The sequence below is a fragment of the Ruegeria sp. BC7 genome, assembly GCF_056539165.1.
Genome location: NZ_JBQFUL010000001.1, coordinates 57672 through 173014, shown reverse-complemented (window position 1 = coordinate 173014; position 115343 = coordinate 57672). Strand labels below are relative to the sequence as shown.

At 55.8% G+C, this 115343-nt stretch carries 100 protein-coding genes, 3 tRNA genes and 1 pseudogene (2 of these 104 cut by a window edge); 33 read left to right on the top strand and 71 right to left on the bottom strand.

Going from position 1 to position 115343, the window contains the following annotated elements:
• From ACR0KS_RS00710 to ACR0KS_RS00645, 14 genes are all read right to left on the bottom strand, one after another.
• Positions 1-556, bottom strand: partial view of an MbnP family protein gene (locus ACR0KS_RS00710; RefSeq protein ID WP_170567974.1) — the 5' portion only. 185 nt of this gene lie to the left of the window's left edge; 556 of the gene's 741 nt are visible here — the first part of the coding sequence; the start codon lies at positions 554-556; its stop codon lies beyond the left edge, outside the window.
• The gene (locus ACR0KS_RS00705) at positions 556-1677 is read right to left on the bottom strand and encodes a cytochrome c peroxidase (RefSeq protein ID WP_170567973.1); all 1122 of its coding nucleotides are present in this window, start codon (positions 1675-1677) and stop codon (positions 556-558) included. Before ACR0KS_RS00705 ends, ACR0KS_RS00710 begins: the two co-directional genes overlap by 1 nt.
• Positions 1678-1692: 15 nt before the next feature.
• Positions 1693-2991: a hypothetical protein gene (locus ACR0KS_RS00700; protein ID WP_170567972.1), complete on the bottom strand. Its 1299-nt coding sequence runs from the start codon at positions 2989-2991 to the stop codon at positions 1693-1695.
• Between the two features lie 288 nt (positions 2992-3279).
• Positions 3280-3840 (bottom strand): TetR/AcrR family transcriptional regulator, encoded by a 561-nt coding sequence (locus ACR0KS_RS00695; protein ID WP_170567971.1) that lies wholly within the window; start codon positions 3838-3840, stop codon positions 3280-3282.
• A 268-nt stretch (positions 3841-4108) separates the two neighbouring features.
• The gene (gene comE / locus ACR0KS_RS00690; RefSeq protein ID WP_170486299.1) at positions 4109-4663 is read right to left on the bottom strand and encodes a sulfopyruvate decarboxylase subunit beta; all 555 of its coding nucleotides are present in this window, start codon (positions 4661-4663) and stop codon (positions 4109-4111) included.
• Positions 4660-5166 carry a sulfopyruvate decarboxylase subunit alpha gene (comD, locus tag ACR0KS_RS00685; RefSeq protein WP_170385740.1) on the bottom strand — a complete coding sequence of 169 codons (507 nt, stop codon included), beginning with the start codon at positions 5164-5166 and terminating at the stop codon, positions 4660-4662. Before comD ends, comE begins: the two co-directional genes overlap by 4 nt.
• 47 nt (positions 5167-5213) lie before the next feature.
• Positions 5214-5624 (bottom strand): universal stress protein, encoded by a 411-nt coding sequence (locus ACR0KS_RS00680; protein ID WP_170486300.1) that lies wholly within the window; start codon positions 5622-5624, stop codon positions 5214-5216.
• 9 nt (positions 5625-5633) lie between these two features.
• Positions 5634-6614, bottom strand: coding sequence for an alcohol dehydrogenase catalytic domain-containing protein (locus ACR0KS_RS00675; RefSeq protein WP_170567970.1), 981 nt, complete (start codon positions 6612-6614; stop codon positions 5634-5636).
• A complete protein-coding gene (locus ACR0KS_RS00670) occupies positions 6611-7372 on the bottom strand; it encodes an SDR family oxidoreductase (protein WP_170567969.1) in 762 nt (253 codons plus the stop codon). The genes ACR0KS_RS00675 and ACR0KS_RS00670 overlap by 4 nt, the downstream gene beginning before the upstream one ends.
• On the bottom strand, positions 7365-8672 hold the full coding sequence (hisD, locus tag ACR0KS_RS00665) for a histidinol dehydrogenase (protein WP_170567968.1): 1308 nt from the start codon (positions 8670-8672) through the stop codon (positions 7365-7367). Before hisD (ACR0KS_RS00665) ends, ACR0KS_RS00670 begins: the two co-directional genes overlap by 8 nt.
• 12 nt (positions 8673-8684) lie before the next feature.
• The gene (locus tag ACR0KS_RS00660; protein ID WP_170411718.1) at positions 8685-10013 is read right to left on the bottom strand and encodes a TRAP transporter large permease; all 1329 of its coding nucleotides are present in this window, start codon (positions 10011-10013) and stop codon (positions 8685-8687) included.
• Positions 10014-10024: 11 nt separating this feature from the next.
• Entirely contained in the window at positions 10025-10537 is a 513-nt protein-coding gene (locus tag ACR0KS_RS00655; protein ID WP_170567967.1) for a TRAP transporter small permease, read from the bottom strand.
• A gap of 86 nt (positions 10538-10623) precedes the next feature.
• Complete coding sequence (locus ACR0KS_RS00650) at positions 10624-11769, bottom strand: TRAP transporter substrate-binding protein (protein ID WP_170486305.1); 1146 nt, start codon at positions 11767-11769, stop codon at positions 10624-10626.
• Positions 11770-11793: 24 nt separating this feature from the next.
• Positions 11794-11979, bottom strand: coding sequence for a hypothetical protein (locus ACR0KS_RS00645; RefSeq protein ID WP_170385718.1), 186 nt, complete (start codon positions 11977-11979; stop codon positions 11794-11796).
• Positions 11980-12117: 138 nt separating this feature from the next.
• On the opposite strand from ACR0KS_RS00645, the gene ACR0KS_RS00640 reads away from it, so the two are divergent.
• Positions 12118-13143 carry a LacI family DNA-binding transcriptional regulator gene (locus tag ACR0KS_RS00640; RefSeq protein WP_170567966.1) on the top strand — a complete coding sequence of 342 codons (1026 nt, stop codon included), beginning with the start codon at positions 12118-12120 and terminating at the stop codon, positions 13141-13143.
• Here the strand turns inward: ACR0KS_RS00640 and ACR0KS_RS00635 are convergent.
• Both ACR0KS_RS00635 and ACR0KS_RS00630 read right to left on the bottom strand, forming a co-directional pair.
• Complete coding sequence (locus ACR0KS_RS00635; RefSeq protein WP_170385711.1) at positions 13140-14111, bottom strand: LysR family transcriptional regulator; 972 nt, start codon at positions 14109-14111, stop codon at positions 13140-13142. The genes ACR0KS_RS00640 and ACR0KS_RS00635 overlap by 4 nt on opposite strands.
• Before the next feature lie 90 nt (positions 14112-14201).
• Positions 14202-16637, bottom strand: coding sequence for a GcvT family protein (locus ACR0KS_RS00630; protein WP_170567965.1), 2436 nt, complete (start codon positions 16635-16637; stop codon positions 14202-14204).
• 184 nt (positions 16638-16821) lie between these two features.
• On the opposite strand from ACR0KS_RS00630, the gene ACR0KS_RS00625 reads away from it, so the two are divergent.
• Both ACR0KS_RS00625 and ACR0KS_RS00620 read left to right on the top strand, forming a co-directional pair.
• A complete protein-coding gene (locus tag ACR0KS_RS00625) occupies positions 16822-18339 on the top strand; it encodes a trimethylamine methyltransferase family protein (protein WP_170567964.1) in 1518 nt (505 codons plus the stop codon).
• A gap of 60 nt (positions 18340-18399) precedes the next feature.
• Positions 18400-19368, top strand: a complete 969-nt coding sequence (locus ACR0KS_RS00620) for an agmatinase (RefSeq protein WP_170567963.1) — start codon at positions 18400-18402, stop codon at positions 19366-19368.
• Here ACR0KS_RS00620 and ACR0KS_RS00615 read toward each other — a convergent pair.
• The 4 genes from ACR0KS_RS00615 to ACR0KS_RS00600 form a co-directional block, all read right to left on the bottom strand.
• Positions 19365-20339 (bottom strand): arginase family protein, encoded by a 975-nt coding sequence (locus tag ACR0KS_RS00615; protein WP_170567962.1) that lies wholly within the window; start codon positions 20337-20339, stop codon positions 19365-19367. The genes ACR0KS_RS00620 and ACR0KS_RS00615 overlap by 4 nt on opposite strands.
• A 48-nt stretch (positions 20340-20387) precedes the next feature.
• On the bottom strand, positions 20388-21977 hold the full coding sequence (locus ACR0KS_RS00610) for an ABC transporter permease subunit (RefSeq protein ID WP_170567961.1): 1590 nt from the start codon (positions 21975-21977) through the stop codon (positions 20388-20390).
• Complete coding sequence (locus ACR0KS_RS00605; protein WP_170567960.1) at positions 21970-23007, bottom strand: glycine betaine/L-proline ABC transporter ATP-binding protein; 1038 nt, start codon at positions 23005-23007, stop codon at positions 21970-21972. Before ACR0KS_RS00605 ends, ACR0KS_RS00610 begins: the two co-directional genes overlap by 8 nt.
• 84 nt (positions 23008-23091) lie before the next feature.
• Entirely contained in the window at positions 23092-24042 is a 951-nt protein-coding gene (locus tag ACR0KS_RS00600) for an ABC transporter substrate-binding protein (RefSeq protein ID WP_170385689.1), read from the bottom strand.
• 441 nt (positions 24043-24483) lie between these two features.
• Between ACR0KS_RS00600 and ACR0KS_RS00595 the strand changes: the two genes are divergently transcribed.
• Positions 24484-25209, top strand: a complete 726-nt coding sequence (locus ACR0KS_RS00595; RefSeq protein WP_170567959.1) for a glutathione binding-like protein — start codon at positions 24484-24486, stop codon at positions 25207-25209.
• Here the strand turns inward: ACR0KS_RS00595 and ACR0KS_RS00590 are convergent.
• Positions 25206-26075 (bottom strand): LysR family transcriptional regulator, encoded by an 870-nt coding sequence (locus ACR0KS_RS00590; protein WP_170567958.1) that lies wholly within the window; start codon positions 26073-26075, stop codon positions 25206-25208. The genes ACR0KS_RS00595 and ACR0KS_RS00590 overlap by 4 nt on opposite strands.
• A 101-nt stretch (positions 26076-26176) precedes the next feature.
• Here ACR0KS_RS00590 and ACR0KS_RS00585 point away from each other — a divergent pair, with 101 nt between their 5' ends.
• Genes ACR0KS_RS00585 through ACR0KS_RS00565 form a run of 5 tightly spaced genes read left to right on the top strand, consistent with a single transcriptional unit; the run spans position 26177 to position 31928 of the window.
• Entirely contained in the window at positions 26177-27622 is a 1446-nt protein-coding gene (locus tag ACR0KS_RS00585; RefSeq protein WP_480693084.1) for an aldehyde dehydrogenase family protein, read from the top strand.
• Positions 27622-28599 carry a membrane dipeptidase gene (locus ACR0KS_RS00580; RefSeq protein WP_170567956.1) on the top strand — a complete coding sequence of 326 codons (978 nt, stop codon included), beginning with the start codon at positions 27622-27624 and terminating at the stop codon, positions 28597-28599. The genes ACR0KS_RS00585 and ACR0KS_RS00580 overlap by 1 nt, the downstream gene beginning before the upstream one ends.
• Entirely contained in the window at positions 28596-30281 is a 1686-nt protein-coding gene (locus tag ACR0KS_RS00575) for a hypothetical protein (protein WP_170567955.1), read from the top strand. Before ACR0KS_RS00580 ends, ACR0KS_RS00575 begins: the two co-directional genes overlap by 4 nt.
• Complete coding sequence (locus tag ACR0KS_RS00570; protein WP_170567954.1) at positions 30278-30907, top strand: DUF3726 domain-containing protein; 630 nt, start codon at positions 30278-30280, stop codon at positions 30905-30907. Before ACR0KS_RS00575 ends, ACR0KS_RS00570 begins: the two co-directional genes overlap by 4 nt.
• Before the next feature lie 10 nt (positions 30908-30917).
• Positions 30918-31928 carry an Ldh family oxidoreductase gene (locus ACR0KS_RS00565; protein ID WP_170567953.1) on the top strand — a complete coding sequence of 337 codons (1011 nt, stop codon included), beginning with the start codon at positions 30918-30920 and terminating at the stop codon, positions 31926-31928.
• A gap of 415 nt (positions 31929-32343) precedes the next feature.
• Here the strand turns inward: ACR0KS_RS00565 and ACR0KS_RS00560 are convergent, their stop codons facing one another.
• From ACR0KS_RS00560 to ACR0KS_RS00535, 6 genes are all read right to left on the bottom strand, one after another.
• On the bottom strand, positions 32344-32919 hold the full coding sequence (locus ACR0KS_RS00560; RefSeq protein ID WP_170567952.1) for a hypothetical protein: 576 nt from the start codon (positions 32917-32919) through the stop codon (positions 32344-32346).
• A gap of 284 nt (positions 32920-33203) precedes the next feature.
• The gene (locus ACR0KS_RS00555) at positions 33204-33941 is read right to left on the bottom strand and encodes an MvaI/BcnI family restriction endonuclease (RefSeq protein ID WP_170567951.1); all 738 of its coding nucleotides are present in this window, start codon (positions 33939-33941) and stop codon (positions 33204-33206) included.
• Between the two features lie 14 nt (positions 33942-33955).
• Positions 33956-35626: a DEAD/DEAH box helicase family protein gene (locus ACR0KS_RS00550; RefSeq protein WP_170567950.1), complete on the bottom strand. Its 1671-nt coding sequence runs from the start codon at positions 35624-35626 to the stop codon at positions 33956-33958.
• Position 35627: 1 nt separating this feature from the next.
• Positions 35628-37955: an ATP-binding protein gene (locus ACR0KS_RS00545; protein ID WP_170567949.1), complete on the bottom strand. Its 2328-nt coding sequence runs from the start codon at positions 37953-37955 to the stop codon at positions 35628-35630.
• 129 nt (positions 37956-38084) lie between these two features.
• Positions 38085-39539 carry a DNA cytosine methyltransferase gene (locus ACR0KS_RS00540; RefSeq protein WP_170567948.1) on the bottom strand — a complete coding sequence of 485 codons (1455 nt, stop codon included), beginning with the start codon at positions 39537-39539 and terminating at the stop codon, positions 38085-38087.
• 81 nt (positions 39540-39620) lie between these two features.
• On the bottom strand, positions 39621-40040 hold the full coding sequence (locus ACR0KS_RS00535) for a DNA mismatch endonuclease Vsr (protein WP_170567994.1): 420 nt from the start codon (positions 40038-40040) through the stop codon (positions 39621-39623).
• 227 nt (positions 40041-40267) lie between these two features.
• On the opposite strand from ACR0KS_RS00535, the gene ACR0KS_RS00530 reads away from it, so the two are divergent.
• Positions 40268-40732, top strand: coding sequence for a hypothetical protein (locus ACR0KS_RS00530; protein ID WP_170567947.1), 465 nt, complete (start codon positions 40268-40270; stop codon positions 40730-40732).
• Between the two features lie 498 nt (positions 40733-41230).
• Here the strand turns inward: ACR0KS_RS00530 and ssb are convergent, their stop codons facing one another.
• The 6 genes from ssb to ACR0KS_RS00500 form a co-directional block, all read right to left on the bottom strand.
• A complete protein-coding gene (gene ssb / locus ACR0KS_RS00525; RefSeq protein ID WP_170509589.1) occupies positions 41231-41671 on the bottom strand; it encodes a single-stranded DNA-binding protein in 441 nt (146 codons plus the stop codon).
• On the bottom strand, positions 41658-42488 hold the full coding sequence (locus tag ACR0KS_RS00520; protein WP_170509593.1) for a hypothetical protein: 831 nt from the start codon (positions 42486-42488) through the stop codon (positions 41658-41660). The genes ssb and ACR0KS_RS00520 overlap by 14 nt, the downstream gene beginning before the upstream one ends.
• 96 nt (positions 42489-42584) lie before the next feature.
• Positions 42585-42869 (bottom strand): hypothetical protein, encoded by a 285-nt coding sequence (locus ACR0KS_RS00515; protein WP_170700166.1) that lies wholly within the window; start codon positions 42867-42869, stop codon positions 42585-42587.
• 255 nt (positions 42870-43124) lie between these two features.
• Positions 43125-43517 (bottom strand): thermonuclease family protein, encoded by a 393-nt coding sequence (locus tag ACR0KS_RS00510; protein ID WP_170696568.1) that lies wholly within the window; start codon positions 43515-43517, stop codon positions 43125-43127.
• Positions 43518-43540: 23 nt separating this feature from the next.
• Complete coding sequence (locus ACR0KS_RS00505; protein WP_170568216.1) at positions 43541-43933, bottom strand: Clp protease/crotonase-like domain-containing protein; 393 nt, start codon at positions 43931-43933, stop codon at positions 43541-43543.
• Between the two features lie 386 nt (positions 43934-44319).
• Complete coding sequence (locus tag ACR0KS_RS00500) at positions 44320-45600, bottom strand: hypothetical protein (protein ID WP_170568215.1); 1281 nt, start codon at positions 45598-45600, stop codon at positions 44320-44322.
• A 404-nt stretch (positions 45601-46004) separates the two neighbouring features.
• On the opposite strand from ACR0KS_RS00500, the gene ACR0KS_RS00495 reads away from it, so the two are divergent.
• Both ACR0KS_RS00495 and ACR0KS_RS00490 read left to right on the top strand, forming a co-directional pair.
• Positions 46005-46688: a helix-turn-helix domain-containing protein gene (locus ACR0KS_RS00495; RefSeq protein WP_170700164.1), complete on the top strand. Its 684-nt coding sequence runs from the start codon at positions 46005-46007 to the stop codon at positions 46686-46688.
• On the top strand, positions 46681-48003 hold the full coding sequence (locus ACR0KS_RS00490; protein WP_170568213.1) for a VWA domain-containing protein: 1323 nt from the start codon (positions 46681-46683) through the stop codon (positions 48001-48003). The genes ACR0KS_RS00495 and ACR0KS_RS00490 overlap by 8 nt, the downstream gene beginning before the upstream one ends.
• Positions 48004-49411: 1408 nt before the next feature.
• On the opposite strand, the gene ACR0KS_RS00485 is transcribed toward ACR0KS_RS00490, so the two are convergent.
• The 6 genes from ACR0KS_RS00485 to ACR0KS_RS00460 all read right to left on the bottom strand — a co-directional run bounded on the left by ACR0KS_RS00485 (position 49412) and on the right by ACR0KS_RS00460 (position 52538).
• Positions 49412-49486, bottom strand: a tRNA-Phe gene (locus tag ACR0KS_RS00485).
• A gap of 79 nt (positions 49487-49565) precedes the next feature.
• A complete protein-coding gene (locus tag ACR0KS_RS00480; protein WP_170486320.1) occupies positions 49566-49748 on the bottom strand; it encodes a DNA gyrase inhibitor YacG in 183 nt (60 codons plus the stop codon).
• Complete coding sequence (locus ACR0KS_RS00475; protein ID WP_170567921.1) at positions 49745-50767, bottom strand: ribonuclease E/G; 1023 nt, start codon at positions 50765-50767, stop codon at positions 49745-49747. Before ACR0KS_RS00475 ends, ACR0KS_RS00480 begins: the two co-directional genes overlap by 4 nt.
• Positions 50764-51342 carry a Maf family protein gene (locus tag ACR0KS_RS00470; protein ID WP_170486322.1) on the bottom strand — a complete coding sequence of 193 codons (579 nt, stop codon included), beginning with the start codon at positions 51340-51342 and terminating at the stop codon, positions 50764-50766. The genes ACR0KS_RS00475 and ACR0KS_RS00470 overlap by 4 nt, the downstream gene beginning before the upstream one ends.
• 11 nt (positions 51343-51353) lie before the next feature.
• Positions 51354-51572, bottom strand: coding sequence for a translation initiation factor IF-1 (gene infA / locus ACR0KS_RS00465; protein ID WP_005978431.1), 219 nt, complete (start codon positions 51570-51572; stop codon positions 51354-51356).
• A gap of 90 nt (positions 51573-51662) precedes the next feature.
• Positions 51663-52538 carry a carbon-nitrogen hydrolase family protein gene (locus ACR0KS_RS00460; RefSeq protein ID WP_170567920.1) on the bottom strand — a complete coding sequence of 292 codons (876 nt, stop codon included), beginning with the start codon at positions 52536-52538 and terminating at the stop codon, positions 51663-51665.
• 212 nt (positions 52539-52750) lie between these two features.
• On the opposite strand from ACR0KS_RS00460, the gene ACR0KS_RS00455 reads away from it, so the two are divergent.
• Complete coding sequence (locus tag ACR0KS_RS00455) at positions 52751-52951, top strand: DUF1059 domain-containing protein (RefSeq protein WP_170385525.1); 201 nt, start codon at positions 52751-52753, stop codon at positions 52949-52951.
• A gap of 52 nt (positions 52952-53003) precedes the next feature.
• Here the strand turns inward: ACR0KS_RS00455 and ACR0KS_RS00450 are convergent, their stop codons facing one another.
• The 8 genes from ACR0KS_RS00450 to ACR0KS_RS00415 form a co-directional block, all read right to left on the bottom strand.
• On the bottom strand, positions 53004-53597 hold the full coding sequence (locus tag ACR0KS_RS00450; protein ID WP_170567919.1) for a GNAT family N-acetyltransferase: 594 nt from the start codon (positions 53595-53597) through the stop codon (positions 53004-53006).
• The gene (locus tag ACR0KS_RS00445; RefSeq protein WP_170567918.1) at positions 53590-53988 is read right to left on the bottom strand and encodes a ketosteroid isomerase-related protein; all 399 of its coding nucleotides are present in this window, start codon (positions 53986-53988) and stop codon (positions 53590-53592) included. Before ACR0KS_RS00445 ends, ACR0KS_RS00450 begins: the two co-directional genes overlap by 8 nt.
• A gap of 2 nt (positions 53989-53990) precedes the next feature.
• Entirely contained in the window at positions 53991-54443 is a 453-nt protein-coding gene (locus ACR0KS_RS00440; RefSeq protein WP_170567917.1) for an arsenate-mycothiol transferase ArsC, read from the bottom strand.
• Between the two features lie 3 nt (positions 54444-54446).
• Positions 54447-54926, bottom strand: coding sequence for a UPF0262 family protein (locus ACR0KS_RS00435; protein ID WP_170567916.1), 480 nt, complete (start codon positions 54924-54926; stop codon positions 54447-54449).
• Positions 54927-55511: 585 nt separating this feature from the next.
• Positions 55512-56813, bottom strand: coding sequence for a histidinol dehydrogenase (gene hisD / locus ACR0KS_RS00430; protein WP_480693083.1), 1302 nt, complete (start codon positions 56811-56813; stop codon positions 55512-55514).
• Between the two features lie 222 nt (positions 56814-57035).
• Positions 57036-57512: a DUF2948 family protein gene (locus tag ACR0KS_RS00425; protein WP_170567914.1), complete on the bottom strand. Its 477-nt coding sequence runs from the start codon at positions 57510-57512 to the stop codon at positions 57036-57038.
• Positions 57509-58777 (bottom strand): UDP-N-acetylglucosamine 1-carboxyvinyltransferase, encoded by a 1269-nt coding sequence (gene murA / locus ACR0KS_RS00420; protein WP_170567913.1) that lies wholly within the window; start codon positions 58775-58777, stop codon positions 57509-57511. The genes ACR0KS_RS00425 and murA overlap by 4 nt, the downstream gene beginning before the upstream one ends.
• 6 nt (positions 58778-58783) lie before the next feature.
• Positions 58784-58939 (bottom strand): hypothetical protein, encoded by a 156-nt coding sequence (locus tag ACR0KS_RS00415; protein ID WP_170411807.1) that lies wholly within the window; start codon positions 58937-58939, stop codon positions 58784-58786.
• 83 nt (positions 58940-59022) lie between these two features.
• On the opposite strand from ACR0KS_RS00415, the gene ACR0KS_RS00410 reads away from it, so the two are divergent.
• A tRNA-Thr gene (locus ACR0KS_RS00410) sits at positions 59023-59097 on the top strand.
• Between the two features lie 73 nt (positions 59098-59170).
• Here the strand turns inward: ACR0KS_RS00410 and ACR0KS_RS00405 are convergent.
• From ACR0KS_RS00405 to ACR0KS_RS00395, 3 genes are all read right to left on the bottom strand, one after another.
• The gene (locus ACR0KS_RS00405) at positions 59171-59758 is read right to left on the bottom strand and encodes a hypothetical protein (RefSeq protein WP_170567912.1); all 588 of its coding nucleotides are present in this window, start codon (positions 59756-59758) and stop codon (positions 59171-59173) included.
• Positions 59745-60146 (bottom strand): hypothetical protein, encoded by a 402-nt coding sequence (locus ACR0KS_RS00400; RefSeq protein ID WP_170567911.1) that lies wholly within the window; start codon positions 60144-60146, stop codon positions 59745-59747. Before ACR0KS_RS00400 ends, ACR0KS_RS00405 begins: the two co-directional genes overlap by 14 nt.
• Positions 60147-60590: 444 nt before the next feature.
• Positions 60591-61340: a hypothetical protein gene (locus ACR0KS_RS00395; RefSeq protein ID WP_480693082.1), complete on the bottom strand. Its 750-nt coding sequence runs from the start codon at positions 61338-61340 to the stop codon at positions 60591-60593.
• A gap of 360 nt (positions 61341-61700) precedes the next feature.
• Here ACR0KS_RS00395 and cls point away from each other — a divergent pair, with 360 nt between their 5' ends.
• Positions 61701-63122, top strand: coding sequence for a cardiolipin synthase (gene cls, locus ACR0KS_RS00390; protein WP_245223189.1), 1422 nt, complete (start codon positions 61701-61703; stop codon positions 63120-63122).
• Between the two features lie 602 nt (positions 63123-63724).
• Here cls and ACR0KS_RS00385 read toward each other — a convergent pair.
• The 8 genes and pseudogenes from ACR0KS_RS00385 to ACR0KS_RS00350 form a co-directional block, all read right to left on the bottom strand.
• The gene (locus ACR0KS_RS00385) at positions 63725-63961 is read right to left on the bottom strand and encodes a hypothetical protein (protein WP_170422163.1); all 237 of its coding nucleotides are present in this window, start codon (positions 63959-63961) and stop codon (positions 63725-63727) included.
• Between the two features lie 342 nt (positions 63962-64303).
• Complete coding sequence (locus ACR0KS_RS00380; protein WP_170567910.1) at positions 64304-65488, bottom strand: AI-2E family transporter; 1185 nt, start codon at positions 65486-65488, stop codon at positions 64304-64306.
• 293 nt (positions 65489-65781) lie between these two features.
• On the bottom strand, positions 65782-66915 hold the full coding sequence (locus ACR0KS_RS00375; protein WP_170567909.1) for a mechanosensitive ion channel family protein: 1134 nt from the start codon (positions 66913-66915) through the stop codon (positions 65782-65784).
• 47 nt (positions 66916-66962) lie between these two features.
• Positions 66963-67286 carry a hypothetical protein gene (locus ACR0KS_RS00370; RefSeq protein ID WP_170422171.1) on the bottom strand — a complete coding sequence of 108 codons (324 nt, stop codon included), beginning with the start codon at positions 67284-67286 and terminating at the stop codon, positions 66963-66965.
• A gap of 203 nt (positions 67287-67489) precedes the next feature.
• A complete protein-coding gene (locus ACR0KS_RS00365; protein WP_170422174.1) occupies positions 67490-67990 on the bottom strand; it encodes a DUF1269 domain-containing protein in 501 nt (166 codons plus the stop codon).
• Positions 67991-68127: 137 nt separating this feature from the next.
• Positions 68128-68361, bottom strand: coding sequence for a hypothetical protein (locus ACR0KS_RS00360; protein ID WP_170567908.1), 234 nt, complete (start codon positions 68359-68361; stop codon positions 68128-68130).
• Between the two features lie 118 nt (positions 68362-68479).
• Positions 68480-68833, bottom strand: a pseudogene (locus ACR0KS_RS00355) (integrase core domain-containing protein); the annotation flags it as partial.
• Positions 68834-69267: 434 nt separating this feature from the next.
• On the bottom strand, positions 69268-70500 hold the full coding sequence (locus ACR0KS_RS00350) for an integrase family protein (RefSeq protein WP_170567907.1): 1233 nt from the start codon (positions 70498-70500) through the stop codon (positions 69268-69270).
• Positions 70501-71039: 539 nt separating this feature from the next.
• On the opposite strand from ACR0KS_RS00350, the gene ACR0KS_RS00345 reads away from it, so the two are divergent.
• The gene (locus ACR0KS_RS00345) at positions 71040-71657 is read left to right on the top strand and encodes a hypothetical protein (RefSeq protein WP_170567906.1); all 618 of its coding nucleotides are present in this window, start codon (positions 71040-71042) and stop codon (positions 71655-71657) included.
• Between the two features lie 255 nt (positions 71658-71912).
• Entirely contained in the window at positions 71913-72443 is a 531-nt protein-coding gene (locus ACR0KS_RS00340; RefSeq protein WP_170567905.1) for a hypothetical protein, read from the top strand.
• 146 nt (positions 72444-72589) lie between these two features.
• Here the strand turns inward: ACR0KS_RS00340 and ACR0KS_RS00335 are convergent, their stop codons facing one another.
• The gene (locus ACR0KS_RS00335) at positions 72590-72832 is read right to left on the bottom strand and encodes a hypothetical protein (RefSeq protein WP_170567904.1); all 243 of its coding nucleotides are present in this window, start codon (positions 72830-72832) and stop codon (positions 72590-72592) included.
• Positions 72833-73409: 577 nt separating this feature from the next.
• Here ACR0KS_RS00335 and ACR0KS_RS00330 point away from each other — a divergent pair.
• Positions 73410-75077, top strand: a complete 1668-nt coding sequence (locus ACR0KS_RS00330) for a pentapeptide repeat-containing protein (RefSeq protein ID WP_170567903.1) — start codon at positions 73410-73412, stop codon at positions 75075-75077.
• Positions 75078-75113: 36 nt separating this feature from the next.
• On the opposite strand, the gene ACR0KS_RS00325 is transcribed toward ACR0KS_RS00330, so the two are convergent.
• Both ACR0KS_RS00325 and ACR0KS_RS00320 read right to left on the bottom strand, forming a co-directional pair.
• Complete coding sequence (locus ACR0KS_RS00325; protein WP_170567902.1) at positions 75114-77216, bottom strand: alkyl sulfatase dimerization domain-containing protein; 2103 nt, start codon at positions 77214-77216, stop codon at positions 75114-75116.
• A gap of 228 nt (positions 77217-77444) precedes the next feature.
• Complete coding sequence (locus ACR0KS_RS00320) at positions 77445-77630, bottom strand: hypothetical protein (protein ID WP_170385485.1); 186 nt, start codon at positions 77628-77630, stop codon at positions 77445-77447.
• A gap of 420 nt (positions 77631-78050) precedes the next feature.
• Here ACR0KS_RS00320 and aspT point away from each other — a divergent pair, with 420 nt between their 5' ends.
• Complete coding sequence (aspT, locus tag ACR0KS_RS00315) at positions 78051-79751, top strand: aspartate-alanine antiporter (RefSeq protein WP_170567901.1); 1701 nt, start codon at positions 78051-78053, stop codon at positions 79749-79751.
• A 1-nt stretch (position 79752) separates the two neighbouring features.
• Here the strand turns inward: aspT and ACR0KS_RS00310 are convergent, their stop codons facing one another.
• The 4 genes from ACR0KS_RS00310 to ACR0KS_RS00295 form a co-directional block, all read right to left on the bottom strand.
• Positions 79753-81426, bottom strand: a complete 1674-nt coding sequence (locus tag ACR0KS_RS00310) for an aspartate-alanine antiporter-like transporter (protein WP_170567900.1) — start codon at positions 81424-81426, stop codon at positions 79753-79755.
• 22 nt (positions 81427-81448) lie between these two features.
• Positions 81449-83080 carry a bifunctional aspartate transaminase/aspartate 4-decarboxylase gene (locus tag ACR0KS_RS00305; protein ID WP_170567899.1) on the bottom strand — a complete coding sequence of 544 codons (1632 nt, stop codon included), beginning with the start codon at positions 83078-83080 and terminating at the stop codon, positions 81449-81451.
• Positions 83081-83191: 111 nt separating this feature from the next.
• The gene (locus ACR0KS_RS00300) at positions 83192-83698 is read right to left on the bottom strand and encodes a hypothetical protein (protein WP_170485676.1); all 507 of its coding nucleotides are present in this window, start codon (positions 83696-83698) and stop codon (positions 83192-83194) included.
• A gap of 413 nt (positions 83699-84111) precedes the next feature.
• Entirely contained in the window at positions 84112-85062 is a 951-nt protein-coding gene (locus ACR0KS_RS00295; protein ID WP_170385911.1) for a GlxA family transcriptional regulator, read from the bottom strand.
• 153 nt (positions 85063-85215) lie between these two features.
• Here ACR0KS_RS00295 and ACR0KS_RS00290 point away from each other — a divergent pair, with 153 nt between their 5' ends.
• From ACR0KS_RS00290 to ACR0KS_RS00275, 4 genes are read left to right on the top strand one after another with little or no spacing between them, the layout of a single operon-like run.
• Positions 85216-85923, top strand: coding sequence for a GntR family transcriptional regulator (locus ACR0KS_RS00290; protein WP_170567898.1), 708 nt, complete (start codon positions 85216-85218; stop codon positions 85921-85923).
• A 7-nt stretch (positions 85924-85930) separates the two neighbouring features.
• Complete coding sequence (locus ACR0KS_RS00285) at positions 85931-86848, top strand: dihydrodipicolinate synthase family protein (RefSeq protein ID WP_170567897.1); 918 nt, start codon at positions 85931-85933, stop codon at positions 86846-86848.
• A gap of 4 nt (positions 86849-86852) precedes the next feature.
• Complete coding sequence (locus ACR0KS_RS00280; RefSeq protein WP_170567895.1) at positions 86853-88349, top strand: aldehyde dehydrogenase; 1497 nt, start codon at positions 86853-86855, stop codon at positions 88347-88349.
• On the top strand, positions 88346-89686 hold the full coding sequence (locus ACR0KS_RS00275) for an NAD(P)/FAD-dependent oxidoreductase (protein WP_170567893.1): 1341 nt from the start codon (positions 88346-88348) through the stop codon (positions 89684-89686). Before ACR0KS_RS00280 ends, ACR0KS_RS00275 begins: the two co-directional genes overlap by 4 nt.
• Here the strand turns inward: ACR0KS_RS00275 and ACR0KS_RS00270 are convergent, their stop codons facing one another.
• The 4 genes from ACR0KS_RS00270 to ACR0KS_RS00255 form a co-directional block, all read right to left on the bottom strand.
• Entirely contained in the window at positions 89687-90415 is a 729-nt protein-coding gene (locus tag ACR0KS_RS00270) for an SDR family oxidoreductase (RefSeq protein ID WP_170567891.1), read from the bottom strand.
• Positions 90412-91143 (bottom strand): SDR family oxidoreductase, encoded by a 732-nt coding sequence (locus ACR0KS_RS00265; RefSeq protein WP_170567889.1) that lies wholly within the window; start codon positions 91141-91143, stop codon positions 90412-90414. The genes ACR0KS_RS00270 and ACR0KS_RS00265 overlap by 4 nt, the downstream gene beginning before the upstream one ends.
• Before the next feature lie 64 nt (positions 91144-91207).
• The gene (locus ACR0KS_RS00260) at positions 91208-92755 is read right to left on the bottom strand and encodes a trimethylamine methyltransferase family protein (RefSeq protein WP_170567887.1); all 1548 of its coding nucleotides are present in this window, start codon (positions 92753-92755) and stop codon (positions 91208-91210) included.
• A gap of 156 nt (positions 92756-92911) precedes the next feature.
• Positions 92912-94735, bottom strand: a complete 1824-nt coding sequence (locus ACR0KS_RS00255; RefSeq protein ID WP_170567885.1) for a BCCT family transporter — start codon at positions 94733-94735, stop codon at positions 92912-92914.
• 559 nt (positions 94736-95294) lie between these two features.
• On the opposite strand from ACR0KS_RS00255, the gene ACR0KS_RS00250 reads away from it, so the two are divergent.
• The 7 genes from ACR0KS_RS00250 to ACR0KS_RS00220 all read left to right on the top strand — a co-directional run bounded on the left by ACR0KS_RS00250 (position 95295) and on the right by ACR0KS_RS00220 (position 102975).
• Positions 95295-96200, top strand: a complete 906-nt coding sequence (locus tag ACR0KS_RS00250) for a LysR substrate-binding domain-containing protein (protein WP_170567883.1) — start codon at positions 95295-95297, stop codon at positions 96198-96200.
• A 100-nt stretch (positions 96201-96300) separates the two neighbouring features.
• Positions 96301-97455 carry an aromatic ring-hydroxylating oxygenase subunit alpha gene (locus ACR0KS_RS00245; protein WP_170385446.1) on the top strand — a complete coding sequence of 385 codons (1155 nt, stop codon included), beginning with the start codon at positions 96301-96303 and terminating at the stop codon, positions 97453-97455.
• Between the two features lie 47 nt (positions 97456-97502).
• Positions 97503-97742, top strand: coding sequence for a hypothetical protein (locus ACR0KS_RS00240; protein ID WP_170567882.1), 240 nt, complete (start codon positions 97503-97505; stop codon positions 97740-97742).
• A gap of 112 nt (positions 97743-97854) precedes the next feature.
• Complete coding sequence (locus ACR0KS_RS00235; protein ID WP_170567880.1) at positions 97855-100275, top strand: FAD-dependent oxidoreductase; 2421 nt, start codon at positions 97855-97857, stop codon at positions 100273-100275.
• Between the two features lie 102 nt (positions 100276-100377).
• The gene (locus tag ACR0KS_RS00230) at positions 100378-101850 is read left to right on the top strand and encodes a flavin-containing monooxygenase (RefSeq protein ID WP_170567878.1); all 1473 of its coding nucleotides are present in this window, start codon (positions 100378-100380) and stop codon (positions 101848-101850) included.
• Position 101851: 1 nt separating this feature from the next.
• Positions 101852-102814, top strand: a complete 963-nt coding sequence (locus tag ACR0KS_RS00225) for an alpha/beta fold hydrolase (protein WP_170567876.1) — start codon at positions 101852-101854, stop codon at positions 102812-102814.
• Positions 102815-102898: 84 nt separating this feature from the next.
• Positions 102899-102975: transfer RNA gene (locus tag ACR0KS_RS00220), tRNA-Met, on the top strand.
• Between the two features lie 85 nt (positions 102976-103060).
• Here the strand turns inward: ACR0KS_RS00220 and ACR0KS_RS00215 are convergent.
• Positions 103061-104083, bottom strand: coding sequence for a tyrosine-type recombinase/integrase (locus ACR0KS_RS00215; protein ID WP_170756915.1), 1023 nt, complete (start codon positions 104081-104083; stop codon positions 103061-103063).
• Complete coding sequence (locus ACR0KS_RS00210; RefSeq protein WP_170756914.1) at positions 104073-104294, bottom strand: hypothetical protein; 222 nt, start codon at positions 104292-104294, stop codon at positions 104073-104075. Before ACR0KS_RS00210 ends, ACR0KS_RS00215 begins: the two co-directional genes overlap by 11 nt.
• Before the next feature lie 731 nt (positions 104295-105025).
• On the opposite strand from ACR0KS_RS00210, the gene ACR0KS_RS00205 reads away from it, so the two are divergent.
• The 3 genes in view from ACR0KS_RS00205 to ACR0KS_RS00195 are tightly spaced (at most 4 nt apart) and all read left to right on the top strand, a layout consistent with a single transcriptional unit that may run on beyond the window.
• On the top strand, positions 105026-107971 hold the full coding sequence (locus ACR0KS_RS00205) for a DEAD/DEAH box helicase (protein WP_170756913.1): 2946 nt from the start codon (positions 105026-105028) through the stop codon (positions 107969-107971).
• 4 nt (positions 107972-107975) lie between these two features.
• The gene (locus tag ACR0KS_RS00200; protein ID WP_480693081.1) at positions 107976-112778 is read left to right on the top strand and encodes an Eco57I restriction-modification methylase domain-containing protein; all 4803 of its coding nucleotides are present in this window, start codon (positions 107976-107978) and stop codon (positions 112776-112778) included.
• Between the two features lies 1 nt (position 112779).
• Positions 112780-115343: the beginning of a DEAD/DEAH box helicase gene (locus ACR0KS_RS00195; RefSeq protein ID WP_480693080.1), read on the top strand. Its footprint extends 3820 nt past the window's final position; only the first 2564 of its 6384 coding nucleotides appear in the window; the start codon lies at positions 112780-112782; its stop codon lies off the right edge, out of view.

Sequence of the window (115343 nt, the reverse complement as noted above, 5' to 3'; positions counted from 1 at the left end):
AAGCGATCGACACTTCCCGCGCATTTTCAGAAAAACCCACATGATATACCAGCGGGGACACGGCCTCTCCGACCCGGAGCGCACCCTCAAAGACAACAAACTTGTATCCCACCTCCCAGTTCCAGGCCATCTGGCTGTTCGGGTCCAGTTCTCCGCGTGCTTCGATCGAGCCATTGGCCTCGGGGTCTACGCCGATTAGAAACCGCACCTCCTCGACCGAGCGCAACGGAACCTTGGGCAACTCGATCGTATGGGTTGTTTCGGGATTATCAAATCTCAGCAGATGATAACTGTCCGGTTCCGCATAGGTTTTCTCGCCCTGAACCAATGTCAGATTGCTGGCGAAAAACCGGAAGTCACGCACTCGAAACACCCCTGATCCACCTGGGTTTTCGTAGATGAACTCGTCATACACCAACGGATCATCTCCCATTCGGGCATGGAAGGACAAAGTCACGTCTGTCTCTCGCTGAGCTTTGGAGGCCAGAACGAACCAAGCTCCGATTACCAGAACCAAAACAAAGGCAAGACCAGTCATGACGTTGGATCGTTCCATCAGGTGTCTCCTGCGAGCGGGTCGGAAAACAGCGGATTTTCCAGAAACGCAGTGTCGGTCAGTGTGTTCAGAAATGCGATGATCGCGTCTATCTCCTCGGGTGTCATGCGCAGCCCGACGGAGCCCAATGCCCTATCCGGCGCATTGTCGGCCTCAAGGATCAATGGGCTTAACGTATCGCTGACCACGATCCCGTCATTGTAATGAGCCATGACCTCCTCCAGCGTCGCAAATCGCCCGTCGTGCATGTAAGGAGCGGTCACAGCAATGTTTCGCAGCGTTGGAACCTTGAAAAACCCCTTGTGGGCAGAGTTGCCCGTGACTGCCATCAGTCCCGGCGCAAGCGCGTGATCCGGGTCCAGCCCGTTATTCGAGAACCCGTCGAACGCGTCACGAAAGCCCGAGGTCAAGAACTGGCTGTGACAATCGATACAGTTTCCACCCCGCAACGAGACCTTCGTGTCCGGGTGCGCCATGAAAAGTTTGCGCCCATGTTCCTCCTGAGCGGTCAAGCGTACCTCGCCACGCAAGTATTTGTCGTACTTGGAGTCGGACGAAATCAACATCCGCATGAAGCTCGACAAGGCCCGCGCGATATTGTCTGCGCTGACGTCCCCATATGCATCACGAAACATCCTGCGGTACTTGCCCGAGGCAGACAGCTCCTCAATCAGCTCTCTAATGTCCTGGCCCATCTCGTCGGGGTGCTGAATCGGCATCAACGCCTGTTCCTCCAGCGAGGCGGCGCGGCCGTCCCAAAAGAACCGTTCCTGCCCCCATAAAAGGTTCGCCAGACTCATTGAGCTAAAGTCCAGCTCGCCGCCGGAAAGGGCTGGTGATCTGGCGCGCCCATCCGTAAAGGCCAACGCCTGCACATGGCAGGACGCGCAGGACACCTCGTTATTGCCAGATAGCACGGGATCATAAAATAGATGCCTGCCAAGGGCGAACCCTTCTTCCGTCAGGGGGTTGTCCGGTGGAACGGCAAAACGCCCAAATACAAAAGGGGCCGCGAAATTCGCGATCGGCGTCGGGGACGGAGCGCGGACACGATCCCAGATCAACCACCCCGCCACCACCAGAACGGCGGTGATGGTCATGGCGAGAATTACCCGATGCATGGTGCCCTCAGGTTGCTAGTGATGATGTACGAAACCCGAACCGAACAACCCTTCGACGTTGTCCACACCCTTGTTGTAACGCTCTTTGAAGTTGACGGTTGCGATACGTTCGCCGGTTTCAAGGTCATGAACCGAGATGGTATGCGCGTTCAGGTCCGCTATGAAATCCACATCAGTCGGGTCGTCTTCGGCCCCGTTCCCCAGATTGAGCAGATTGTTCTGGATCGCGATCAGTTCCCGCCCCGAGGCCGAGGTAAAAAAGATCATATGATGCGCCCCCGGATCGGCGACGATATCCGGGCCGCTGGATACCAGTTCCGGCAAGGCGGCCAATTCGTAACGCTTTACGACCCCGGGCAGCGCATGAGAGATGAACAGCTCATCTTCGGTGCCGTAAAACTCCAGCGGGACTGCCGTATCATTTGCTACGCCGCTATAGATGACTTCGGGCGCGCCAAACGTTTTGGAGCCGGCGTCATAAGGCACTTTCCAAGTTTCAAACCCGAACATCGTGTTTGCAAGGATTGCTGGCTGGATTTCCGGGTGCATGCCGGGGCGCGCAAACAGAACCTCGACCGGCGAGGACGGAAAATCCAACGGCTTTTCTTTTTCGACCAGAATATTCTCAATGGGTTCAAGAGTGTTCAGGTCGATGATTGTCAGAACATTGCCAACACCGGTTGCCAGATCCGGGTGCACGGTTGAGGTTACGACCATGCGGTCCTCAAAGGCTGAAATCCCGTGCGGATACATGATATAAGGCTCACCCTCACCCACCTGGCTTTTGCGTGCTTCAATGATTTTGACGACTTCGTTTGTCTGCGGGTCGAACACGCCCACTGATCCACCGTCATCGCCACCAGTACCGCCCATGAACGTGACGAACATGTATTCCTGCCCGTTGGAGGTCGTCCACATGATGTCTTCCCCCACCATCTGTCCTTGGGTATCCAGACAGGTGAACCCAGAGATCACGGGTGCTCCGTTTGAATCACGTGACAACCCGATCTCGGCCAGACTGCAAGACGGATCCAGCCCGGTCGAATACAGCCTGCCATTGGGACTATAATACAAATGGTGCAGAGGGTGTTCGATGTCGGGCTGTTCCACTTCACTCAGGATTTCTCCGAAACGGTCAGACTCCGGGTCCAGTTCAACAATTGCCACGCTGTGTTTCGTGTCCAGTGTCGGCAATCCACGCAGCAGCACCATTCCCTGACTTTCCTCGCGGTTCTGCGCCTGTGTCGATGACATTCCGATCAATATCAGGCCAGAGCCAAGCAAGATGCCTTGCACTAAACGACTGAATCTCATGGTCTTTCCCCTTGTGATGCAGTTATGAAAATAGCAGCGCGAAATATGCTTTACCTTACGTCATATCACATGGTGGGATTTGCGCCAAACCAACCACCAGTGGACGTCAGACAAGATGTCAGCCGGCCCTTGGACGGCTGGCAGCAAAGTCAACAAATGTACGGACCTTGGCGGACTGTTCCGCATCGCACGGTCGTCAGGCTCGGATTTCCCAACTCGATGATACGAAAGCCAACAACCACGCGTTACTGATCCATGTCGCGACCAAAACGACGCAACGCCGCGCTTTTAATCCTCTGGAAACATTGCCTTGAGCAACCGACGGATATCTGCCGCAAAGTCTTCCTTTGTCTGCGCAACAACCATCGCGCCACGGGCCGCAGTAATCAGAAGGTAAGACAGGTCCTGCGCACGTTCAGGGGATGAAGCCAGGTCTTGACGCAGCAGGAACTCACCCACCTTGGCCAAATATGCCTCTGGCCAGTTTTCCGGCTGCGCGGCGGCCACGTCCAGCGCATTCTCCAGCAGTTCGGCCCCGTGGTGTGTTCTGGACAATTCCAGCGAGTCACCCACGACGTACAGCAGAACCTTTTCCAGAACCTCTAGCGGTGCTCCATCCGCCTTTTCCAAATCCGAGAAGACATCGCGGTACAAATTCTCCATGTAGGTCTTCAGCGCCCAAGTATAGCACGCCTCTTTGGACCCGAACTTCTTGTAGATAGACTGGCGCGACAACCCGACAGCCCGCGCAATTTCTTCCATAGACGTTTTACGAAAACCGTATTGAGCGACGACATTCATGATATCGCGCGGGTCAACACCCGAGATTGTAGAAGAAACTATCATCATTCAACTTTCCAAAATCCAGTCCCGCGATAAAACGGCAGCGGTTCCGGCTGTTGATTGTCCCCGCCCGCGATCGCGGTAGGGAAGCAACGATTTTCCCGCCCTGACTTTACCAATTGCACTCGGCTTACATAAGTTATCCACTTTGCCAACAGCTTAAAGGCGTGTCCCTGGCAATGCAAATTCGCCCAAGGGTTGGGTGCTCAAAAAAGCCGCCGCCTGCGCAATAACAAGGCGGCGGATTGAATATGCGCAGACTGCGACGGTCAGCTCAGGACTGAACCGCCTTCATGAACCGATCCCGGATGACGACGGGATCCATCGTAATCGGAGGCATTTTCGCGTTACCGCTTTCACACTTACTAACGATGATCGTCATTTGCTTGGCGTCCAGTGCCTCTTGCAACACGCGGCCGGTATCCTCTGCCTGACATTCAATCACCCGTTCACAGCCCGCCGCCTCAGCCATTTTAGCAAGCGAGGTTTTCTGCCCGGCATACGTCGGCTGATCACCGGTCGATCCGTATGATCCATTGTCGACAATCAGCAGGATGTAATTGTCAGCCTCGTTGTTTGCGATTGTGGGCAGCGTGCCAAGATTGGTCAAAACAGACCCATCGCCGTCGATGACGATTACCGGCTTAGGTTGCGCAAGCGCCAAGCCCAAACCGATGGATGAGGCCAGCCCCATCGTTCCCAGCATGTAGAAATTGGTCGGCTGATCGTCGATTGCGTGTAGCTCCTGACTGGGGATGCCAATATTGCAGACCACAAGCTGATCCCGCAGGATCGGAGCGATTTCTTTAAGGATTTCTGAACGTATCATTGGTCGCCGTAGCCTCCCCAAAAGTTGGCATCGGTCAGAATGGCGACCGGTTTGTTGCACATGAATGTGTATTTCAGGATTGCGTCCAGTTCCTCGACATCTGCCTGATGATGGAAGTGGTAGGTCGGGATGTTCAACTGGGCAAGCAGCGCCTTGGTGTGCACCGCCATTTCAACCTGACAGGCGATCGGTTCGCGCAGTTCCCCGCGGTACGAGATCAACATGGGCAAAGGCATCCGGTAATACTGAATCAACGTCGCAAGCGTGTTGATCGTCACGCCGATTGCCGTGTTCTGCATGATGATGGCCGGGCGCTTCCCGCCCATCCATGCACCAGCGCACAGGCCCATCCCCTCATCCTCTTTGTTGGAGGGGATGTGGTAGATGCCTTCGCGCTCATCAATCTCGGCAATGACGCCCGCAAGTTGCTTGCACGGGACGGTGGTGACGAACGAGATATCGTTGGCCATCAGATCATCCGTGATCTTTTTGTCTATGTTCATGTCCGGTCTGTCAGTCCTGATTGGGGCGCAAAGGCGCGATTGACGAATTACGGCCTGCGGTGCACATGCACGGCGCAGGCTGCGTGACGGACGACACGCGACGCGGTCGATCCTAAGAAATAGTCGCTGAGGCCGGGTTTGTGCGACCCTATGACGATGCATTCAACGTCGTTGTCATTGGCATAGTCGATAATGGTTCGCGCAGTGTGCCCCTTGACGATGTCGCACTTTATCCCGTCCACGCCCGACACCTTGTCGCGCAGCAGGTTGCGGGCCGCGCGAAACCCTTCGGCGACCACGTCCTTGTCCAGATATGCGCTGACCGACCCTTGCGGCATTTCATAGACATGCAGGGCTATGATCTCGCTGTCTTCGGCAGACAAGGCACGCGCGACCTGCAATGTGTGCGGTGACAACCCATGATCCAGCGCCATCGGCACGAGAATTTTCTTGTACATAAAAGCCTCCTATTCCCATGGCGCGAGGATGATCTTGGGCGCGGCTACCGCACCCTGCCGCAGATCCTGGAATGCGCGTGCCCCCTTAGACAACGCGCGCGCTTCGACCCAGTCAAGCGCACCCAGACGGCCATCAAATATGGCCTGTGCGGTTTCTCGGAAATCCTCAGCCGTATATGTATAGGTGCCGAAAAACGTGATTTCCTGCAAGGTCATACGACGCACATCCAGCCCGCCGCTATCCTCTCCCAAACCTGCATGGGCGATCACCCCGCCCGGCTGCGCCAAAGCGGAGGCCGTCGCGCGGGTCGCGGCAAACCCGACCGCGTCAATGATCAGCGGAAACATATCGGCGGTTTCAGCGACGACCTCGAATGGGATCGCATCTTGCAGATAGGCGCGTCGCAACGTGTTGGGCTCGACAATCCGCACCTCTTTGACCCCCATCGCGGACAGGGCCAGCGCAGCGGCAACCCCGATGGCACCCCCGCCCAAAACCAGCGCGCGACGCTCCATAGACGAATGTAATGCCTCAAGCCCCAGGCGCGCCGCATGCCACCCCACGGCCAGCGGTTCAGCCAATGCAGCCTGCGCGAGGCTGACATGCTGCGGCACCTCGACCAGATTTCTGTCTGGCATCGCGACGAACTGGGCAAAGGCCCCTTCGCGCGGCGGCATTGAGATGATCTGACGGTCCGGGCACAGATTTTCACGCCCCGTATTGCAAGCATCGCAGCGCCCACAGGCAACCAGTGGGTTTATGGTGACCCGCGCACCATCACGAGGGCCACCCGTGACAACACCCGCCGCCTCATGACCAAGGATCAACGGCGCGGGTCGGCGCGCATCATGGCCCAGATAGGCGTGCATGTCGGACCCGCAGATCCCTACCGCTTCGACCCGGATGAGGTGCTCGCCCGGATTGGGCTTGGCATCCGGGACATCCCGATAGGCCACGTGTTCGACACCTTCATAGACCAAAGCCTTCATTTTGCGGTGAACCCTCCGTCAACCATCAGCACCTGCCCGGTCACGTAATCCGACGCGCGTGAGCACAGAAACAGGATCGGGCCGTCGATGTCCGCCATTTCTCCATTGCGTCGAATACAGGTCTGGGCCGCATTGCGTTCCGCGCGCTCTGGATCGTCAAAGACAGCCCGCGTCAGTTCGGTCGGAAAAAACCCCGGACCGATGGCATTGGCCGTGATACCGAAAGGCGACCATGCCTCGGCCATTGCTCGGGTTAGCTGGCCGATCCCAGCCTTCGTCGCGCCATAAGCGACCCCACCCGGAAAGGCGCGTGTGGTCTGGAGCGAAGCGAAATTCACGATGCGGCCCCACCCCTTTTTCTTCATCTCGGGAACCATAGACTGGCTCAGGAAAAACGGCGCGCTAAGGTTCACGGCCAGCGTTTGATCCCACCCTTCGGGGGATACGTCATCGGCTGCCTCTCGGGTGTTCAGACCGGCCGCGTGGACAAGGATATCCGGCGCGCCAAACTTGGCCGAGACGTCCCGCGTCAACGCATCAACGCACGATCTGTCTGATATGTCCGCGACGACGGCATCGGAGTTTGCGCCGATCTCCTCAGTCAGCCCCGCCAACGCCTCGGGCCGGCGCGCAACACCCACAACGCGCGCACCAGCGGCCGCCAGAACCTTGGCCACCTGCCGCCCAAGGCCGGAGCTTGCCCCCGTCACACAGGCAACCCTGCCCGTCAGGTCAAATAGCGCGCGCGGGTCATCCATCTGCGGTCAGGTCAAACTGTTCGTCAGGGAAATACTTGGCCAGACGCACGTCTGCGGCACGCGCATGCCCCTCCATCCCTTCCAGCCGGGAAATGCGGGCTGTTGCGACGGCAATAGGCTTGGACCCTTCCCGCGTTGCGCGCTGCCACGTGACGATCTTCATGTATTTATGGACGCTCAAACCCCCAGTATAGCTGGCCGCGCCTGAGGTCGGCAGCACGTGGTTCGTGCCCGTTGCCTTATCGCCATAAGACACCGTGGTTTCTTCGCCCAGAAACAAAGAGCCATAGCAGGTCAGCCGGTCCAGCCACCAACCCAGGTCTTCAGCCTGAACGGTCAGATGCTCGGGCGCGTATGCGTCGGAACAGGCTGCCATTTCCTCACGATCCGAGCAGACGATTACTTCGGCATAGTCCCGCCACGCGGCAGAGGCGTTTTCGCGGTTCAATTCGGGCAGGTCTGCGATCAGGGTTGGAACCAGTTCCATCACCTTTTGCGCCAGTGTCCGATCATCCGTCACCAGCCAGACGGGTGAGTTGTACCCATGTTCGGCCTGACTGACTAAATCGGTAGCCACCACATGCGCGTCGGCGGATTTATCCGCAAGGATCAGGCTGTCGGTCGGGCCTGCGATCATGTCGATACCGACCTTGCCATAGAGAATACGCTTGGCCTCGGCCACGAACTGGTTGCCCGGACCCACAAGGATATTCGCGCGCGGCAGACCGAACAGGCCATAGGTCATCGCGGCCACGCCCTGTACGCCGCCCATGGCCAGAATGCTGTCGGCCCCGCAGATATGAGCCGCATACACGATGGCTGGGGCAACGCCTTCTCCGGGCTTTGGAGGAGAACAGGCGGTGATATGACGGCATCCGGCCACTTTTGCCGTGGTCACCGTCATGATCGCACTGGCGATGTGGCTATACCGTCCGCCAGGCACGTAGCAACCCGCCGCATCCACCGGGATTGCCTTTTGGCCGGCGACAACGCCGGGCACGATCTCGACCTCGACATCGGACACGGTCGCTTTCTGAGCTTCGGCAAAGCGACGCACGTTGTCATGGGCAAACCGGATATCGGCTTTCAGCTTTTCAGGCACGCGCGCGATGGCCGCATCAATCTCGGCCTGTGTCATCAGCACGTTGCCCTCAAACTTGTCGAACTTGGCCGCGTATTCCATTGCTTTGGCGTCGCCGCCCGTTTCGATATCGGCAAGGATTGTCTTCACCGTGTCATGCACCTCGGTTGCATGAGACTGAGGGGTTAGCGTCGCTTTTTTCAAATACTCGCGCGGCATGGTCAAAATACCCTATTGGTAGATTTCAGGAAGCAACGTGGTCGAAACCGCCGGGACATAGGCGATCAAAATAACCACAATCAGCATTGTCAAAACAAACGGAACGGCGCGGGCCGCGATCTTGAGGATCGACTCACCGGTAATCCCCGAAACCACGAATAGGTTCAGCCCCAGCGGAGGCGTAATGAACCCGACGCCCAGCGCAGTGATCATCATGATGCAGAACTGGATCTCGTTCATGCCGATATTGTCTGCCAAGGGTTTCAGGATCGGCGCAAGGATCACAATGTTGGGCGTCGTTTCCATGACGCAGCCTGCGGCGATCAGGATACCGATCATCAGCAGGATCAGCAGATATGGGTCATCGGTCAGAGAGGTCACGGCGGTCACGAACCCCTGCGGCACACCCATGATCGCCAGCGCCTCGGCCAAGGGCGCGGAAAAAGCGATGATCGGCAGGATCACCCCGTTCACCTTAGCGGAACTGACCAGCATTGACGGAAAGTCGGCCAGCGTCAGCGTGCGCAGGATGAAGCCCATGATGATGGTGACGACAACGGCGGTCGCACCGGCCTCGGTGGGGGTCAGGCGGCCCGAGAAGATGCCGTAGAAGATGATCCCCGGCACGATGAACGCATACCAACCGGACTTCAGCGCCTTGCCCAGATTGGCCAGCCACTCGCCCATGGTCATCATGCCGCCGCCCTCATAGGCGTAGATGCGGTTCATGATGATGTTGGTCACAAGGATCGAGATCAGAATGGCCAGTCCGGGGATCAACGCGGCCAGAAAAAGCGTGGACGCCGAAATACCCAGCACCAGACCAATGATGATATAGGCAATCGAAGGGGGGATCAGGATGCCGGTACACGCCCCGGCAGCCACCAGCGCACAGGCATAGGGGCGTGGATAGCCGCTTTCGACCAGACGGTTGATCGTCATGCGCCCCACGGCAGCAGCCCCGGCTGCATCGGACCCCGAGATCGCGGCGAACATGCCGCAGACCAGAACGGTGGCTGACCCGAACCCGCCCTTGGCGAAACAAGTCAGCGCCTCGGCCACGTCCAGAAACTTGCGCGACAGCCCGGTGCGGACCAGCACGTCGCCCGTCAGGATGAACAGCGGGACGGCTGTCAGGGCAAAGGCGTCAATGCCAGTGAACAGGCTTTCACCCACAAGGCTGAGCGGCAGGTCGCCCGACATGATCAGCATCACAATCGCCGCTGTGCCGATGGCCGCCCACACAGGCACGGCCAGCGCGATCAGGCCAACGAACAGGATAACCGGCAGGTAGAAATCCCAGCCCAGTTCAACGGTTTGATTGAGGGAACCCCAGAGCATCGCGTGTCCCCTCAGTCAAACAGCTTGTCGCCTTCAAAGACGGGCTTGCCGTCCCTCAGGCATTTCAGGTCGCGTATCAGCGACTGGATCAAGCGCCAGATCATCAGCGCAAAACCGGTGGGCACGGCCATCAGGAACCAAACCTTTGAGACCCGCAGCCCATCCGTCACCGAGCCAAACTTGGCCGAGACATGCACCGCCTCATACGACCAATAGAGCGCAATGATGGCCACGCCGAACATCACCAGATCGCCGAAGATATACAGCAGCGCCTTGGGACGCGGCCCGAGGTAGTGCATGATCACGTCGATGCGAATATGGGCGCGTTCCTTCACCGCCGCCGCCGCGCCGATCCACGCAAGGTAGATAAAGGAATAGCGGACGATCTCTTCACCCCAGATCGACGAGTACGCGAATATCTCGCGTCGAAGAACCTCGATGGCCATGGTGATGACCAGCATCACGTAGAACACCAGCAGCAGCCAGCGCTCGGCGTTGCGGTCTATGTTTTGAAGTAAGGTCATCGGTTCCCTCGGCGTGCAGGCAGTCAGGCGTGCGCCTTCTGGTCCGGGCGTTTACCGGCCTGACTGCTTGAAGGTGTGATGGTCGATCAGGCGTCGTGGACGAAGTACTTGCCCTGCGTCCCTGCAGCCTCGACCAGCTTTTCGAAGGCGTCCATCGACCCGGCGAGTTCCGTCTTGAACGGATCCCAATCGGCGTTCTGGTATCCGCCGACGCTTTCCCATTCTGCCAACTGGTCAGAGCTGAGCGAATGGAACTCTACGCCCGCCTTGTTCAGTTCAGCCATTGCATAGGCGCGGGCCGAGGGCACTTTGGCAAGGTTCTGATGGCTCGTCATTTCGGACGCCCACATAATACCCTCCTGCACGTCTGCCGGCATCGAGTTGAACCACTCAAGATTACAGGAATAGACCTGACTGTCCGGCACCGCCTGCGTAAAGGTCACATGGCTGAGGATGTCCTTAAAGCCAAAGACGAACAGCGCGCCCACGGATGGATCAAGCGCATCCGCGACGCCCTGCTTGATGGCCGAGGGGGTCTCACCCCAAGCGACAGGCGTCGGGTTTGCGCCGACCATGCGATAGTATTGCTGCAACATCTTGGACCCCGGCACACGGAACTTGATACCGCTCATGTCGCCCGGAGTGATAACGGCGTTCCCGCCCTGCCGCACAGCAACAACGCGCGGGTCGATCACAACGTAGAACAACGCCTTGAACCCGGCGGCCTCGACCTTGGGATGGACTTCGTTCTTCCAGGTGTCCGAATTCACAAGATTGGTGAATTTCTGGTTCGAGCCGCACAGATACGGCATGTTGATCAGATCAACGGTCGAGGCGAAGGGCGCAAAGTTCGACAACGAATGCTGTGCGGCCTGAATGGTGCCGCCCTGCACTTTCTGCACCAGCGATCCACCCGCACCCAACTGTCCGCCTGGGGCCAGTTTGACATAGACCTTGCCGTTCGTGGCGTTCTGGATGTTTTCCTTCAGGTCCAACTGCATGATCGGATAGCTGCGCGATGCGCCCAGCACATAGGCTGTGGCAACGGTCATCACATGCTCTGCCGCCTGCTCACGCTCGCGTTCTTCCTTGGCAGTCTGCGCTGCGGCCTCTGACGACCAAAGAACCCCACCTGCACCTGCAACCAAGGCCGCGGTAAACGCGCCGCTTGCGCTGAGTTTTAGGAAATTGCGACGCTCTTCCGACGCAAGCTCGTTTCTGTCGTTGTTCATCTATTGCCCTCCCAAGCAAAAAATTCAGCTGTCGCCTTCTGCGTTGCGGTCAGCCTCCTTTTTCAGAATTGCGACAACGAACAGGATCGACGCCGCGAACAGGACCAACATCTCACCCACGTCCCCAAGAAATGCGCTGTCTGCAAAGGCACCCAAAGCCACGTTCGCAAAGTAGATGACAAACACGATGATGGATGCGGTCAGAAACACTTTTCCGGACTCCCTTAGGATTCGGCCCAAAGCCATTTGTAAGCGCTTACATCAAAAATGCAAGCGCTTACATATCTGCTTTCCTTGAAGGTCGGTTGAGATTAGACTTATTGGCAAAAGTGAATTGCGGATTTGAGAATGTCGAAACTGGGGGCAGCACCAACGCTGGATGATGTGGCTAAGATGGCAGGCGTTTCGACGGCGACTGTCTCGCGCTGCCTCAACAACCCTGACCGTGTCGTCAAGGCGACGCGGGAACGTGTCCAATCGGCCGTTGATGCCTTGGGTTACACGCCGAACTTTGCTGCACGGGTAATGGCCGCCAAGCGCACCTTCACCATCGGCGCGATCATTCCGACAATGGAAAACGCGATTTTCGCGCGCGGGTTGCAAGCCTTCCAGGAAGAGCTGCACCAGCACGGATATACCCTTTTGGTGTCAAGCTCGGCCTACAAACCCGACATCGAAGAAGAACAGATCAGGACGCTGGCGGCACGGGGCGCGGATGGGCTTTTGCTGATTGGCCATGACCGCGACCCAAAGATTTATGAGTTTTTGGACCGTCGAAAAATCCCAACTTTGGCCGCGTGGTCTTTTGCGCCTGATGCGCCGGTCCCCTCGATCGGGTTTGACAACCGTGCGGCGATGAACGCGTTGGCAAGCCGTGTGATTGCTATGGGTCATACCCAAATCGGGGTGATTTCCGGCATCAGCGCAGGCAATGATCGCGCGCGCCTGCGGATCGAAGGCGTGAAGGACGCCGCACGGAAGAACGGATTGCACACTGAGCATCTGACAATCATCGAAACGCCTTACGAGATTGAGAACGGCGCCGCTGCGTTTTCCGAGTTGATGAGCCAAGCCACGCGCCCGACGGCGATCCTTTGCGGCAACGACGTTTTGGCGGTCGGCGCGCTGCGGCGGGCTCAGGACATCGGGCTACACGTTCCCAAAGATGTCTCGATCACTGGTTTTGACGACATCGAACTGGCCCGCATTGTAAGCCCCGCCCTGACAACCGTACATGTCCCGCACCGCGAGATGGGTCGCAAGGCCGCTCTGCAACTGGTAGAGATGGTCGAAAAACAAATCACAGGCCAGGGTGAACAACTGGCGACCAGTATCATCGACGGCCAGTCGCTTGGGCCGCCGGGCGGTATTTAAGCGGCCTCGGCTTCCATCGTCCTGAATTCGTTTTTCAGCCAGATGTGTTTTTTGCACATAGGCTCGGTGAAGTGTTGCCGTATCAGCTTTTCCATAACCTTTTGGATCAAAGCCGATGTCGTTTCGGGATAGACCTCGGTGGTGAATAACGATACGGTCCGCACAAAGTTCCGGCCGGGAAACGGCATTGCTTTGACGCTGTCGTGAAACCGCTGTGCACGGTGGAAACACGCTGCAGTGGTGATCGCCCATCCCGCGCCCTCGGCCACCAGTCCAATGATCGACTGGTTGCACTCCAACTCGAACCGGTTTGGCAGATTGTATTTGCTTCGGGTCAACTGAATTTCGATCTGTTTACCAATCATGTAGTCCCGCGAGTACCTCAACAGCGGAAGGCTCGCATCTGGCTCGAATAGTTCTTCGGGCTGACCTTCAAAACTGTTTGGCAGGATGACAATGAACGGGTCGCGCATCAGCGGGTATTCAATCAACCCCTCTGTGCGCTCTGACGGTCGTGTGGCGACGCCTGCGTCCAACTTATGTTCTTGAAGTTTGGCGATAATCTCGTGGCTGGGGCGGGTGTAGTGGCGAAAATTGCAGCGCGGCAGCGCTTGGGCCAGAAACCGAAACAGATCAGGCGCGATCTGGTTGTCGAAGTCGTCGATCAGGGCCAGCCTCAAATCAGTCGCGTGACGCCAGTTGCCCGTGCGGATTTCGGCCTCACCCCGTTTCAATACCGTCAGACCATCGCGGACATAGCGCGCGAAGACCTCTCCGGCCGGGGTCAGCCCCATCGGGCGGCGGCCATGATCTACCAGTTCGATGCCAAGCGCACGTTCAAGACTGCGCAGGTGGTTTGAGACCGTACTGATGGAAAGGCCGGTTTCCGACGCGACCTGTTGGATCGACCCTGACTTGGCGATCAGCTGAAACACTTCCAGCCAGCGCAGGCTTAGAGATTTCGACACAGCAACAGTCCGTTGTTTCGATTACATCGAAACAAGCCAAGCAGAGAAATGCGGGTTCGGCAATGGTGATGTTATTGAAACGGCCCCGACCTAAAGCCTAACCCGGTCAAGATTTGGATCGTAGGGCGAGGCCGGGACAACAGTGGCCACCACATGCTCGCCACAGCGGTCCAACACCATTTCGCAGCCGATTTCGGCCAGTTCCGGCTCAACAAAGGCATGCGCCAGATTAAGGCCGGTTCGATGCCCCCATTCGCCGGACGTGATCGTACCCACAACCCTATCCCCTTGCATAAGAGACGCTCCGGGATGAGCAGGGCCACGCGCCGTGTGCACCTGCAAGACAACCAGCTTTTTGCGCGGGCCTGCCGCTTTGCGCGCCTCCAACGCCTTGCGCCCGGTAAAGTCACCTTTGTCGAGCTTCACGAACCGGTCCAATCCGGTTTCAAACGGGTCAAACTCGGTAATCAAGTCGGACTTCCAATGCAGAAAGCTCTTTTCCATACGCATCGAGTCGACGGCGCGTGCGCCAAATAGCTTCATGCCCAAGGGTTCGCCGGCCTGACGTAAAGCCAAGTATGCAGCATAGAGCGACGCGTTAGGCACATGGATTTCATAGGCCAACTCGCCCGAGAAACTGACACCCATAACGGTGGCCGGTGCGATCCCCACAAAGCACTCACGAACGCTGAGCCACGGGAACGCCTCGGCCGACCAATCGCCGCGCGCACAGGCGGACAGGACATCGCGCGATTTTGGGCCTGCGAGAACCAGAATGGTCTGATCGTTGGTCAGGCTTCGCAGGTGGACGTCTTCGTCAGTCCGCAGATGGCTGATCAGCCAGTCCATGTCGTGAAACTCACTGGCCGCGGCCGAGCCGTACCAGATGCGTTCAGGGCCGCGGTCGCTGGCGGGTAGGTTGGCCACCGTCGCCTCGGCCTTGACCATACCGTGATGGTTCAACAGATAGCCCAGCCCCACACGCCCGTCGCGGCGGGTAACGGTGCCGCAGAACATCCGGTCTAGAAAGGTGTGACGGTCCGCGCCGGTGATCTCGATCCGATTGAAACCATTCACCTCGGCCAAGCCCACATTGGTCTGAACATTGGCAACCTCGGCGGCCACCAGATCGAAGGTTTCGTCAAAATCGAAACTGTGGGCGGGTGCGAAATCGGGCGACGGCTTGATGTAATCCATCCGTTCCCACCCATTCACCACGGTGAACTCGGCCCCCTCCGCCGCCAGAACCGGGGTCAGAGGCGTCGTCTTGGCCGGCCGTCCTGCGGGGCGATGTTCGTGCGGGAAGTGAAAGCGGAACTCATTCTGATAATCCTCGATGGCCTTCAGCGCTGTCAGTTCAACATTCGCGTGCCCCGTGAACCGTCGGGGATCGAGGCACCACGTGTCATAACACGCCTCGCCATGCACGATCTGTTGTGCCAGCAGCCAGCCGTGGCCACCACCCTCACCCAGACCCGCGCGCAGGCCGATGATGCAGAAAGCGTTGCGCTTACCCGGGATCGGCCCGACCAGAGGCGCGCCGTCAATCGTATATGTGATCGGGCCATTGACCACCGTATGCACCCCGGCCTCCATCAACGCGGGCATACGGGCGAAAGCGCCCTCCAACACATCGGTCACGCGGTCCAGATCATCGGGGCACAAGGCGTTGACAAAGTTCGGGTCGATCCCGTCCATACCCCAAGTCTTGCAGTCCTGTTCATAGAACCCCAGCAGCAACCCGTTCTTTTCCTGCCGGCAGTAGTAGTCACTGATTGGGCAGCGCAGCAGAGGCATCCTGTGGCCTGCATCCCGGATCGCGGGAATCTCTTCGGTCAGGAAATACTGATGCTCCATCGAGGCGACCGGGTGATGCACCCCCATCATCGCGCCCACCTCGTTCACACGATAGCCGCCCGCGTTGACGACGATATCGCAGTCGATATCGCCCTTTTCGGTCTGCACGGTCCATGTGTCATCGGCATGTTGCTTCAGCCCGATGACCGGCGTGTTGCGATACACCTCAGCCCCTGCTTTGCGCGCCCGCCGCGCCAGTGCCTGACACAACTGCGCGGGGTCGATGTCCCCATCCATCGGATCCCACAGCCCGCCGATCAGGTTCTCGGTCGAGATCAAAGGGTGGCGTCGCGCGCATTCCTCGGCATCGATCACCTCGAACTGCACGTCCATCCCGCGTGCCATGGATGCGAAATGGCGATAGCCCTGCATCTGCGCCTCGGTATTGGCCAGCCGGATGCCGCCGTCGCCGTGGTGGTAGTTGATCGGATAGTCCGGATCCTCGGCCAATTCCTTATACAGCCGGATCGAGTGCGATTTCAGCCCGACCATCGTCTGGTTCATCCCGAAATTCGTCACCTGCGCCGCCGAATGCCACGTGGTGCCCGAGGTCAGCTCATTCCGCTCGACCAGAACCACATCGCTCCACCCTTCCTGCGTCAGGTGATAGAGGGTGGAACAACCCGCAATCCCGCCTCCGATGACAACGACCTTGGTCCGAGATTTCATGGGCGCGGCTCCTGTATTTGTTCCGCCCAAGTCTTGCGGAACAATACCTGCGCACGACAAGCCACCCGGTGCTTGTATTGAAAAATCGAAACCGCGATTGCGGATTCTGCAAATTGCACTTGGCCTTTGCATGGGGCGCAAACCCTCGCTTAGGGTTCAGGGGAAGCGCCACGAAAGGAACCGGATGAGCACGGGCAGCAAACGAAGCGGCAGACGCGCCCGGCACGCGCAACGCGCAGCGGCACCCATGGTTGATCCTTGCCCTCCCGGTCAGATCGGTGGGGCCTTCAAGCCATTGACCGAGCCCGAGATCGCGCAGATTTATGACACCGCCCTGCGCCTGCTGGAAACCCTCGGGATGGGAGAGGTGCCGGACCGATTGGCCGGTGACCTGCGGACCGCTGGCGCAGAACCCGGCCCTGACGACCGATTGCTGTTCCCGCGCGCCATGGTCGAACAGGCCATTCAATCCGCCGCCAAACAGTTCACCTTTCACGGCCGCGATCCGGCGCGTTCGATCGAGGTGGGCGGAGACCGCGTGTTCTTTGGCACCGGCGGCGCGGCGGTTCAGACGTTGGATATCGACACCGGTCTTTATCGTCCCTCAACCCTGACCGACCTGCATGACTTCACCCGGTTGCAGGACACGCTGCCCAATGTCAGCTGGTTCACCCGGTGTTGTGTTGCAACAGACGTGCCGGACAATTTCGATCTGGACGTAAACACCGCCTATGCGCTGATCCGCAATACGACCAAGCCCATCGCCACATCCTTTACGCTGGCCGAACATGTCGCGCCCATCGTCGATATGCTGGATATCGTGGCCGGAGGGTCCGGCGCATTCGCCGCGCGCCCGTTTCTGAAGGCGCATATCAGCCCGGTCATCTCGCCCCTGCGCTATGGCGAGGATGCGGTGGACGTGGTCTATGAATGTATCGCCCATAACATCCCCATGTCCTGCATCACGGCAGCCCAAGCGGGCGCGACGGCCCCGGCGACTCTGGCCGGGTTTCTGGCGCAATCGCTGGCAGAGACGCTGGCCAGCCTTGTGATGGTCAACACGATCAAACCGGGCTTTCCCATGGTGTTTTCCAACTGGCCCTTCATCGTGGACCTGCGCACCGGGTCTTTTGCGGGCGGCAGTGGAGAGACTGCGATCCTGAACGCGGCCTCGGCGCAGATTTCCAATTGGTTGGGGCTGCCGTCGGGCGTGGCGGCCTCGATGACTGATGCCAAGGCGATTGACGCGCAATACGGGGCTGAAAAGGGCATCACCTCGCTGGCGGCGGCGCTGGCGGGTGGGAACCTGATCTATGAAAGCTCGGGCATGACCGCATCGCTGCTGGGGGCCAGTTTCGAGGGCTTTGTGCTGGACAACGAAATGCACGCCCACACCTACCGCGCCCTGCGCGGGATCGAAGTGACCGAGGAAAACCTCGGGTTCGATGCGATCTGCCAGTCGGTTCTGGGGGACGGTCACTTTCTGGGCAGCACCCATACCTATAACGCGATGGAGCGCGACTATTATTACCCCGAGCTCGCCGACCGATCCGCGCCGCGTACTTGGGCGGACGAAGGTGCCAGCGACGCCTGGACCACCGCCCGCGCCCGCGCGAAAGAGATTTTGGCCACGCACCACCCCCAATATCTGACCGCCGAACAGGATGCGGAAATCCGCGCCCGGTTTCGTATCCTTGATTGACCTTCCCCAACCGCCCGGGGGCGGCTAGGGTCGGCTTGATTGCACATGAATGAGGCCCAGATGACCGATCCTTTCTTTCAGCCCGTCTCGGCCATGGAACTGGCGCGGTTTGCAGGCGTACCGACCTTCATGCGTTTGCCGGGTATGACACTGGATCACGAAAGGATCGCCGAAGTTGATATCGGGCTGGTCGGCATCCCCTGGGACGGTGGCACCACGAACCGCCCCGGCGCGCGTCACGGGCCGCGCCAGTTGCGGGATTACTCGACCATGATCCGCGCGATGAACCCTGTGACCGGGGTTGCGCCCTTTGCGATGATGAACTGCGCCGATCTGGGCGACGTGGCCCCGAACCCGGTGGATATCGACGATACGCTGAACCGCGTGACGTCATTCTACAGCGACCTGACCACGCGCGGCATCACCCCTCTGACCGCCGGAGGGGATCACCTGACCACCCTGCCCGTTCTGCGCGCACTGGCCAAATCCGGCCCGCTGGGGCTGATCCAGTTCGACAGCCATACCGACCTGTTCGACAGCTATTTCGGCGGGCATAAATTCACCCACGGCACCCCGTTCCGCCGCGCGGTCGAGGAAGGTCTGGTCGATCCCAAACGCTTTGTTCAGGTGGGAATTCGGGGCACAGCCTATAACATCGAGGATATCGAGTGGGGCGAGGCGCAGGGCATCCGTATCATCCGCATCGAGGAACTGTTTGATCGCGGCATCAACGATGTCATGGCCGAGGTGCGCAGCATCGTGGGCGACGCACCGACCTATTGCACCTATGATATCGACTTCGTGGACCCCACATTTGCCCCCGGCACCGGCACGCCCGAGATCGGTGGCCCGAACAGTTTTCAGGCCCAGCAGGTAATCCGCCAGATGGCCGGAGTGAACCTTATAGGGGCCGATCTGGTCGAGGTCTCACCCCCCTTCGACGCTTCGGGCGGCACCGCTTGGCTGGGGATTTCGCTGATGTTCGAGCTGCTCTGCGTGTTGGCGCAGGCCGTGGCCGCGCGGCGTTAACTGACGTTTTCGGCGATCATCGAGATCATCTCGAACATCACCGCCGCCGCTGTCAGGGCGGTGATATTGTTGGGGCTGTCCTTGGTGGGCATCATGCAGACCACGTCTCCGCCGACGATATTCAGCCCGCGTGCGGCGCGCAAAATGCCCACAGCCTCGTCAATGTCGAACCCCTTCTCACCGGGCTCCAGATTGGACACCGCAGGCGCGACGGTTGGGTCAAGGCAATCCAGATCGAAGGTGATATAGACCGGACGATCGCCCAACACCTCGCGCGTCTGCGAAACCACGTCTGCAAGCCCACGCTGGCGGAACTCACGCATGGTGACGATGTTGTAGCCGTATTCATAGGAAGGTTGCAGCCAGTCCAGACTGCGCGGATGACCCCGCAGCCCGATCTGCATGGAGCGCGTTGGATCAACCTGCCCCTGATCGGCCAGATAAGCGCCCCAATGGGCGGCGGATTTCTTCGCGCCCAGAAAGTGGTCAACCTTGGTGAACACATCCGTATGCGCATCCAGATGCAGAAAGCTAACCGGCTCTCCGCCCGCCAGTTTACCGCGCCCCAGCGCCTGCACGATGCCGCCGGTGATCGAGTGATCTCCGCCCACCGACACGGGCCGCGCCCCTGCTGCGTCGATATCTTTGTAAAAGGCAGTTATCCGTTCGATGCAGTCTTCGTTGTCATTGGCGCGTGGAAAGGGCACGTCACCCACATCGGCGATTTTCGCGCTGTTCCACGGGTCGATCTCGAACACCGAATGCACCCTGCGTTGCACCGCCGAGACATGGCGCAACGCGCGCGGGCCGAGGTGTTGATCCCGTTCGGTTGTGCCGTTGCCGGTGGAATGCGGGACGCCGACCAAGGCGATGTCCTGCCCCTCGGGGCCGGTGTTGGGACAGCGAAACAGGGTCGGCACGCCCCACCAATACAGGTTATCCATCATCGACTGTTCATAGCGGTCGGTCATCTGCATCCCCCTTGAAAATACGCCCCCGGCTGGCGGGGGCGCATGTGATCAGATTTTCTCGTCTTCTCGCCGGAATGCCCCCTGCACGATCCGGTCGATGACCATGGCGCAAAACAGGATGGCAAAGCCGCCTAGCAGACCCGGACCCTTGGCCGCGTATTGCAGCGCCTCAAGGATTTCCTTGCCCAGACCGCCGCCGCCGATCAGCGAGATGATCACCACCATCGACAGGCACATCAGAATGGTCTGGTTCACCCCGGTCATGATCGAAGGCAGCGCCAGCGGGATCTCGACATCCTTCAACAACTGCCATTTCGAGGCACCAAAGGCGACCGCAGCCTCTTTGATGCTTTCGGGCACACCGCGCATCCCCAAGGCGGTCAGGCGGATCACGGGCGGCATTCCAAAGATGATCGTGGCCAGAATACCAGGCGGGTTGCCGGTGCCAAAGAAGGCGATGATCGGGATCAGGTAGACGAAGGCGGGCAGCGTCTGCATTAAATCCAGCACAGGTTCTGCCGCACGATAGGCGCGCTGGGACTTCCCGAACCAGATGCCCAGCGGGATACCGAAGATCACGCACAGGATCACGGCAGCACCAACCAGAGCCACCGTCTCCATCGCGACATCCCAGTACCCAAGAAGAGCGATATAGGCCAGCGACGCGGCGGTGAAGATCGCAACGCGTGGGCCCGCCGCACGCCATGCGGTGACGCAGATGACCAGCATGACAACGGGCCACGGGGACCCGATCAACGCAATCGTCAACGCATCCAGAACCGAGCGGACACCAGCCACAATCCCGTCAAAGACGTCCCCACCCGCCGCTGCAGCGGCATCAATCTTGGCTTCCATCCAACTGGCGAGGGCAGAAAACAGCGTTCCGTTGCCTTCGCCAAGAAATATCTCGGAAACCTCCTGTTCCGGGAAGGCATCCAGCAAGGGCAGCGACGCGTTGACCGTGAACTTGTACACAATCAAGGGACCGATCGCGGCGATGAGGACCGCACCCAGCACAGTGTTCCTTCTGGACTGTCCGCTTTCCGTGCTGTCCGGATCAATCCGCCATTTAGAGTATTGCTTTTCGTAGACCCGATCCGCGTAGAAACCCTGTACCAGTTTGAAAACCAGCAACATCAACAGACCCGTGATCAGAATCCCTGCCGCTTCGGATTGCGCGGCAGCGGCCCTTTCAAGGCTGGTATCCGCCGCTTTCTGGATGTTCTCGGCCAGCTTGGTAAAGCGGTCGATATCTGCCTTTTCCGTGGCATCCGCCGCACGTGCCATCAACTCGGCCGCTCGTTCCTGTTGGCGCGCGGCCCTTTCCGCGAAGTCAGCGCCGGGATTACCCCACGCGCCCCGGCCGATCTGAACCCATGCGATGATCTCAAGGATCAGGAAAGTCCAGAACATCCCCCAGATCGCGCGCGAGGCCGACCAGAACGGCCCCAGCACTGCAGCCCACAGGTTGAATGTATTCGGCACGGGGCTGGTCGCGTCATGGATCTTGTGAAACGCGTTGACGTAGTAGTCGCCGTTTGGTCCCGCGAATTCCTTGATCGAGCGGTCCAGCGCCTCGCGGTCGACTTCGATGTCAGAGGCGGCTGTAACTTTCAGCTCTGTTGTTGCGTCAGTCATTTTTGCCCCCCTGAATACCACGCAGCAGGCGCGGCTTGGTCACGATCCCCACATCATTGCCTGCGTCCGTTATGACCACCGGCATCTCGGTATTCACCGCAAGGTCGATCAACAGGTCCAGATCCGCGCCCTCATCCGCGCGCGGTGCGCCGTCGAGTGAGCCGGAATAGCTGCCCATCGGCTCCATGATCGAGTGCGCCTTGACGAGTTTAAGTTTGGAGATGCCCTGCACAAACTCGCGCACGTAGTCGTCGGCGGGGTTCATGACGATATCTTCGGGTGTGCCGATCTGAACAATCACACCGTCTTTCATGATCGCGATGCGATGTCCGATCCGGATCGCCTCGTCCAAGTCGTGCGTGATGAACAAGGTCGTCTTCTTGAGCTGCGCCACCAGCGCCTTGAACTGATCCTGCAACTGCAACCGGATCAGTGGGTCAAGCGCCGAGAATGGCTCGTCCATCAACAGGATTTCCGGGTCCGAGGCCAACGCGCGGGCGATGCCAACGCGCTGTTGCATCCCGCCGGAAAGCTCTTTGGGCAGGCGATCTTCGTAACCGGTCAGGTTCACGAGGCTGAGTGCATGGTCGGACACCGCCCATCGCTTGGATTTCGGCACTTTGCGGATTTCCAGAGGATACGCCACGTTGTCGCGCACCGAACGGTGCGGCATCAGCGCCATGTGCTGAAAAACCATCCCGATCTGCTGCGCCCGGATGCGGCGCAGTTCAGACTCGGAAATCTTTGAGACATCCCGCCCCAGAATTTCGATCTTGCCCGCGGTCGGCTCAATCAGGCGATTGATATGACGCACCAGCGTCGACTTGCCGGACCCCGACAGGCCCATGATGCAAAAAATCTCGCCGCGCGGTACTTCAAAGGTTGCGCCCTGCACGCCGACAACGCAGTTGAAACGCTCTAGAACTTCGGGTTTTCTAATGCCTTCGCTGCGCACGGCAGCCATGGCTTCTTCTGCCCGTGCGCCGAAGATTTTCCAGACATTTTCCAGTTTTACGACAGGTTCGTCCATTTGCCCCTCATGTGCAGGGCTTTGCCCCGGCATATAAGAAAAGGGCCGCCGCGAACTGTCGCGACGGCCCCCCGATATTGGATGTTAGTTGGTGAGCCAACCGATGACTGTGTCTTCGTTGTCCGCCACCCACTGCCGGGCAAAATCAGCCGCTTCGACATTGTCGACAGCCAGCGCCTTGCCCATCGCGCTCAGGTCATCGCCCTGCATCTGGTAGTTGCGAAACAGGGCGGCCACTTCTGGATAGTTTTCTTCCAGTTCCTTGGCGTAGTGCAGATGGAGCGTCGCACCATTCCATGCCGAAGACGCCTCGGACTTGGCCAGCCAATCCGGGTCATCGGTCGGCTGAACGATGGTCCACGTGGCCGGATCATGCGCGGGTTCTTCCAGAACCGTCAGATCCTGCGTCACAAAGATGTAGTGCGGGCTGTAGCAGAACCCGATCCACGGATCACCTGCCTTGGTCGCATTGGCGAGATTGGCGTAGGCAATCGTTTCTTCATACTCGGTCAGGTCGAAAACCTGGTCATAGCCGTAAGACTTGGCCCGAATTTTTTCGACCACGGTCGAGGCCCAGCCCGGCGCGCCAATCCAGACCTCAGGTGTGCCGTTTCCGTCCGTGTCAAAGATCGCTATCTTGTCGGGATCGCTCAGATCATCAATGGACTTAATATCGTGCTGTTCGGCGATATAGGTCGGAACACACATACCCTGTTCGGCCTGCACAGGGTTTTCATTCATAACAACCGTGCCGTTGTCCTTGACGTATGTGTCATGCAGGTTTTGCTGGTTCGGCATCCAAACCTCGGGATGGACATGCATCGACCCGCTGTCCATAGCCTCAAAAACAATTGGGTTGGTTCCGTTCTGCAATTCCACATCTAGGCCCAGGTTTTCCTCGATTACGACCTCAAGGATATGCGCGGTGGCATTTACAGATGCCCAGTTCGGCACACCGATCACGATATCCGCAGCAATGGCGGGACCGGCTGCGACAACTGTCGCGCTTCCCAATAGCGTGGCTAGTTTTTTCATCAGGTATCTCCATGTTGGGCGTTCACGGTGCTGTTTTCTGTCCGGCCCGGGCCGGCGTCGCACTTTGCAAACAGTATCAAAAAGCAGTGGCTTTCCGGTTTTTTGACCAGCGGCTCGCGGTGCCGGGTTGGTCAGAAAAGTCAAGCACGCCTGCGCGCCACCCATCAAGAATTACCTAAGCCAAAACCGCGTATGCGAAATTATCATAGATTAGTTTCGGTTTATTGCGATTTGAGGGGCTCAGGTTCAATGACAGTCTGCGGCAGAGCTTCGACCAAATGGCGCAGACATGTTAATACCCATGCCCTTGAACGCAAAATATCTGGAAATGGAGACTCTGCCGACATTTGCAGCTTTGGATGTTATGAAAAACCCTACGATCGAGTCCGATTTCTTATGGCTTAAAGACCATTTGGGCCGCTTATTCGCAGAGGTAGACCAATGTCGCAGCCTGATATTCATCTTTACACCGCCGGAACGATGAACGGATACAAACCCGTTATTTTTCTGGAAGAAGCAGGCGTTCCCTACGACGTGACGCATATCAACTTCTCAAAACAGGAACAAAAGACCCCCGAGTATCTGGCGCTGAATCCCAATGGAAAGATTCCCACGATCTTTGACCGGTCAGAAGGGCGCGCCATCTTTGAAAGCGGCGCGATCCTGTGGCACTTGGCCGAGAAATACGGAAAGTTCCTACCAGCCGATCCGGTCAAACGGTCCGAGGTCATGCAGTGGGTGTTCTTTCAGGTGGGCCATATTGGTCCGATGATGGGCCAAGCCATGTATTTTCAGCATATCGCGGCACCGAACGGCCACGTTGAGCCCTTTTCAATCCGCCGCTATGTCGATGAAAGCCGCCGATTGCTAGAGGTCATGAACTCTCGACTGGAAGGGCGCGACTGGGTCGCCGCGGATGAGTACACGATCGCCGATATGATGCTGTACCCGTGGGCGCGCGCCTATGTCTGGGCCCGGGTCGAGGTCGACGGCTTACCCCATCTGAATGCTTGGTTCGACCGGATCGACGCGCGCCCCGCTGTTCAAAAGGCGCTGACAATCCCCAAGGCCAACCCTCATTTCTGGGACGAGGCAGCGGATGCCTCGGCCTTTGCGCAAGAAAACGCCGCGCGCTTTGCCGGTGATGTGAAGTCAGACTCCGACTAGGTGCAGTGCGACAGAATAAACTCGGTTGTCGCACTGGCCAAATCAGGAAAGCGAGACCTTTCGCTGACATACAAATAGACCTGCCGCTGTTCCGGCAGGTCTTCGATCAGGCGAAATGCCGTTGCTTCGGGAATGAAATCGGCAACGGTTTGCGGCAGCACCGTCACCCACCCCCCTGTTCGGACCATCGTGATCAAGGAATGTGTGTTGTGAATGGTGATATCCGCCTGTCCGATCACCTCATGCAAACGCGGCGACTGGATCAAGTCACACAGCGCGTTCCGAATGAAAGGAACCGATAGGATATCGTCGATCACCAAAGGGTTTGCTCGCGTCATCAACGGGTGATCCACGGCAGAGACAAGGCCAAATCTGTCTTCAAACAGCGGCAGAGCCGTCACACCATTCAACGCATGATACCCCGAAGCGATGCCGATATCCGCTTTTCCTTCGGCCAGCGCGTCCAGCACTTGCGCGGTGTCCGTATCCCGCAGCTCGACCTTCACGCCCGGAGAGGTCCGAGTCATGTGCTGCAGCACTTTAGGGAACACGATTGCCGCCACCGATGGCACGGATACGATCCGCAACAATCCGTGTTCCGCATCCACAGCGGCTTCAATATCCAGAACCGTCTGATCGAACTGGCGCACTTGCTTCAGGCTCAATTCAAACACTTGCTTGCCCAGCGGGGACAGGCGGTTCTTACGCTCACCTTCAAAAAGCTTTTTACCAAGGTGATCTTCAAACTGTTTCAGCGTCATTGAAACAGCAGACTGGGTTCTGCCCAGCCGGTCGGCGGCTTCCATCAGGTTGCCGGTTTGCGCCACGGTGCAAAAGCACCGCAATGTCTCAATCTTGATCGCCATACTTCAATTTTTCTGAATTTTGTTCAATTTATTTGAGTTTGACTGATACCGCAACAACCCCGCACACTACGCGCGACCAAAATAGGACTCTGGGGCGCATTGTGACCAAATTGAATCTGATTGCCGGCGAATGGCTGGCAGGTGAATCCGAAATCGAGAACCGCAACCCTTCGGACCTGAGCGATCTGGTTGGCACCTTCGCGCAGGCCAGCGCAGATCAGTTAGAGGCCACGCTGGATCAGGCGCGTGCCGCTCAGGTCGAGTGGGCCGCCTACCTTCCCGAGCGCAAGCAGGCGGTTCTGAACGCCATCGGCACCGAACTCATGGCACGGGCCGAGGAACTGGGCACGCTACTGTCGCGCGAAGAGGGTAAACCCCTGGCAGAAGGCAAGGGCGAGGTCTACCGCGCCGGTCAGTTCTTTACCTACTACGCCGCCGAGTGCCTGCGTCAAATCGGCGAGAACGCGGATTCTGTCCGCCCCGGCGTTGAGATTGACGTGCGGCGCGAGGCCGTGGGCACAGTCGCCATCATCAGCCCGTGGAATTTCCCCACTGCGACCGCCTCGTGGAAGATTGCACCGGCGCTGTGCTACGGCAACGCGGTTGTGTGGAAGCCTGCAAACATCACCCCGGCCTCGGCCGCGGCGCTGACCGAGATCATCGCGCGACAGGACATCCCCAAGGGTCTGTTCAGCCTTGTAATGGGGTCCGGGCGCAGTATCGGCCAACGGCTGGTGGAAAGCCCCAAGGTGAACGCAATCTCTTTCACCGGGTCGGTGCCCGTGGGCAAGGGCATTGCTGCCGCTGCCATTCAGAACCTGACCAAAGTGCAGATGGAGATGGGGTCCAAGAACGCGCTGGCCGTCATGGACGACGCCGATCTGGATCTGGCGGTGACACTGGCGCTGGGTGGCGCGTTTGGCGGCACCGGGCAGAAATGCACAGCCTCGTCGCGTCTGGTGGTGCATGCGGGCATCCATGATGCCTTCGTCGAGAAGCTGGTCGTCGGGGCGCAGGCAATGAAAGTCGGCCACGCGCTGGAGGACGGCACCCAGATGGGGCCGGTCGTCAGTGAGCAGCAGTTGCAAGAGAACCTTGCCTATGTCGAGCTTGGCAAATCCGAAGGCGCGGAACTCGCCTGCGGCGGTGCGCGGCTGCAAATGCCTCATGACGGGTTCTACATGTCGCCCGGAGTGTTCCTGAACACCACCAACACCATGCGCATCAACCGCGAAGAAATGTTCGCCCCCCTGACCAGCATTATCAAAGTGGACAGCTATGATGAGGCGCTGAGCGTCGTCAATGGCACCAATTTCGGTCTGACCTCGGGCATCGTCACCCAAAGCCTTGCCCGCGCCGCCCATTTCCGTCGTAATGCGCGTACAGGCGTCGTCACCGTGAACCTACCCACGGCGGGCACTGATTATCATGTACCGTTCGGCGGGCGCGGAGACAGCTCTTATGGCCCGCGTGAACAGGGCAAGGCGGCGGCGGAATTCTACACCACGGTCAAAACCGCCTATATCAGCGCGGGGACGCCGGACTAATGCGTATCGACGGGCTGCAATACGCCAACTGGTCGGAAAAGATTTTCCGGCAACTGCGCGAAGGCGGCGTGGACGCAATCCACGTCACCATCGCCTATCATGAGAATTTCCGCGAAACGGTTCTGAACTTTGAAAAGTGGAACCGCTGGTTCGAGCAATTCCCGGACCTGATCATGAAGGGCCGTTGGGCCAGCGATATCGACACCGCGCGGAACACCGGGCGGACGGCGGTGTTTTTCGGCTTTCAGAACCCCTCGCCCATCGAAGATGATATAGGGCTGGTTGAAATCCTGCACGATCTGGGCGCGCGGTTCATGCAGCTCACGTATAACAACCAGTCCCTGCTGGCGACGGGATGTTACGAGGCCGAAGACACCGGCATCACCCGCATGGGCAAGCAGGTCATCAAAGAGATGAACCGCGTGGGCCTTGTTGTCGACATGAGCCATTCAGCCGATCGCTCGACCATCGAGGCCGCTGAATTGTCCGAGCGCCCAATCGCAATCACGCATGCCAACCCCTATGACTGGTCCCCCGCCCTGCGCAACAAGCGCGACGCGGTAATCCGGGCCGTAACAGAAAACGGTGGGATGCTGGGCTTTTCGGTCTACCCTCATCACCTGAAGGACAAATCCGCCTGCACAGTGGAAAGCTTTTGCGAGATGATCGCCCGTACTGCCGACAAATACGGCGTTCAGCATCTGGGGATTGGCACCGATCTGTGTCAGGACCAGCCCGACAGCGTCGTCGAATGGATGCGCGTGGGGCGTTGGACCAAAGAGATCGACTATGGCGAAGGCTCGGCCTCGGCCCCCGGTTTTCCACCGATGCCCGGCTGGTTTCAGGACAACCGCGATTTCGGAAATATCGAGGCCGGGCTGCGCGCGGTTGGTATGAACGAAGATGAGATTTCGGGTATCATGGGCGGGAATTGGTACCGCTTTTTCGACCAGAATTTCGGACCGCAGGGAAAATGAACGAAACCGGCCGCCATATCGCCCGCAGAGACCCCGCTCAGGTCATGCGCCTGTCGCGGTTGGGGTCCCTTCACCAATGCCGCCTCAGCTTTATGCGACAGTTGACGCGACGCATGGCGCGCGAGGAATGGACCTTTACCCGGCCTGTTTTTGACATCAACGCAAATGGGGTCGGCCACGCCGTCTACACCGCACAAGGCCCGGACCATGCCTATTCGCTGGTCGCGTTCGCACATGACCTGCCGCCCGAACAACGCTCTGACAGGGTGATTGCCGAAGCCTGGGATGCCACATTCACTCTGTTCGACGGAGTTCCGACCGCGCAGGATATCGAACGGCTCGCCCAGAATGTTCCCTTGCAAGAGGCTGGCCGCGTCAGTGAACACGAGCTATCACTGTCGCGCGCGAACCGCTCTGTGCGCTTGTGGGCGCATGTCGTGGACAGGCTGGCCGATGGGCAACAACCGGACCTCGATCAAATTTACGACGTCGGCTACCTGATGCGCACGACGGCCGTGTACGGGTCTGGCAAATTCGGCGCGGCGGACCGGGAAAAGACTGCTGACCGCCCGGAATTGAACGCCCCGTTCCAGACCGAAATGCTATCGGTCTACCTGACCCGCACATTTGTCCGCGATCTGGTTCAGCACATGGCCCGCGTCAAAGGTGGAGAGAAAACAGCCGATCTGGACCCTGCCATCGCCCGCTGGCTGGGCATCGGCAATTCGACGGGGCTGGGTATGGCGCCGTTTATCGTGAACCATCCGATCCTGTTCAACAACTGGATCATGGTGCGCGAAGAGGCGATCTCGCGCGTGCGGTCATTGCCCAGAGCCTCAGACGCGGAAATCGCGCAATTCCAGAGCATTTTTGACCGCAGCAAATTGTCGATGTCGTGGTGGCAATCCGAGCATCCTGTCCAAATCAGAAAGCTGGCGGCCTTGGCGTCTGACCTTCAGGCAATCTCGAACCATTTGGAAGGGAATGTCCTGACGCAGGACAACCCGTGGGACCGCCTGATCTTGTGGGCGGAGGACGCGCTGAGCGAAGAAGGCCAGGAACTTCTCGCGTCGCTGATGCTCGAGCCATATGGCAATCTGGTGGACGGGTTGGCAAGTTGCATGGCTGACAGCAACCCAAATGCGCAAGTCATCGACGGTGCGATGCCGGTGTCCGAGGTGCGCGATCTGATCCTGAACAACTTTGAATGGGCACTTGATCTGGATTGGGCGGCCGAGCCGAATTGCGCCCGCGCCTGGTATGTGTCCGAGGAAAAGCTGGAACCCAGATTGGGCGAACGGTTTGAAGAGCCTATCGCCGAATACGAACAACCCTTGGCCCCCGCGCGGGACGCTGCCACCGCGTATAAGGTGCTTACTGACTGGCGCGACGATACCCCGGTCCGCGAGTTCCTGTTGCAGCACCCGGAACATCGGCACACCATACGGCGCGCACAGATCGGACGTGTCGCCCCTTACGGAGAAATCCACGACAACACGATCAGCGCCGATGTCATGCCGATAGACATGCTGCGCGCCAAGCTCTCTTTTTTTGGCGCGACACATTTCGATCCGCGTTCCGATCGCTGGGTTCGGATCTGCATGTATGCGGGCGCGCCCTACCCCGAAGAACTGTCTGAAGACACGGCGGATACTTGGGTCTACCCGGAGCCTGCAGCATGAGCTTTTCGCTAAACGAGATCGAAGCGACCGCCAAACGTGCCGCCCGTGGCGCAGGTTATACTTGGGGTCATGCGGAGGAGGCAGGAAAGGCGACGCGCTGGCTCTGCGCGCATGGGTTGGACGGCGTAGAGGCGCTTGCATCTTTGCTGCACCGGAATCTGGCACGTGCGCCTGAAAAACACGCGCCCTGTATTTCAGGCGAAACATGGACCGGAACGGATGTGCTGTGTCCGCTTGCCACAGGCTGTACGCTTTCTGACAGCGCGGAAATATTGGGGGCGGCACCCGTCACGCTAACCAATGTGACTGCTCCCACATTGCTGCTGCCATTCGCATCCAACGTGGCACGCATTTTGAACCGAGGCGTCTCGATCACGATCGACGGCGCACAGGCGCAAACAGATGGGATTGCCCTACGACTGACCGGAGCGATACCGGATCAGGCCCAATCCATTACTGTACGGTTGGCAGAGGTTACGCCCCCGCCCCAACGGCTGCAGTCACGTGCAACCCCTGATCCTGCGGCCTGGTCCGTTCTGACCCACTTTGCCCACTTCACCTATGCCCCCGCGACCGAGGAATCCCGCCTGCGCGGTGCCGGAGCGGGCCTGTCCGACAACGATTAAAGAGATTGAAATGGTTGAAACCCGCACCCTGACCCTGACCGAAATCGAAGACCTCGCCTTTCGCGCACTTGTGGCCGCCGGTACGAGCGAGGCGAACGCGCGCCCTCTGGCCATTGCCACAGCCGCAACCGAGGCGGATGGCGTCGCCAGCCACGGCCTCGCCTACATCCCGATCTATTGCGAGCATGTTCAGTGCGGCAAGGTCGATGGAGTGGCCGAGCCGGTTCTGTCGCGTCCTCGGCCTGGCGTGGTAACGGTGGATGCCGCCACCGGTTTTGCGCATCCAGCCATCGACACCGGGTTTGACGCGCTGATCCCTGCCGCGCGCGAACAGGGTATCGCAGCGCTTGCCATCCGCAACAGCTATAACTGCGGCGTTCTCGGCTATCATACATATCGCCTTGCACAGGCCGGGCTGGTCGGTTTGGGCTTTACCAATGCACCAGCATCCATCGCGCCATCGGGTGGCTCCAAGCCCGTGGTTGGAACCAACCCGTTTTCGATCGCCGCCCCAGGCGCGGATGGCCAACCTGCACTTCTGATCGACCAGAGCGCCAGCACCATCGCCAAGAGCGAAGTCATGAAACACGCCCGTGAAGGAAAACCCATTCCGGTTGGCTGGGCTCTGGACGCTGACGGAAACCCCACGACCGACCCGAATGTCGGCCTGAAAGGATCAATGGCACCTTCAGGGGGCTACAAGGGCGTCGGCGTCGCGTTACTTACGGAAATCATGGCAGCCGCTTTGACAGGGGCGACTTTGGGCCTGAACGCGTCACCCTTTTCCGGAACCGCCGGAGGGCCGCCCAGGACCGGGCAGTTCTTTATAGCAATAGACCCTTCGACCACGTCCGAGGACGCGTTTGCCTCAGGTATCGGAGAACTTGTCACGTCGATCCGCTTGCAAAGTGGGGCACATCTGCCAGGCGACGGTCGACGCGCAAAACGGATGGCTGCAGAGGAAGACGGAGTCGCCGTAAACCTTGCCACCCTCGAAAAGATCGCGGCAATTTTGGACTAACTGTCCCATTGGCGCTGACGTCGGGCAGGCGCAGAGGTGCGTATTTGGGCGGATGGAACACACGAAGAAAAGGATATATTTTACAAATCAGCGTCATAGCTGAATTTAATGGTGCCCGGGGGCGGAAGTTCTACTCCCGTTACAGGCACCCTCGTCAGGTCTCCCGTCAGCAAAACATGGGGTATCGCGACAGCCAGGCCAACGTCAACAGGCGCGTTGTGTACTACGGTTTGTACTACGGCAGCCCGAAGACCCCGTGCCGAGCGCTATGCCAGCGCTGTTACCGTGGGCGTACTCACATTGCTTCTGCTAGAGCGGTGAACATAGTTGTTTGCGGGAGGTCTGAGTTGCATCGAGGCCATGGGGGGAAGTGCGAACGCCCCAATGTATGTTGAGGCGCTCACATTTTTCTGGCTCAAACATCCGCGATGAAGCAGGGGTCTTGCACAAGGCCGATACCTCCCCACGTCATTGCGAAAGCATTACGATATCCAGTGTTACCTATGGTGACTTCCTCAATCCCCATGTCTGCCAACCCGGCCTTGAAGGTTTCGTGGTTGCGGATGCGGCGTCGGAAGTTGGATGCGTCATAGCCAAGAACGGATCGCAGTTCGGTGAACGGTAGCCTACCCTCAGGATAGCCATCGAAGAACCTCTCGATGTAGGTCAACGCTTCTTGGACCTTGCCTTTGGGCTTGCTCTTGCCGGGCCTCCATGACCTGATCGTGCAGCCGGGGAAAACCTTGAGTAGTAGCGTACGAATGCCTGACCGCTTCGGGGCGATGATATAGGCGTTGCAGGGACCACACTCGGAGCCACTGCCCAGCCTGACTGAGGATCGACACAAAGCCTGCAGGATGTGGTGCATGTGTTCTCCTGCTGCCATCTCTTCCACGAGGGTCTTGGAGACCTCCTGATCATTCGCGATGCCGCAGTAGTATCGCGCTTTCACCTCATAGTCAGTCTCAGGGTGGTTGTTCATACCTGCCAATATGACGTTCCGGACATGGCGGTACTCGTTCGTTCCCTGATGCTTACCCCAGTTGAGGAAGCTGAAACACCCCGAAGTCTGCAACCGTGTGATCAACAAGAAAGAGGGTCAGGAAGGAGTGCCTATAGGCTCTATTAAGGCTAGGAGCTGTAGCGACGGCTACCTTGAGGCCTCGCTCACATCCCATGGCCAAATACTTTACGAAACTGCTCCAATTAGGTTGGACCACGACCAAACAGCCTATGCAAACACTCGCGCAAAATAGGCGGAACGGATCTAGTTGACTACATGGACAAAAGATCAAAGAAGCTGTTGCCCGGAAACAGCAAGGGAATGTTTCTTGGCCGGATTTTGAAGAGCGGCCCTTTTTCAGTAACCCGTCCATTCTTTTTGCTGATCAGATGATCCAAAGTGATTGTTCCTTCGCAAATTAGCTCAGGCAATAGCTCTACCCTTGCGGCAGAGGAGTAGGAGGCGTGTCGATAATGGAAGTACTCGACGCCGCCAAGCGTGCTGGAACTTGCTGAGACCCAGATTGTTTCAGGGTGACTGGCAGATAGTCTCGCCTTCAGTCTTTCCATTCTCCAGGAAGCGACATGCTCTTCTCGACCTTCGACGACTGCCCACTCTTCTAGCGAGTCCTCTACTCTATTGTGCCGAAGCACCAAGCCTTGCGGGTTTGGTTGACCCGCTCGAACTGAGCAGTAAAGCTTCTTTTCTTCACTACGTAAGTAGCCATATTTGTTTAGAATTTCTGCAGATGACTTAAGAGGGCTAATGTCCCAATCCGGTACGGCGGCGAACAGATTCACCCTGTGAGGATCAAAGGATCTTGAACCTCGTCTTGCAGAAACCACAATGCCATACTTCGTGGGTTTTCTCGTTGACTGATAGTCAATTCCCATTTCCTTCAAAAGGGTCATACCAACAGAGGTCGCTCCATGCCCAACGGCCTTTATTGGTCCCTTTAGTGAGACTTGCGCTAGCTCCTCGATTAGCTTTTTAGCCTCTACGCTCAGCATAATGATACGCGCCTCTAGAATTCCTCAGCACCAGGAAATCGGAGTCGAGCCCCGCCATCCAAGTTGTCAATGTCGGCAACATCCGCCAAGTACTCATCAAAAAATGACTCCGCAGCGAGATTGTCAAAATGAATTATTCCCTCTTTGTGGTACCGGACGATTTCAGGATGTTTGTCAGAGTTAGAACGAGCTTCTTTGTTCATACTAATTCCCGCCGCGACTCGACGAATGTCCGCGACAAAATCCATTACATGAACGCTCTTTTTGCCGGGCGAAATTCGTAAACCTCGTCCCAGCTGCTGCAAGAATATGCGTCTGCTATGGGTCACGCGCATGAATGCCACAACGTTGACATCAGGAACGTCGATCCCTTCGTTTAGCATCTCAATAGAGATTAGTAGATCAACATTGCCGGTTCTGAAATTCGCCAAGTTGGTAAAGCGTTCCGGTCGAGTTAGTCCACTGTGCAAGACCGCTGCACGGATACCTCTGCTGGCGAAGAGGGGTTGAAGCTTCTCTGCATGGTCTATTGAACGGCAAAAGGCGAGTGCCCGAGGGTTCTCGATTTCTCCCATTTTGTCGCAGATCATCTCTACCATCGCGACATCACGGTCTGGCATCATCAAGTGCCGGTTTAGGTCTTTCACCGTCAAGCCTTGTTGAGAAAGTCGGCTTATTTCCTCCCAATCAATACCATCCGTTAGCATCTGGTAGTTGACCTGCGAAAGGTAGCCTTGCTGCATACCTTCGACAATGTCCATTGAGAAACAAGGCTCGCCGAACTGTTCAGTTAGACTGCGATCATCTGATCTCCAAGGTGTCGCAGTTAAACCAACCAAGAAATTAGGTTCCAATGCGTCAATCAGTTGGGAAAACGCTGTCGATGGAGCATGATGAGCCTCATCCACAATAACTAAACCAAAACGGTGACTTAGGTCGTCGCCTCCTCGAATAGCTGCTAGTAGCGATTGCCATGTCGCAAAGACCACGCCGCCTTCATACTCAGGCTTCTCGCCATCGGTCCAAAGGTGGGTAGAACACGTCTTCTCCAGCTGCGACCAAGACGAGGTTTCTAGTTGGCGAACTAAGTCGGTCATGTGGGCCAGAACGAGGATTTCTTGTCCGGAGTTTCTGTTCTGCTCATTCGCGATCAGCGTACTCGCAACCATTGATTTACCAAGCCCAGTAGCCATCACAAGTAACGCTTGTTGCCGTCCCGCACTTCTGACTTCTTCAACCGCCTCGACCGCTTCGATTTGATAAGACCTTAGCTCACGACGGTTTTTTGAGAGCAAAGGCAGCTTGTCGTAGTAGTCTAAGAGAAAATCACTGTTCCAAAGGCGCAAAGGAATTCCATCATTTTTTGCCTGAGCGTGGTGGTCGTATGCGCCCTCATAAAAAAAGGAATTCGAAATCGCTACTGCTACATCCGCTTCGTAAGCCCCCATCGCACGAATAGCGTCTTCTCCCGCTTCACGATCCATTCCGCCGCTGTTGCGATATTTTGCCTGAAAGACCCACTTTTGCCCTTTGAATGTTGCAACGACATCGGCACCTTGGTCACCGGTTCCACCGACAATGCTAACATCCTTGAACCCTGCGTGTGACACTAGTCGTGCCACCGCTCTTTCCAGCGCAGCCCAGGGGCCGAAAGTTAGACGTTCGACGGAAATGAAGCCGGGCATTTTAGGCCTGCCAATTCTCAAGTAGCCTTAGTGATGCAACCGAACGAGCGTACCTTAATCGCCAACTTAGATCTTTGTTAATTGCCGAAACGCCGTCCTCTTTTAGCCAAAGGATATCAGCGAGTGTTTCTATGAGCTCGGACACTGCCGGAGAGGTTGCGGCACTTTCCCCTTCCTCAAAAGGTGTGACAAAGAATAGCCCGTTTGTAACTAGTTGCGGCCAACCTTTGACGAGTTCGATTACAAAGCGGTTTGAGGTGTATTGAACAAAGTCCCCTGATATTATTCTCTCCTCAACCTCACTTTTCGAGGCCGACTCAGCTTGCTGGGCCGCTCTCTGTATGTGCGCGATTTGATCAACTGGGATGTCTTCGATGGCGATGGGTGAGACCTCAGGTAGGTTGGCGGCAAAGTGCCGCTTGAGCCCCTCTACTAGAGCTGAGGCATTAGCTTCTGTTTCTACGACTGAGTTGGATAACTCGGGAAAGTATTTTTCTCGAAGTTGTCGCTCTATTGTTGAAACAGGATACTCGCGGGGACTCTGTTGGGAAACGGCAAGAAAATGATGGGCCAAATCCATTAGCAAGCAATCAACCGGCTTTTCCAAGCTTTCCTCAAAAAATGAAGACTGCGAGTTGTAGTCGAACTTTAGTGAATATGCTTCCGGGCGTACGGAGTAGGGTCTCCCAAACACATCCTCGTCATGCTCATAAGCTTCAACCGTAATCGTCGGTTTTCCCGGTAGTGCTTCAAGTTCATAAGGCCCGCTAAGCCTCGTGTCCTTCAGGAATGATGGCTGATCTGAAGCGTCGCCATGAGTTGTTTCATTCTTTGAAACTGACGATCCCTCGTCGTCAGTGTCGTCTTCTTCTGGGTCATCGTCGATTGGGAAATCACCCGACGCATCATCCGCTCCTTTTGAACTACCCCCTTTCTTAGCTTTCTCGGCTTGCAGAACCAATTCGTACCATTTGCTATCATCCTGATACGCTGTTTCTCCAGCTTGAAAACGCTGAAAAAATTCTTGAATTGGACCGGAGTTTAGCCCTCTGCCGTCTGCAGTCCCAGGTACAAGGTCTTTCAGCCCAGCGGTTCCCTTTCGATAACCAGCAAATAGACGGGCCAAAGGGCTGTCATTTTCAGGCAACATCATACGCTTAGCGATCATGGGCTGAATTGGTGAGTTTCCTCTGACAAACTCGACTACGTGTTTCCACTCTGGGTCAAGCTTGTCAAAAGAGTCTTTCTGGTGAGATACTCTAACGAAGTCTATCTCAAGCTCTCCGACTATCCTCCCCCCCCAGTGGGTGGCATCAACGGGGTATTCAAATAGTCTTTCTCCGTTCTCATCCACGAAGTAAAATAGCGATTTATCGAGTTCTTCTATGACACGCCCATTTCTAATGAGGTCTATCCCATAGTTTTCCTTGTCAAAGAACCGCTGAATACCAATCCATCCGCGTAGAGTTCTTTTTCGTTCCACGACGTTTTCGGAGTGACCGCATGCGTTACAGTTTTCTTCGATATCGGAGAGCCAAACCCAGCAGGTCGAACAAAATCTCCGGCTCGGAAGCTCTTCCTTAATGGGGATAATCGCGGGCACCTTGCCAAACTTTGCAGTCTCGACACTTCGCTTTTTGTCCCAAACACAGTGTTTTTTTGGCACGACCCTGTCGCCGTCGTACGAAAGGACAATCCCCATATTCTCCATAATGCGGCCATATACTTTTCCGAGACGCGTTATGGTTTTTCGTTTTCCAGCCCCTCTTGTCAGCGCCCGTATTCTATCCCCCTCTAAGAGGGAAACTCGAATTCTCGTACCATGATCTTCATTCGCAAGCTCTGTTTCGGACTTAGGTTGCGTCTTTATTGGAGCCTCAAAAGTAGCATTTCGTTCCAACTCATCGAAATCGATAATGATACCTGTCCAATCTCCCGAGTCTTTGGTCGATGTCCAGACCTCTGTACGTCGCCCTAGTCTGGCAGTGGAGATATTAAACCCCATTCCAAAGAGACCCATTTTCTCAACCGGATCGTTTCCCGAGTAGCCAGCGCGGACAGCATCACTCATTTGGTCAAGCGTCATGCCTGTTCCATTATCCGATATCTCAATGAACCCAGTTCCGTCCTTCAGTTGAGCTTCGGTGGGCAACGCTATAGAGATCTTTGGATTGATAGGAGGAACGCCGCTGTGAAGTTGGTCGATAAAGGCGTCAATCGAATTGTCGATGAGTTCTGCGAGACATTGCCAAGGAGCGAAGTCTATTTGACCCAACATGCGTAGGACGCGCGGGGAAGGGGTTATGTCAACATGGGGAGTGCCGGTCACTTCACTGGTCTCCTAATTTCAAAGTTGCAGAATGCTGCAAATCAACCATGAGACGATTTGATCACAGCGTAACTAGCCTTAACTCTAGGCGTTGTTACTGCACAAAAAAAAGTTCTTGTTCAAGTTAGTCTAAGCAGCATGCTCCGGACGCTCACCCTGACTCGCTCCATACTTCTTCAAAGCTTGTAAGATGGCTTCACCCACGGCCCGACCGAGCCGAGGGGGAACCGCATTCCCCACCTGTGTATATTGCGGCACCTCGAAACGGCGACGCAGGCTGCCGGTCGTCTCTTTTGAACGGAACTCAAAGTGATCGGGAAACGATTGGAAACGAGCTAATTCGCGGACTGTTAGTGTTCTTGGTTGATCAGGGTGTACATAATCATCTGGAAGACTAACAACCGTAGGACTGGGCGATGACCAAGAGAGAGGCCTCTGGCTGTGTTTGCGAGTACCCAACCCCAAAATTAGTTCAACCAACTCGTTATGGGATATTGCGAGTACAGTTCCGTCTGGCGCTTTCGCTGGAATCCTCGCTTTGGCTACGGCTTCAGAAACGAGCAACTGTAGGCCTTCACGCGGTGTTTCAGCCGTTTTTGGAATCGCCAGAACCTTCGCCGGGATGCCCTGATCCCTAAAATATTGGTAGAGGCGGAAGCGTGTTTCTATTGGGCGCGAATGCTTGCGGAGGTTGTGGTTTTTCAGTTTTTTGTTTTTTTTACCTTGTTGCGACTTGGGTATCCAAGAAGTGTCTTGGCGCATTTCCCGCGCGTATTCCGCGATTTTTCTCTTTCGGCTGTAGCCTTGGGAGTCCAGATCCGAAATAGCATCATGAACGGTGAGAATCTCGTCGCCAAAGTGGGTAGCTACCGGAGCCAAACTCGGACGTTTTTCAATCTGAAGACTCCCGATCAAATCATATTCGGACTTCCAAATCTTCTCTGAAAAAAAAAGGCCGAGTTGGGAAGAAACATCTCTGCGCAGCCCCAACAGCATGACCCGCGGCCTATGCTGTGGTACGCCATAGTGCATTGCATTTAAGAGCACCGGTTGAACATCGTACCCTTTGCCAATTCCTTGAAGCGCCAAGCGCAAGTCTGAGAAGGGAGAACGCCTCCCATGTTTCCTAAAGTCTTGTGTCATCCCCGACACGTTTTCAATAACGACAGCTTTAGGCTCTACAGCTTCGACAAACTCAAGGAACTGCCACGGTAGGCTGTTGCGGACATCCTCAGGGTTTCGCCGCCCAGCTAAGGAAAACCCCTGACAGGGAGGCCCACCTGCCACTAAATCGATTTTCTTCGAACGCAACTTGTCGAGCGTTTCAGGGCATTTCAGAACAGCGGATAGCTCCTTTACGATCAGTTTTCTTGATGCTTGTTCGCCGACGCTGGTTCTCGCTGATGCGAAATCTTCCCAAGCACTTTGGTCGGTAATAGGTTCGACGAAATTGTGAAAAAACGTCTCGGCAGCCATTTCTGACTTTTCAACCGCCAGCTCTAACTCGAAGCCCGCATACTCGAGCCCAAGCGAAAACCCTCCGCATCCAGCGAACAAGTCTACATATGTAAATTGCTGCTTCATTCACCTGCCTCTCCGATTCGAGAGGAATCATAGCGGAGAACCAGTGCAATGCCAGGCTTTTTCCCCAGGAATTTTTATCAGTCAAAGGTGTTTTTCGGAGAGTATTTCCGAAAGCCTGGAAGTCAAAACCAAAGGATTCTTTGCCTCGCACTCCCAAACGGTATGAACTGACCAACCCAAGCCTTCAAGAGCTGCTATAGTTTCCTTGTCTCGTTCAACGTTTCTAGCAAGCTTGGGCTTCCAGTAGTCTTCATTGCTTGCAGGCACCCTACCGTCTTTACAGTCTTGGTGTTGGTGCCAAAAGCATCCATGCACGAGAATAATCAGTTGGTGTTTGGGAAGTACAATGTCAGGTTTACCGGGCAGGTCTTTTCTGTGTAGTCGAAAACGGTATCCCATTGCGTGAAGTGCTTTCCGAACTGCGACTTCGGGCTTGGTATCTTTCTGTTTGACACCACGCATGATCCTGCTTCGCATTTTCGATGACACAAAATCTACCATACCAAAAATTAGCATTTCCTCAGTAGAATGGCCAAGTTGCTCTTCCAATACAGGACGCAGTACTAGTTCCCCGGTCTGCTGCGGCAGCAGCTAGTGCAGCGATGCTGGAAGTGTTTAGGGAAAAGGCGGGAGCAGAGGGTCAAGTTGAGATTTGGTGCGGGGTTGAATGACCTCCATGAGGAGTACGGCAACGTCAGCTGGTTACATTAGCTTGCCAGTTAACGTGGATGACTGACGCCACGACCACCTCGTTGCTGGAAGAACTGGCTCGACGTGGAGGGGGTCCTACGCCGCAGGATGTCGCTATCCTCGACGCCTCCGGGCGCGTCCGTGCGACCTATGCGTTGTGGGAGAAGCATCTGGGGAACCTCGTGCGGCTGCCCTCAGTAGCCAAAAGCTACGGGAACCTCACTGTCCACGTAATGGACAAGGGGTCTGGGAAGAACGCGTGGTTGAAGAACGGCGAAGCTCTGGCTCAGGAGGTTGCCCAACTGATCGACGGCAAGCCCGAGGAACCGTGGCTGGTTGTGTATCACAAGGGAGTCAAGAACGGGGCCATTCCCGATCAGATCATAGTGACGCCCCGACCAGAGGCACCTTACGGTTGCTACCTGATGTCTTCAGTCGACGCCAAGGATGCTCTTGGATTACTACGTGAGGCACTGGGTCATTCAGCTCGAAATCCTCTTTGAGCAAACCCGCAAGCGCGCCGTCGCGATTTATTTTTTTGAGCCTTAGTGACCTTGGTTCAGGCCATGCGAGCGCTGCAAGCCACAGAGTATCGACGTGTAGAATTTGGTCGAAATGATGGCTCGGCTGATTGGCCAACAGGTGCGCCAGATCAAAAGATCCAAGATTGTGGCCAACTACGAATTCCGCACCCTGAATATACTTGATTAAGCTATTGGCACCTTTGCTCGCGTCTGAGCCTCGCCAATGGAATGTCTCTTCGCTGTCTGAGCGAATAGAACCAATAGCAATTATTCTCGAGGTTTCCGGACAAACCTCGAGATCAATCGCAGCTATCTGCTGCACGCAATCAGCGTCGGCTATTGGTACGTTTCTGTCCATCTGCCTGTCATACGGTCAGTTTAATTCAATGAAGTACGCTAAGTGCCACAGAATAAAGTCAATAATTTGAATACGATCAAATCGCGTGTATCTCGCGCAACACTGGCAGCTCGACGCTTCTAAAAAGGCGGATCAGTGAGATCCCAATCATCTACGTTGGATTTTGGTGATCCAGCATTTATCGACTCTGCGGGACGCTCTTGTTTGTTGGTTTGTTCCCGTTCAAGTTTGAAGAGATTGCAAGCGAAACCATCCAGCACCACCTCGGTCCTGTAGCGTTTTTCCCCTGCTTTATCTGACCAGCTTCTTGTCTGGATCTTACCTTCAACGTAGACCTTTGCCCCTTTTTGAAGTTGTTCAGCTACCCTGACTAGGTCTTCACGATACACCGCGATAGAATGCCACAGAGTACGCGATCTCGGCTCTCCGGAAGCGCGATCCTTCCAGCGTTCGCTGGTTGCAAGACTAAGATTGCAAACCTTCTTCCCAATAGAGATTTCATTGATCTGAGGATCTCTTCCGAGATTCCCCACCAAGATAACTTTATTAATACCCGCCAAAGTGAGCACCCTCTCTTAACTTGTTATAACGCTGCCATCCCAGGTAGTTTTCCGGGCTGTTTTTGCCTTTGCTCGCGCCTTGGGAGTACTTTAAGTACCGCTCTGCATCCTCAAGACCAGAGCCGCTTCGTTCGAACAGATCCATGAATGCAGCCGCACGCTCCGTTGCCAAAATGCTTCTTTGCATATCTGTCAGGTCGTGCCGAATTCGTGTTCCAACCAAACAATCTGATGCTTCTAGAGCAGCACGCGTATCAAAAGACCAACGTCGGTAATACGCGAGATGGATCAGCAAATCGGCGGGCATGTGGTCTTCGACCTGGCTTGCCCAATTCTCGACAATGCTTCGCCCAATTTTGATCGAAGCGGGCCAATGCTCCGAAAAGTTCTCTAATTTTTTTACGGCTGAGTAGAACTTATGTCTTGTCTCGCGATCAGTCCGCGAAAACTGCGTTGTCCACGCCCATCTGACCAAGCGAAGGTCATCCAGGTTTTGAATAGAAACAACTGGGAGACCATTGCCTGTAAGTTTGTTGATGATGTCTCGACGTTCGTCGGCCGGAGTCTTCGTTGTTCGGATCAGATTGTGTAAATCATGATCCCTTGGAACAATCAAAATCCAATTCGAAAGAGCCTGTCGAAGGAGTTTCCTGACAGCTCCGTTGGCGTCAGAAACTTCGAATCCTGCGTTGTCCACGCCTCGTACAACATATTCGTCTTCGTTGTCCGGATTGTACAAAAGAATGCCATCTGCTGGACAATCATCGTTGGTTGTCCAAACATGGAAAAACTCATGTAATTCAAATTCATCGTCCATACTGAACTCCGCACGCGTATCCTAATTCTACCTTGGGATCCGGCCTGCCAATAACTTGCGAAAAGCTGCCAAAAGCTTGCTAGCAAACGCCAAAACTTATAGTTTTGCCAGTATTTTCAGCTCAGGCAGAACTTGAAGCGCGAACTTGTCGCCTTCATGCGCTCCCGACCAGTTCCCCATCTGAAGCCAGGCCAACGGTAAGGCTTCACTTAACGCAGCAAGGGTTTTGTGCGGTGTTCGCTGAATAATTCTTGCCAGAGCGTGCCGTCGAATACCGACAATTGTTTGAAATTCGGTTTCCCCTGAAACCGACCAGCTCAATCTTTGTATTGTCAGACCAACTTCACCGAACTTGTCTTTCCCAGGTGCCCATTGCCGCACTTAGTTCCTCTGCGGGAGAATGCGTGTTGAGTGTTCTTGCGTGCTCAACCTCTGTTCCAACGCCTTGCGAGACGCCTAGGCTCGGGTGCAATATCCAGACCGAAAAAGCTGCAAAACCAATAGTTCGAAGAAACGAATGAATTCTCTGACAAGCCATGGCTCTAAAGTACTATCCTGCTCTACGTTTTTATCATTCAAGCGAAGTAGCGCTTTGATCTATTGGTGCCGTTCACTTTCTGTGGCGTACTGGGCTGGTCAGCAGTAAGGAGCTCTTGCCAATCGTGACTTTGCAGCAGGTGTCTCGTATTTGCGGTAGCGGCCACCACTATATCGCGCGCAGTCCAAAGCGTAACCCGCAGCTATGACGGCCGCACCGATATCCTGTCCCTCGGCGTAGCAGACGCCCACGTAACGGTCGTATGTTCGTTCGCCGGTAAGCTTGCATTCGACCGCTTTGCCGCGAAGGTAATTGACCATCCACCTCCGCGCTTCGCGCCCTGCGGCGGCGCCCAACTCAGGAGCATCAACTCCTTGCAACCGCACAGGCGTGCCATCGACAACAATTGTGTCTGCATCACGCACTTGGAGACCACCCGCAGTGGCAGTCGTGGCGAACAGCGCCGCAGCAATGGTTAGCGTCTTTAACAAGGCAAAGTCCTCGGTGTCCGGTGTTAGTCGATTATTTGGGTTGCTATGCGGGTGTCTACGAGTTCATCCTCGACTAGCGCATAGATCTCCTCTGGAGGAGTATTCAGCGAGTATAGCATGAGCGCAGGATCTACGCCCATGTCGATGAGATGCTGCATGGTTTCTCCTTGCCCTTTTTGGATACTCTCGACGGCGAAAACGACTGGTATCAGGCGGGGCTGCTCGTAGTAGTGTTGGTGCATACCCACAAAGCCGCGCAGCGAGACAATGCGATCTTCTCCACCTGCTAGGATGTAAGGGCATGAGGACACGCACATAGCGCCAGCCAGAACGGCAGAAGCCAGCTCAGCCTCTCTAACTTTCTTACCGATGGACAATGCCTCTGAAACCAGCCCTCCTGGACTGTGAAGAGCCACTAGGTCAGGCTTCTCCTGCATGTCCGACAAGTACGAAGCGAAGCGAGACGAGTCATCCACCTCTATCTGACCGCTGAGTAGAAGTACCCTCCCTAGTCCTTCGACTTCCTGAACTGAGAAGTCCAATCGGTCAGGAAATGCTTCAGGTACGGGGACGTCTAGTGGCCCGTCTTGAGGCACAAGCGATGGATCACTGCGATCAGTGCGGTACTCGCGGCGTTGATCACCGGGGGATATAGGTCCTGTTGGGAGTTCAACACGCTCTTTGAACGGGCTGGGGATTACACCAAGAACGTCCGACGCTATTAGAACGCCCGCAATCGCTAACTGCAGAATCAGAATGTAGCGCAGCCAAGAGCGCGGATCGAGACGACGAAGCAGGCCCATCACATTTCATCTTTTTGTGAAGTGGCGCGGTTGAGGATAGCTGCGTCGGCCACGCCCATTGTCGCCTCTACGTCCTTCATAGCATTCATTGCGGCTCTAAGGTCAGAAAGCGTCAGAGTATCCTCGATGCTCATGCCGTCCTTTCCACTGCGGATTGCGGCCTGTGTGATAGCCAGCACAAACACCAAAACAGCGGGTAGCAAGTCGATGGCTATTGCTCCGGCCCAGGAAGGGACGAAGTTATGGGCGTACTTGATTACCGCATCGGCACTAGAAATCGGATTGTATGCCGTCTCAATGGGCGGCTCCATGTCTAGCACCTCGTCCGCAGCGTTCTTGAGTGTCTTGCTGCGTTGGTCCAGTGCATTCAAAACTGAGTTGATTGTGGATGATTGCGCATCTCGTACGTCGGAACTGCGCCCATCAAGTTCAGGAAGTACAACCGAGGATGGCAGGTCCTCAGCGGCGCGGGCAACAAGCGGTGCTACGCTGTACTGGTTGAGACGTGAGATGACACCAGCTAGCTTGACGCTCTCCTCAGAAAACTGAACCGAGCGGCGATCTACTGGACCGGGCGCAACAGTAAGCTCGCGCATTTTTGCAAGGATTTCGTTGCCCTTCTGGAAGGCTTCATCGATAGGTTCCTGCTGCGCTGAGATCTGCTCTTCAAGATTGCTTAACTCTTCAGCCTTTTGTGTCAGAACGCGAAATACGGCACCCCGACCGGCGGTTCCTGAGAGATCGCCGGACTGCTCAAGTTTAGCAAGTTCTTCAAAACTCTGGCGAGCGCGCTCCACTTCGCGGCCCAACGCTTGGCCACTTAGGGCTATGTCATGGGCTTGCTCAAGAGCGGCTTGGTAGTCTCGGACAGTGTTTTCCAGGTGTTGTTCGACTGCTGCGGAGCCGGCGAGAGCCGCTGCATTTAGCCAGCTGGACATAGCAATTATTGCGACAGACCCTACAATTGTGGAGATCGTTAGACCAATGAATCCACTCGCCGTTCGCATTGAAGGCAGCAACCGAAGCATGTAGCTCCAAAAAACAAAGATCCCGACAGAAACGGCGATTGAGTATGCGACGGCGGCAAAGAAAGAGACTGCACCGTTATCTTCCAAAAGAGAGGAAACACCAAGATAAGTGTAAATCCCGGAAGCTATTGCGAGAACGCCTAAAGCCGCGGGTGTAAACGTGTCCAGCCAGGCTAAATGACTTTCGAGTTCCTTGGCCGTCCGCAGACCTTTTGCTTCTTCGGCCGTCAGTCGATCCCTATTCTCCGTCATGTCTAACTCGTGCTCCGAACTCATTATCGCAATGCAACAATAAATAATCATCTATTTGCAGGATTTACATCGAAGCGCACGTAACGTCACCGGGAAGGTTTTACTTGCGTGCACCCGCCAAAAATTTTGGAAGTTACGCCAAAACTAATGTGGGGATGACAACAATTCTTTCTCAAACCTGCGGCATAACCTGCGCAGTGTGGTCGACGTACCTATCGCCCGACAAATAATCGTCATTTCTTATCATATAGTACCTAAGAAAATACTTACAGCAGCCGCCTCTTCGCATGCCATCATTTTAGCTCGCCAATCAATAAATGAGAGGCGACGTAAGTACTGAATTTACTACAAACCATGATATCGACAACTTGACATGTCGAGATGTCGACATTATTCGATTCGCTATGAACGATGGAATCACACTTGAAGAGCTGAGCGAAAGAACCGGGGTGGAACCTCGAACATTGCGCTCATGGATTAGCGAAGGACTACTTTCCCCGCCAAGCAAATCGGGGAGAGGAGCAACCTACCCTAAAACAAATGTAGGGCGGGCCAAGGCGGTTCTGACGTTAAAAAATGCATACGGCATGACGCTGGCAGACATTGGACGCCGGTTCATGACTGCAACGGAAGAACAGATAGAAGAATGGGCTGAGGAGCTACTAACCACACCCAGATCGCGAGGTTCGGGGCGAGAATATCTCAGAAACATTGACACACAAAGAGAGGTGCCGCTCGCATACAAAATGGCTCCGATGCCGCGTGCCAGATCTGAAGGCCGACACAGCGAAGAAAGGCGCGAATTGTTCGGTGACAAGAAACCGCGTTTCAGTGAAAGGCGGGAAGCAAAACGCCTTGAGAGAGAAGAGAGCCTCGCCAGTATCGAGCAACTGATCGTCAGTTTGGAAGAGCTTTTCGAGGGCCCAGCGCCTCGTCGTGCCCGAGGCATGATCTGGAACCGAATCTCCATCACTCCAGACCTGGAGCTTTCGATCAGAGGAAAGCTTGAACCAAGAGAGCGCGCATTATTCGAACAACTCGCGGACCAGCTCCGCGCAATACTAATAGGAGGCAAGAAACGTGACTGATATTAACATTGAACTGAAGTGCCAATTTGACCGTGAGCTGTTTTGGGAGCGCGGCGACTCCGTTCGCTACTTGGTGGCCAAGGTAAGAGCCTCGGATTGCAACTCGTCTTCTAGACGCGACCGGGAACCATTGAACATTGCTTTGGCAATTGACGTCAGTGGCTCGATGTCAGGTGGAAAGCTTGAGGCAGCAAAGCAGGCAGCGTTGGGCCTCGTGCCGAAGCTATCAAGCCAAGATCGTTTGACGCTTGTTTCTTTTGGTTCGGACGTTGTTACTCACCTGGATGCTGTTTCGGTCGACGACAAAAACTTGCCAGAAATCCAGTTTGAGATTTCGCGCTTGCGGACGCGTGGATGTACAAACTTGAGCGGTGGGTGGTTCCAAGCTGTTGACCGTGCCGCCGCCGTTTACGAGGCGGACTCCAGACTGCCGCCACGGGTCATTATCCTAAGCGATGGGCACGCCAACGAAGGCGTTACGGATCCTCTTGAACTCCGCCGGCATGCGAGCGAATTGCGCAAAAGAGGCGTAACAACTTCAGCACTCGGTATTGGAAATGGATATGATGAACAACTGCTGCGGGGCATCTCTGAAGATGGAGGTGGAAGACTGCATGATGCCGAATTTGACACCGAAATTTCATCGGTTTTGCTCGGTGAGCTAGAAGACATCTTCTCTACCGTGGCCGACAACGTCGAAGTTTCAATTCAGTATCCAGCTGGGTTTCACGTAGAAATCCTCGGCAAATCCTCATCTCTTGGACACGCGGGACGCTTAAATGTCGATTTGGGGCCCATTCAAAACGAAGTGGAACGCGCGGTGGTAGCAAAGGTCACTTGTCCGACGTCCGCTCATAAACAGCGATTTGAATTCACAGCGAGCGTTTCTGCCAGCTCAGTGGAAGGCGGCGAGCCATTTCAACCGCAATACAGTACTGCCCTACTTACGGCTGCCGAAAGAGGAGAAAACGCAAGGTGTCCAAAATCATCGGAACTTGCGTCGATAGTAGCAACACATTGGCAGGCCCACGTATTGAACCGCGCGGGGCAAATGAACCGAGACCGAGCGTTTCGAGACGCGGCCAACTACGTTGAAAGAGAGTTACGGTATTTTGAGGCATATGTTCGCGAATTGCCGGGAAGCCGGGAACTGGTGCGTGGCCTAAAAGTACTCGCGCGGCACGTAGACCGTGATATTTCTCCGAGAATGCACAAAGAAATGACACTCACCTCGGAGCTTGCGTTTCATCGCCGCGCGGACCACCGTGGAACTGCAAAAAAATCCTGGGTGGATCGTATGGCAGGTGGAGATTGAAGGGTTGCCAAAAATTCAGGGATTCCGAGCCTTTTTGCACGCCGCCTACTGGCGTGCAAACTCGGCAGCATGGTAACCATCGCCTCCGAAAAACAGTGTCCAGATCGACCAGAGGCCAGTTATGCATCAAAAATCAGATTGGTCCGCTCAGGTGGGGCTGATCATGGCCTCGCTATAGATTGGCCGAAGCTCTCTGGCGGGAAACATCGATCAATGGAATTGCCTGATGCTCGAAAACAGCTCTGGCTCGCAAACGCGCGACAAAACGGACACCTGGGGCTTTGGAAGCAGTATGAGGAAGAGCAATCGGCTCAGAACATGAGCTATTGAAACTATCTGCCAGCAAAACTTTACGCACAGCGGTCACAGAACAGAATCATCGGATGCAAGCTTGGTATCGATTCTCTGCTTAAGAATGCTGGCAGCACCGCGCAACCCGGTTCGCGATTGCTTCTCCGGGAAGCACATCTTGAGGAATGTGTTCGCGCAGAGGATTTAGTAGAAGGTTCCTTTCACGACCGCCAGCTTCTAGAAAAACCGTCTTTGGTGCGTCGAAAACCGAAAGCAATACTCCACGGAGGCCCTCGGGGTCTCTAATCCTGAGATCTGAGGCCATGGACAGAGCGGAACCTTCAAAAAAGTAGGATTCTGCATTCTCCGTGACATCCCTCGCAAACCGCAGGACGTGACGCAGATGGCTTGGAGGAAGCACCTTCTTATCTGCCTCTGACATGCGAGTGATACAGCCAAGGCTTTCTGTCAAATAGTTTGTCATTAAACGACCGCTCCAGCTTGAAGTCCGGACAAACCAGCAGACTTAAATTGCGAAAGCCCGTTTAGCTCAAACGACTTGATTACCCGTCCAGCAAAGCCCTTCCGCACGGTCGACCTTGAAGCCTGACGGCTTCTTTGAGCCCAGATGTGAACCCTCACATACGAGTGTTGTAGTTTTTCAGTTACCATTGGTGTGCTGCCCATAACGTTTCGAAGTTACGTTATGATTTCCAAAAACCGAGAGATTTTCAACGCTGAAAGCTCACATATCTTATTGATTTTATTAATTAAAGAATAGATGCGCTTTCTCCAAGGATAGCCAAGAATAGTGACAAGAATAGATGCTGAAAACCAAGGATAGTGGCGTTGCGATTTTGCAACATGTCGTCTCTCTATCCTTTTTCAGACGGCAGCCATTTATCCTTGCCTACGACGCGGACCAGTATTTTCAAGAAAGACTTGGCCGGCTGTTATGACTGAAACGGAATACAGCTGTATCCAGAGTAGGGCGTTAAGCGTTCAGAAAAACATCTTAATCTGGGGTCAAATGGTACAGGTATGGTACACAGACCAAATCCGGTGAAACCAACCAGCATCCGCCTCTTAGGTTTTTTAATCATTTCAGATATTTAAATGGTGCCCGGGGGCGGAATCGAACCACCGACACGAGGATTTTCAATCCACTGCTCTACCCCTGAGCTACCCGGGCACGGGAACGGCGACTGCCGTTGGGTGGGGGCGTTCTATGACTTGCCACTGGCAGTGTCCAGAGCCTTTTTCACATTTTTTCAATGTGGACGTTGCAGCCCTTTATCTTCTGACGGCATGTCGGTTTCGACATCCTCTTCGCGCTGAGAAGGAACGGAATATGAGCCATTCAGCCACTTGGCCAAATCAATATCAGCACAGCGTTTTGAACAGAACGGACGAAACTTCGTAGCGGTGTCTTCTCCGCAGATCGGGCAGCTCACTTCAACACCTCCGACAGAGGGATTCGGCCCCGTTTGCGCTGCAGCTCGAAGTGCCCAAGCGGGGTCCAACCCGCCAATGTTGTCTCAATCGGGTCGGTCTTGAAAGCAGCACGCAGAGCCGATTCAAAACCGCGGCGATCTTTCTTGGGCATGGGGGCCAGATCCAAGGTGATTTGCCCGCCCAGACCGCGCACACGTAGCGCACGGGCCAACCCCTTGGCACAGGCGAAGTTGGCCTTGGTTCCTGCCGCCAGCGACGTGTCGGCCCCTGTATTTACATCTACGGCGACCAAGGCGCGGGTTGGCTGGATATAGAGGTGACCGCCCCCAGGCAACGGCTCGGAAATCCCTCGGGCGACGTCCAGAGCGTCAAGCACCCCGTGCGCATTAAAGCCGCCAGCCTGCGTTACGACCTCGGCCGGGTCCGTCCAGTCGCGCCATGCAAGAACATGTGGCCCATCGCCCTCCAGCAGGCGTTCCGGCTCGGTCCCTGGATCATTTATGACTTCATCAGCATGAGCCAACATCGCGTTGATATCCTCGGCGATCTCGCCTGCATCTTCCCCGACGCAGCACGACCGCAGAATCAACCCGTAGGAACTGCCATCCATACACTCATGAGCGATTTCCAGAAGGCGGTCACGCTCATCCTCGTCCCGGATAGAACGCGAGATGTTCAGCCCCGGAGCGTCGGGCGTCACGATCGCATAGCGGCTTTTGAACAGCGCCCGATCCGTGACCGGCAACGCCTTGCCCGGCTCGGCATAGCCGGTCACCTGAACCAGCATCAAGGCACCGGGTGACAAGCCTTTGACCTGACGCAAAAAAGCGGGTCCGTCCGGAGTTGTCAGGAACATGCCGCCCTGCCCTTTGACCGGACGGTCTGCGCGGGCGCGATATATTGTTCCGGGCACAGGCGCGTCCCCTGCGATCAGGAAATCGTCAAGTTTTCCGTCGACCATCAACGCCGCGGCTTCGCGGTTGTCGATGTGGTCCAATACGATGGTGCGGCCTTTCATGATGCCTCACGATATAGGGGGTAGCCGATGCCTTGCAGCAATGCGGCGGTTTCAGACAGTGGCAAGCCGACGATACCTGTGAAGGAACCGGAAATCCAAGGAATGAACGCGCCTGCTGGTCCTTGAATCGCGTAAGCACCCGCCTTGCCCTGCCAATCGCCGGTCGCCAGATAAGCGTTGATCTCAACGTCGGACAGGCGCTTGACCTTGACCTGAGAGACCACATCGCGCTGTAGCACACGCTCGCCACGCCGAACCGCGACCGAGGTGATCACCCGATGGCGACGCCCGGACAGAGCGTGCAGAAATTCGGCCGCCTGCCCTGCGTTCTCGGGCTTGCCCAATATCCGGCGCCCCAGCGCAACCGTGGTATCGGCGCAGAGGGTGATATCATCACTATCCGCCTGAACCGCCTGCACTTTTGCCCGCGTGATGCGGTTGCAATACGGGACGGGCAATTCGCCCTTCAGGGGCGTTTCGTCGATATCTGGGGCGCGGATGGCATCGGGCTGCACGCCAAGCTGGGCCAGCAGGTCCAGCCGCCTTGGGCTGCCCGATCCTAAAATAAACGCCATTGGGTGGGGCGTTACTTGAAGCGGTAGTTGATCCGACCCTTGGTCAGATCATAGGGGGTCATCTCGACCTGAACCTTGTCGCCGGCCAGAACACGGATGCGGTTCTTGCGCATCTTGCCTGCCGTATGTGCGATGATCTCATGGCCGTTTTCCAGCTCGACCCGAAACGTCGCATTAGGCAGGAGTTCCTTCACGACACCGGGAAATTCGAGCGTATCTTCCTTGGCCATGTTGTCTCCATCATTACGTTGCACTCGCAGAATCTGCGAGGATGTGCGCCTAAATGAGCCTATTTTGGGCTTATTTCAAGGCCGGAATCACTAAAGACGGGATAATGTGACCGATTCGACTCGGGAAGTCTGCTCGTCCCAATGGCTGCGGTTCAGTACATGACCGTCCGCACGAACCGTCGCGATGGCGTTAAGGTCGATTTCCGCGAAGGTCCAGCCGGGCTGATTTAGCGCACCTTCCGCCAGCACACCTGTTGCGGGGAACCCCTTGTCAGGCGGGCCAAAAATGCCGCCGGTGCCGGTGTTCATGTCCACAGCCTCGGACCAGTCATTGTTTCCCACGAGGGAAGCCATCACCGTAACGCATTGATTTTCCAACGCTCTGGACATCGCACCGATGCGTACACGCCAATAGCCGGACAATGCCTCGGTGCAGGATGGTACAAGTATCAGATCCGCGTCGCTCAGCGCGCGACCCAGCAAGGGGAATTCGCTGTCATAGCAGATCAGCACGCCGATCTTACCCAGCGCAGTATCGAACAGCTTGAGGGGGCCACCGGGGGCGATGTCCCACTCCTCGCGCTCGAACCGGGTCATGATCTGTTTGTCTTGATGATCCTGCCTGCCATCAGGTGCATAAAGCGCTGCTCGGTTCACCGGGCGGCCCGAACCGTCCACAACCGGGGCCGACGCGCCCAGAATATAGGCCTTATACTCCCGTGCCAGCCGCTGGTGCAGGGTGCGCACATCTTCCATCCGGTCGGATACTGCGTGGATTGACCGCTTCAAATCGCCCGCAACCTCAGCCCCATCCAGCGTAGACAATTCCATCGCGCCGTATTCGGGAAAAACCAGCAACTCGGCCCCCTGCCCGACCGCATCGCGGACCCAGCGTTCCAACTTGTCCTCATACTGCGCCCAGCTATCGATCCAATCGAGGTTATAGGCGGCGGTTGCGACTTTCATTTGGGGGTGATCCTTTGGGCCGATTTGCGCGACTTTAGTCAGTTGCGCCTCGATCTGTACAGTCTCATTGCAACCGCAGTGACGAACCCACATCCGCGTCCGATTTGGGCGAAAAGTAAGAGGCATTGAGTGTTCGGCCCCACGTCCGCGCCACCGGATTCGGAGGAAGCCCTCAGTTTTGCTATAATTTCCTGAATGGGAGGAGGAACACTATGGCAAATGCGTTTTCATATGCTTGTCGCGACTGTGAAGGCATGGAGGCTTGCCCCGCGAGCGTAGTGGCAGAAACGAAAGAAGAAGTTTGGAAGCTAATGGAGCTTCATGCGCAAGTCGCGCACGGCGAAAATCCGGGCGACTGGGATAGCCAAACGCGGGAATACTTAGGAACTCTGATCAAGCCAGTAAGCGTCTGATTAACCGGAATACGCAGCTGCACAGCCGCCCGAAAAGCATATCATGGTTGACCTACAAGTCTCTGATCCAGAATTGCAGCGGCTTCGGTGTCTCAGCGTCCTGCCCGATGTCTTTCCACGAAAACTGAGCGATCGCTCCGGGCAGAGGCGCATATCCCCGCGCGCGCCAGAACACGTCTAGCGGTCGGTAGTTCCCGGGCCGCATCGGATGATCCGCCGGGCGCTGCACCCCGCAGAAAGCGCATTTTTTGAAGCCCAGCGCACGTGCATGCGCCTCACGCAGATCGAAGAACTTATGGCCAACACCCTGCCCTCGGTAGTCAGAGAGCAAAACGGATTCCGCACAGTAGAAGATTTGCGACAGGTCCAGACCTGTGCCCTCAAAAGCCGCCGCAAAATCTTCGGAATGGTCGGTCAAAGGGGCGCCGGTGGACGCGCCGATCAGTCGATCGCCATCAAAGGCACCCACAACGATGACCTTGTCGCTATCACGGTAGGATTGCAGGTATTTCCGCTCGTAATCCAGATCGCCGTCATACAGGTATGGCCACGCCCGAAACACCTCGATCCGCAGGCGGGCAACGTCGTCCAGAGCAGCCTCAAGCGCCGCTCCGGTCAGAGGGCGGACGGCTGTAACCTCAGCCATTCGAGACCTGATTGGTCCAGTCGGCGAGGTTGTAGAAGGTCGTGACGCGGGTGATTTTTCCGTCCTTCAGGTCAAAGAACGACCCGGCGGGTAGACGATAGGTCTGGCCGTGCGCATCGGGCAACCCTTCGTCGGTTTCCAGATAGGTGCCGTTCACTGTGAACTCGGCCGCCGCGCGGGTGCCGCCTTTGGCGTCGAAAACCACGATATCGGTCAGATTTTCACGATAGCAGCGGTTCATATGGGCGCAGAAGGCCGCGAACTTTTCTTTGCCAACACGAATTTGGCCTTCGTTCACGTGGTGGGCCACGTCGTCGGAGAGACAAGCCAGCATGCCCTCGACATCACCTGCATTGAAGGCATCGAAATAGGTTTTGACGGTCTCGTTCATGATCACTCCGTAGGCTCGCCCCAGCGGTCTTTCAGATGCTTGATGATCTGATCGCGGGTCTGTCGGTAGTGATGTAGCTTTTCTTCCCGGCTCTCGCCCAGTCCAGTAGGGTCCATTATTGGCCAATAATCGACATCCAGGTGGAAAATCCGGGTCAATTCCAGCGCCCGGCGCTGGCTGGCGGGCGACAGGGCGACGATCAGGTCAAACGAGCTGAGGTCATCGCCCCATTCCTGCATCTCATCGAACGAACGCGAGCGATGGCGGGACAGCTCGACTCCGATTTCCTGGCAAACTGCGATGCAGAAACCGTCGACTTCCAGATCGTTGTGAACCCCGGCGGACTGGACATACGTGCCAGTGCCATAGAACTTTTTCATGATGCCTTCGGCCATCGGTGACCGAACCGAATTATGGTCGCAACAGAACAGGATGGACTGCGGCAGAGGCGTCACCCGTCACCCCCCAAAATGCAGCACGCAGATCAGCGTGAACAAGCGGCGGGCCGTGTCGGTATCAACTTTGGCCTTCCCTTCCAGCCGCTCCTGCAGGACCCGGCTGCCTTCGTTATGGATGCCGCGCCGGGCCATGTCGATGGTTTCGATCTGACTGGGCGGCAGGGACTTCACAGCGTCGAAATAGCTTTCGCAAATCTGGAAGTAATCCTTCACCACCTGCTTGAACGGTCCCAGCGAAAGATGGAACTCAGCCGCTTTCTCCTCGGCCTCTGTCGCGATGTCGAACACCAGCCGTTTGTCGCGGATCGACAGCTGCACATGGTAGGGGCCATCCGGCACCGCCCTGTCCTCACGCTTGGGCAGGACAAACGAGTTGTCTTCCAACAGGTCATAGATCGCGACCTTGCGCTCCTGCTCGATCTCGGGGGTCGGCGGAGGCAAATTGCGGTCGTCCAGTTCTATATGCGAAATGCGGGTCATGTGCGTGCAGTCCGTTCAGGTCGGATCAGGCTTATCGCAACAAAAATAATTGGACAACGCGGGAATGGGTCAAATCGGATACTCCGCTGGGTCAATTCCGTGCTTTTGCAACAAATGATCGACCAGAGCACCTTAATTGAAGTTCCCTATCTCTGCGAACATGCCGCGAAACCATGAACCAGGGAGGAACGGCAGTAAGCTCTCCACGAGCAGCTGCCATTTCCATCTCACCATTTCCTGCGGTTGCCGCGGGGAAAGAGATACTGGCTCTTTGTCTCCAGTGGCCGCAGTGCGTAGATATCCGCGTCAACCCAGATGTCAGCAGTCTTCTACAATAGCTTCAGCCGGAACAAATCTGCATGAACCGCCACGGACCGGTTGATCGGGTCGCGGTATATTTCAGGCACAGGTGTTCCAGAAAGCAGAATCGAAGTCCGATCCAAAGAGTTGCCACACGTTCCAACTATGATTTCTTGGTGCCTGACACCCAGCTCCAGGCCGCCGCAGATCAGAGGCGCGATTCAAGCCCCGTCAAACCAACTGATGCAGCGGCAGGCAGACAGAGACCACAGAGCCATAGAGGGTTCACTCGTTCAATCTTTTCAGCCGAGCTGTAACGGACAGTCCGTGCGCCTCAAGACTTTCTGAACCGGCCAACTGCTCGGCCGCGGGGCCAATCGCCCGCAGAGCCTCGGGCGTCATGTGGCTAAGCGTCGTGCGCTTGAGGAAATCCATCACACTCAGACCCGAAGAAAAGCGGGCTGATCGTGCAGTGGGCAACACATGGTTTGGGCCGCCAACGTAGTCCCCGATTGCTTCGGGAGTGTACTGGCCCAGAAAGATTGCGCCTGCGTGAATGGTTTTCTGACTAAGCGACAAAGGATCAGCCACGCAAAGCTCCAGGTGCTCGGGCGCGATACGGTTGGACAGGGCAGCAGCCTCGTCCAAATCACGCACCGTGATGATGGCCCCGAAGTCGCGCCAGCTTGCCCCCGCAATCACGCGGCGTTGCAAAGTTTCAAGACACTTTTCCACCGCTTCTGCCACGGCCTGACCAAAGGCGGCGTCATCTGTGATCAGAATCGACTGCGCACTTTCGTCGTGTTCGGCTTGACTGAGAAGGTCCAACGCAATCCAGTCAGGGTCGTTGTCCTTGTCAGCTATAACCAAAATCTCGGACGGACCCGCAATCATGTCGATGCCCACTTTGCCGAACACTCGGCGTTTTGCTGCGGCGACGAAAGCGTTTCCCGGCCCGGTTATCTTGTCCACTGGGGCAATCGTATCCGTGCCATAAGCCAGCGCCGCGATCGCCTGCGCTCCACCGATGCGATAAATCTCGTCCACGCCCGAAAGTTGTGCCGCCAGCAAGACAAGCGGGTTCACCTGACCGTCCGGCGTTGGCACGGCAATCGCCAACCTCTCAACCCCGGCCACTTTTGCCGGAATAGCGTTCATCAGCACCGAAGACGGATATGAAGCCAAACCGCCCGGAACATACAAACCGGCCGCCGAAACTGCGGACCAACGCCAGCCCAGTGTCGCGCCGGTTTCCTCGACCCATTGATGGTCAGAGGGCATCTGTTTTTCGTGATACACACGGATGCGATTTGCCGCCAGCTCAAGCGCGGCTCGATCCTCGGGCGAAACTTGCGCGACCGCGTCTGCGATTTCTGCCGGGGAAAACGCCAAAGTGTCAGGCGTAAGGTCCAGCCTGTCGAATTTGGCCGTCAGCTCAATAACTGCCGCATCGCCACGAAGACGCACGTCATCAATAATCTGCGCCACGACAGCGACCACGTCCGGGCTGTCCTCGCGCTTGGCGGACAACAGGGTTTTGAACGCAGTCTCGAAATCAGACGAAGTCGTATCTAGAAAAACGGGCATATTGTGCTCTCCGGGGCGTTTCATCGGGACATATCGCCCGGATGGTCCGGCCTCAACCCTTCCGCGGCCGGGTGCAGCGATTTGCGCATGGGGAAATGAGACATACCGATCAAATTGCCGGAACGAGACAGAAAACCGTTGACCTGAAACACGTCAAACACGGTCGCAAGCCGCAAATCCCAACCCGAAGGCAGGCTTATAAAAGCCCGAGCTATGCCGCGTTTATTCCGGATGATGCGGTGCCTGACCGGACAGAGCCTGATACGGGCGGGTGACATCTTTCAGGGTGGCGTCCAGCGCTTCGACCGTCAGGCGAATTGCACCATCCCCGGCCAAAGTCAGCATGACCTGCCCCGCCCCGTCATCGGCGGGCTCGAAATCGACCGACAGCAGAGACATGACCATGTCCTTGTCGCTGCGGTCTATGCCTTGGCTGGCAACCGAAAGAACCGAGTCGAAAACCAGTACTGACTGCACCCGCTCGAAGGGGCGATCCCGCATGGCTGCAGCGTCCCTGTCCTCCCACCGAAAACGGTTGAGCAGCAGGCCAAAACGACGTTCCGAGGGGCGCCAGGTCATTTCCGTGATCGGAAATACTGCGTCCTGCGTAAGCGTCGAAATCACCTGAAGATCATCGGTGTCTTCAGCCCCCAGATTCAGCGGGGCTTCGCGTCCATCGTGAAAACTTGCGTCAGTCATTGGCCCTTGATCCGTTCAATTTTGGCACCCACGCCTTCCAGCTTGCGCACCACATGCTCATAACCGCGATCCAGATGATAGACCCGACTTACGGTCGTTTCACCTTCTGCAGCCAACCCAGCCAGAATCAGCGAAACCGACGCGCGCAGATCGGTCGCCATAACCGGCGCTCCTTTCAGACGCTCGACGCCTGTTACAGTTGCCGTGCCGCCGTGCACTTCGATATTCGCACCCATGCGCACCAATTCCGGGGCGTGCATAAAGCGATTCTCGAAGATACGCTCCTCTAGAACCGAGACTCCGTCCGCGGTGCACATAAGTGCCATCATCTGCGCCTGCAGGTCTGTCGGGAATCCGGGGAAGGGTTCCGTGACCACATCCACGGCGTTAACCCGTCCATTCTTACGCGCGACTTTCAAGCCCTTGTCGGTTTCAGTGACATTCACACCGGCCACATCCAGTTTCGCCGCAAAGCTTTCGACCAGAGACATACGACCGCCCAGCAGTTCGACCTCACCCCCGCAAATGGCCGGAGCCAGCATGTAGGTGCCCAGTTCAATCCGGTCTGTCACAACCTGATGAGTCGCGCCGTGCAGACGATCAACGCCTTGAATCTCGATGGTCGAGGTGCCCTCACCGGCAATCTGCGCGCCCATCTTGCGCAGGCATTCCACCAGATCGACGATCTCGGGCTCGCGCGCGGCGTTTTTCAGAACCGTGGTGCCCTTTGCCAGTGTCGCAGCCATGACGATGTTTTCGGTTGCACCGACGGATGCAAAACGCATCTCATGCACTGCGCCTTTCAGCCCGCCGGGTGCCTTGGCATGCAGATACCCGTCCTTTAGCTCAATCTCTGCGCCCAGCGCCTCGAGCCCTTCCACATGCAGGTCCATGGGCCGCGCACCGATCGCGCAGCCGCCGGGAAGCGAGACCACAGCCTCGCCAAACCGCGCCAGCAGTGGACCCAGCACCAGATTCGAGGCCCGCATCTTGCGCACGATCTCATAGTCCGCCGTGTGGCTGGTCAGGTCATGGCTGGACATCGCCAGCACCTGCCCGTCCTGCAGCGACGACACCTCGGCCCCCAGCGATTGCAGCAGGGCGGACATGGTCTTGATGTCGCTCAGCCGTGGCGCATTGGTCAGCGTCAGCGGTTCATCGCTTAACAACGTGGCCGGCATCAAGGTCAGGCACGCATTCTTGGCCCCCGCAATCGGTATCTGACCATTCAGCGGCCCGTTGCCTGTCACCAGAATCGAATCCATTTGCTCTTATCCCTCGTCCTTGCCGGTCTTGTCCTCGGATGCCGCGCGCGCCTTGGCCTGCGCCTTGCGCCGCGCCATATTCGCCTTGAGCGCTGCCTTGAGCCGCTCTTCGCGTGCATCACCGGATTTGCCGTGTTTTTTAGGTGTATTTCTGTCTGCCATTGTCTTTCTCTACAGGAGGCGAAAAAAACCGTCCAGACACCCTTGCGCACCGTTTCGTTTGAGTCTAATCACCCGCCCACAGCGCTGCTGTAGCTCAGAGGTAGAGCACTCCCTTGGTAAGGGAGAGGTCGAGAGTTCAATTCTCTCCAGCAGCACCATCTTTTCAATAACTTAGAAGATCGTGTCTCGGAAGTGTGTGGACTGTTCCCACCCCATTCCCACCCCGATCTCTCAGTTCGCTTCCATTTGACCAATGGATCGAAGCGCTCTTCTTCGGGCCAGTTCGATACTCGCGATCTGGTCGTCGGCGCTGTGGACCAGATGCAACAGTTGAGCGTCCGTCAACTGGGTGTGATCCTCAACAATCAAAGGGGGCGACATTGCTACTCGCATCGCCTGAACACCGGCCTGCTCTTCCAGTTGCTTTTGGGCGGGCAAGTCTTCGAATGGAACCAGCACGTCGGTCGGCAGATAGTGGAGTGTATCCCCACGCGACATTTCAATCGCCCACTCGTGTCGGACCTGAGCAGGCGACATCCGACCTTCGCACCGGATGAAAGTCGCAGCTAACTTCAGCGATACCCGCCACTGTCGTTCACTTACAACTCGGGGGTCATCGTCGATCTCAGCGCCACTTCCGACCGCATAGCAGGCCTTATTGTAGGCGTGTGCCGCTCGGTGGATTTGCTGGATGGCGGCAAGTTCGTCGCGCCTGCGCTGCAAGTCCGTTGGGTTCTGTTCGACAAAGGCTGCAATCACGGCATCCTGTTCAGCCTGCGGCGGGTCGATGATCTCTCGTTCGCTATCAGGCAGCTGCATTTGCTTTCTCCTTTTCGTCGTAAGTCTCAAGCAATCTCGAAAGCAACTCTTCTTCATCACTCGGTGCTTCAGTCTTGTTTTCGGTTTCGCTGGGAAGTTCACCGGCCCAGATGCGGTAGTACGAGGCGACCCGGTGAGTGGCGTAAGGCTCGGCCACTTCTAGCTTGAAGCTCTCGCCGTCGATCACCTCCCACATTAAGTCAATTACATACGGCGCTGGATATTGGTTTCCGGGCTCGGTTAGCCAGTGGGTCATAATTGGCCGCACGATCATGTCCGACTGCACCCACATACCGGGTTTGATGTCGTTGGGTATGGCGTCGGCGGGACGGTCCTGACCCCAAGTGATCGGTTCGCTCCAGCCGAGCGCTTTATTCAAGTCTGTCATAGTTGATTTCCTTTTCATCGATTGATGCGCATCCCGTCAGATCGATTGATCTACCGGCGACCACCCGTGGAGGCGGGTTGGTGGTCAGGCGGGTTGCCTGACGCTCAGGATGCATTGGGTTGGCAAGACCGGACTTCCTAACAGGGTCTCCGAAATAGGGCAAACGGATCGTTCTAGGCTCTGGACCTACAAACAGGTCACAGCGTCAACGGCTGCTTTGACCCAGGAGCAGACACTTGCAGAAAACACGACTATGACCGGGTCGCGGACCAAGCGGTCACCTAAAAATGAAAGAAAGTTATCAGCCAGCAAATCTATTTCGACTTCGGCTATGTGTCAGAGGTGGAGATCAGGTGACTAGGTAACAGTGTAGTTTTGTTGCAATGGCGAGCTAGCGTCGAAAAATCAAAGTTCACTTCGCTGAAAGGGCAACTTACGACTCGATTACATTCCCACGGCAGACAGCCACAGTCGATCTATTTCCGCCAGTACGTTTTGATCAAAGGAGGCGTAGTGCTCCCAATACTTACCATCCTGGATCAAGTAACCAGCCTCGTTTTCCAGGCTTAGGGCTTTGTGGGAAAGTTCCGCGCTATAGTTGGTTAGCGGCAAATCACCGCTTAGCGCCGTGTGGCTAACTCTTGGGAAAAGCAGACGACTTTCCAATTCTTCCGAGAGATTGACGCACGCGCAGTGCTGTTGGGCAGCGATCGTCATAAGCCTTGCTGATTTGGCTTCCAAAGATAACAAAGTAATGTCTTCACGAATAGGATCAGGTGTGCCTAGCCCATAGAAGTGCGTGTTTCGTCCCGTGTAGACCATGTCACAGCCCAAGTAGGCTAGGACTGTAGGTTTTAGTGCGCTGAGAGCCCAATATCCAGCCGTGAATGCCATTGTCGCACCAGCATATACAACGCCACCAAACTGATTGTTTGCCGGAACATAAATTGATGAGTCAATCAGCCTCTGGGCGTGACTCTTCCGGTCAGGTCTATACTGTGTGGGAAAGTCATCAGGATACACACTGTAGTCCCAGTCATCCCGAATTCTCCATGCATTGTTTATGCTGACAATTTTGCACTTGTCTCGTTTCGGCCAAGTAACCGCGCGAATTGCGTCTGGAGCGCTGCCAAGAATAAGGGCGATCAACTCTTCTCCCATTTTGCTACCAAAGCTTCGCTTGTTGCCAATCAAAATGCCATCTCAGCAATAACTCGACATGTACATTTTTGATACGCAGTGACCTTAAGATCAGATCAAAATCACAATAGGCTTTCAAAGCAGAGTTCGAATTTTTTGATCGTTTCTCGACGTATCGCCTCGGTTTAAATTCTCGGCAAGGCGGAACGGCGGCTAAGGGCTCTGAGCAGTCGGTCAGCCAGGATTGCCCCAACGACAGCTTCCGAAATCCGAACGGCGGCTTTACTGCCCCGCCACGCCCAACAAAAGTTCGTCTGACAAGACCAGACGGAGGGCCCAAAAGTTGTTACGAATGGGAAACTCACATAGCTTTGGCCCGAGGGTAACTCAGTCAGGCTTTCCCCTGTCTATGGAATGGGCGATGAAATGCTCGGCACGGTTTTGATTATTGCACTCATCGCGTCAGAGGTCATTGCGATTGTTTTCGCGTGGCGCGCTATCCAGACGGCGCGTACTCCTCAAGGCGCGATCGGTTGGGCAATCTTTCTTGTAACAGCACCTTACCTTGGTGTGCCGCTTTATCTGTTTCTTGGACACCACAAATATCGTGGCTATGAAATAAGTCGTGCCTCAAGCGAACAGGTTCTTGAAGGTGTGGCGACTTATCGCGAACAACATAGGCCTAAGTCCAAACCCAAGAACGACACAACACTTTTTGAAAAGATCGCAGAACTACCCGGAGTAGACGGAAATGGTTTTCAGCTTCTCATAGATGGTGAGGAGACGTTCTCAGCGATTTTCAAGGCGATTGATACTGCAAAATCATACGTGCTTGTCCAATCCTATATCGTCAACGATGATGGCGTTGGCCGAGCCCTTTGCGATCACATGATCAATGCCGCTGAACGAGGGGTGTCGGTCCGCTTCATGGTCGATGCTGTAGGAAGCAAAAAGCTTCCTCCCACCTATTTTCAGCGCTTAAAGTCAGCAGGGGTAGAGTTCGTCGATCCGAAGTCGACAAGGGGGCCGAAGTACCGTTTTCAGCTCAATTTTCGCAATCACCGCAAAACAGTAGTTGTCGACGGTCATGTGGGCTTCACGGGTGGTTTGAATTTCGGAGACGAGTACAAAGGACTCGATCCACGTTTTGGTAATTGGCGCGACACACATGTTCAGATGACTGGCCCAGTAGTTTCCCAGCTTCAGTTGATTTTCGTGGAAGACTGGCACTGGGCAACAGACGAAATACTGATCGATGACCTGAATTGGAATGCCGATCGAGATAAAGCTGACATGACATCACTTTTGGTCGCTACTGGTCCGGGTGACGAACTGGAAACAGGGGCCATGTTCTTCATATCCTGCATCGCTGAAGCTAAGAAACGAGTGTGGATTGCATCTCCTTATTTTGTGCCAGATATCGATATTCTGACCGCGCTTAAACTAGCGGCGCTACGCGGCCTAGATGTGCGTATATTGGTCCCGGAGGTCATAGACCATACCGTTCCTTGGTTGGCTGCCTTCGCATACTTTGACGAGATCCGCGACGTAGGAGTCAAAGTGATGCGCTATGATGCGGGTTTCATGCATCAAAAGGTCGTACTTGTTGACGATACGCTTGCAGTTGTCGGAACCATGAACATGGATAACCGGTCGTTTCGATTGAACTTTGAAGCCATGGCGGTTTACTTTGATGATAGTGCTGCATCACAACTAGAAGCGATGTTTGAAGCTGATTTCGAACGTTCCTTCGAACTTTCGAAAAGGCTGTCGCAGCAACCAAAACGTATCAGAATTGGTGCTCCCTTGTCCCGACTAGTTTCGCCTTTGTTGTGATTGGTAGTTTGCACCTTCTTGTAGAGAGACTTCGCCGTCGTTGAAAAAAGCGGGCCAAGCAGAGTCGATTCCACAGCGCCAAACGGATAGGAGGCAATACGCCGCACATTTTCTTCCAGATGCTTTGCCTCACCCAGCCATTCCGACTATGCCGCCTTGATATCGTCCATTGCGAGATCGCGAAATTCAATGACAGGTTCCGGTTCTCGTTCAGCGCTCATTCGAGGCGCGACAAGCACCGGGACGACAGCAAGATCCAGGCTCAAACAGCAAGGATTCCGCCGCCCAGCGCTTTCCCGTAGTTATCGCCCAGACAGAAGAACAGGCAACGTTCCCAAAAAATAGGCCAATCACTGCAACAAGCATAGCAAAACCACTAAGCCAGATTGATAGCGTGCCACCGCAAGACGACGGCGCGCGATCTGATCGCCTGTCCCTTGCGGTTAAGAAATGAACAATCGTCGAGATGGCAATTTTGCAAGGACACTACGCGATTGAGACTATCTCGCTCAGAACACCTCAATTAAAATGACGTAGCCACGCCATACGTTTGAGTTTTTCAAAACTTTTCGCGTTTAGTGATCCTCGCTTGTTTCCGCAGACTAAACTGCTTTCTTCATACGTTCGTAGGCGGCCTTCATCTTCAGACCCAGCTCGCGGGCCGCTTCTCCGACTTCATCTTCGGACTTTTCGAACTGAGACTTACTCAAGAACGAGTCCCAGTCACGCATAAGGCTTTCCCATTCATCCTCTGCTTCTTTCGCACCAAGATGAAGTTGCAAACGAAGCTCGTCACGTGTTTGCTTGAGATCATCCATCCATTTCGCAATATCAGCCATGTCAATCTCTCCTATCGCTGCGGGCCAGAACTTATTTAATGATGTAAGTATTAGTTTAAATTCAAAGTTCTGTATACTCTCGCAGCGCTACAGTTTTGCTAATTTGGGATTGGAATTGAGATCCGAACCAAAAGCCAAACGCTTGACTGCGATACCCTCCAAACACTTGCATGCACGGTTCAACCACTGTTTGCTGATCCATTACTCGCCGTCATCGCTGCAGCCACGTTCAATCGATTACAGGGGCAAATAATGGTGGCTTAAAAAATTTGACAACCTGGCCGCCGTTTTGACACTGGTAGAGAACTTCATCGATATAGTCGCGCCCCTGTTAAGCGTAGACTATTTATCTCTACTGTCGAAGTCTGCGCGAAGTTGCTCAATTTCCTCTTCAAACTCTTGGCGTTTTTTGGATTGGCCTATATGCGACAACACCGATTGATTATTCTTTTTTGAAGCAACAGTCTGCTCTTCCAGTAATTGACCATCCGCTGACAGAACTATTGCGATCCACCGTGTTGCGGGGATTTCTGCACAAAAAACCATAACGATTACCGTCATCGGTATCGCTAAAAACGCGCCGATCCCGCCCCAGACAGTGGCCCAGAAAGTAAGAGCGACCATTACCATGAACGTGCTGAGGTTCAGAGAGCGACCTTGCATTTTCGGCTGTATGACATTGGCGATGAACTGATCCGCAAGGCCATAGCCAATCAACACGATTAAAAACGGCCTCATAGTATCGAATTGGATCAGAGCAACGAGAGAGGGCAGCGCAATTGCGATGAACGCCCCAATGTTTGGAATGAAGCCGGCTACAAACACGGTCAGTGCAAGTAGTGGCGCAAAGTCCAAGCCAACCCACGAAAAAATGGCGAATGCAACAACGCCGCTCATGGCACTTGTTACTGCATTCACCCACATATACTGCTTCACGCCATTGGAAATTCTCGAAAGCACTTTCTTGGCGCGATGTGCCTCTTCCTCCCCAGAAGCCAAAAGTGGCAATTTAGTAGCCCAAGCTAGTCGTTCAGCAGTCAAGAAGATCAAATAGAGCGTTATAAGGCCAAGCATTGAAAGTGCTCCGCCCACTCCGCTCATTGCTGCAGTAAACCAACGCCCTACATCGGCTTGCTCCATGGCTTGTTGGATTGCGATCACGATCTTGGGTCCGAGAAAACCTTCCAGTTGTTCCGACAAAATTGAGAAGCGCTCCCGGTATCTTGGCAACGCGTCTTGAACATCATCCGCTGATGAAGCGGCAACAAGACCCAGAAGAACGACCGCTCCGACTATCAAAACCGTGCTCAGAAGTTGAGCTAACCAGCCGGGTGGCGACCAGCCAATCAAACTGGTGTGCTGAATCTTATCAACAAGCGCAGAGGTGAGAATATAAAGAAGACCCGTTACCGCAAGAGGAATGAGAAACCCGCGCCCGAACCACAGAGCGCAAATCACGAGAGCGATAGTGACCATCGTGAGGAACCAAATCGGCACTTTTGTATTGTCTTCGCGAGTTGGGTCCAAACAATTGAGTCCTATTGGTAAACTTGTCTCAAATTGAACACGTTATGCATACAAAATACAACATCGCTTAATCGGCTGGGGCACTTCGCGCAGTTTGGGGGCCACTGTCCGACCAGTCTGGCAACTCCGACGTCCAGACGCCAACAAATTCGGACGCGGATGAAATGACTGAAATAAGCACCCGTGCATTTTTGGAGGATGAGGTAGCGAAAGAACTAAATGAACCAAAGAGCGCAGAGACGAAGTTGTTCTGCAAAATGAAAATGGCTCGTTAGCCACCAGTTCGTTTGGCTTCAGCTTTTTCCTGCGTGCTCTGCCATATGTATCGTTTGGGTGGGGTAGGCTAGCGCGGTGCCTGCCCTTGCGACAGTCTCTAAAACTTCTAGGGCAAGGCGTTCACTTGTTTCCAGATAGTCTGAATAAGTACCAGACTTCGTCCAGGCATAGAACTGAATGTCGATGGAACTGTTGCTGATACCCGATACGTTAACGTACTTGGGAGCATCATCATCGAGTGAGAAGGCCCCACTGTTCTTCAAGAACTCACTCAAATCACGTCTAACTTTTTCAATTTGGTCACGGGACGACGAAAGAACAAGTGGAATTGAAATCAGGATACGCCTGTGCTGCATTCTTGAGTAATTTTTAACAACAGAATTTGACAGATCAGCATTCGGAACATGGCGGGGCACTTGGTCGAAGCCAACCACGAGTGTGGAACGCAGATCGATCTTTTTAACCGTCCCCAGAAACTTGCCATCAACTTCTATGGCGTCTCCGGTGACAAATCGAGCCTCGCTTTGGTTGGTCATTCCCGCGATCAAATTCCGTACTAAGTCCTGTGCAGCGATCGCAAGCCCTGCGCCCAAAACACCGACGCCAGTAAGAGCTCCACTAATGTCGACGTTCCAGACCTTCAATATCGCAGTAAGTCCAAAGATAAAAATGGCGAAGCGAGTAACTCTAGTGGTCCAGTCGGCCTCAAGGGTTACATCCTGAAACTCACCTGTTTTTAAGATTGAAACAAAGTTACCCGCTAGTTCATACCAAGTTGCAAACACAGCCACTATGGCAGCGGTCGCTAGAACGCTCCTAAAGAGGCCACCTGTAAACTCGGGAAGTTCCAGAGCTTCAGAGACAAGGAAAATCGATAGGGCTACAAGAAGTACTTGAGTAGCCGAAACGAGGCGTTCACGCGTCGCTTCACCAATCTCGGAAGATAAGTTTGACAGCAATGCATTGAGCGCTGAAACCACCACCATGGCCAGTGCACGACGAAAAACCAAAACCGCCGCACAAAACACGATCGCGGCAAGGGCCGCGGGATGATCTACTGAGCTCCACCACCGTGACAGAGCATCACCGTAAGTGGAAAGTGGCTCTCGAAAACTGTTTTCTTCCATAAATTCGATTTGTAACTCCAGCAAACGGCTGTGTCGAACCCGCTTTAGAATTTGGCGGGTTCGTTGGCCCGTTAGCCGAGTGCCTCACCTGCCAGCTTGGCTGCTTTGCTCAAAAGAGCTTTTCTGTGAGAGTATTCCTCTTGTATCTCTGCTTTTCTCTTTTGGAACCGAGCTTTCGAATTTTCTGTCGCCGAGTCGATTTGCTGGTCAATTGCATCCAACCTAGCATCGAACTCCGCGTCGATCTCCTCTAGCCGAGCGTCAATGCGGTCATTTGCTTCTTTGACCTTTGATTTGGTCTTGTCGATACTTTCTTGGATGTCTGTCGCCATTTCTTCAGCGGCTTCGTCCAGTTCGTCTTCCATGGCAGTCAGCTCTTTGTCCAATGCAACCATTTCCGCCATCCTCAACTACATCCGTCCCGGCTTATAGCGATTGAAATGGCGCTGGACCGGAAGCTGAAGAGCCCTCCGTAACCTATTCGGCAGTCCTGTCAGAGACTTGAGCCGAAAACGTACTGGCAAGAGCTTTTTCCTGCAGCCGTGGTGTCGTTGTATGATGGCTAAACGATCATCGTTTTGATGAACACACCTGCGGATTATACTGACTTAAGAGCATCGTTGATCTGTTGCACGACATCGTCAGAGAAATCCGATATCAGCACCTCACCCTCAAAAGCAGACAGCTTTTCAAGAACCATTTCTGGGTTCTCGGTTCCACCCAATAGGAAAAGTATGGCACGACCATCTTCCAATGATCGTGCTGTTTTCTTCATAAAATCATCCGGAATGCCACGATCAGCGACCGATCCTCCAACGGCACCTGTGAGTGACCCAAACACACCGCTTGCAGCCAATAGCGCTGGATTCCCGCTCATCAGACCAATAGCGCCACCGATAACCACACCGACCCAAAGACCGCCCAGAGCCCCGAATTTCGTCATGTTGACGGTCTGATCAAGTTTGATTTCGCCATCTTCAGTGTAGACGACAACCGCGTCTTCTAACTGAACAAGCGCCTTTCTGGTTAATCCCGCAATTTTGCCACGCGCGGAGCGCGCCGCTTCAACATCTTTCATGAGAATTGCGACCAGGTTCATCGTTCGGTCTCCTTTGGTTCGGCCGCGGATCCTTCTGCGAGACCCATCGCATTATTGTTGGGCCCAAAGTTATGAAACTTCTGGCGGGCTGGCAGCCGGGTTTGAGGCCGCACTGAATCACCCAATAGCCTGCTTGATCAGGTTGCCTTTTTCATCTTGTCATACGCGGCCTTCATTTTGAGGCCGAGATCGCGTGCCGCTTCTCCAACTTCCTCAGCGGACTTTTCGAACTCGGCTTTTGTAAGAAACTTGTCCCATTCGGCCTGAAGCTCTGTCCATTCATCCTCAGCTTCTTTCGACGCAAGGTGCAGTTGCAGTTTCAACTCGTCGCGTCGTTGCTGCAGGTCTTTCATGAGTACAGTCAAGTCCATATGAATTGCCTTTATTTTGATTGAGAGCAGACGAATGTTGCCAGTGTCCGTCGTCAGGGGTTTTGGTACAGAAGGCGGCCATAGCTAAGAGAGGATCTGGCCCATCTGGTTTTTCCGATTATGCGGCGGATTTTCGGTGAAGCAAGCGCCTTGTTTCGATTGTCTTCCGTTTGATCCTTTCGCGTTGTTTCAGCATGGTCTGCCCGCGCCCGAAGTAGACATCAGCCGGCGTGAGGTTTTGTAGGCTTTCGTGGTAGCGACGGTGATTGTAATGCTCGACGAAGGCGTCGATCTGTTGTTGGAGGTCGCCGGGCAGATAATAGTTTTGCGATAAGATGCGGTTCTTGAGAGTTTGATGCCAGCGCTCGATCTTGCCTTGGGTCTGTGGGTGATATGGCGCACCTCGGATATGATCCATTTGTTGATCTTCCAGCCAGTCTGCAAGCTCACCAGAGATGTAACTGGACCCGTTCCCGCCCGCCATCCAATTCTTGATTGTGTGTTTGGACAGGCCTACCTTCCTACCGTTTACGGCTATGTCACCGCCCTTTGTCGCCCAGTCCGATACACGAAGCGCTGATTTCGCCAGAGACAACCCAGTGGCTTTGTGCAGCGCATCAGCGTTTGCCCCCAAGAACATCATCAGTGTTTCGGAGGAGGTTTTAGCGTCGTTCCCGCCGTGGACGTCAGTCGTATCAACATCCACAGCGTTGCCAAACCTCAGGAAGTAAGGGTCTAGCTCATGGCTCATATACAGATCAGGGAACAACCCCTTCAACAGAGGCATGACCTCGCTCGCAATCGCCAACCCTTTCTCCTCGGGAGAAAGGTTGCCCATACGCCTGACCTTATTGCGAAACTCTTCAAGCAAACGCGGATCGATCAGATTGCCGGGGCCGAATTTGTTCATCGGATCGCCTCCTGCCATGCCTGCTCCAGTTGGCGCTGCGCGTCACGGCGGAGGTCTTCCAACTCAGACTTGTCATACAAGGCGTCGAGCCCCTTGCGGGAATGGCCCAGTGCAAGATCACGAACATCTTGCGCTACACGCAATTCCGACAATGCTGTTTTGACACCGCGACGTAGACCGTGAAGGGCGATCTGCTCACCGTAGATCGTACTGAACTTGGCCACCCGCTGTGTCCAGCCTGAAATGACAACGCCGCCACGACCTGCGAACACAAGGTCCCCCGTTCGAGGCAACTGCTCCAACACGCTGACCAACAAGTCGTCCATGTAGACGACACGAGCAGCAGCAGTTTTGGTGTTCCAAGCAGGGATGGTCCAAACACGATTGACTAGATCGACATCCGACCAAAGAGCCTGTGCCGCTTCGTTACGGCGCAGACCGGTCAATGCCAATGCTCGCAGGTACCCGGCGAATACCTCATCGCCAAGTTTACTCGCGGCTTCCCAGAAGCTAGCCCAGTCCTTTTGACGAAGGGTCCAGCGATTGCCTTTACGTGCTTCTGTTTCAATCATTTCCGCACGGGTCGGTTCGATCACGGGGATCAGCAGGAATTCCGAGTTGCGAACAAGGCCCGCACCATTGGCCCAGTTCATCATCGACCTACCGAACTTCCGAGCATCCACGGCAGCGCTGAGGCCATACTTGCGGTGGATGCGGTTCAACGCAGTATCCCATTGGTACTGGGTCACGTGCTGGGCAGGCGTTTGCAGCAGCCCTTGGGTCAGCCGAACAAGACAACGTTCCTGATTGTCGATACGCGAAATGCCACGCTCTCGCTGACGTTCCAGAAATCTCTCGACCAAGTCAGATACGGATATCTCTTTGCTCGCAGTCTGTCGGGGGTCGATCCCCAGACGGGCCTGAGCGAGTATTTCTTTCGCACGACCGCGCGCCTCCGCCAAAGAGACAACGTCTGCCTTGCCGATTGTCACATCGATCACTGCACCTCGGCCTTTGCCGATCCGCGTTCTGACCAGAAAGCTCTTCGCGCCGGTCGGCGAGATCGTGAGGTGCAAACCCACGACATCTTTGTCGGCGACGCGCTGGCGCTTGCCGTTAGCTTTGAGGCTTTTGATGCGAGAAGTTGTAAGGTTGACCCTGTCCGAGGCGGGTCGGGGTTCTTTTTCCCTACGATCCGCAAGGCGAACCACGTTCGTTTGGTCGGTCATTCCATTCTCCATTGGCAGTTTGAATACAGTATCACGGGACCAGAGGCTGTCACACCCCATTCCCACACAAATGCCGCGTAGCTCAGCGTAGGCTAAGCGTAGGGAATTCGCGCAAAGTTCTTTATTTTATGCTTATTGATAGGGGTAGATCGGATCTAGTCGTATTCCGACCACTCCCTTGGTAAGGGAGAGGTCGAGAGTTCAATTCTCTCCAGCAGCACCATAATTCAACACACCTAAAACCAGAACACCAAGTGCGCGATCGTCTGGGCGCATATTGCCAACGTGCAATGGCACTGTTCCCTATGGTTGGTCGCACGGGTTAAATTCCGCGCGCGCCAAAAGCACACTTGTCCTATCGTGGCCGAGGCTCACGAGTTTACAAAGCTACTCGAAAGTGTTAGGCTCGGCGTTTTGAAATTAGTGTTGTGTTGTCAGTGTTTTTTCAGAAGTATCTATTTTGGCTTTTTTTTGCACTTTGCTGCACAGCAGTGATCTGTGGGCTAGCGCTTTCTGTCGACGGTTTTGTTGAGCGTCACTTGCAGGAAGACAAGACCATTGAAATGGCCGGAGCCTTCGCTTTCTTATTTGGTGCCGTCATGTGTTCAGTTGCCGTGCTCAGAGGCGCCGGCCTGACTGCCGTTGTCGTGGGCATATTGTGCTTCGTTGCATTTCTTGACGAAATGAGCTTCGGCGAACGTCATCTAGGGCTGGAACCGTTCGTGATAAACGGTGTGGAAATTGATGCCGTGCATGACTTTTTGCAATTGTCGTTGGCAATTGTAGGTGATCGAGGGCAATGGCTGGCAATCACGATAGTCATATTTTTATTGGCCGCGAGCCTATTGCTGTACATGATCCGAACCTCAGAGACTGTAAGAGCGATCGTTACCCACGGCACGATGCCGCAAATTGCGGCCGCTTTAACTCTCATAGCTGCCGCGCAGATTATTGACATAGACGTGGGGGTAGCGATCGTCAGCAAGACACTTGGTGAAGGCGCAAGTGTTTGGGTGTACAAGTCACATTTCGAGGAAGCCGCGGAATTTGTGGCCGCAATGCTGTCTCTATTTGCAGCGTATCAACTCATGGCCGGGCCAATTGCAGCCAAAAACAAGTTGCCCTCCAACAGCGTATCTCGTGGGCCTACTCTGTAAGGAACCTTCTACGCTTACGGGTCGTATGACAGGTAGACCGCCAAGTTTCACGCAGGATTCAAGGCGGGCACAGAACAGATTTTCTCGAATGGTACCGGCCAAGGCCAAGAAGAATTGAGGCAAACTTTCCGTGTGATATCCCGAATTTTTTGGGTTTTTTTCGAGTTAGTCAAAGCCTGACAACTGTCCAAGCACTCAATTGTCTCCAAAACGGAAATACTGTACACTTTTAGTTGCTCTGACGAGGACAAAACCATGAAGTCCCCCGCGCAATTATTTCTGCAGCATCTACATCGCAAACATGACAGCGCATCCCGACCTAACGCCTTGCTCTATTGGATTGAGGCTGCGACTGACGCCCAAGTGCCTGAAGACGAGCTAGGCCCGTTATTCTGGGAGGTCATCGCGGATGCGTGGTCGGACTTTGAACGTATCGACCACGAAGCATACGCTGAAGCCATGGCCCGCTTTCGTCCGTACTGGTCGCGGCACCGGTACTTTAGGGATTTGCTTGGCTTGCCGCGGACGATGACTGTCTATCGGGGTCAATCGGCAAATGCGCCTGAGGGCCTTAGTTGGTCGTTGAACCGGGAAATTGCAAAACAGTTTGCCCGAGGTCGGCGCGGACCAGCGGTATCTAACCCGACCGTTCTTGAACGCGTAATAGAGCGCAACGACATTGCCATGTATATTACCAAGCGCGACGAAGCTGAAATTGTCGTCTGGGGGACAGCCAAGGGCAACACAGGCTCAATACATACTATGCAGGCTGATCCGGTCGGCTGAAACGGCCACGATTTTATGCAAACGTATGGTGGAAGGACCGCGACCCGTCTTTGAACCGCAGGTACGGTGTCGGCAAGCCAGGTCAGTGTCGGATGCCCGGCGCTTTTTGATGATGCAAACTTGGCATACCCATAGCCGCCCCTGCATCACTCGGTGAAATGAGCTTCAAAATGCAATACGAGATGTTTGGGCTTCTGGCTGTTCTGCTGCACTTTCACGTCGTCGCGCGCTTCGCGCATCAGTCGCAATACCGTTTCCAGATCATCACTGTCGGTTTTCATAAGCCCGTAGGCATGTAAAATCTTTCCGGCAGGCTCGTGCTCACCAGCTAACGCCAGTTCCGTGGCGCATTGCCACGAACGGTCTTTGACCATGTCGGAATATATCATCGGTGATAGGCTCCTCGATTAGTCGTTCTGGGTTTCCATCCACCACCGGCACCATAACGTAAGCCTCTGTCCCACACCGCTGTATGATGATCCGGTTCGGTCCTGATACCTCTGTCATACAGGATTTCTTCGGATCGCACAGACACTTCAGCAGATACAGCATATCCGTTGGACAGTCTGCACAAAGCCCGACTTTGATTTCACCGGACCTCCAACCGGCCTCCAGCCCTGTCGCGTCAATTGCGCAATCTTGGCGTTCAATGAGGCCAAGGTCGGCTCTTGAATCAGTCTTTCGATATTCGCCATACGCCTATCTCCATTCCAATCACACAGATGATGTGGAACGTCACCAACAGGACGACATGTTCCAAAGCGCCAATGACGTGCGCTTTGCGGCCAAATCTGCCGGTTGCGCTTTGTCGCCGCACCTTTCGATCTAACAAACCGTGACCGCCGTTCGCGCAGTGGTCCTAACACACCTCATTGCGGAACACTTTCCGAGATTCGCGAAAATATGGCATAACCCTTCAGAACGCTTGTCTCGAAAATCTATGTTTCTCAGAAGCGGGAGTAGTGGATGGGTATCGGATTGCCTTCCCGGACGACCAAATCGACCAAATGTCCGAATTGCGGTGAGTTAACAAATGCATCCGCAACAACATGCTCGGCCTGCGGAGCGTATCTAACGGCGAACTGGTCAGGTTTTCAGGGACGGACGCTATGGGATGTTCTGAACCTGCTGATTGTGCCCTTTGTCTTGGCGGTTGGTGGTTTCTGGCTGAATGATATCGCGGTCAAGCGGCAAAACGAACTTCAACGCCAGGAAACCCTAAGGCAACGAGAGAGGGATGAAAGCAGGCTGCAAACAAGCGCGATGCAAGCCTATTTTGACGCCATTGGTGAATTGCAACTTGAGCAATCGCTAGGGAAAGCATGGGCCAGACCCGCAGTTTTGGCGATCGCAAGAACCAAGACCCAAACCATCATGAGGGAAATAAACAGCGAAAGGCAGGGACTGGTCGTTCAGTTTCTGAAGGACGCCAACCTCATCGTTCACAAGCGGACGGCGGCAATGGAACCACCTGCGCGCAGCAGCGACTGCTCTGCACAGATGACCGGTACGAAAGGAGCTCGTGCATTCCTTTCTCTGGAAGACACAAAGCTGATCGGGGTGTCTCTTGCCAATGCCGATCTGCAGGCTGTCGAACTGGCACATGTCGATATGCGCGAGGCCGATTTGCGCAACGCCAACCTCGCCTCGGCCATTATGGTGAGTTCGGACTTTCGCGGGGCCAATTTGAGTTCGGCGAACTTGGTCGGTGCAGATTTGACCGGCGCGTATCTGGTGAATGCGCAGTTGCGCGGCGCGGGATTAACGGGTGCGACGCTGCGATGTTCTTTCCTTAGGGGCGCGAATCTAGAGGCCGCGGATTTGCGCCGCGCCAACTTTCACGGCGCGTCACTGGAGGGTGCGAACTTTTGGGCGGCTGACGTGCGAAACGCCGACTTCTCGGAAACGTTTCTGCGCGAAGCTGATTTCAAAGATGCGTTTTTGGATGGCGCGGACCTAAGTTGGGCCGATCTGCAAGGCGCTTTTCTGGACGATGCGTTTCTATTGGGAACGTCGTTTCTGGGCGCTGACCTGACCGACGCGGATCTAAGCAACGCGAGTTTCATCGAAGAATTCTACGACACTGGCCAAGGCAAAAACGAAGCCGCCCAAAAAGAAAATTCTCAGGCTGCCCAGCGGGCGCTTCTGAATGCAAAGCTCTGCAATACCATGATGCCCGACGGTTCGATCGAGAACCGTGATTGCCATACTATTTCCGGCGCTGCATCTGGCGCGCCTCTGGAGATTATCCCCATCAAGGACGTGGAAAGCATTGTCGGGACGTATTTTATCGAAGGATATTTCGACGGATATTTCGACGACACGATAAACGCGTATATCGAAGAACGATGTTGCTACAATGGAATTGTCTCGATTCAGGCGGAAGAAGGTCTTGCGAATTATGTGCGCCTTCACTGGACGATAATATCCGATGACGAAAGCCAGCAACGGGCTGAAGGTGTCGGCCAAGTAACCGACGAGGGGCAGCTATATTTCATTTTCTCCATGGGCGAGTACAAAGGCGACGGCCTGACCTCTGTCACGGAAGACATCGGGATGTCGTCGAGGTTCAAATACCTGTTCAATGGCGGATTTGGCGGCGAAACATGGGGGTTGCTGGAAGCTCGGGAATAACTGGGGCTTTCCCGAGCTTTCGCAGACCACTTCTGGCTATTCTATCGCAGGAAGCCCGGTCACCGCTTCAAACGCCGCCGAGGACACCTCGGCATCCTTTGGATCACGTGTTCCCGGCAAAACCTCGAAGAACGGGTCAAAGTCGACCATGGCCTGCGCCAACACCCCAAGCATGGTCGCGTCGCCATCAAGAGTCGCAGTGCCGTCCGCCAACTGTTCATCCAGCGTTTTTTCTCCGGCCATTGTCAATTCTAGATCGCTGCGATTGATCGTCAGTGTCAGGTCAGGTGTGTCGGATTGGAACCCTTCGACATTGGTCAGTGTTGCATTGCGCAGTTCGACCAGAAACTTCTCGCCATTGTCGGGCGTCACGAGGTTTATGGCGAATGTGTGCCCTTCGACCTTGCGACTGTCCATTTTGATCGCAAGAAAGTTCAGAAACAGTTCCGTCGACATGGCGCGAATGACATCCGGGCTGGACGTATCGGGAATATCCCCTTCGGGAATACCAGAGCGCAATTCAAACGCACCGGACAGGAACGAATTCCGAAGCCCCGGATTCTCTTGCTGATAGCCAATCTGCTCATAGACATCGGCCAGCAGGTTCTTGGCGGCCTGATTGTTAGGCTCCGCGTGGACGAGCTTGTCCAGGATTTCGCTTGCCAGAAGATATTCACCGGAATCGTGCAGTTCACGACCCTTGGTCATGATCGCTTCGGAACCGCCCATCATTTCAACATAGAGCGGCGCCGAATCCTCGGGGGACAAGGGAATAAGCGTGGCCGGGTTGCAATCCCAGAACCCGATATAGCGCTGGACCACGCCTCGGCTGTTGTGCTGCGGCGAGCCGTGGTAGCCGCGGCAGTGCCACTTGTCCTGCAAACTCTGCGGCAGCTCGTAGACGTTGTGTATCCTGTTGATGGTCACGCCCGTGTTCACGAAGTGCAGAACCTGATTGTTCATGTGGGCATACAAGTCGCGCTGATCACGCAGGATCGCCTGAATCCGGTCGTTTCCCCAGCGGGGCCAATGATGCGAATAGAACATCACCTCGGCGTCTTCGCCATAGAGGTGCAGCGCACGAGATATATACTTGGACCATCTCAGCGGATCCCTGACAGGTGCGCCGCGCAACGTATAGATATTGTGAAGCGTCGCCGTAACATTCTCGGCCATCCAAAGCGCCTTCATGTCAGGAATATAGGTGTTCATATTGGACGGCGCTTCGGTGCCCGGAGTGTTCTGAAATATCATGCGAACCCCGTCGACCTCGAATTCTTCGATGTCGTCTTCAACAATGCGCGTCGGTGCAATCAGACCGACCAAGCCCGCAGACACACCCTGCCCAAGCCCCTGCCCCGCATATCCATGAGGGCTAGCAGGCAACAATAGCCCATATTGGTAAAACAGGCGGCGGTTCATCGCGTTCCCCGCATAGACGTTTTCCGAGATCGTATGCTCCATGAAATCGCGTGGGGCGATGATCTCGACCTTTCCTGCCCGTACATCCGCTTCGTCCACCACCCCGCGCACGCCGCCCCAATGGTCGCCATGCGAATGGGAATAGATCACGGCGGTCACGGGTAGTTCGCCACCAACGTGCTCTCGAAAGAAGTTAAGCGCCGCCCTTGCAGGTTCGGCCGAAACCAACGGGTCAATGACGATCCATCCGGTCTTGCCGCGCACAAAGGAAATATCCGACAGGTCGAACCCCCGCACTTGATAGATGCCCGGAATAACCTCGTAGAGACCGTAATTCTGATTGAGGCGCGAGATTCGCTGCAATGAAGGATGTATGCTGTCGAAATCCGTATCAGAATTAAGGAAATCGAACCGCTCTTTGTCCCAGGCCACATGCCCCGCATCGGCCATGATCTTTTTGTCGGGCATTTCCGCAATCAGACCGCGCTGCTGTTCATCGAAATCCAGTCGGTCCGAAAACGGAAGGGCATCGCGCGCCTTGTCCAGAACATCCAACGTGTATTGAGAAGGCGCTTTGCCGTTCGGGTGAAAATGTCCTTCTAGCGGCGCAGCTTCTTGCGCAAGCGCCGCAGAGTCATCCAGCAATACTGCGCCGGACACCGCAAAAGCTGTGCCGACACTTGGAATGGCCTTCAATACATCTCGCCGGGTCGTCATGTTCTTCCTCCTCCAAAACTCGACGGTTTTGAAGCCCGGATGACCAGACTAAATTCGGGTTGCTGTGATGTTTCCTAAATGGAACTACCGGCTGGCCCAATCCAATGCTTGCTCACGAATTCTGTTTCGTCGAGTAGCCAAAGCATAGGGAATTTTCTAAGCCGCTTGTTGATCTAGCTCAAACGCGAGAACTGCTGACACACAGGTCACCGCATCACCGGTCTCGCGTTACTGCAGTTGCAACCGCTTGAGTTCCTCGGCAACAGCCTCCAACGCCTCGGCCTGAGCCAATCTGCGAAAGGCTTTGCGGTCGCGGCTTTGCATGCTTTCCCCTGCATGCGCTGCTATCCTGCGGTCTTCGGCGGCAAGCCGGGACAATAGGCTTGCCCCCATCAGGATAGATTGCTGTGCCATTTGAAGCGTTTTCTTTCTTTGATGTTCAGTCATCTGAGAGTCTCAATCCAACGTAAGCTGGACCACGCCAAAGAAGCCCTTCTTTCGCATGGCAGGAATTACTGTTTTCAAAGTGACTCGCAAATAGGGGCACCAAGTCCAGTCATGGGAGTTGGCGCTTGCCAAAAGCATGTGATTTCTTGCCAAACCCGTTCCTGCTGGCAGCGCATTTCGGGAAACCATGCTGGTGTAAATGGTGCTCTGACCTCTTAGGCTGACCGCGCCGACCGACTGCCAGCCCATCCAGATTTGACAGAATCCCGGACGAGTGCTTACCTGACACGAACGCGACGGCGACCATCTGAATTTACATGAAGTTTCAGTGCCCTGAGACGCCAAAACCGGCTTTGGGCATGACGAATTTAACCTGGAGATTTGATCATGGATCTTTTGGCCGAACAACTTCGCACCTACCCGATCATGGCATTGTTCTTGTGCCTCGGCCTTGGCTACGGAATGGGCAAGCTCAAGGTTGGGAAATTTGAACTGGGCGGCATTGCCGGAACTTTGCTTGTGGCCGTGTTCGTGGGGCAGATCGGTGGGATAAACCTAAGCACGGATGTTCAGAACGTCTTTTTCTCGCTGTTCATCTTCATGGTTGGCTACAACGGTGGCCCACAGTTTTTTGCCGCGTTGAACCGCTCCGCGCTGACCAAATTGCTGGCGGCCTTCATGATGACGCTATGGGGGTTGTTCTTCGTTATCGTCGTGGCGCGATGGGCAGGGCTGGACAAAGGGCTGGCCGCGGGGCTGGCTGCCGGAGGTCTGACGCAATCGGCCATCATCGGCACTGCCGGAAATGCCATCGACCTGTTGGGGCTTGCCGCGGACGAGGCCGAGAAGCTGAAAACCAATATCGCCGTTGGGTATTCGGTGACATATATCTTTGGCTCGATCGGACCCATTCTGGCCGTCAGCATCATTCCAATCATCATGCGATGCGACTTGCGGCAAGAAGCCTTGAAGCTGGCCCAAAAACTGGGCGGCGGCGGACAAAAGCTGGAGGAAGGCGAGTTTCTTCCCATGAACCGGTTTGACGCCCGTGCCTATCAACTCAACCAAGGGTCTACCGCCATTGGCAAGACCGTTGCCGACATCGAAGGGGACTATGACGGCGATCTGGTGGTCGAGCGTTTCCTGCGTGAGGGTGCCGCACTTGAGCCAACGCCGGACACCGTGATCAATGCAGGCGACATTATCGTCGTGTCCGGGTTGGTATCCGCCCTGACAAAGTTTGACGGCACCGCCGATGGCGAAGTCGGAGAATACCCGCCCGAACTGGCGATCGTGGAAGAACGTCGCAATGTCGTTATCACCAACAGAGAGCTTGCAGGCAAAACCCTGCGGGAGCTGCACGAAGCCCTTTCCGCAGATCAACGGCGCGGGGTCTACATTTCTAAGATCACCCGGATGGGCCATGATATTCCTGTCCTGCACAACACCGAGATCCACGCAGGCGACGAGGTCAGCATCGTCGGCCACAAGGACGATCTGAACCGCGTCGCGAAACAGGCAGGATATGTGCCCCCTGCGGCTTCGGTGACGAACTTCATTGCGCTTGGGTTCGGCATCGCGATTGGTTACCTGATCGGAGAAATCAGCTTTGTCATCGCCGGAACAAAAGTGGCGCTGGGGTCCGGGCTGGGCTGTTTGGTGACTGGCCTGATCATCGGGTACATGCGTATTCGCAGGCCCAAGATTGGCGGCATCAACAGAGGTGCCGCGAATTTCCTCCAGAGCTTTGGACTGGCTGTTTTTGTCGGCGTTGTCGGCCTTAATGCGGGCCAGCCAGCGCTTGAGGCGATACAGCAATATGGCATCACCCTTTTGCTGTTGGGGGTTGTGGTCACCATGATGCCGATGATCGTTCAGTTCCCGATCAACTATTTCGCCCTGCGTATCCGCAACCCGATCGAAGCCTGTGCAGTGGTGACAGGTTCCCGGTCGGGCAATCCGGGGTTCGCTACCCTGCTGGAAAAGGCCGGAAACTCGACCCCGACACCGGCCTTCACGATGACCTATGCGGTGGCAAACATATTCCTAACCCTCTGGGGGCCACTGGTTGTGGCTTTCGTTCCATAAGTCACATCAGCACAATCACGATGACCGAGCCCCAAAGGGCAAGCAGGACGTTGCCCACCGCGTAACCCAACCCATAGCCAAGGGTCGGAACCTGACTTTGCGCGGCCTCCTGCACGGCGGCCAGTGCTGGCGCAGATGTCCCGGCGCCACAGCATGTTCCGGCCAGAACGCCCTCGTTTATCCCGAAAACCTTGCGCCCGACGATGATTGCAGCACCGTGGGCAAGAACAACGATGGCAAGCGATCCAAATATCAGTGAGGGCCCACTTTCCAGCACGCCCGTCACAAAGCTGGGACCAGAGGTAATGCCGACACAGGCCACGAAAACACACAAACCGACTGAATCGAAAATCCAAAGCGTCGCTTCTGGCACGAAACCGAATGTCCTGTGTACTGACCGCAACCAACCCGCGACCAGACCTCCGAGCAACACGCCTACTGACGTACCAAGGCCAAGCTCGATCGCACCGTATTTCAGCGCAGGGATGCCGATCAACCCGCCCAACAGGATGAAGAACGCGACAAAAACCATATCCGTCTTGTTGGTTGCACGATCCAGATAGCCCAGCTTGGCAGCGGCGGCCTCAATATGGCTGCGCGTACCCGAGACGGTCAGCACATCGCCTTTGTGAAGGGTTACGCCTCGAAAGATCGGCAGACGCTCACCACTGCGCATGATACCGCGCACAAAGACCGTGCGGGCCTCGGGGCGGGTGGAAAGCTCGCCCATTGATTTGTTGACCACTGCGCTGTTGGTCACGACGATGTCGCTGGTTTCAACAGGCAGGTCCAACAATTCGGGGTCTTCGACCTCCTCGCCCAGAACATCGGCATGATCGATCAGATACGTGCGCATCCCGGCGATTGCAGCGATATCACCCTTTTCAAGAACCATGTCACCGGACGTGGGAAGAATTCTGTCCCCCCGCCGCACCCTATCAATGAATGCGCGCACATGGTCGGGCACGCGCGCCTCAAGCTGGGCCACAGTGTGCCCTGCAAATTCGGGGTTGATCAGATAGGCTCGGGCCTCGAAATCCCGGTGCTTTGGGACCATCGGCGCATCGCTGTCCTCCAGTTCGGCCTCATACTCGGCACAGGCTTCTTTCAGTGACCGCCCAAAGAACCGGGGCGCAAGCTGCGTGTGAAAAAAGATCGTCGCGATGACACCGACGAAATAGGCCACCGCAAAACCGGTCGCGATTTCAGCGTCGAAAATCTGTTGCGCCGCTTCGTCTGCGCCCGTCTTGGCGAAGGCGTCTATGGCCACGCCCAGCGTCGCGCTTTCGGTAGCACCGCCAGCCAAAAGCCCCGCCGCAACACCAACAGACAGACCCATCAAAGGAGCGAGCAAAATCGCCAAAAAAAGCGCCACGACACACAGCAACACCGTCACCGCGATCTGAGGCAAGGCACCAAGGTTCAAAGACCGAAAGAACTGTGGCCCCGTCCGATAGCCGATTGAGAACAGAAACAGCAGGAAAAACGCCTGCTTCAGATCATCCGACACAACAACCCCGGTCTGGCCGACAAGTACTCCGGCCAGTAGACAGCCCGCCACCGATCCGACGGTGAAAGAGCCGATCGTGATCTTTCCGAGGGCGTAGCCGATAGCCAGACTGCAAAACAGAGCCAGCTCAGGGTGGGCACCGAAAATTGCACCGATCAATTCCATGCTGGGCTACCTTGAACGTTAATCATCCATGCAGCGGCAAACCTTTAGACGCGCGGTAGGCTTGCACATATCCTATGGCGACCGCCCGCACCGCTCGTCCGATCTGACGATAGGCGCTGTCGTCCAGATTGGCGAAAGAAACCCGCGCGGACCAGTTGGGAGCGTCAAAGCCGGACCCGTTCAGCAAAACGATCCCGTGGTCCTGCGCCAGCTTGAACGAAATATCCAGCGGGTGCACATTCTCTTTGATCCACTCGACCACCTCATCACCCACGTATTTGCGCAGCCAGAACTCAAAGTCGATGATGCCATAGTAGCGATCGAAAAGAGGGTTGTCGGGAACCTCAATCCCAATACCGTCAACCAGTTCGTCAAACCGATGCTTGAGGATGCCCCAGCAGAACGCCTGATAGGATTTGTCCTCATCCATCATCTCAACCAGCGAAAACAGCGTCATCATCACCTGTTGCGGCAGAGAAAGCCCGGCCGTGTGATTCAGCGCCACGTCTCGGCTGTCGGCGACGATACGGTCAATGAACTTAAAGCCGGAGGGATCAGGCGTCAGCGGCGTGTACCGGGCGTTCACGACGTCTTTGACCTCTTGCGGAGCCTCGGCAATCATCTTGTCAAAGATGTTGTTCTGCGCAACGGCGATCGCGCCCAGCCGCCAACCCGTGCAACCGAAATACTTGGAGTAGGAATAAACACCGATCGTGTTTTCAGGCAGATGTCCCATTACCGACTGAAAGTTGGGAACAAAAGTGCCGTAGACATCATCGGTCAGGATGATCAGATCAGGGCGACGCGTTTTGACGAACTCTACCAGCCGGGCCAGAACCTCAGGGCTGATGGCGACCGATGACGGGTTGCCCGGGTTCACCAGGAACAGCGCCTTGACCTTGGGGTCGGCCAACTGTTCAAGGTCGTCGTCCGTCAACTGGAAATGGTCCTCCTCCTCCGAAGACACATCGACCACGTTCAACCCGTAATCTTCGAGTACCGGCATTTCCAGGTAAGGGGTGAAAATCGGCGTACCCAGCGCGATGGTGTCGCCTGCGTTCAGCAGCCTCTGATTCTTGAGCGCCTTGAAAATATAGCACATTGCGGCCGTGCCGCCTTCGACCGCGTAGATGTCAAATTTCGCGTCCGGCCTATGCCCCGCGCACATTGCCCACATCAGGTATTCGTGCACGACCACCTCATTATGTTCGAGGCATCGGTCAGGCATGGGATAGTGATCACCAACGATACTGTCGGTCAGCTCCAGCACGAAGTCATCCGGATCGAAACCGAATTTCTGAATCGCAAAGTCAACGGAAGAAGCCAGCGTGTCCGCACCCGGCGGTGAGTCGCGCCCGTCACGCGCGGCACAATATGCTTTCAGCCGATCATAGCACCCCGAACCCTGAGGCATCCCGGCCAGACCGACCTGCGGCTCGTTGCGGTGCCGCTGTGCCTCCGTCATCGCAAACTGGCCAAGCAGAAAAAACGCTTCGCGCGCCTTTGTCGCGATCCAGTTCGGGTTACCCCGCCCTGCGTTCAAGTAAGGTAGTGTAGATTTACGAGACTCTTTCTGAGCCAGCTTGATGAGTTCGTCTTTGATTTCAAAGGGACTCAGGTTTTCAAATTTATGAAGGTCCAGCGTCTCTGACATGGCTACAAACCCTAAATTACTAGAAATCGGAAATACTCATCCGAACCGTAATCAAGGAAAGCGCCTTGTGTAAACAGTCGCGCCGAACCGACGCGGTATTGGCGGGTTTTCTCAGTTCAAGCGATTTGACGCGGCCAGCGCACCAGCCAGCGCGTTCTCGATCTCACCCGGAAATTCTCTGCCCTTTTCATGCAAACCGGCTGCGACCCAGCCCACAGTGTGACCCCGCGCACCAATATCGTTGGCACGCACCAATGAAGGTGAAGTGCGCTCAATCCGCACCAGCGCCATGGACTCTTCCACCTCGCTGTCGGTCAGGACCATTCGGACTGCGCTGTAAATGTCCAGTGAAACCTGCAACGTCTGGTGCTCTAACCGATGTGCGGATTCTGAAAGAAGGCGTGTGCAAAAAGCCGACAGAAAGTACCAGCGGAAAATGGTAAACACACGACTCTGAAAATCCCCTGTCAGACCAGCCCCAAACGAAGACGCGCGGGCGATCCGCTCGAACGCCGCTTCCGCTGCCTTGGACGCCTGACAGATTTGATGCTCGCGCTTTTCAACCGGAAATCCGCGCGAAGCTGGATTCACTACGACGTCTTGGGTTTCTAGGTTCATTGTGGTCCTCCAGCACTAATTCCTGAAGAGGACATAGGAAAATTCAATTTCATTAGAATGTTATTTTCTGCCTTATTTCACTTACACTGTCCGATTATTGGCAGTTACAAAAATGCCATAAAACGACGTTTAACGCAAACATATCCGCTTTTAGATTATTAAAAGCAGGTTTTTCGCGACTTTCGCAGAATGCACCAAAATGCGGCAGAGGCCCGTTTTCCTGCCCAATTCCCGCACGAAACCGTCATGATATGGCAATAGTTGTGCCCATTTCCCAACGTATAACCATCCTATCCCGCGGGTCAGTTTACCAGTAAGATTTTAACGAGGGGGTACGAGCGGGATCAGGGGGACGAGCGCCTGTCCGATCCGACTCGCCCATGGGCAGAGCAGCTCCCCCCGGCTGCCAAAGTTCAGTCAATTTTGCTTTTCTGCGCGTGCGGAGTGACGCCAAAACTCGAACGGTAAACCCGCGAGAAATGACCCGGATTTTCAAATCCGCACGCCATCGCCACCTCGGTGACCGAGGCTTCGGTCTGCAACAGAAGTTTCTGAGCGCGCTCAAGACGCAGTTCCATAAAGTACTTCTTGGGCGACGTATTGAGGTACTTTCCGAACAACCGCTCGAGCTGTCGGGTCGAAATCCCCAAATCGTCGGCAATCTGAGACGGCGACACAGGCGCTTCGATACAATCGCGCATGATATGGATGGCCTTGGCCAAATGCGCGTTGCGCATCCCGTTGCGCGACTGCAGCGAAACGCGTTGTTTGGCGGTCGCATTGCGGACCGCGTTGTAAACCATCTGGTCGGCCACTGCGATCGCCAGCTCCTCACCATGATCGCGTTCAATCAAGTGCAGCATCAGGTCCGCCGTCGCAGTTCCGCCAGAGGCCGTTATGTGTTTTTCATCTGCGACAAACACACTGCGAACAAGGTTCACCTCGGGAAACGCTTCCATGAAGGCGTCGTGGTATTCCCAATGGATCGCGGCCTGCATCCCATCCAGAAACCCCGCCTCGGCCAGCAGCCAAGCCCCCGAACACAGCGCGCCGATTGCGGTCCCTCGCGCGCGCTCGCGCCTGAGCGCAGCCAGCAAGGGGCGGGTGACGTGGCTGCGCATGTGAATGCCCGACAAGACAAACAACTGGTCCGTTTTCGGGAGGTCGTTCAACCCACCGTGCACCAGCGTCACCAACTCGTTCGAGCATATCGCCCGCTCGCCATTCTCTGAGATCAGGGTCCAGTCATACAGCTTTTTCTCGCTCACCAGATTTGCGATCCGCAATGGCTCGACCGCGCAGGAAAATGCGAGATGCGAGAACTCCTCGATCAGGATGAAAGTTATGTGCCGGGTTTGCTGCATGGGATGTTCCACTGCACGGGCCGCATTTGCCCAGGTTTCGTTCGGTAGGCTATGCTGCACGATTTTTTTCTGTATACAAGTTGTATTTTTTTAGAATACAGAGACAACACGACCAGCCGGGCGCGATTCGCGCTGGCATCGCAGGAGGGACGCATGAAAGACGACGCCAAATCCCGCAAAGCTGAACTGTCCGAGCACCTGAAGGTCTCGATCCTGACCCTGCGATTGCGCCCGGGCACCGATCTGGACGAGGCGCATCTGTCCGATGCGTTCGGTCTGTCGCGCACGCCTCTGCGCGAGGTGTTTCGGCAACTGGCAGGCGAGGGCTATCTGGACCTGCGCACCAATCGATCGGCGCGGGTGTCCGAGATGTCATATACCACGCTGCGCGACTTCTTTCTGGCCGCCCCGATGGTTTATGGCGCTATTCTGCGGCTGGCCGCAGGGAACGCAACGCGGGCGCAGATCGACGCGTTGAAGGACGCGCAGCAGGCGTTCAAAGCGGCCTTGCGCGCCGGGTCCGCCGAGGATCGCGCATTGGCCAATAACCGCTTTCATGACGTGACCGGAGAGATGTCGGGCAATGTCTACCTTCTGCCCTCGTTCAGCCGCCTGCTGATTGATCACGCCCGGATCGGGATGACCTTCTATCGGCCTCGAACGGCCAAAATGACCGAAAACCTGTCCGAAGCCAGTCGCCAGCACGACGCCATCATCGCCGCCATCGAAACGGCCGATGAGGCGGCGGCTGCGCATTTGGCCGAAGACCACTGGAACCTGTCACGGGATCAGATCGAACTGTTCGTGATGCCTGACGCGCTGGATGTGCCCATGGGCGCCCCGCTTTCAAAACCTGCATGAGGATGCAATGAACCCGATATTCAAGTTTGAGGGGATCTATACCCCGGTGGTCACGCCCCATCACGACGACGGCAGCGTGAATTGGGATGCCTTGGCACAGGTGATCGAGTTTCTGATCGAGAATGGCGTGCATGGGCTGATCTCGGGCGGGTCCACTGGTGAAAACTATGCACAGACCGTCGATGAACGGCTGGAGCTGGCGAAGTTTACGCATCAACAGTTGAAAGGCCGCCTGCCGCTGGTTGTGGGGACTGGCGCGATGCTGACGCCGGACTCGATCGCATTGGCCTCTGGTGCACGCGAGATTGGCGCGGACGCTATCCTGCTGGCCAGTCCACCCTATTCAGTGCCCACCGACCGGGAAAACGCTCTGAACGCGCTGGCCATCGACAAGGCCGCCGATCTGCCGGTGATGCTTTACAACTATCCGCACCGCACAGGCACTATGATGGGCGAGGAGTTCCTTGACCGCGTTGGCCGCAGCCGCAACTTCTGCGGCATCAAGGAAAGCTCGGGCGATATCAACCGGGTGCATCTGCTGGCGCGAGATTACCCTCATATCCAACTCGGCTGCGGCATGGACGATCAGGCGCTGGAGTTCTTTGCTTGGGGCGCACCATTCTGGGTCTGCGGCGGGTCGAACTTTCTGCCTGCGGAACATGCCGCGCTGTATCACGCCTGCGTGGTCGAAGGGAATTTTGCCAAGGGCCGCCGGATCATGTCGGCGATGATGCCCTTGATGCGAGTGTTGGAACAGGGCGGCAAGTTCATCCAGACGATCAAGCACGGCGTGACCATGAACGGGATTGACGCGGGTGTGATGCGGCCTCCGCTGAAAGGTCTGAACAAGGATGACAAGCGCGCGCTGGAACAGGTGACGCGCGTGTTGAAAAAAACAATCGCTGACATCGTGGCGGAGGAGTAAGGCAATGGAACTGCTGACACAGGAAGAATACACATCCATCGCCGCAGGTCTGGACCTGCCCACCGGGGCGTTCATTGACGGCGGCTACCGCCCCGCGATCTCGGGCCAGACGTTTGAGACGGTGAACCCCGCGACCGGTGAAAAACTGGCGGATATCGCCGCCTGTGGCGCGGCGGATGTGGACTTTGCCGTTGAAAAGGCACGCGAGGCGTTTGACGATGGCCGGTGGTCCAAGTTGCACCCGTCCGAGCGCAAGGACGTGTTGATCCGTCTGTGCAAACTGATGACCCGCAACTCGCGGGAACTGGCGGTGATGGAGAGCATCGACAGCGGCAAGACCATCTATGATTGCGAAACCGTGGACGTCCCCGAGACAATCCACTGCCTGAAATGGCATGCCGAGGCGATCGACAAAATCTATGATCAGGTCTCGCCCGCCAGCGACGATCACATCGCCATGGTGGTGCGTGAACCGATTGGTGTGGTGGGGCTGGTGCTGCCGTGGAACTTCCCGTTGCTGATGCTGGCATGGAAAATCGGGCCTGCTCTGGCGGCGGGCTGTTCCGTGGTGGTGAAACCGGCGGCCGAGACGACGCTGACCGCCCTGCGGCTGGCGGAACTGGCGATGGAGGCCGGTCTGCCACGTGGCGTTCTGAATATCGTACCCGGCGGCGGGGCCGAGGTGGGAGAACCCATCGGGCGGCATATGGATATCGACATGGTGTCCTTCACCGGGTCCACCGTCACCGGTAAGAAATTCCTATCCTATTCGGCGGAAAGCAACGCCAAGGAAGTAGTGCTTGAGATGGGTGGCAAGAACCCGGCCATCGTGATGGACGATGCCGAAAACCTCGACCGCGTGGCCGCGCATGTGGTGAATGGCGCGTTCTGGAACATGGGCGAGAACTGCTCGGCCTCATCGCGGTTGATCGTGCATAAGGATGTGAAGGCCGAACTGCTAAAGCGGATCGCGCATCACTCAAAACAGTGGAACATCGGAGACCCGCTGAACCCCGAGACCCGCATGGGGGCGCTGGTCAGCGACGGGCACTACAACAAGGTCTACGGCTATCTGGAACAGGCCGAAAACGTAGTGATCGGCGGCACCGCCAAAGACGGATTTGTCGAAGCCACAGTTGTTGAGGTGCCCGGCAATGACGCAGTACTGGCGCGTGAGGAGATTTTCGGCCCCGTGCTGTCGGTGATCGAAGTCTCGGGCTTTGACGAGGCCATCAGAATCGCCAATGACACCGAGTATGGCCTGTGCGCCTCGATCTTCACGGCCAACGCCAAACGCGCCATTCGCGGGGCGCGGGCAATCCGGGCGGGCACGGTCACCGTGAACAGCTTTGGCGAGGGCGACATCACCACGCCATTCGGGGGCTACAAGCAATCTGGCTTTGGCGGGCGGGACAATTCAGTCCACGCGCATGATCAATACACCCAGTTGAAAACCATCTGGATTGATCTGGCCGATGACGCGGATGAGGCCGTGGATTGAGCAGCTACACCGCCCGAACCCCGCCCCTCCACCGCGGGCCAGCAGCCTGGAGCGCCATCCTTGGCGCACAGCCCCCCGCCCGCGAGCTGGAAGGCGAAATCGCTGCCGATTTCACCATTTTCGGCGCGGGGTTTGCCGGGTTGTCGGCGGCCCGGCGCCTGATCCAACTGCAACCAGATGCAAAGATCGTGGTGCTCGAAGCCGGGCGCGTGGCCGAAGGCGCGGCGGGGCGGAACTCGGGCTTTATGATCGACTTGCCGCATGATCTGGCCTCGGATGACTATGCGGGCGCAGGCGATGACCGGGCGTTGATCGCTCTGAACCGGCAAGCCATCGCCTTTGCGCGCGAAGCGGTCGAACAGTACCAGATCGACCCGAACTATTTCGATCCGGCGGGCAAGGTGAACGGCGCGGCCAGTGCAGCGGGTCACGCCCATAATGAAAGCTACGCAAAGCATCTGGGCAGTCTGGGTGAGACCGCCGAGGTGCTGGATTCGCAGCAGATGCATGAGCTGACAGGTTCGCGCCACTATCGGTCTGGCCTTTACACGCCGGGGACAGTGATGCTGCAACCGGCGGGTTACGTGCGCGGGCTGGCTGCTGGATTGATCAAAGATGGTGTAGCGCTGTTCGAGAATTCCGCCGTAACCGGCTTTGCGCAACAGGGCGGTGCGTGGCAGGTGCAAACGGCGCGCGGCTCGGTCAGTACGGGTGCTGTGATCCTGACGGTGAATGGACATCTGGAAAGCTTCGGGATCGAGACTGACCGGCTGATGCAACTGTTCCTGTTTGCGGCCATGACACCCGAACTGGACGCGGATCAGATGGCTGACATCGGAGGCCAGTCGCGCTGGGGTGTGACGCCGTCCGACCCGATGGGAACCACGATGCGGCGCATTGATACCGGTCAGGGCGGCAACCGGATCATCACCCGCACCTGCGCGGCACTGCGCCCCGGCATGACCACCACTGCGCGCGATCTTAGCCGCGCCGGGCGTGTCATGCAGCGCAAGTTCGATCAGCGCTTTCCACAGCTGGCGGGCCTGAAGATGCAATACCAATGGGCCGGTCATCTCTGCCTAAGCCTCAATGGTGTGTCCGTCGCGCGGGAAATCGAACCGGGTGTCTACTCCGGCTGTGTTCAAAACGGGCTGGGCACAGCACGTGGGACACTGACAGGCATCGCAGCAGCGGAACGTGCCTGCGAGCACAGGTCCGACATCACTCGCCATTTCGAGGCCGAACAGCCCCCGAAACGCCTGCCGCCCCAGCCTTTCCGCGAACTTGGCGCGAATGCGGTGCTGCGGTGGAAGGAATGGCGCGCGCGGGATGAATGATCAGGGCAAGCTGAGCTTTGCCATGCGCCCGCCATCAATCGTGTAGACCTGCCCGGTGATGAAACTGGCATCCTTAGAAGCGAGGAAAGCCACCAGCGCCGCGACTTCTTCGGGTTTGCCGGTGCGGTCGATGGGATGGATGCGTTTGATATCGTCGGCGAACCCTTCGGGATCAGGCATCGAGGCGATGAAATCCACGTTCAACTCCGTGTCGATCCAACCCGGAGCCACGGCATTGCAGCGGATGCCTTCGGCCCCATGATCCACGGCAACCGCGCGGGTCAGCGCTTGCAGCCCAGCCTTTGACGCGCAATATGCCGCGTGGCCGGGATTGCTGCCCAACCCTTCGATGGACCCGATATTGACGATATTGCCCCTTGTCCTGCGCAGATGCGGCAGCGCGGCCTTGATCAATAGAAACGGAGCGGTCAGGTTGACCGTCAGAGTGCGCTGCCAATCGTCCAGATTCATGTCTTCGACCGAGGCTTCCTGCATCATCCCAGCATTGTTGATCAGGATGTCCAGCCGCCCGGCCTGGTCGATGACCTGATCGACCACCGCCTGCGGGCTGTTGGGATCGTTGAAATCAGCCTCGATCCCATTTTCATCCCCTCCGCGCTGAGCAGTAAACACCTGCGCGCCCTCATCCCGCAAGCGTTCGGCAATGGCGCGGCCGATCCCGCTGCGTCCGCCTGTCACCAATGCGGTTTGTCCATCAAAACGGGTCATGCGACGGGTTTGCCTCCGTTCACTTCTACCAACGCTCCGCACATATACCGCGCCGCGTCCGAGACCAGAAACATCACCACATCCGCAATATCCTCGGGTTCGGCAATACGGCCCAGCGGGACAGTCTGGCCCAGTTCGGCCACCGCACTGTCCGGGTCGAAGCCTCGCTTTGCAAAGCCCGAGCGCAACATCGGCGTATTCACCTCATTCGGGCAGACGGCATTGATGCGGATACCTTGGTGCGCGTGGTCCATGCCCATACATTGGGTCAATGAGGCGATGGCCGCCTTGGTCATGCAATAGACCGCGTGATTGGGACCGGGGCGCAACCCCCAGCATGACGCGGTGTTGACGATGGCCCCACCGCCCGCTGCGGCCATTATGGGAATCGCGGCGCGGCAGATGCGGAACGGAGCTTCGACATTCACGCCCAGTGACAGTGACCAATCCTGATCCGAGGTCTCGGCAACCGAACCACGTGTGATGACACCTGCATTGTTGATCACGATGTCCAGACCACCCAGCGCATCAAAGGCGCTTTGTGGCAGAGCGTCTGCATAGGTTGCATCCAGCAGATCGCCGGGCAAATGGGCGTCTGCTGCAATCCCTGTAACATCGCGATCAGCCACTACGACCCGCGCCCCGGCAGTGCGCAAGCGCTTCACAATGGCGGCTCCAATCCCGCCTGCGGCCCCGGTCACAAGGGCGGTTTTTCCTGTCAGATCCATAGTACCTCTGGTTTGAAAAAGCCCGCCCGAGGGGACGGGCGGGCAAGTTTCGGGGGAGATGACCTTAGTAGCTTTGGTTCAATTCGTCGGCTGCGGGAATTTCCCGCTCGCGGCGGGCGATATAATCTAGCAGAGCCTCGTTTTTGGCCTCGTCCAGCTTGGGTTCCTGGTACTCGGCCAGCAGGGTTTTGGCGCGGGTCAGGGCACGTTCGGTGATCTCGACACTGCCTTCGGCCTGCCATTGCTCAATCGAGTTGTTGTCAAACAGTTCCGGCATAAAGAATGCACTTTGGAAATTGTCCTGTGTGTGCGGGTGGCCCAGATAGTGCCCACCGGGGCCAACATCAGGCACGGCAGCGATGGCCTGATCGAAATCGCCCCATTTCGGCCCCTCGGCCATGCGGTACGCCATGGCGCATTGTTCTGCGTCAACGATGAACTTGGCGACAGAGCAGTGCATCCCGGCCTCATTCCAACCCGCGCTATGCCAGATATAGTTGGCACCTGCATGGATCACCGCCTGCAACGTGGTGGCGGATTCATAGCCAGCCTGCGCATCAAATGTCTTGGCCCCGCCCAACGTGTTCGATGTGCGCCACGGCACGCCGTAGTGCCGCGCCATCTGACCAATCATGAAGTTCATCAGGCTAATCTCGGGCGTCCCGGCCATCGGCGCGCCGGATTTCATCGAGACGGTCGACAGGTAATGCCCATAGATCGCGGGTGCGCCCTTGCGGATGACCTGCGTATAAGCCAGCGCGCTGAGGGCCTCGGCGTTCAACTGCGCGACCGTGGCGGGCACAGACGCGGGCGTGTTCGCCCCGCCCAACACGAAAGGTGAGCACAAGACCGGCTGCTTGCGGCGGCAAAACGCGCGCATCGCGCCCAGCATAGTCTCATCCCAGACCAGAGGCGAGTTGCCGTTGCAGTTGCCGGTGGTGACAGGGTGATCCTCAAGAAAATCCTCGCCGAACAGGATGGCGCACATCTCCATCACATCCTCGGCGTTTTTGGGGCTGGTGGTCATGCCCATAAAAGTCTTGTCCGAGTGTTTCATCGACGAATAGGTGATCCGCAGATGGCGCTGACTGATCGGGTGGTCATAAGGTTCGACGATGTGATGTGCGCTGGAATGCAACGCGGGCAGCATGTGCGACAGCTTGTGGAACATCGCCAGATCGTCCAGCGTCGGGTTCCGCCGTACATCCTCCAGATCGCGCAGGAAGGGCGCGCCGGTCATGGGCACAAAGATCGAATGCGGCCCGCCCAGCCGCACGTTCTTTTTCGGATCGCGCGCGTGATAGGTGAAATCGCTGGGGATGGTCGCGATTAACTCCCGCACCAGACCACGATCCAGATAGACCAGCTCACCCTCGACCTTGGCCCCAACTTTCTTCCAGTCCTCCACCGCGATGGGGTCGCGGAACTGGACGCCGACATTTTCGAGAATATCCATCGATGCGTTGTCGATGCGGTCAACCTGAGCGCCGTCCATCACCTCACACAAGGGGATGCCACGGGTCAGGCCAGGCAGCATGTCAAAGTTGGGCGCAGTGCGCAGGGCGCGGCGGGCAGAACGGCCGCCCGAGCGGGTCGAGGTACGAATGTTCACGGGGCAATCCTCCAATCTTGGAAACCAGACTGAGGGATTCGCGCACTGCGCACCTCTCTGATTGCGAAATGTGGTTGCAGGAAACGACACGGTTGCGGAAAGGAAAAACGCCGCCCCGGATAGGGCGGCGCTAATTTTCAGGCAATGTAGGCTGACTTATTCAGCCGCTTGCGTCGCAGCACCGTGCTTGTCACGCTGACCATCACGGAACAGCGCCTTGGCAAGCGACAGGCACATCAGACCCATCACCATGGTGAACGGCAGCGCCCCGATAATCATCGCATTGCGCAAGGCGTCCATCGGGTTGTTTTCACCGGCGGCCAGGATCAGCGCACCGATTACAGCCGTCAGGATAACACCCCAGATGATCCGGTGCTTGATACCGGTTTCCTGGCTACCGCCGGACATAATGGTGTTCATCACCAGAATGCCCGAGTCCGCCGAGGTCACCAAGAAGGTCATGATCAGGATCACGCACATGACGTTCAGCATGGACAGCAGCCCACCGTCGATCATGTAGGACAGCGTCACGAACAGCTTGTTGGTGTTCGAGGCACCGATGATCGCGCCTTCTGCGGCACCGGCCAGCTCCAGATCAATCGCGGTACCACCCAGCACGGTCATCCAGGCAAAGCACACCAGCGCCGGTGCGAACACACAGCCCAAAATGAACTCGCGCACCGAACGTCCTTTGGAGATGCGCGCCAGGAACAGACCTACGAAGGGCGAGAACGCGATCCACCAGGCCCAGTAGAACGTGGTCCAACCTGCCTGCCAGCCGAACTGACGGCCTTGCTCGCCCGCTGCATAGGCTGCGGCCAAAGTTGCTTCGTCCAGCTCGGCTGCTGCGCCTTCAAGACCGCCCTTGAAGCCGTCAAAGCTGCCCCATGCGTTGGTCGCGCCACCCATCAGATCAGCCGCATGTGCCTGCGCTTCAACCGGCAGAGCCGCCGCGAATGCTTCGGCCGACAGCGGACCATAGGCGTTAAAGCTGAGCGAGATGAAGTGCAGGATATAGTCAACCATCGCCGAGCCATAGGTGGTCATGGCAAAGACGAAGGACCCGAACACAACGAAGGTGCCCAGCAGGATGATCGACAGAACCAGGTTCAGGTTCGACAGGTATTTAACGCCACGACCGACACCCGAAACCGCCGAGATGATCGACAGGCCCATGATGACCACCAGACCCGAGATCAGACCCACTTTGCTTGGGCTCGGAACTTCACCACCCAGGTCCATGATCCACTCCATACCGGTGATGGCATAAAGACCGTCAATGAACTGGCTAACGCCATATCCGATCGTGACCGACACGCCGAGGATCGTCGCAACAACGCCCAGAACATCGACCACATGGCCGAAAAAGCCGTTGACGAAACGACCGAACAACGGTGTCAGCGCCGAACGGATCGTCAGAGGCATACCGCGCGTATAGGCGTAATACGCCAGCGACAGCCCGGTCACGACGTAAATTGCCCAGGCATGAAAACCGTAGTGCAAATAGGTGAAACGATAAGCCGATTGCAGCGCCTCGGGCGAGTTTCCTGCGACGTCACCTGACACGACAATCGGGTTCGATCCCCACAACCCCAGAGGTTCTGCTGTGGCAAAAACCATCAGGCCCACGCCCAGACCAGCCCCGAACATCATCGAGAACCACGAGAAGTTCGAGAATTCAGGCTTCTCTCCGGGCATGCCCATCACACGACGGCCAGTAGCCGGAAGGATTGCGACAACAGCCAGGAAGAAGAAAAATATACCCACGATAACGATGTAAAAGCTGTTGAAAACCTCCAGCAATTGACCGTTCAGACTGCCAAGCGTGCTGTTTGCATTGGCTGGGAATACAAGCGCCCAAAGAACCAGACCGACCATTATGGCCTTGCTGATCAGCGCAATCGGGACGCTGTAGTTTTCGTAGAAACCGGCATCCGCCGTTTCTATCTCAACGTCCGTAAAGGGTTCGGGTATCGACATGTTCTCCTCCGTGTTGTCGTCTTTGTTCTGGGGTTGACCAAATCCGGCCCAAGTCTCGCCTGGCCAACCAGTCCTGTGTTGAACTTCAAGGATGCTGACTTTGAGAGCGACGCAAAATCAGGTCCAAACCAAATTATCCTCTGGCAAAAACGTTTCGTTTTGACCCTACGTGAGTTGCAGTGAACTCAACCCATCTGGCATTCCTGTGAATAGCGATGCTTTCTTTCGGGGAAGTGTTCCGCGTGTCCATCAATTTCCCTGTTGGCCTTATGCTAGCGTCAGCTTGGGTCGTCGATCTGCGGCAGTACCGTCTTGCATTTCTGGGAAAGAGCCCCCAGATGGCCTACTGGACACGACAATTATTGGTGAGGCTGACTATAGTGTCGTCACCGTTGGAATTCGGCCAGAACCGACACATTGGTCAAATTTGGCGACATCAACCCTAAACGTGAACCCAAAAAACACCAAATCTTCAAGGCGCTCTGGCTTTCACCCGCAAATAAACTAATACTGAGGTGAAACAAACTAACCCGTAATCCAACAGTGATTCCCACGCGCCATGTCCAGACGTCACTATAACTTGCCACCCCTGACCACGTTGTCCGCGTTTGAGGCCGCAGCGCGGCACCTGAGCTTTAAGAACGCGGCCGAGGAACTTTCGGTCACTCCCGGCGCGGTCAGTCATCAGATCAAGGCGCTTGAGGGCGATCTGGACACGGCTCTGTTTCAGCGAAAACACCGGGGCGTTGATCTGACCGAAGATGGCAAAGCCTTGTACGAGGCGCTGTCATCCTCTTTCGCCCGTATCTCGAAAACACTGGGAACCATCCGGGATCGCGCCTCGGTCGGGAAGGTCACCGTAGGGTCCACCACGGCCGTTGCTGCCCTATGGCTGTCACCCGCTGTCATTCGATTCTGGCGCGACATGCCCGAGGTCAATGTTGATCAGCTCTCTCAGGACCGCGCGTTTCGAGATCGGCCAGATGTAGACTTTTTCATACGCTACGGACGCGACAGTGACGCCAGCCTATCACACACGCCTTTGTTCCGTGATCATCTGGTGCCGGTAGCCAGCCCCGACGTCGCTGACAGGCTGACCGGAGCCAGCTTGGAGGAACTTGCATCCCAGCGATTGATTCACCTTGAGTCAGAAGACCGAAGCTGGACGACCTGGCCCGAGTGGTTTCAGCAATTGGGGTATAACGGATCAATTCCGATAGAGTCCCGCGTGAATAGCTATTCGGTCGCCCTGCAGCTTGCCCGCAAGGGGGCTGGGTTGGCGCTGGGTTGGCAGCGGCTTATCCAACCAATGTTGCAATCTGGCAAACTGGTCGCCATCGGCCCTCATCAACTGACCGCGCCGAACCAGTTCTACCTCGTCGGTCGCCCTGATGAAGACCTGTCCGACAGCGCGCGGGCGCTGAAAAACTGGATCATTCAAGAGGTTCAAGACGGCTCGGTTTAGGTGAAGTCACTCTCTGATGAGGTTTTCTGATATTGAGAGGAGCCCTGCCCTTCCGCCAATACAGATCAAACGCATCCAGCACCACCTTCAGGAGAGCCCGATGAACAAGCATAGCCCGCTGTCCTCCGTTCTGGCCGATGTGAATGTCGCCAACGGTCTGCCCAACGAACATTATGTCGACCCGGTCGTGTTCGCCGAGGAACGAAAGTCGGTCCTTTATGCAAACTGGTCCGGGATCGGGTTCGGCAAGGATGTGCCCGAAGAAGGCGACGCCAAGCCGGTCGACTTTCTGGGAATGCCCCTGCTGATCGTGCGCGACCGCGACGGTGAGGTCGGCGTTTTCCAGAACACCTGCCGCCACCGGGGTATGATCCTTGTGGACACGCCGCGCAAGATCGGCGGCGCGATCCGCTGCCCCTATCATAGCTGGTGCTACAGCCTGAAAGGAGAGCTGCGCGCAACCCCGCACGTAGGTGGCCCGGGCCACAACACCCATGAAGACGTTGACCGCAAGGATCTGGGTCTGGTCCGCGTCCGGTCCTATGTCTGGCGTGACGTGATCTTTGTGAACGTGGACGGCAACGCCCCTGCGTTCGAGGACGCCCATGCTGCCCTGCTGGAACGTTGGAAGGAATTTGACCTGCCAGTGTATCACGGCGGCGAGACGTCGTCGTTCAAGCTGGAGGTCAAGACCAACTGGAAACTGGCGGTCGAGAACTATTGCGAAAGCTATCACCTGCCGTGGGTTCATCCGGGCCTGAACAGCTATTCCCGGCTTGAGGATCACTACAACATCGAAGAACGCGGGCATTATTCCGGTCAGGGCACGCTGGTCTATCGCCAGTTGACCGATCAGGACGGCGCGACTTTTGATGACTTTGACGGCCTCAGCGACAAATGGGATGAGGGCGCGGAATATGTGGCGCTCTATCCGAATGTCCTGCTGGGCGTTCAGCGTGACCACGCCTTTGCAATCGTGCTTGAGCCGGTCGATCAGGAAAACACGATCGAACATATCGAATTGTATTATGCGAAAAGTGTCGAGGACACGCCCCAGCATGACGGCTTGCGCGCCTCGAACGCGCAGCTCTGGAAGACGGTGTTTGAAGAAGACGTGTTTGTTGTCGAAGGCATGCAAAAAGGCCGCCACGGTGTCCTGTTCGACGGCGGACGTTTCTCGCCTGCGATGGATGGGCCGACGCATAACTTCCATCACTGGGTGGCAACGCAAATCGAAAACGGTCGCGCGGAATAGAACCACGAACCGGTCGGCCTGCGCCGACCGATCCTGACGGAGACCCGATGGACAAGACGGATTTGGATCGTCTGTTGCTTGAGGCGCATGATCGCAACGATCATGACGCCTTGGTCCGCTATTACACGATGGCTGCTGACGAGCGCGAAGCTGCGCAAGACATTGATGCAGCCTGCTTTTATCTGACCCATGCCTTTGTTTTTGCGCTGGAATCCGGCGCGCCCGAAGCGGACTCGCTGAATGCGCGGCTGACCGCATATGGGCGCGCGCACCGGTTGGATTTCTGAGATTAGCTTCGCGTTAAACCTGCTCAACCCAGCATGAGAATTATGTCCGTTGTCCGGTCTGCGCCGATGGTGACAGAAAGCGCGAGGAACCCAACTTGGATACGGCAGGCTCATGAAAACGAATGCACAGGCGGTGGTGATTGGCGGCGGAGTGATCGGGTGCTCGATCCTCTATCATCTGACCAAACTGGGATGGTCGGACGTTGTGCTGCTGGAACGGGATGAGTTGACCTCGGGCTCAACATGGCACGCAGCGGCGAACATCCACGGGCTGCATGACAGCACCAATATCAGCCGCATTCAGCACTATACGATGACCCTGTACAAAGAGCTTGAGGCCGAGACTGGCCAAAGCTGCGGCGTATTCCAGCCCGGCTCGCTGTATCTGGCACAGACCGAGGAACGTGAGCATCAACTGCGACTGCAGGCAGCCAAGGCCAAGCTATATGGGATGAACTTCTATGAGATCAGCATAGAAGAGGCGCAGCGTTTGAACCCGCTGGTCAACTATGACGGCATCCGCTGCGTCATGTTTGAACCCGATGGCGGCAATGTGGACCCCTCGGGCGTGACCAACGCCTATGCGGTGGGTGCGCGCCAGCGCGGGGCTGAAATTCACCGCTTTACCCCCGTCACCGCAACCGATCAGCAAGAGGACGGCACTTGGATTGTGCGCACCCCCAAGGGCGACATCCGCACGCCTTGGGTTGTGAATGCCGCCGGTCTGTGGGGCCGCGAGGTTGCTAAACTCGCGGGGATCGAGCTGCCCCTGCAACCGACCGAACACCAGTATTTCGTGACCGAAGCGATGCCGGATGTTCAGGCGCATGGCACCCGCCTGCCCTCGGTCAGTGATCGCGATGGAGAGTACTATCTGCGTCAGGAAGGCAACGGCCTGCTGGTCGGCGCCTATGAGAAAGACATGAAGTTCTGGGCCGAAGACGGCACGCCGTTGGATTTCGCCCATGACCTGTTCCCCGACGATCTGGAGCGGATCGAAGAGAACATGATCAACGCCATCGAGCGCCTGCCCGCCGTGGGTAAGGCCGGGATCAAGCGTGTCATCAACGGCCCGATGATCTGGTCGCCGGACAGCAACGTGCTGATGGGGCCGGTGCCCGAGGTGGATGGCTATTTCTGCTGCAACGGGATCATCCCCGGCTTCTCTCAATCGGGCGGCATGGGGCTGATGGCCGCGCAGTGGATCATCGAAGGTGAAACCCAATACGACATGTTCGCCTGGGACATGGCGCGGTTCGATACATGGGCTACGAAGGACTTCACCAAGGCCCGCGTGCAGGACCAATATGCACACCGTTTTGCCATTCACTTCCCGAATGAGGAGCGCAGCGCCGGACGTCCGGCCCGCACGCGGCCCGTCTATGACCGGCAGGCGCAGATGGGGGCCGTATTCGGCCTGAACGCCGGGTGGGAGCACCCGCTGTGGTTCGCCGATACGCCGGGGGCTACCGACACCAACGGCTTTACCCGGCAGAACTGGTGGGGGCCGGTGGGCGAAGAATGTCGGATGCTGCGTGACCGGGCCGGGATCATCGACATCTCGAACTTTGCCAAATACGTCTGCCGCGGTCCGGGGGCCGAGGCGTGGCTGAATGCCGTTTTTGCCAATACGATGCCCAAGACCGTTGGGCGGTCGTGCCTGACGCCTCTGATCTCGAAACGCGGGGGGATTGCGGGGGATTTCACCGTGACCCGCGTGGCCGAAGATGAGTTCTGGATCATCGGGTCCGGCATGGCCGAGCGCTATCACAAGCGGTTTTTCAAACAAGTCCCCCTGCCGGACGGTACTGTTTTCAAAAGCAAGACCGAAGCGATGTGCGGCTTCAACGTCGCAGGCCCAAAATCCCGCGAGATTCTGCAACGGCTGACCAACACCTCTTTGGCCACCGATGACTTCCCATTCATGCGATCGGCCAGACTCGAGCTGGCCGGGATCGACGTCTTGGCCCTGCGTGTATCCTTTACCGGTGATCTGGGGTGGGAGGTCCACTGCGGGACCGAGGATCAGGCCCGGCTCTATGACGCTTTGCTTGAGGCAGGCAAGGAATTTGGCGCGGGTCCTGTGGGCAGCCGGGCGCTGATGTCACTGAGGGTGGAAAAAGGCTATGGCTCGTGGAGCCGGGAATACAGCCCCGAATACTGGCCGCATGAGGTCGGGTTGGATAGCCTGTGCAAGTTCGACAAGGATTTCCTGAACAAGGACGCCGCGCAGAAGGTTCTTGAAGCCCCCACCCGAGAACATCTGGTCTTGCTGCATCTGGACGAATCCGATGTGTCGGCGTCAAACGCCGATGCAACTGGTGGTGAGCCGATCTTCAAAGATGGTGAAGGCATCGGTCGTGTAACGTCCGGCACCTATGGCTACACTGTCGGCATGTCACTGGCTCTGGGCTATGTGAAGGATGCCCGGCCCGGCGATGAGGTCGAGGTGATGGTGCTGGGCCGTCCCCATAAGGCCGTGATCCTGCATGAGCCGCCCTTTGACCCGAAAGGTGAAAAACTGCGCGCCTGATCAAACCGTGATCAACACCTGACCTTACGGGACCCTATCCACGCGCCTGCTCAGTTTATATCCTGAACGCACCACCACGGTCGCTTTGGGAGGGGCGAACGCATGGAACATGAAACGGACATGCTGATCGTTGGCGCCGGGTTCTCGGGACTGATCATGGCGATCGAGGCGCGAAAACGTGGGATCACCGATATCGCGATCCTTGAAAAGGCCAGCGATATCGGCGGAACATGGCGCGAGAACACCTATCCCGGCGTGGCCTGTGATGTGCCTTCACACCTGTATTCCATGGCCACACATCTGAACCCTGATTGGAGCCGCGCCTACGCGGGCGGGGCCGAGATACAGGCTTATCTGCAAAAGGTCGCACAGGACGAAGGGCTTTACGACCTGTGCCACTTTCATCAGCGCCTGAAAGCGGCGCGGTGGGACGGGGCGCGGTGGCAGGTCGAAACCCACGAGGGGCAGCGCTGGTCGGCTCGGTTTCTTGTGTCCGCCATTGGCGCCCTGCATATCCCCAGTATTCCGGACATTCCCGGCGCTGACAGCTTTCCTGGCCCCAGCTTTCACTCTGCCGAGTGGAACCACGATGTTCCCCTTGCAGGCAAACGTATCGCAGTCGTGGGAACAGGCGCTTCGGCTGTCCAGTTCCTCCCCGAAATCGCAAAGATGGCGGCCCATGTCACGATCTTTCAACGCAGCGCGCCCTATGTGCTGCCCCGCCCCGATGGACCGATCGCGCCGTGGGTGCGCCGACTGTATCAGCGTCTGCCCGTATTGCCCCGGCTTCGCCGCAAACTGATCTATCTGATTTTCGAGTATCGCCACCGGGTCTTTCGCGGCGACAAGGGGGCCGTCAACTTTGCCATGAAGATGTGGCGCAATTCGCTGGAAAAAGCGATCTCTGACCCGGCCCAGCGCGACATGCTGACGCCCGACTATCAGATCGGCTGCAAACGTATCCTCAGTTCCAATGATTGGTACCCTGCCCTTGCGCGCGACAACGTGACGGTCGTGCCGCAAGGTGTGGCCGCAATCGAGGGGGATCAGATCATCGCCGCTGATGGCACACGAATTCACGCCGATATCCTGATCTGGGGCACCGGGTTCAACGTCACGGAAACGGTCGAGTTTCTGGATATCACCGGAACAAACGGGCTGAGTTTGCGGGAGGCGTGGTCTGACGGGATGAAGGCCAATCTGGGCACCGCAATCGCCGGATTTCCGAACTTCTTCATCCTGCTGGGACCGCACACGGGGCTGGGCCATAACTCGGTCGTTCTGATGATCGAGGCGCAGGTGCGTCATATCGGGCGCGTTTTGGACGAAATGAACCGAAATGGCACCCGGACCATCACGCCGGATGCTGAAAAACAGGCTGCCTTCTTGCAGGAAATGCAGGACCGGCACGTAGACAGTGTCTGGCAGGCCGGAGGGTGTACCTCCTGGTATCAGGATGCCGAGGGCCGCAACACCACCCTTTGGCCCGGCACCGTTTCAGAATATGAAAAGCGCATGGCGCAGTCCGGGATCGAGCAATACTCGATCGTCCCGACCCAAAGTGGAGAGCATTGAGATGACCACCTTATTGATTATCGTTCTTTTGATCGCCGTATTTTTCGGAGCCATGAACCTCTGGACCCGAAAGCTGACTCAGGACGGCTTAAAGCAGGTTCCGCAACTGGGTCAGATCGCTCCGGTACGCGGCGGCAGTATTCACTATGTCGAGGCAGGCGACCCAGCGAAACAGACCATCGTGATGATCCACGGCCTGGCCGGGCAGTTGCAGCATTTCACCTATGCAATGGTCGATATGATGGCGGATGACTACCACGTCATTGCGGTCGACCGCCCCGGCTGTGGGTATTCGACGCGCGATACAGGTGATCTGGGTCAACTGCACGAACAGGGCCGGATGATACAAGAGCTGCTGGATGCCAAGGGCGTGGAAAATGCCGTTTTGGTGGGGCATTCGCTGGGCGGAGCTGTCTCACTGGCGATGGCGCTGGACAATCCGGACAAAGTAAAGGCGCTGGCGTTACTGGCCCCGTTGACTCAGGTCATGCAGGGTCCGCCGGATGTTTTCAAACCACTGACGATCCGAACGGAATGGCTGCGCAGCTTTATCGGAAACACGGTTGCAGTGCCGATGGCCGCCAAGACCGCGCCTCATACTCTGGGCATCGTGTTCGGCCCTGAACCCGCGCCCGAAGATTTCCTCGATCGCGCAGGGGGTGCCTTGGGTCTGCGCCCAACGGCTTTCGTCACAGCCTCGCAGGATGTTGCGGGCATTGAAGACAGCATGGACACGCAGATCGCGCGTTACACAAACCTGAAAGTCCCCGGCGGCATCCTGTACGGCCAAGAGGACGCCATCCTGTCACCCGAAGCACATGCAGCGCCCATGACGCAGTTCGGCCTGACCGACGAACGACTAGAGGGGCTGGGACATATGATCCCGATCACCGCCCCTGACACCTGTGTCGCTTTTATCCGCCGCATCGCAGAGGCAGCGGGCACCACGGATAAGGCGGGCTGAAGCAGCGCCAAAAAGAATCCCGGTTTGGGGGTCATTTCCCTCTTGACCCTCTCGGGCCCCTCCCTTAAATCGCCTCTCACTCGTGGCGGAGTAGCTCAGTTGGTTAGAGCAGCGGAATCATAATCCGCGTGTCGGGGGTTCAAGTCCCTCCTCCGCTACCATTAAATTTCAGTGACTTACCGATACCTGACCCATCTCCAGAGCGGAAACTTTTTGCGAGTTGGGAGCTCAGTTGGGCGTTTCCGTTCACTTTCCGTACTGCTCCAGCTTCAGAATCGCGGCCTCAGCCAGCTCATTGGTGCGGCTCAGATAGTGTTCGTCGAGGATTTCCTGTACGCGGCGCAAAGTGTGTCCGGTGATCGAGGCAATCTCCGGTACGGTGCATCCAGCAACAGCTAGTCGCGTGACCGCTGTTCCCCTTAAATCGTGAAACGTCACACCTTCAATGTCCGCAGCGATACAGGCCTTTCGCCACGACGCTCGAAACCCGGAAGAGGTCCAGGAGGTGTCGTTCGTGGTTGCGAGGATCGTAACTGCGGTTCTGGGCGTTTTGTCTAACACTGCGCGTAGCGGTGTACCGACAGGGATCACAACTTTTGCGCCTGTTCGGCTTTGCTTCAATTTGATGGTCTTCCCATCGTAAGCACTCCAGGGTAGCGCGATCAGGTCTCCCTGCCGTTGTCCGGTCCACAGCGCCATCATGAAAGCAAGCATGAGATGTGATGGAGATGTCCTCAAAAAAGCCGCTTGCTGATTTTCAGACCAAATGGTGTCGACACGCTGCGACCTGTACCTTTTTTTCGGTCGTTCGAACGGGTTGCAGGGAACAAGATTGCGCTCTTCGGCCCAGGACGTGATCAAAGCCAAGACCGCAAACGCGTAATCAGCTTGCCTTCGCGACCGTGCGGCAAGTTCATCCCGCCAATCGAGGAACAAACCTCGCGCATCCTTTTCTGCAAGAGCTGCAACCGGAAAATCAGCGAACCTTTCCTCGATTCTGAGGATCTGCCGCCGGTAGTCCTTGCGGGTACGTTCCTTTAGATCCTTGAAGTCCAAGCTGTCCAGGTACTTGTCAAAGACGTGTTGCAGCGTGTCATTCAACACGCGCTTTCGACGATTGTGAGCCGCGCGGTAGGCGTCGACAAATTCGGGGCTTCCAGGTTTCCCATCAAGCCGCGGGCCACCTTTCCATGCATAATAATATGTCTTCTTGCGACCATTTTTTAACGTCTTTGACACCCGGTTCACACCCTTGAGGTCAACACGCATGTGCTTTCTCCTTTTGTTTGGTCTTCCAAGCTTCCAAGGGCGAAACTCCAGATGCACCTTCGGATTTATCGAGCCTATCTGTTCCCGAAAAAACACTGATAACTCCGTCTGGTGACACTTCGACGCGGTGATATCTTACCTGGGCCGCCTCAAGGCTTTTCATTACCCGGGTTAGATCCGCTTGTGAAAATTTTGCCTTCTTTCTTGGCATGCTCACCTCCTCCACTTCTTTTTCAGGATTTGGAGCGCCCGGTTACTCACTATTTGGTCCGTAATGCGGTTGAACCAGCGAAAGAACCTGAGGGTTTCGGTGACTACCCGTTTGTTTCCCAGTTTGGGATAGAACTGTTTACTAGCCTGAAAGCTCACGTTCGAGTCGCTGCAACTGGGCGGCAGAAAAACAGTGGCACCTTTTGTGGATCTGGCATCATGTGTCGTCGCTAGCATGTGAAGCTGTAAACAAAATTTATCAGTCTGCATCAGTGCCCTCGATTTTGGTCTTGTTAACCTCATACTAGCAGATCCGGCTCCCGGCCCAAAAGGCAAAAACCTGTAAAAATTGTAAAATTTCATATAGTTACATGATTATTTAGGCTTTCCAATGAGATGCCGCCGAAACTATTCAGAACCGCTTCACAGGGCCTTGCACGCTAGAATTGATTTATTTTCTGCGTATTACTTTAAGGTCACAGAAGTGATTCAAGGCTATCGCCAAAGTGGTGGAAAACAGCAGTAGAAATGCGAAGCACCTCATCAACTGGTTCGCAAGAATTCCCAAAAGTTTTCACAATTCTGCGCTCATCGCCCGATTGCTCCTACGCCTGTAAGTTGGGCGCTAGGTTGGTAGTTTCCCTTCCAACCGTCACGCGATAACGTGCGGAGGTTGACTGAGGAGGGCAACCCTTCAGGGCAACAAATTTGTAGAGTTTTTCGAGGTCCCTCATGAATGCCATCCCTCAGCCCGGTTCAGTCGTCAAAGTGCGCTCAGCGATTTGGAAAGTACTGGGGTTAAAGCAACTGCGGGGCGGTGACTGCGAAGTGCACTGCCGCGGTGCTGCTGGCTTAGTTCGCGATAAGGATGCTCGGTTCATATGGCGGCTGGAAAGTGAAGCTCAGGTTCTTGATCCGGCTGCGATAAGCCTCGAGCCGGATATGTCTTCGGGCCTTATGGACACAAAGCTCTTCCTCGAGGCAGCATTTCGCCACACTGCAACCACGACACGGCAGCCACTGACCTTTGGCCAAGCTGCGATTGACGACTTGACGTTTCAGCATTTGCCTGTGGAGCGCGCGCTATCGCAAGATCGCGTGCGCTTGCTGATCGCCGATGACGTTGGCCTTGGCAAAACACTCGAGGCCGGACTGATAACCTCTGAACTGGCGCTGCGTGGACGTGCGGATCGCATTCTGGTCGTCACAACACGGGCAATGCTGACGCAATTCCAAAAAGAGTTCTGGACCCGATTTTCGATCCCGTTGTCGCGCCTTGACAGCGCAGCCATTCGGCGGATGCGCAACAAAATACCCGCCCATTACAATGTCTTTGATCAATTTGACCGCTCCATTGTGTCCATCGACACTTTGAAACGAGATGCGCAAATTCGGGCCGCTATCGATGCATCATATTGGGACCTGATCATTATCGACGAAGCCCATAATGCGGCGCGTCGCAAGAATACAGCTGGCACCAACTCTCAACGGGCTGAGCTTGCGAAGCTGCTTTCGCGACGAACAGACTCACTACTCCTGTTGACGGCAACACCGCATGATGGGTCACATGAAAGCTTTGCAAGCTTGATCGAAATGCTTGATCCAACTCGCGTGCCCGATCCTACTAAACTCAAGCGCGAAGACATCGAAGATCTTGTCGTCAGGCGCTTTCGATCATCACCCGAGGTCATTGAAGATTTGGGGGAGATCGTGCCTCCGAGAAAACTGATCCGAAGAGATTTCCCTCTCAGTCCTGAAGAAGAGGAAGCATATCAATCGATTGCGGATCTTCATCTGGATCTTGACGAGGAAAACAAGCGCGGTCGCGCGATTGATCTCTTTCGCACAACCTTGGCGAAGGCCATTTTTTCTAGCCCTGCCGCCTGTCTGGAGACGCTGAACAACCGCATTCGCGGCATCGAGAAAGGAACGTCTCGCGGCACCGAAGAAGATCGAGGACGCCTGCAAGCGCTTGCGGATCAGGTTGAGAAAATCGGTGTAGACGAATTCAGCAAGTACAGGGATTTGCTGGAGGCTCTGAAGACGGCAAAATGGACTGGAAGCAAGAGGCGCGACCGCCTTGTTATTTTCTCTGAGCGCATCGCGACTGTGTCCTGGCTTGCCGAACGGATGCGAGAGGACCTCGGGCTCAAAGAAGATCAGATTGCTCGAATTGACGGCGGTAGCGTTGAAGCCGACATTAAAACCCAGAAGGTCATTGAGGATTTTGGGCAGGAAAACTCACCCATCCGGATTTTGATTGCATCCGACATGGCCTCCGAAGGCCTTAACCTGCACTTCCAATGTCACCGGCTTATCCATTTTGATCTGCCCTGGTCCCTTCTGCGGTTTCAGCAACGCAACGGTCGGATCGACCGGTATGGGCAGGATCGTGCTCCGCAGATCACGTATTTTGTCGGTGAGAGCACCCATCCAAAAGTTCGCCAGATGTGGGTTTTGGACAAGCTCGTTGAACGAGATGAGAAAGCTCAAGACGGCGTCGGTGACCCTGCTGTTTTCCTTGGCCAAGGGGATGCCGAGGGAGAGGAAGTTGTAACCGCAGAGGCCATCGCATCAGGTGCCGGTGAGGACGCGTTTGAACGCGAAATGGATGAACGGGCTGCTCTGGCAAACGCTCTTGGGGAAGATTTTGATGCCATCTTTGGCGACTATGCCGACGAAGTGGATGAGCCAGAAAACTCCGGTTCAACCAAAGAGGCAAAACCTCCGAGACTGTTTGAAGATACGTTTTCTTATACGGGCAACATGCTGGAACGATTGGGTCGACCTGAGGAGCAGGTGTTTGACGCGCCTCCAAGCGTCGACAAGGTTCAACGCCTCATAAAGTTCCAGATACCGGACGACATGAAGGCGCGAGATAGCTTTGGCTATGCAAGCGCTGGAGCTGTCGATGGGCGTTACATGCCTGAAGAGGCAGTGGATCGCGGCGGCCAGGTCGAACTGACGGATCAGGCGGACATAATCACCAGGGCTATTGATGAAGCGAAAATGAGAGAGCGGTCCTGGCCAGATGTTCAGTTTCTCTGGGATGGGCATCCAATTCTGGAATGGTTTGCCGACCGCTCAAATACGTTTTTTCCCCAACATTCTGCGCCGATTGCTTCCCTTAAGGGTCGCTTAGATAATGACGAACTGGCTTTTGTCATGCATGGCGCAGCGCCCAACTCGCTTGGAGCGCCTGTCGTGGACCGATGGGCTGTTGTTGTTCAGAGCCCGGCCGGAGACTTAAGAATTGAAGAGATCGATGATTTTCTGGTTCGCACAAACCTGAAAGATAATACGCCAAGCCAAACGATAAATGGTCAAGATAACGCTCGAAATGCCTTGCCTTCAGCTGTCGATTTTTTCCAAACCCACCTTCGGGACTTGCGCAATCATCGATCCAAAGAGATCGAGAAAGACATGGATGCGGTTCTGGCGCGCATGTCGGAATTAGAAAATCGCCACAAGGCCCAATTGGACCTCGATTTTGGAGAAGTCGTCACACCTGATGGCGCTTTGACGACGGCTCAAAAGCGCGCAATGGCCCGTCGGCAGGCCAAAGAGACGCGAATTGATCGCCTGTTTCAGGATTGGACCGAGTGGTTTGAAAGAACGCGAAAAGTCATTGATGACCCCAATCCGCATGTTGACGTAAAAGCAGTGTTCGTAGGGTAAGCTCATGGAACTCATTGGAATTGAAAATGAAGCAGAGTTTTTCCCTTCCGGGACCCTGTCAGATGTACTGAAAGAGGAATTGGCCGATATAACTGCCCGTTGGTCTGGGTTGGATAAGAAAAGGCACCCGGTTGACCGTTTGCAGAGCGTCTCCGGCGCGACTCTGGATGCTTACCGACAAATTCGGGCATCCAGTGAAACCTCAAGAAGGTACTCGCTGACACAAGATGCCCGCCACAAGGTGTTGGAAGCATTGGGCTATGAGTGGAAGCGGGAAGCCATGCCCGCAGGTTTGGAAGGGGACCCGTTGATACCGCTGCTCGGGAGAGTTTCAAATGCAGATGGAAAAGATGCGCTTTGGATTATCGAAGCCCCGGTTCCTGGTAATGAGGATGAGGCATCCGATCCATTGGACGCGAAGTTTGCCAAAGGCCAATTTGCAGATGAAGATCAAGACGCGGCTCTGTTGGACCGGACAATCGGCGAGTTTCTGGCCAAAGGCGTGTTTGAGTTGCCGGATGGGCCTAGAAACGTCCTGATTGTTGGTCTTTCCCAACTTGTCCTTGTCGATAAACGCAAATGGCCTGCGCGGTCGGTACTTCGCTTCAATTTGCAAGAGATCTTTGCACGATCCGAACGCGACACGCTGGTCTTGACGGCTTGCCTGATTGCAAGAGAGGCTCGGGTGCCTGAGCAAGGCGTGCCTATTTCCGACAGGCTGGAAGAAGAAGCGCAGCGCAATGCTAACACGGTGACATCATCGCTCAAGAAAACAGTGCGAGATGCTATTGAGTTGCTGGGGCAAGAAGTTCTCGAAGTCACCGAAGGCAAGTTTCCGTCGAATTATCCTATCAAGTCCAAACGCGGTGTATGGATAGAAGGTCCAGACCTGTCTCGTGAATGTTTGCGATACATGTATCGCTTGCTGTTCATGTTCTATGCCGAAGCCAACCCGCGGCTCAGCCTGCTTGATTTGAAAAACCCAATTTACAGTTCGGGTTATTCTCTGGAGGGTCTGCGAGACCTGGAATCCGTTCCGCTCAGAACCACCGCGGATCGAACCGGAACGTTCCTCTGGGAGAGCCTGCAAACGACTTTGGGTTTACTTTACACGGGACTTGATCTGGAAGATGCCAACAAAGGCACTGGGCTCCGACTGCCAGCGGTGAAAGTGTCCCTACTTGACCCACAGAGCACTCCGCTTCTGAACAGCCTCAATCTGCGCAATGAGGCTATCCAGAAGGTCATTCGGCGTCTGTCACTGCGATCAACCAACAAAAGCACAGGGCGTATTTCCTACGCCAAGCTCGGCATCGGACAGTTGGGCGCTGTCTATGAAACTCTGATTTCTTTCACTGGGGTTGTCGCCAAGAATGATCTAATTGAGCTTCTTGCCAGCAAAGGCAATAAAGCCGACGCCGATCCAGACGCTCCAGTAAACCGCGTAGATGATGTCGATCCGTTGGAACCCAGTTGGTTTGTGGAACGTCGCCGACTTTTGAACGGTGAGTTCACCTCTGATGAGGTGGTGTTCAAAGGCAGCGAAGCACTCATCTATCCGAAGGGGACATTCATCTATCGCCTTGCGGGTCGGGATCGAGAAAAGTCGGCGTCCTACTACACCCCAGAACCGCTGGCCCGATTGCTGGTCAAACATGCTCTCATGGAGCGCTGCAAAGATCTCAGCGCAGATAAACTTTTGGAGCTAAAGATCCTTGAACCAGCCATGGGATCGGCGGCCTTCCTGGTCGAGACCACAAACCAGCTGGCGGACCTCTATTTGGATCGTAAACAACAGGAGTTGGGCAAGACCATTCCGCAGGACCAAATTGTCGTCGAGAAGCAAAAGGTCCGCAGTTTCATCGCCGACCGAAATTGCTTTGGTGTCGACTTGAACCCTATTGCGGTAGAACTCGGCGCAATCTCGCTTTGGCTCAATGGCCTGCACAACAGCGCGTTCTCTCCTTGGTTCGGAGATCAGTTACATGCCGGAAACTCGCTTTTGGGCGCGCGCAGGGCATCCTATGATCCGAAGCTGACAACAGTATCTCGCGCAGCAGATCTCTGGCTCAATGCCAAGCCGCAGGAGATCGGTTGGCGCAACAAGCTGCCGGAAGGTCAGATTTGGCAATGGCTGCTGCCGGCCAAGGACATGGCAAAGTTCGAAACCGACGCTTCGATCCGCCCCTTTGCAGCTGAGGCCCAAGCCAAAATCCGCACTTGGCGCCAAGGTGGGTTTTTCAAAAAGCTTGAAAAGCACGAAGTCCAATTGGTCCAGAAACTCAGCAAAGTGGCTGAAGCTTTGTTCGAGCAAGTCGCCGATGATCTGGAGAAGACTCGTATTTCTTCCAATGATGAAATCACCATCTGGCCCGATCATGAAATGGCCGGCAACAAGCGGATGGATTTCCATGCCAAGGCCAAACTGACCGCGCATTTGGTGGGCGATGACCACGCTACGAATACCCTACCTTACAAACGGCTCAAAACGGCGATGGACGCATGGTGTGCGCTGTGGCTTTGGCCGTTGGATCAGGCGGACAAACTGCCATCGCGGCTCGAGTTCCTCAACGGCATGGCAATGATCCTTGAGGGCGGGTTTTCTGCGGACGGATCCCTTGAAGCACCAAGTATGTCAGAGTTCTCGGACCCGGAACTGGATTTCTTAGACCAGCTTGAACCCGATGCGCCTGCGCGCAACCTTTTCAAAGCGGCGGAGAAGACACAAGATTTGCTGTTCCGAGAAACCAATGTTGAGGCGCTGATTGAGACCTTCGATTGGCTTGGTGTTGCAACTCGGGTAGCCGAGCGGGAACGCTTTGTGCATTTTGATCTGATCTTTGCCGACGTAATGCGCGAACGAGGCGGATTTGACGTGATTGTCGGGAACCCGCCCTGGGCGAAACCTTCCTGGAACGAAGGGTTGGTGCTAGCGGATATCGATCCGTGTCATCGTGGGCTGTCGGCCACCGAGGTGCGGAGTGTTCTAGGCGAAGCATTGGACAACGCAAAAGACGTAGCGCGGTTCTCGCAGGAATATGTCTCGACCAAAGGCGCGATGGCTATAACCTCCTCTGAGGTGATGCAACCCTTTGCAGGTGCCGGGTCGAACAATCTTTATCGCTGCTTTATTGATCTTTCCTTCCGTTTGACTTCACGCGATGGTTTTGCGGCGCTCATTCACCAAGATGGTCACCTAGCCGATCCTTCATCGGGGCCATTGAGAGCTAACTGGTACAAACGAATTGTAAAGCATTTTCACTTTAGAAACGAATTGAAGCAGAAGAACTTCTCCGAAGTTGGAAACGCTCGCGAGTTTTCTTTGAATATTTACCGGGGCCTTACCAGTGGAGTTAATTTTGATAACTACACGCAAGCTTTCCTCGCCAGCCAAGTTGAGGAAAGCTATTTGCATGACGGCCTAGGCGATGTCCCTACAATAAAAAATGACAGCGGAGAATGGGAAACGAAAGGACATCTAGACCGAATTGTACGAATAAGCGAACCTGAAATAAACGCTATTTTTTCACTCTCTTCTGGCGCGTCAGATTCCGGCTATGAGGCGCGGTTTCTTCAACCAATGAGTAAAGCTGAAATTGAAGTATTCAAAAGAATTGCATCAACTCGGAAGCTGCAAGAAACAAATATTCATTGGCAGCTCAATTCCGTTTGGAACGAAACTAGCGCTGAAAAACAGCTGAAAACAATTAAACGTTCAACCAATTTCCGCAAGAAACCCAATGAAATGATAGTTTCAGGGCCTATGATATTTGTAGGCAATCCATTTCATCAATCTCCAAGAAGAAATTGTAGATCGCACAGAGATTATGAGCGGATCGATTTGGAAAACATTCCATCTAATTATCTTCCGAGGACGAATTATGAACCAATAGGCTTGGGAGAGAACTATGAAACATACCTTCCCAATTCTAAGTTTTCCGGCGTTTCCAAGCATACAGATCATCCGCGGTTCGCTTTTCGGGCGATGGCAGGGCAAAATCAGGAGCGGACTTTCATTGGCGCAATAATTCCTTCTGGGTTTGCTCACATTAACGCCATCAACAGTGTGTCGTTTGAGCGCGAACTCGATTTGCTAAATGCTGCGGCAGCATGGGTAACCGTGCCCTATGATTTTCTAGTAAAGGTTTCCGGGAAAACAAATATTCACGAGAAAGATATCGCTGGTCTTCCGTGGGTCGATCCCGGCAAGGAGGCGAGGCAACATATACTCCGGCTTTCTTGCTTGACTGAACAATACAATGAGTTTTGGTCGAGAAACGTTAGAGATGAGTTACCCGTTTGTTGGTCTATGGATGACAAACGGCTCCCAACCTTTTTGAGAAATAACGAGTGGACGCCAATGGCGCCTTACCGTTCTGATTTTGTAAGAAGGTTGGCGCTTGTTGAATTGGACGTTCTGGTCGCTCAAGCACTTGGCTTAACCCTAAACCAGCTTATCGGTATATACCAATCCTACTTCCCGGTTATGATTCAATATGAAGCTGGTACATGGTACGATCAACAAGGGCGGATTGTCTGGACTTGCTCCAAGGGCCTGCCCGGTGTCGGTCATTTGGTGCAAGACAATCACGGTAACTGGAAAAGCCCCGGTCGTAACGCATGGGAAGCAATCTTGGGGTCAAACCCCGACGAGCTAATCAGCCAAGCGATTGATGACACCCAACCCGGCGGCCCGCGCGAAATCACCCGCCGCTTTGTCGGCCCCTATACCCGTTGCGACCGGATCGAAGACTACAAGCGCGCCTGGTTACACTTCGAGGCGCTGAAGGCGCAAGGGGACAGCTGATATGAACCCGATCCTGCTCAACCGTCATGTGCAACAAAGCCTGCGTGAGCTGGTGCGTTCGACGCTCAATACCTCGACCAAGTCGTTTGAAGGGATCGTGGATCGGTTTCTCGAGACGCCGGACAACTTCATCAAGGGCCCGTGGATTTCGGTCGATATGCCCTTCCGTCAAATTGACGGAGCCGCGGATGGGAAGTGGGATCAGCCGTTTCCCGAGGTGCCACTGAAGTTTCCACCTTATCAGCACCAAATGGACGCCTTTGCGCGGCTGAGCGGTGACAGGAAGCGCTCTACCCTGGTCGCAACGGGCACAGGATCAGGTAAGACCGAAAGCTACCTCTGGCCAATATTGGAGCATTGTCGGCAGCACAAGGACGAGCCGGGGATCAAGGCGATCCTGATCTACCCGATGAATGCCTTGGCAAGTGACCAGGCGCGGCGGATCGCGGCGGCGATCAACGATATACCGGGATTACAGGGCGTTCGAGCGGGGATATACGCTGACGCAGAACCCAAGAACGCTACGATGGAGGTGACGCCAGACAGCGTGATCACACATCGCGAAACCATGCGTCAAAACCCACCCGATATTCTGCTCACAAACTACAAGATGCTGGACTATTTGTTGTTGCGTGGACGGGACAAAAGGCTCTGGAGCGAAAATGACCCTGAGACACTCAAGTTTCTGGTCGTAGATGAGATACACACCTTCGACGGTGCTCAAGGTGCGGATTTGGCACTTTTGATCCGACGTCTGAAGTATCGTCTGAACACGCCGGAGAAGCATCTGGTCTGTGTCGGGTCATCTGCAACACTCGGTTCCGGCGAAGACGCAAAAGCCGATTTGAGCGACTACGCCAGAACGATTTTTGGCGAAGAGTTCGATGATCAGGCCGTCATCACCGAAACCCGCAAAACCGCGGCAGAAGTCTTCGACGATCCTGAATACTCCGACCGCCCTTCTCCGGACGACATACGCACAGCTCTCAGTGCGGCAGAAGGCATGAGCCAAGCGGAAGCAGCCAAGCATCTTGCAAGATGCCTGTTTCCGAAAACGACCGATCCGGATCTTGAAGCGCTGCATGCAGGTGATCCCACCTCTCTTGATTGGCGGTTGCTTCTCGGGCGCCTGTTATTGGAGCAGCAACTGGTTCAGAGAACGCTGAAAACTATCGCAGAACATAGTGGGCCTGCTTCGCTCGAGGACGTTGCCGCTGGCCTGTCCCTGGTGAAGGCAATCCGCAAGTGGAGGCCAGAAGACCATCAAGCCCTGGCGGAGCTGACTGTCGCACTGGTCGCATGGGCACGGTCAGAAGGAAATCGCCCGCTATTCAATGTCAGGCTCCAGCTCTGGATACGCGAAATGGCACGGATGGTGTCAAACCTTCCAAGGCTTGAGGCAGGTTTGCAGAAATCTCACATCAATCTGCTGCATGGTATGGATCTGGATATTTCAGCGCTCAGGAAAACTTTGCCCTTGGTTAATTGCAATCGATGCGGGGCAACAGCGCATCTTGGACGCCAGAATGCCACTTCGGTTTCTTGCTGGGCACCACTCGACCAACTCTACGAAGAGTTCTTTTCCCATAACAACGGCGGCAAACTTCGACTGTTTTACCACGACAACATAGACCGCAAGGTGAGCGCGACCGCTGGTGGCGGGCGTATCGTCCAAGGCATGTTGGATTCGGAAAGCCTGGAATTCAGTCCTTCGAACCATGACGAGCTCGACGTCGGGCCATCATCGCCTGTCTGGATGTACGATCCCACAGACAGCAATGGAAAGTTGGATGCGACATGCCCGTCGTGTGGGCAAGCTCAAGGCGTTTTGTTGTTTGGAATGCGTGCAGCACGCCTGACACCGGGCATTACAAGTACCATGTACTCTTCCGAGCAGAATGAAGAAAGTCCGGACGCAAAACCCAGATTCCTGATGTTTTCGGACTCTGTTCAAGACGCCGCGCATCGTGCTGCCGTTGCTGAGACCCGCAACACACTCTCGGTATATCAGAAGTCGCTCTATCAGGTTTTGCAAAAGACTGACGCCGGTAAACTCAATCTTGAGGAGGTGTTTCAGGACGTTCCAAAAGACTGGCTTGCAAACCTGGGCGCGGACAGTTTCACCGCGATGTTCATTCCGAAAGAACAGGCTTGGCGGTCGCGGTATGCGGATTTGATTCAACACGGTATTTCCATCAGCGACCCCGTTTTCTTAGACCACATTTGCATGCGCCTAGGGTGGGAATATTTCATTGATCTCAGCTTTCGCGCGCATTTCAATCATACGCTAGAGATCAATGGGATTGCTGCCGCCGAAGTATCTGGTGAAGCGGTTCGCGACAGCGCAGAGCGTTTGTCGCGACAACTCAGGAATGAGTTTGCTGGCGCGCCTGAGCTCGACAATGACCTTGTGGCCCAGTTTTTACTTGGATTCATGCAACGTATGAGGCGCCAAGGTTCCGTCGCCCACCCATATGTCGAGCTTGCGGCCCGGGCATCGACTGGATCATACGGAATGAATTGGTTTGCAGCGGGTCGTCAACTGGGGCTTGGACAAAGCGGCAC

Bases quoted from the DNA above. Each gene is read 5' to 3' on its own strand.
- infA (WP_005978431.1), bottom strand. From the start codon at position 51,572: ATGGCCAAGGAAGATACGCTCGAATTTCCCGGTGTCGTGAAGGAACTC.
- ACR0KS_RS00615 (WP_170567962.1), bottom strand. From the start codon at position 20,339: ATGACCGACCGCTATGAACAGTCGATGATGGATAACCTGTATTGGTGG.
- ACR0KS_RS00265 (WP_170567889.1), bottom strand. From the start codon at position 91,143: ATGGATCTGACAGGAAAAACCGCCCTTGTGACCGGGGCCGCAGGCGGG.
- ACR0KS_RS00340 (WP_170567905.1), top strand. From the start codon at position 71,913: ATGAAGTCCCCCGCGCAATTATTTCTGCAGCATCTACATCGCAAACAT.
- ACR0KS_RS00595 (WP_170567959.1), top strand. From the start codon at position 24,484: ATGTCGCAGCCTGATATTCATCTTTACACCGCCGGAACGATGAACGGA.
- ACR0KS_RS00360 (WP_170567908.1), bottom strand. From the start codon at position 68,361: ATGGACTTGACTGTACTCATGAAAGACCTGCAGCAACGACGCGACGAG.
- ACR0KS_RS00495 (WP_170700164.1), top strand. From the start codon at position 46,005: ATGAACGATGGAATCACACTTGAAGAGCTGAGCGAAAGAACCGGGGTG.
- ACR0KS_RS00435 (WP_170567916.1), bottom strand. From the start codon at position 54,926: ATGACCCGCATTTCGCATATAGAACTGGACGACCGCAATTTGCCTCCG.
- ACR0KS_RS00240 (WP_170567882.1), top strand. From the start codon at position 97,503: ATGGACAAGACGGATTTGGATCGTCTGTTGCTTGAGGCGCATGATCGC.
- ACR0KS_RS00280 (WP_170567895.1), top strand. From the start codon at position 86,853: ATGGAACTGCTGACACAGGAAGAATACACATCCATCGCCGCAGGTCTG.
- murA (WP_170567913.1), bottom strand. From the start codon at position 58,777: ATGGATTCGATTCTGGTGACAGGCAACGGGCCGCTGAATGGTCAGATA.
- ACR0KS_RS00415 (WP_170411807.1), bottom strand. From the start codon at position 58,939: ATGGCAGACAGAAATACACCTAAAAAACACGGCAAATCCGGTGATGCA.
- ACR0KS_RS00255 (WP_170567885.1), bottom strand. From the start codon at position 94,735: ATGTCGATACCCGAACCCTTTACGGACGTTGAGATAGAAACGGCGGAT.
- ACR0KS_RS00335 (WP_170567904.1), bottom strand. From the start codon at position 72,832: ATGATATATTCCGACATGGTCAAAGACCGTTCGTGGCAATGCGCCACG.
- ACR0KS_RS00470 (WP_170486322.1), bottom strand. From the start codon at position 51,342: ATGGCGTTTATTTTAGGATCGGGCAGCCCAAGGCGGCTGGACCTGCTG.
- ACR0KS_RS00640 (WP_170567966.1), top strand. From the start codon at position 12,118: ATGTCGAAACTGGGGGCAGCACCAACGCTGGATGATGTGGCTAAGATG.
- ACR0KS_RS00305 (WP_170567899.1), bottom strand. From the start codon at position 83,080: ATGTCAGAGACGCTGGACCTTCATAAATTTGAAAACCTGAGTCCCTTT.
- ACR0KS_RS00400 (WP_170567911.1), bottom strand. From the start codon at position 60,146: ATGACAGACTTGAATAAAGCGCTCGGCTGGAGCGAACCGATCACTTGG.
- ACR0KS_RS00460 (WP_170567920.1), bottom strand. From the start codon at position 52,538: ATGAAAGTCGCAACCGCCGCCTATAACCTCGATTGGATCGATAGCTGG.
- ACR0KS_RS00630 (WP_170567965.1), bottom strand. From the start codon at position 16,637: ATGAAATCTCGGACCAAGGTCGTTGTCATCGGAGGCGGGATTGCGGGT.
- ACR0KS_RS00535 (WP_170567994.1), bottom strand. From the start codon at position 40,040: ATGGTAGATTTTGTGTCATCGAAAATGCGAAGCAGGATCATGCGTGGT.
- ACR0KS_RS00580 (WP_170567956.1), top strand. From the start codon at position 27,622: ATGCGTATCGACGGGCTGCAATACGCCAACTGGTCGGAAAAGATTTTC.
- ACR0KS_RS00205 (WP_170756913.1), top strand. From the start codon at position 105,026: ATGAATGCCATCCCTCAGCCCGGTTCAGTCGTCAAAGTGCGCTCAGCG.
- ACR0KS_RS00625 (WP_170567964.1), top strand. From the start codon at position 16,822: ATGAGCACGGGCAGCAAACGAAGCGGCAGACGCGCCCGGCACGCGCAA.
- comE (WP_170486299.1), bottom strand. From the start codon at position 4,663: ATGATACGTTCAGAAATCCTTAAAGAAATCGCTCCGATCCTGCGGGAT.
- ACR0KS_RS00215 (WP_170756915.1), bottom strand. From the start codon at position 104,083: ATGCGTGTTGACCTCAAGGGTGTGAACCGGGTGTCAAAGACGTTAAAA.
- ACR0KS_RS00475 (WP_170567921.1), bottom strand. From the start codon at position 50,767: ATGAAAGGCCGCACCATCGTATTGGACCACATCGACAACCGCGAAGCC.
- ACR0KS_RS00455 (WP_170385525.1), top strand. From the start codon at position 52,751: ATGGCAAATGCGTTTTCATATGCTTGTCGCGACTGTGAAGGCATGGAG.
- ACR0KS_RS00520 (WP_170509593.1), bottom strand. From the start codon at position 42,488: ATGGACGATGAATTTGAATTACATGAGTTTTTCCATGTTTGGACAACC.
- ACR0KS_RS00610 (WP_170567961.1), bottom strand. From the start codon at position 21,977: ATGACTGACGCAACAACAGAGCTGAAAGTTACAGCCGCCTCTGACATC.
- ACR0KS_RS00225 (WP_170567876.1), top strand. From the start codon at position 101,852: ATGACCACCTTATTGATTATCGTTCTTTTGATCGCCGTATTTTTCGGA.
- ACR0KS_RS00365 (WP_170422174.1), bottom strand. From the start codon at position 67,990: ATGAACCTGGTCGCAATTCTCATGAAAGATGTTGAAGCGGCGCGCTCC.
- ACR0KS_RS00530 (WP_170567947.1), top strand. From the start codon at position 40,268: ATGACTGACGCCACGACCACCTCGTTGCTGGAAGAACTGGCTCGACGT.
- ACR0KS_RS00600 (WP_170385689.1), bottom strand. From the start codon at position 24,042: ATGAAAAAACTAGCCACGCTATTGGGAAGCGCGACAGTTGTCGCAGCC.
- ACR0KS_RS00285 (WP_170567897.1), top strand. From the start codon at position 85,931: ATGAACCCGATATTCAAGTTTGAGGGGATCTATACCCCGGTGGTCACG.
- ACR0KS_RS00550 (WP_170567950.1), bottom strand. From the start codon at position 35,626: ATGCCCGGCTTCATTTCCGTCGAACGTCTAACTTTCGGCCCCTGGGCT.
- ACR0KS_RS00680 (WP_170486300.1), bottom strand. From the start codon at position 5,624: ATGTACAAGAAAATTCTCGTGCCGATGGCGCTGGATCATGGGTTGTCA.
- ACR0KS_RS00295 (WP_170385911.1), bottom strand. From the start codon at position 85,062: ATGCAGCAAACCCGGCACATAACTTTCATCCTGATCGAGGAGTTCTCG.
- ACR0KS_RS00320 (WP_170385485.1), bottom strand. From the start codon at position 77,630: ATGGCACAGCAATCTATCCTGATGGGGGCAAGCCTATTGTCCCGGCTT.
- ACR0KS_RS00650 (WP_170486305.1), bottom strand. From the start codon at position 11,769: ATGAACAACGACAGAAACGAGCTTGCGTCGGAAGAGCGTCGCAATTTC.
- ACR0KS_RS00655 (WP_170567967.1), bottom strand. From the start codon at position 10,537: ATGACCTTACTTCAAAACATAGACCGCAACGCCGAGCGCTGGCTGCTG.
- ACR0KS_RS00290 (WP_170567898.1), top strand. From the start codon at position 85,216: ATGAAAGACGACGCCAAATCCCGCAAAGCTGAACTGTCCGAGCACCTG.
- ACR0KS_RS00540 (WP_170567948.1), bottom strand. From the start codon at position 39,539: ATGAAGCAGCAATTTACATATGTAGACTTGTTCGCTGGATGCGGAGGG.
- ACR0KS_RS00705 (WP_170567973.1), bottom strand. From the start codon at position 1,677: ATGCATCGGGTAATTCTCGCCATGACCATCACCGCCGTTCTGGTGGTG.
- ACR0KS_RS00350 (WP_170567907.1), bottom strand. From the start codon at position 70,500: ATGACCGACCAAACGAACGTGGTTCGCCTTGCGGATCGTAGGGAAAAA.
- ACR0KS_RS00570 (WP_170567954.1), top strand. From the start codon at position 30,278: ATGAGCTTTTCGCTAAACGAGATCGAAGCGACCGCCAAACGTGCCGCC.
- ACR0KS_RS00675 (WP_170567970.1), bottom strand. From the start codon at position 6,614: ATGAAGGCTTTGGTCTATGAAGGTGTCGAACACGTGGCCTATCGGGAT.
- comD (WP_170385740.1), bottom strand. From the start codon at position 5,166: ATGAACATAGACAAAAAGATCACGGATGATCTGATGGCCAACGATATC.
- hisD (WP_480693083.1), bottom strand. From the start codon at position 56,813: ATGCCCGTTTTTCTAGATACGACTTCGTCTGATTTCGAGACTGCGTTC.
- ACR0KS_RS00590 (WP_170567958.1), bottom strand. From the start codon at position 26,075: ATGGCGATCAAGATTGAGACATTGCGGTGCTTTTGCACCGTGGCGCAA.
- ACR0KS_RS00670 (WP_170567969.1), bottom strand. From the start codon at position 7,372: ATGGATGACCCGCGCGCGCTATTTGACCTGACGGGCAGGGTTGCCTGT.
- ACR0KS_RS00445 (WP_170567918.1), bottom strand. From the start codon at position 53,988: ATGAACGAGACCGTCAAAACCTATTTCGATGCCTTCAATGCAGGTGAT.
- ACR0KS_RS00245 (WP_170385446.1), top strand. From the start codon at position 96,301: ATGAACAAGCATAGCCCGCTGTCCTCCGTTCTGGCCGATGTGAATGTC.
- ACR0KS_RS00605 (WP_170567960.1), bottom strand. From the start codon at position 23,007: ATGGACGAACCTGTCGTAAAACTGGAAAATGTCTGGAAAATCTTCGGC.
- ACR0KS_RS00405 (WP_170567912.1), bottom strand. From the start codon at position 59,758: ATGCAGCTGCCTGATAGCGAACGAGAGATCATCGACCCGCCGCAGGCT.
- ACR0KS_RS00500 (WP_170568215.1), bottom strand. From the start codon at position 45,600: ATGACGGAGAATAGGGATCGACTGACGGCCGAAGAAGCAAAAGGTCTG.
- ACR0KS_RS00200 (WP_480693081.1), top strand. From the start codon at position 107,976: ATGGAACTCATTGGAATTGAAAATGAAGCAGAGTTTTTCCCTTCCGGG.
- ACR0KS_RS00230 (WP_170567878.1), top strand. From the start codon at position 100,378: ATGGAACATGAAACGGACATGCTGATCGTTGGCGCCGGGTTCTCGGGA.
- ACR0KS_RS00660 (WP_170411718.1), bottom strand. From the start codon at position 10,013: ATGCTCTGGGGTTCCCTCAATCAAACCGTTGAACTGGGCTGGGATTTC.
- ACR0KS_RS00450 (WP_170567919.1), bottom strand. From the start codon at position 53,597: ATGGCTGAGGTTACAGCCGTCCGCCCTCTGACCGGAGCGGCGCTTGAG.
- ACR0KS_RS00425 (WP_170567914.1), bottom strand. From the start codon at position 57,512: ATGACTGACGCAAGTTTTCACGATGGACGCGAAGCCCCGCTGAATCTG.
- ACR0KS_RS00330 (WP_170567903.1), top strand. From the start codon at position 73,410: ATGGGTATCGGATTGCCTTCCCGGACGACCAAATCGACCAAATGTCCG.
- ACR0KS_RS00620 (WP_170567963.1), top strand. From the start codon at position 18,400: ATGACCGATCCTTTCTTTCAGCCCGTCTCGGCCATGGAACTGGCGCGG.
- ACR0KS_RS00385 (WP_170422163.1), bottom strand. From the start codon at position 63,961: ATGGCTGATATTGCGAAATGGATGGATGATCTCAAGCAAACACGTGAC.
- ACR0KS_RS00695 (WP_170567971.1), bottom strand. From the start codon at position 3,840: ATGATGATAGTTTCTTCTACAATCTCGGGTGTTGACCCGCGCGATATC.
- aspT (WP_170567901.1), top strand. From the start codon at position 78,051: ATGGATCTTTTGGCCGAACAACTTCGCACCTACCCGATCATGGCATTG.
- ACR0KS_RS00565 (WP_170567953.1), top strand. From the start codon at position 30,918: ATGGTTGAAACCCGCACCCTGACCCTGACCGAAATCGAAGACCTCGCC.
- ACR0KS_RS00310 (WP_170567900.1), bottom strand. From the start codon at position 81,426: ATGGAATTGATCGGTGCAATTTTCGGTGCCCACCCTGAGCTGGCTCTG.
- ACR0KS_RS00575 (WP_170567955.1), top strand. From the start codon at position 28,596: ATGAACGAAACCGGCCGCCATATCGCCCGCAGAGACCCCGCTCAGGTC.
- ACR0KS_RS00270 (WP_170567891.1), bottom strand. From the start codon at position 90,415: ATGACCCGTTTTGATGGACAAACCGCATTGGTGACAGGCGGACGCAGC.
- ACR0KS_RS00250 (WP_170567883.1), top strand. From the start codon at position 95,295: ATGTCCAGACGTCACTATAACTTGCCACCCCTGACCACGTTGTCCGCG.
- hisD (WP_170567968.1), bottom strand. From the start codon at position 8,672: ATGCCGCGCGAGTATTTGAAAAAAGCGACGCTAACCCCTCAGTCTCAT.
- ACR0KS_RS00555 (WP_170567951.1), bottom strand. From the start codon at position 33,941: ATGCTGAGCGTAGAGGCTAAAAAGCTAATCGAGGAGCTAGCGCAAGTC.
- ACR0KS_RS00700 (WP_170567972.1), bottom strand. From the start codon at position 2,991: ATGAGATTCAGTCGTTTAGTGCAAGGCATCTTGCTTGGCTCTGGCCTG.
- cls (WP_245223189.1), top strand. From the start codon at position 61,701: ATGGGCGATGAAATGCTCGGCACGGTTTTGATTATTGCACTCATCGCG.
- ACR0KS_RS00210 (WP_170756914.1), bottom strand. From the start codon at position 104,294: ATGCCAAGAAAGAAGGCAAAATTTTCACAAGCGGATCTAACCCGGGTA.
- ACR0KS_RS00235 (WP_170567880.1), top strand. From the start codon at position 97,855: ATGAAAACGAATGCACAGGCGGTGGTGATTGGCGGCGGAGTGATCGGG.
- ACR0KS_RS00325 (WP_170567902.1), bottom strand. From the start codon at position 77,216: ATGACGACCCGGCGAGATGTATTGAAGGCCATTCCAAGTGTCGGCACA.
- ACR0KS_RS00370 (WP_170422171.1), bottom strand. From the start codon at position 67,286: ATGGTTGCATTGGACAAAGAGCTGACTGCCATGGAAGACGAACTGGAC.
- ACR0KS_RS00300 (WP_170485676.1), bottom strand. From the start codon at position 83,698: ATGAACCTAGAAACCCAAGACGTCGTAGTGAATCCAGCTTCGCGCGGA.